The organism is Kribbella sp. VKM Ac-2571 (assembly GCF_004362255.1).
GTDB classification, from domain to species: Bacteria; Actinomycetota; Actinomycetes; order Propionibacteriales; family Kribbellaceae; genus Kribbella; species Kribbella pratensis.
The window spans coordinates 173,015-278,485 of sequence record NZ_SNWS01000013.1 but is presented as its reverse complement, the minus strand read 5'-3'; the positions used below and the strand labels follow the sequence as shown (position 1 = coordinate 278,485).

93 protein-coding genes (1 of these 93 running past the window's edge) are annotated in these 105,471 nt (G+C 68.4%); 40 read left to right on the top strand and 53 right to left on the bottom strand.

All coding sequences use genetic code 11. From position 1 onward, the window contains the following. Positions 1-184 precede the first annotated feature (184 nt). Positions 185-862 carry a TetR/AcrR family transcriptional regulator C-terminal domain-containing protein gene (locus EV651_RS27595; protein WP_133788154.1) on the bottom strand — a complete coding sequence of 226 codons (678 nt, stop codon included), beginning with the start codon at positions 860-862 and terminating at the stop codon, positions 185-187. 84 nt (positions 863-946) lie between these two features. Here EV651_RS27595 and EV651_RS27590 point away from each other — a divergent pair, with 84 nt between their 5' ends. Next, positions 947-1,993, top strand: a complete 1,047-nt coding sequence (locus tag EV651_RS27590; protein WP_238157227.1) for an NAD(P)-dependent alcohol dehydrogenase — start codon at positions 947-949, stop codon at positions 1,991-1,993. A 6-nt stretch (positions 1,994-1,999) separates the two neighbouring features. Here the strand turns inward: EV651_RS27590 and EV651_RS27585 are convergent, their stop codons facing one another. Continuing rightward, the gene (locus tag EV651_RS27585) at positions 2,000-3,025 is read right to left on the bottom strand and encodes an acyl-CoA desaturase (protein WP_133788153.1); all 1,026 of its coding nucleotides are present in this window, start codon (positions 3,023-3,025) and stop codon (positions 2,000-2,002) included. A 269-nt stretch (positions 3,026-3,294) separates the two neighbouring features. Here EV651_RS27585 and EV651_RS27580 point away from each other — a divergent pair, with 269 nt between their 5' ends. Beyond that, positions 3,295-4,593, top strand: a complete 1,299-nt coding sequence (locus EV651_RS27580) for a sensor histidine kinase (RefSeq protein WP_133788152.1) — start codon at positions 3,295-3,297, stop codon at positions 4,591-4,593. Beyond that, the gene (locus tag EV651_RS27575) at positions 4,545-5,192 is read left to right on the top strand and encodes a response regulator transcription factor (RefSeq protein WP_133788151.1); all 648 of its coding nucleotides are present in this window, start codon (positions 4,545-4,547) and stop codon (positions 5,190-5,192) included. The genes EV651_RS27580 and EV651_RS27575 overlap by 49 nt, the downstream gene beginning before the upstream one ends. Here the strand turns inward: EV651_RS27575 and EV651_RS27570 are convergent. Genes EV651_RS27570 through EV651_RS27555 form a run of 4 tightly spaced genes read right to left on the bottom strand, consistent with a single transcriptional unit; the run spans position 5,170 to position 8,435 of the window. Continuing rightward, positions 5,170-5,925 carry an amino acid ABC transporter ATP-binding protein gene (locus EV651_RS27570; protein WP_133788150.1) on the bottom strand — a complete coding sequence of 252 codons (756 nt, stop codon included), beginning with the start codon at positions 5,923-5,925 and terminating at the stop codon, positions 5,170-5,172. The two genes, EV651_RS27575 and EV651_RS27570, sit on opposite strands and share 23 nt — an antisense overlap. Next, on the bottom strand, positions 5,922-6,773 hold the full coding sequence (locus EV651_RS27565) for an amino acid ABC transporter permease (protein WP_133788149.1): 852 nt from the start codon (positions 6,771-6,773) through the stop codon (positions 5,922-5,924). Before EV651_RS27565 ends, EV651_RS27570 begins: the two co-directional genes overlap by 4 nt. After that, positions 6,770-7,627 carry an ABC transporter substrate-binding protein gene (locus EV651_RS27560; RefSeq protein ID WP_133788148.1) on the bottom strand — a complete coding sequence of 286 codons (858 nt, stop codon included), beginning with the start codon at positions 7,625-7,627 and terminating at the stop codon, positions 6,770-6,772. The genes EV651_RS27565 and EV651_RS27560 overlap by 4 nt, the downstream gene beginning before the upstream one ends. A gap of 10 nt (positions 7,628-7,637) precedes the next feature. After that, on the bottom strand, positions 7,638-8,435 hold the full coding sequence (locus tag EV651_RS27555; protein ID WP_238157226.1) for a helix-turn-helix domain-containing protein: 798 nt from the start codon (positions 8,433-8,435) through the stop codon (positions 7,638-7,640). 50 nt (positions 8,436-8,485) lie between these two features. Here EV651_RS27555 and EV651_RS27550 point away from each other — a divergent pair, with 50 nt between their 5' ends. Further along, the gene (locus EV651_RS27550; protein WP_133788147.1) at positions 8,486-9,268 is read left to right on the top strand and encodes a phytanoyl-CoA dioxygenase family protein; all 783 of its coding nucleotides are present in this window, start codon (positions 8,486-8,488) and stop codon (positions 9,266-9,268) included. 55 nt (positions 9,269-9,323) lie between these two features. Here the strand turns inward: EV651_RS27550 and EV651_RS27545 are convergent, their stop codons facing one another. From EV651_RS27545 to EV651_RS27520, 6 genes are all read right to left on the bottom strand, one after another. Next, positions 9,324-10,373 (bottom strand): zeta toxin family protein, encoded by a 1,050-nt coding sequence (locus tag EV651_RS27545; protein WP_133788146.1) that lies wholly within the window; start codon positions 10,371-10,373, stop codon positions 9,324-9,326. Then, positions 10,370-10,675, bottom strand: a complete 306-nt coding sequence (locus EV651_RS27540; protein ID WP_133788145.1) for a hypothetical protein — start codon at positions 10,673-10,675, stop codon at positions 10,370-10,372. Before EV651_RS27540 ends, EV651_RS27545 begins: the two co-directional genes overlap by 4 nt. 17 nt (positions 10,676-10,692) lie before the next feature. Beyond that, the gene (locus tag EV651_RS27535) at positions 10,693-12,471 is read right to left on the bottom strand and encodes a 3-hydroxyacyl-CoA dehydrogenase family protein (protein ID WP_133788144.1); all 1,779 of its coding nucleotides are present in this window, start codon (positions 12,469-12,471) and stop codon (positions 10,693-10,695) included. Positions 12,472-12,535: 64 nt separating this feature from the next. Then, the gene (locus EV651_RS27530; protein ID WP_166658809.1) at positions 12,536-12,784 is read right to left on the bottom strand and encodes an NUDIX domain-containing protein; all 249 of its coding nucleotides are present in this window, start codon (positions 12,782-12,784) and stop codon (positions 12,536-12,538) included. Next, positions 12,781-13,662: a class I SAM-dependent methyltransferase gene (locus tag EV651_RS27525; protein WP_133788142.1), complete on the bottom strand. Its 882-nt coding sequence runs from the start codon at positions 13,660-13,662 to the stop codon at positions 12,781-12,783. The genes EV651_RS27530 and EV651_RS27525 overlap by 4 nt, the downstream gene beginning before the upstream one ends. After that, positions 13,659-13,982, bottom strand: coding sequence for a hypothetical protein (locus EV651_RS27520; protein ID WP_202870535.1), 324 nt, complete (start codon positions 13,980-13,982; stop codon positions 13,659-13,661). Before EV651_RS27520 ends, EV651_RS27525 begins: the two co-directional genes overlap by 4 nt. A gap of 49 nt (positions 13,983-14,031) precedes the next feature. Here EV651_RS27520 and nucS point away from each other — a divergent pair, with 49 nt between their 5' ends. The 3 genes from nucS (at position 14,032) to glmS (ending at position 16,928) form a co-directional block, all read left to right on the top strand. Next, on the top strand, positions 14,032-14,691 hold the full coding sequence (gene nucS, locus EV651_RS27515) for an endonuclease NucS (protein ID WP_130387417.1): 660 nt from the start codon (positions 14,032-14,034) through the stop codon (positions 14,689-14,691). Between the two features lie 93 nt (positions 14,692-14,784). Next, entirely contained in the window at positions 14,785-15,066 is a 282-nt protein-coding gene (locus EV651_RS27510) for a hypothetical protein (RefSeq protein ID WP_131292007.1), read from the top strand. A gap of 41 nt (positions 15,067-15,107) precedes the next feature. Continuing rightward, on the top strand, positions 15,108-16,928 hold the full coding sequence (gene glmS / locus EV651_RS27505; RefSeq protein ID WP_133788141.1) for a glutamine--fructose-6-phosphate transaminase (isomerizing): 1,821 nt from the start codon (positions 15,108-15,110) through the stop codon (positions 16,926-16,928). Positions 16,929-17,021: 93 nt separating this feature from the next. Here glmS and glsA read toward each other — a convergent pair whose 3' ends face one another. Further along, entirely contained in the window at positions 17,022-18,494 is a 1,473-nt protein-coding gene (gene glsA / locus EV651_RS27500; protein ID WP_133788140.1) for a glutaminase A, read from the bottom strand. A 172-nt stretch (positions 18,495-18,666) separates the two neighbouring features. On the opposite strand from glsA, the gene EV651_RS27495 reads away from it, so the two are divergent. Further along, on the top strand, positions 18,667-19,782 hold the full coding sequence (locus EV651_RS27495; protein ID WP_133788139.1) for a mandelate racemase/muconate lactonizing enzyme family protein: 1,116 nt from the start codon (positions 18,667-18,669) through the stop codon (positions 19,780-19,782). Then, positions 19,779-20,471, top strand: coding sequence for a FadR/GntR family transcriptional regulator (locus EV651_RS27490; protein WP_133788138.1), 693 nt, complete (start codon positions 19,779-19,781; stop codon positions 20,469-20,471). Before EV651_RS27495 ends, EV651_RS27490 begins: the two co-directional genes overlap by 4 nt. On the opposite strand, the gene EV651_RS27485 is transcribed toward EV651_RS27490, so the two are convergent. The 4 genes from EV651_RS27485 to EV651_RS27470 are packed head-to-tail and all read right to left on the bottom strand — an operon-like array spanning position 20,452 to position 24,669. After that, positions 20,452-21,702 carry a glucarate dehydratase family protein gene (locus EV651_RS27485; RefSeq protein WP_133788137.1) on the bottom strand — a complete coding sequence of 417 codons (1,251 nt, stop codon included), beginning with the start codon at positions 21,700-21,702 and terminating at the stop codon, positions 20,452-20,454. The genes EV651_RS27490 and EV651_RS27485 overlap by 20 nt on opposite strands. Then, a complete protein-coding gene (locus EV651_RS27480) occupies positions 21,699-23,189 on the bottom strand; it encodes a tripartite tricarboxylate transporter permease (RefSeq protein ID WP_133788136.1) in 1,491 nt (496 codons plus the stop codon). The genes EV651_RS27485 and EV651_RS27480 overlap by 4 nt, the downstream gene beginning before the upstream one ends. Beyond that, on the bottom strand, positions 23,189-23,674 hold the full coding sequence (locus tag EV651_RS27475; RefSeq protein WP_133788135.1) for a tripartite tricarboxylate transporter TctB family protein: 486 nt from the start codon (positions 23,672-23,674) through the stop codon (positions 23,189-23,191). The genes EV651_RS27480 and EV651_RS27475 overlap by 1 nt, the downstream gene beginning before the upstream one ends. Further along, positions 23,671-24,669, bottom strand: coding sequence for a tripartite tricarboxylate transporter substrate binding protein (locus EV651_RS27470; protein WP_133788134.1), 999 nt, complete (start codon positions 24,667-24,669; stop codon positions 23,671-23,673). Before EV651_RS27470 ends, EV651_RS27475 begins: the two co-directional genes overlap by 4 nt. Before the next feature lie 112 nt (positions 24,670-24,781). On the opposite strand from EV651_RS27470, the gene EV651_RS27465 reads away from it, so the two are divergent. From EV651_RS27465 to mmuM, 6 genes are all read left to right on the top strand, one after another. Next, positions 24,782-25,669, top strand: a complete 888-nt coding sequence (locus tag EV651_RS27465) for a LysR family transcriptional regulator (protein WP_133788133.1) — start codon at positions 24,782-24,784, stop codon at positions 25,667-25,669. Positions 25,670-25,720: 51 nt separating this feature from the next. Beyond that, a complete protein-coding gene (kdgD, locus tag EV651_RS27460) occupies positions 25,721-26,647 on the top strand; it encodes a 5-dehydro-4-deoxyglucarate dehydratase (RefSeq protein ID WP_133788132.1) in 927 nt (308 codons plus the stop codon). Further along, the gene (locus tag EV651_RS27455) at positions 26,644-27,966 is read left to right on the top strand and encodes an enolase C-terminal domain-like protein (protein WP_133788131.1); all 1,323 of its coding nucleotides are present in this window, start codon (positions 26,644-26,646) and stop codon (positions 27,964-27,966) included. Before kdgD ends, EV651_RS27455 begins: the two co-directional genes overlap by 4 nt. Next, on the top strand, positions 27,967-28,791 hold the full coding sequence (locus tag EV651_RS27450; protein WP_133788130.1) for a M55 family metallopeptidase: 825 nt from the start codon (positions 27,967-27,969) through the stop codon (positions 28,789-28,791). A gap of 61 nt (positions 28,792-28,852) precedes the next feature. After that, positions 28,853-29,779, top strand: a complete 927-nt coding sequence (locus EV651_RS27445) for an FAD-dependent oxidoreductase (protein WP_133788177.1) — start codon at positions 28,853-28,855, stop codon at positions 29,777-29,779. Continuing rightward, entirely contained in the window at positions 29,772-30,635 is an 864-nt protein-coding gene (gene mmuM, locus EV651_RS27440; protein ID WP_238157225.1) for a homocysteine S-methyltransferase, read from the top strand. Before EV651_RS27445 ends, mmuM begins: the two co-directional genes overlap by 8 nt. Positions 30,636-31,003: 368 nt before the next feature. On the opposite strand, the gene EV651_RS27435 is transcribed toward mmuM, so the two are convergent. The 9 genes from EV651_RS27435 to EV651_RS27395 are packed head-to-tail and all read right to left on the bottom strand — an operon-like array spanning position 31,004 to position 40,108. Then, entirely contained in the window at positions 31,004-32,371 is a 1,368-nt protein-coding gene (locus EV651_RS27435; RefSeq protein WP_133788128.1) for a PLP-dependent aminotransferase family protein, read from the bottom strand. Positions 32,372-32,409: 38 nt separating this feature from the next. Beyond that, the gene (locus EV651_RS27430; protein ID WP_238157224.1) at positions 32,410-33,324 is read right to left on the bottom strand and encodes a hypothetical protein; all 915 of its coding nucleotides are present in this window, start codon (positions 33,322-33,324) and stop codon (positions 32,410-32,412) included. A 54-nt stretch (positions 33,325-33,378) separates the two neighbouring features. Beyond that, positions 33,379-34,131, bottom strand: a complete 753-nt coding sequence (locus EV651_RS27425; RefSeq protein WP_133788127.1) for a hypothetical protein — start codon at positions 34,129-34,131, stop codon at positions 33,379-33,381. After that, the gene (locus EV651_RS27420; RefSeq protein WP_133788126.1) at positions 34,124-34,504 is read right to left on the bottom strand and encodes an STAS domain-containing protein; all 381 of its coding nucleotides are present in this window, start codon (positions 34,502-34,504) and stop codon (positions 34,124-34,126) included. The genes EV651_RS27425 and EV651_RS27420 overlap by 8 nt, the downstream gene beginning before the upstream one ends. Continuing rightward, positions 34,497-34,874: an STAS domain-containing protein gene (locus EV651_RS27415; protein ID WP_133788125.1), complete on the bottom strand. Its 378-nt coding sequence runs from the start codon at positions 34,872-34,874 to the stop codon at positions 34,497-34,499. Before EV651_RS27415 ends, EV651_RS27420 begins: the two co-directional genes overlap by 8 nt. Next, positions 34,861-36,489 (bottom strand): SpoIIE family protein phosphatase, encoded by a 1,629-nt coding sequence (locus tag EV651_RS27410; RefSeq protein WP_238157231.1) that lies wholly within the window; start codon positions 36,487-36,489, stop codon positions 34,861-34,863. Before EV651_RS27410 ends, EV651_RS27415 begins: the two co-directional genes overlap by 14 nt. A gap of 12 nt (positions 36,490-36,501) precedes the next feature. Beyond that, the gene (locus EV651_RS27405; protein WP_133788123.1) at positions 36,502-37,701 is read right to left on the bottom strand and encodes a hypothetical protein; all 1,200 of its coding nucleotides are present in this window, start codon (positions 37,699-37,701) and stop codon (positions 36,502-36,504) included. Continuing rightward, a complete protein-coding gene (locus EV651_RS27400; RefSeq protein WP_133788122.1) occupies positions 37,698-38,897 on the bottom strand; it encodes a hypothetical protein in 1,200 nt (399 codons plus the stop codon). The genes EV651_RS27405 and EV651_RS27400 overlap by 4 nt, the downstream gene beginning before the upstream one ends. Next, positions 38,894-40,108: a hypothetical protein gene (locus tag EV651_RS27395; RefSeq protein ID WP_166658808.1), complete on the bottom strand. Its 1,215-nt coding sequence runs from the start codon at positions 40,106-40,108 to the stop codon at positions 38,894-38,896. The genes EV651_RS27400 and EV651_RS27395 overlap by 4 nt, the downstream gene beginning before the upstream one ends. Before the next feature lie 130 nt (positions 40,109-40,238). Here EV651_RS27395 and EV651_RS27390 point away from each other — a divergent pair, with 130 nt between their 5' ends. The 5 genes from EV651_RS27390 to EV651_RS27370 all read left to right on the top strand — a co-directional run bounded on the left by EV651_RS27390 (position 40,239) and on the right by EV651_RS27370 (position 44,913). Beyond that, a complete protein-coding gene (locus EV651_RS27390) occupies positions 40,239-42,992 on the top strand; it encodes an AAA family ATPase (RefSeq protein WP_166658807.1) in 2,754 nt (917 codons plus the stop codon). Between the two features lie 129 nt (positions 42,993-43,121). After that, complete coding sequence (locus EV651_RS27385) at positions 43,122-43,331, top strand: hypothetical protein (RefSeq protein WP_133788119.1); 210 nt, start codon at positions 43,122-43,124, stop codon at positions 43,329-43,331. Between the two features lie 132 nt (positions 43,332-43,463). Then, on the top strand, positions 43,464-43,652 hold the full coding sequence (locus EV651_RS27380) for a hypothetical protein (RefSeq protein WP_133788118.1): 189 nt from the start codon (positions 43,464-43,466) through the stop codon (positions 43,650-43,652). A 69-nt stretch (positions 43,653-43,721) separates the two neighbouring features. Beyond that, positions 43,722-44,192 (top strand): carboxymuconolactone decarboxylase family protein, encoded by a 471-nt coding sequence (locus EV651_RS27375; RefSeq protein WP_133788117.1) that lies wholly within the window; start codon positions 43,722-43,724, stop codon positions 44,190-44,192. A gap of 10 nt (positions 44,193-44,202) precedes the next feature. Further along, complete coding sequence (locus EV651_RS27370; RefSeq protein ID WP_133788116.1) at positions 44,203-44,913, top strand: isocitrate lyase/phosphoenolpyruvate mutase family protein; 711 nt, start codon at positions 44,203-44,205, stop codon at positions 44,911-44,913. On the opposite strand, the gene EV651_RS27365 is transcribed toward EV651_RS27370, so the two are convergent. Further along, positions 44,890-46,773 carry a hypothetical protein gene (locus EV651_RS27365; protein ID WP_238157223.1) on the bottom strand — a complete coding sequence of 628 codons (1,884 nt, stop codon included), beginning with the start codon at positions 46,771-46,773 and terminating at the stop codon, positions 44,890-44,892. The two genes, EV651_RS27370 and EV651_RS27365, sit on opposite strands and share 24 nt — an antisense overlap. 72 nt (positions 46,774-46,845) lie before the next feature. Between EV651_RS27365 and EV651_RS27360 the strand changes: the two genes are divergently transcribed. From EV651_RS27360 to EV651_RS27340, 5 genes are all read left to right on the top strand, one after another. Then, the gene (locus EV651_RS27360) at positions 46,846-47,346 is read left to right on the top strand and encodes a pyridoxamine 5'-phosphate oxidase family protein (protein ID WP_238157222.1); all 501 of its coding nucleotides are present in this window, start codon (positions 46,846-46,848) and stop codon (positions 47,344-47,346) included. A 72-nt stretch (positions 47,347-47,418) separates the two neighbouring features. Further along, positions 47,419-48,057: a GntR family transcriptional regulator gene (locus EV651_RS27355; protein WP_133788114.1), complete on the top strand. Its 639-nt coding sequence runs from the start codon at positions 47,419-47,421 to the stop codon at positions 48,055-48,057. Positions 48,058-48,090: 33 nt separating this feature from the next. After that, a complete protein-coding gene (locus EV651_RS27350) occupies positions 48,091-49,317 on the top strand; it encodes an amidohydrolase (protein WP_133788113.1) in 1,227 nt (408 codons plus the stop codon). Positions 49,318-49,325: 8 nt separating this feature from the next. Next, positions 49,326-50,255, top strand: coding sequence for an MFS transporter (locus tag EV651_RS27345; RefSeq protein ID WP_202870534.1), 930 nt, complete (start codon positions 49,326-49,328; stop codon positions 50,253-50,255). Between the two features lie 145 nt (positions 50,256-50,400). Beyond that, positions 50,401-53,211 (top strand): glycosyltransferase, encoded by a 2,811-nt coding sequence (locus tag EV651_RS27340; protein ID WP_133788111.1) that lies wholly within the window; start codon positions 50,401-50,403, stop codon positions 53,209-53,211. Between the two features lie 24 nt (positions 53,212-53,235). Here EV651_RS27340 and EV651_RS27335 read toward each other — a convergent pair whose 3' ends face one another. The 3 genes from EV651_RS27335 to EV651_RS27325 form a co-directional block, all read right to left on the bottom strand. Beyond that, entirely contained in the window at positions 53,236-54,033 is a 798-nt protein-coding gene (locus EV651_RS27335) for an aldo/keto reductase (RefSeq protein ID WP_238157221.1), read from the bottom strand. A gap of 31 nt (positions 54,034-54,064) precedes the next feature. Beyond that, positions 54,065-56,044, bottom strand: a complete 1,980-nt coding sequence (locus EV651_RS27330; RefSeq protein ID WP_133788109.1) for a protein meaA — start codon at positions 56,042-56,044, stop codon at positions 54,065-54,067. A 75-nt stretch (positions 56,045-56,119) separates the two neighbouring features. After that, the gene (locus EV651_RS27325) at positions 56,120-56,443 is read right to left on the bottom strand and encodes an STAS domain-containing protein (RefSeq protein WP_133788108.1); all 324 of its coding nucleotides are present in this window, start codon (positions 56,441-56,443) and stop codon (positions 56,120-56,122) included. Positions 56,444-56,584: 141 nt separating this feature from the next. Between EV651_RS27325 and EV651_RS27320 the strand changes: the two genes are divergently transcribed. The 3 genes from EV651_RS27320 to sppA are packed head-to-tail and all read left to right on the top strand — an operon-like array spanning position 56,585 to position 58,605. Next, positions 56,585-56,917 (top strand): hypothetical protein, encoded by a 333-nt coding sequence (locus EV651_RS27320; RefSeq protein ID WP_133788174.1) that lies wholly within the window; start codon positions 56,585-56,587, stop codon positions 56,915-56,917. Between the two features lie 36 nt (positions 56,918-56,953). Next, a complete protein-coding gene (locus tag EV651_RS42605) occupies positions 56,954-57,763 on the top strand; it encodes a S49 family peptidase (RefSeq protein ID WP_238157220.1) in 810 nt (269 codons plus the stop codon). After that, complete coding sequence (gene sppA / locus EV651_RS42600; RefSeq protein ID WP_238157219.1) at positions 57,745-58,605, top strand: signal peptide peptidase SppA; 861 nt, start codon at positions 57,745-57,747, stop codon at positions 58,603-58,605. Before EV651_RS42605 ends, sppA begins: the two co-directional genes overlap by 19 nt. On the opposite strand, the gene EV651_RS27310 is transcribed toward sppA, so the two are convergent. Beyond that, positions 58,602-59,183, bottom strand: a complete 582-nt coding sequence (locus EV651_RS27310; protein ID WP_133788107.1) for a cob(I)yrinic acid a,c-diamide adenosyltransferase — start codon at positions 59,181-59,183, stop codon at positions 58,602-58,604. The genes sppA and EV651_RS27310 overlap by 4 nt on opposite strands. 49 nt (positions 59,184-59,232) lie before the next feature. Here EV651_RS27310 and murA point away from each other — a divergent pair, with 49 nt between their 5' ends. Both murA and fabV read left to right on the top strand, forming a co-directional pair. Then, positions 59,233-60,519 carry a UDP-N-acetylglucosamine 1-carboxyvinyltransferase gene (murA, locus tag EV651_RS27305; protein WP_133788106.1) on the top strand — a complete coding sequence of 429 codons (1,287 nt, stop codon included), beginning with the start codon at positions 59,233-59,235 and terminating at the stop codon, positions 60,517-60,519. Between the two features lie 108 nt (positions 60,520-60,627). Then, positions 60,628-61,800, top strand: a complete 1,173-nt coding sequence (fabV, locus tag EV651_RS27300; protein ID WP_133788105.1) for an enoyl-[acyl-carrier-protein] reductase FabV — start codon at positions 60,628-60,630, stop codon at positions 61,798-61,800. Here the strand turns inward: fabV and EV651_RS27295 are convergent. After that, on the bottom strand, positions 61,787-64,288 hold the full coding sequence (locus EV651_RS27295; RefSeq protein WP_133788104.1) for an RNA helicase: 2,502 nt from the start codon (positions 64,286-64,288) through the stop codon (positions 61,787-61,789). The two genes, fabV and EV651_RS27295, sit on opposite strands and share 14 nt — an antisense overlap. A gap of 136 nt (positions 64,289-64,424) precedes the next feature. On the opposite strand from EV651_RS27295, the gene EV651_RS27290 reads away from it, so the two are divergent. Continuing rightward, positions 64,425-65,666 (top strand): SGNH/GDSL hydrolase family protein, encoded by a 1,242-nt coding sequence (locus EV651_RS27290; RefSeq protein ID WP_202870533.1) that lies wholly within the window; start codon positions 64,425-64,427, stop codon positions 65,664-65,666. Between the two features lie 59 nt (positions 65,667-65,725). Here EV651_RS27290 and EV651_RS27285 read toward each other — a convergent pair whose 3' ends face one another. From EV651_RS27285 to EV651_RS27220, 14 genes are all read right to left on the bottom strand, one after another. Further along, the gene (locus EV651_RS27285; RefSeq protein WP_133788103.1) at positions 65,726-67,354 is read right to left on the bottom strand and encodes an extracellular solute-binding protein; all 1,629 of its coding nucleotides are present in this window, start codon (positions 67,352-67,354) and stop codon (positions 65,726-65,728) included. Continuing rightward, positions 67,351-68,247, bottom strand: coding sequence for a carbohydrate ABC transporter permease (locus EV651_RS27280; RefSeq protein ID WP_133788102.1), 897 nt, complete (start codon positions 68,245-68,247; stop codon positions 67,351-67,353). The genes EV651_RS27285 and EV651_RS27280 overlap by 4 nt, the downstream gene beginning before the upstream one ends. Next, positions 68,244-69,107 (bottom strand): sugar ABC transporter permease, encoded by an 864-nt coding sequence (locus tag EV651_RS27275; RefSeq protein ID WP_133788101.1) that lies wholly within the window; start codon positions 69,105-69,107, stop codon positions 68,244-68,246. The genes EV651_RS27280 and EV651_RS27275 overlap by 4 nt, the downstream gene beginning before the upstream one ends. A 280-nt stretch (positions 69,108-69,387) precedes the next feature. After that, the gene (locus tag EV651_RS27270) at positions 69,388-70,326 is read right to left on the bottom strand and encodes an MBL fold metallo-hydrolase (protein ID WP_166658806.1); all 939 of its coding nucleotides are present in this window, start codon (positions 70,324-70,326) and stop codon (positions 69,388-69,390) included. A 4-nt stretch (positions 70,327-70,330) separates the two neighbouring features. Next, complete coding sequence (locus EV651_RS27265; protein WP_133788099.1) at positions 70,331-71,107, bottom strand: enoyl-CoA hydratase/isomerase family protein; 777 nt, start codon at positions 71,105-71,107, stop codon at positions 70,331-70,333. Further along, complete coding sequence (locus tag EV651_RS27260) at positions 71,104-72,291, bottom strand: CaiB/BaiF CoA-transferase family protein (protein WP_133788098.1); 1,188 nt, start codon at positions 72,289-72,291, stop codon at positions 71,104-71,106. The genes EV651_RS27265 and EV651_RS27260 overlap by 4 nt, the downstream gene beginning before the upstream one ends. Next, positions 72,288-73,034, bottom strand: a complete 747-nt coding sequence (locus EV651_RS27255; RefSeq protein WP_133788097.1) for an SDR family NAD(P)-dependent oxidoreductase — start codon at positions 73,032-73,034, stop codon at positions 72,288-72,290. The genes EV651_RS27260 and EV651_RS27255 overlap by 4 nt, the downstream gene beginning before the upstream one ends. Before the next feature lie 13 nt (positions 73,035-73,047). Next, on the bottom strand, positions 73,048-74,889 hold the full coding sequence (locus EV651_RS27250) for a right-handed parallel beta-helix repeat-containing protein (protein ID WP_133788096.1): 1,842 nt from the start codon (positions 74,887-74,889) through the stop codon (positions 73,048-73,050). Then, the gene (locus EV651_RS27245; RefSeq protein WP_133788095.1) at positions 74,886-76,745 is read right to left on the bottom strand and encodes a right-handed parallel beta-helix repeat-containing protein; all 1,860 of its coding nucleotides are present in this window, start codon (positions 76,743-76,745) and stop codon (positions 74,886-74,888) included. Before EV651_RS27245 ends, EV651_RS27250 begins: the two co-directional genes overlap by 4 nt. Before the next feature lie 26 nt (positions 76,746-76,771). Next, positions 76,772-77,566 (bottom strand): ribonuclease activity regulator RraA, encoded by a 795-nt coding sequence (locus tag EV651_RS27240; RefSeq protein WP_133788094.1) that lies wholly within the window; start codon positions 77,564-77,566, stop codon positions 76,772-76,774. A 16-nt stretch (positions 77,567-77,582) separates the two neighbouring features. Further along, a complete protein-coding gene (locus EV651_RS27235) occupies positions 77,583-79,502 on the bottom strand; it encodes a hypothetical protein (RefSeq protein ID WP_133788093.1) in 1,920 nt (639 codons plus the stop codon). Beyond that, positions 79,499-80,377 carry a carbohydrate ABC transporter permease gene (locus EV651_RS27230; protein WP_133788092.1) on the bottom strand — a complete coding sequence of 293 codons (879 nt, stop codon included), beginning with the start codon at positions 80,375-80,377 and terminating at the stop codon, positions 79,499-79,501. The genes EV651_RS27235 and EV651_RS27230 overlap by 4 nt, the downstream gene beginning before the upstream one ends. Further along, positions 80,374-81,255 (bottom strand): carbohydrate ABC transporter permease, encoded by an 882-nt coding sequence (locus EV651_RS27225; RefSeq protein WP_202870532.1) that lies wholly within the window; start codon positions 81,253-81,255, stop codon positions 80,374-80,376. The genes EV651_RS27230 and EV651_RS27225 overlap by 4 nt, the downstream gene beginning before the upstream one ends. Further along, entirely contained in the window at positions 81,252-82,544 is a 1,293-nt protein-coding gene (locus EV651_RS27220; RefSeq protein ID WP_166658805.1) for an ABC transporter substrate-binding protein, read from the bottom strand. Before EV651_RS27220 ends, EV651_RS27225 begins: the two co-directional genes overlap by 4 nt. A gap of 177 nt (positions 82,545-82,721) precedes the next feature. Here EV651_RS27220 and EV651_RS27215 point away from each other — a divergent pair, with 177 nt between their 5' ends. From EV651_RS27215 to EV651_RS27195, 5 genes are read left to right on the top strand one after another with little or no spacing between them, the layout of a single operon-like run. Beyond that, positions 82,722-83,849, top strand: coding sequence for an FCD domain-containing protein (locus EV651_RS27215; protein WP_166658804.1), 1,128 nt, complete (start codon positions 82,722-82,724; stop codon positions 83,847-83,849). Further along, the gene (locus EV651_RS27210; RefSeq protein WP_133788089.1) at positions 83,846-84,622 is read left to right on the top strand and encodes an amidohydrolase; all 777 of its coding nucleotides are present in this window, start codon (positions 83,846-83,848) and stop codon (positions 84,620-84,622) included. The genes EV651_RS27215 and EV651_RS27210 overlap by 4 nt, the downstream gene beginning before the upstream one ends. After that, positions 84,619-87,048, top strand: a complete 2,430-nt coding sequence (locus EV651_RS27205) for a glycoside hydrolase N-terminal domain-containing protein (protein WP_133788088.1) — start codon at positions 84,619-84,621, stop codon at positions 87,046-87,048. Before EV651_RS27210 ends, EV651_RS27205 begins: the two co-directional genes overlap by 4 nt. After that, complete coding sequence (locus EV651_RS27200; protein WP_133788087.1) at positions 87,045-89,795, top strand: glycoside hydrolase; 2,751 nt, start codon at positions 87,045-87,047, stop codon at positions 89,793-89,795. The genes EV651_RS27205 and EV651_RS27200 overlap by 4 nt, the downstream gene beginning before the upstream one ends. 2 nt (positions 89,796-89,797) lie before the next feature. Then, positions 89,798-90,259 carry an HIT family protein gene (locus EV651_RS27195; protein ID WP_133788086.1) on the top strand — a complete coding sequence of 154 codons (462 nt, stop codon included), beginning with the start codon at positions 89,798-89,800 and terminating at the stop codon, positions 90,257-90,259. 15 nt (positions 90,260-90,274) lie between these two features. On the opposite strand, the gene EV651_RS27190 is transcribed toward EV651_RS27195, so the two are convergent. Next, positions 90,275-90,979, bottom strand: coding sequence for an SDR family oxidoreductase (locus EV651_RS27190; RefSeq protein ID WP_202870531.1), 705 nt, complete (start codon positions 90,977-90,979; stop codon positions 90,275-90,277). A gap of 79 nt (positions 90,980-91,058) precedes the next feature. On the opposite strand from EV651_RS27190, the gene EV651_RS27185 reads away from it, so the two are divergent. After that, entirely contained in the window at positions 91,059-91,436 is a 378-nt protein-coding gene (locus EV651_RS27185) for a helix-turn-helix domain-containing protein (protein WP_133788084.1), read from the top strand. 468 nt (positions 91,437-91,904) lie between these two features. After that, positions 91,905-92,054, top strand: a complete 150-nt coding sequence (locus EV651_RS41565) for a hypothetical protein (RefSeq protein ID WP_166658803.1) — start codon at positions 91,905-91,907, stop codon at positions 92,052-92,054. Positions 92,055-92,105: 51 nt separating this feature from the next. Here EV651_RS41565 and EV651_RS41560 read toward each other — a convergent pair whose 3' ends face one another. Next, positions 92,106-92,252, bottom strand: a complete 147-nt coding sequence (locus EV651_RS41560) for a hypothetical protein (RefSeq protein WP_166658802.1) — start codon at positions 92,250-92,252, stop codon at positions 92,106-92,108. Between the two features lie 596 nt (positions 92,253-92,848). Here EV651_RS41560 and EV651_RS27180 point away from each other — a divergent pair. Then, complete coding sequence (locus tag EV651_RS27180) at positions 92,849-94,534, top strand: IS1182 family transposase (RefSeq protein WP_370353426.1); 1,686 nt, start codon at positions 92,849-92,851, stop codon at positions 94,532-94,534. Here the strand turns inward: EV651_RS27180 and EV651_RS27175 are convergent. The 5 genes from EV651_RS27175 to EV651_RS27155 are packed head-to-tail and all read right to left on the bottom strand — an operon-like array spanning position 94,506 to position 103,931. Continuing rightward, positions 94,506-96,185, bottom strand: a complete 1,680-nt coding sequence (locus EV651_RS27175; protein WP_133788082.1) for an HNH endonuclease signature motif containing protein — start codon at positions 96,183-96,185, stop codon at positions 94,506-94,508. The genes EV651_RS27180 and EV651_RS27175 overlap by 29 nt on opposite strands. Continuing rightward, positions 96,182-99,430, bottom strand: a complete 3,249-nt coding sequence (locus EV651_RS27170; protein WP_202870530.1) for a glycoside hydrolase family 2 TIM barrel-domain containing protein — start codon at positions 99,428-99,430, stop codon at positions 96,182-96,184. The genes EV651_RS27175 and EV651_RS27170 overlap by 4 nt, the downstream gene beginning before the upstream one ends. Next, complete coding sequence (locus EV651_RS27165; RefSeq protein ID WP_133788080.1) at positions 99,427-101,457, bottom strand: beta-galactosidase; 2,031 nt, start codon at positions 101,455-101,457, stop codon at positions 99,427-99,429. The genes EV651_RS27170 and EV651_RS27165 overlap by 4 nt, the downstream gene beginning before the upstream one ends. A gap of 55 nt (positions 101,458-101,512) precedes the next feature. Next, positions 101,513-102,520, bottom strand: coding sequence for a LacI family DNA-binding transcriptional regulator (locus tag EV651_RS27160; protein ID WP_133788079.1), 1,008 nt, complete (start codon positions 102,518-102,520; stop codon positions 101,513-101,515). 25 nt (positions 102,521-102,545) lie between these two features. Then, positions 102,546-103,931, bottom strand: coding sequence for a glycoside hydrolase family 28 protein (locus EV651_RS27155; protein ID WP_133788078.1), 1,386 nt, complete (start codon positions 103,929-103,931; stop codon positions 102,546-102,548). 156 nt (positions 103,932-104,087) lie between these two features. Here EV651_RS27155 and EV651_RS27150 point away from each other — a divergent pair, with 156 nt between their 5' ends. Then, positions 104,088-105,471, top strand: the 5' portion of a protein-coding gene (locus tag EV651_RS27150) for a glycoside hydrolase family 28 protein (RefSeq protein WP_133788077.1). The gene runs 17 nt beyond the window's last position; the window shows 1,384 of its 1,401 coding nt (coding positions 1-1,384); it begins with the start codon at positions 104,088-104,090; its stop codon lies beyond the right edge, outside the window.

Below are 105,471 nucleotides of genomic sequence, written 5' to 3'. Positions count from 1 at the left end.
CGACCGACCTAGACCGTCACCCCGGCTCCCGCCGAGTCCCAACAGCAAGCACCATATCGGTGCCCACAGCAAGGATGGTGCCCTAGTGACCGGCTACGCCCTCGACCGGCACGCGCCGACCGACACGCCTTTGACACACCCCGAGTTGCGTGCACCAGGAACTGTGACGGTGGCGCGGGGTCGGTTAGGGGGTTGTGGTTGCTCGGGTTGTGAGGGCGTCGAGGATCAGGTCTAGGCCCCAGGTGAACTCGTCGCCGAAGTCGTAGCCGGGGCGTAGGTAGTAGTCGGTGGCCATCTCAACGAGGTGGGGGTACTCGCCGGTCGAGAATCGTTCCATGATCGGCTCGGCGACGTCGGCGACGGTGTCCGAGCCCTCGAAGGGCAGACCGGCTTCCTGGAGCGCGAAGCCGTATGTGTAGCTGTCGAGCATCGCGTAGGCGTGAGCCGTCAACGCCTGGGAGAAACCGGCGGCCCGGAGGGTGGCGATGACCGCGTCGTGGTGTCGCAGAGTCGCCGGCCCGGGACTCGTGCGCGACTCCATCAGCCCGATCGCCCAGGGATGGGCCCGCAGCACCCGGCGCGCCGAGTCCGCTCGCCGGCGGATCTCCGTACGCCAGTCGCCGCCGGGCTCGGGTAGCTCGATCTCGCTGAACACGAGGTCGACGATGCCGTCGAGGATCTCGTCCTTGTTGGCGACGTAGTAGTAGACCGACATCGGCTTCGCACCCAGGCTCTGCGACAGCGAGCGGATCGTCAGGGAGTCGATTCCACCGGCGTCAGCCACCGCGACGGCAGCCCACAGGACGCGTTCCCGGCTGAGCCGGGGCCGTTCGCCAGGGCTGTCGTCCGTCTGTTCAGTCATCTCACTCCAGCCGAGCCATAGTGCTTTCGTACTTTGTACTGTAGCTTCTCGTACTAAGTACGACGACCCGACACGAGGACAGTCATGACGAGCACAGCGGCAGGAAGCCAGGCATCGGATGCCACCACCCCCGGCGGGAGGCCGGCAGCTGCCGCTTCGATGCGCGCGATCGTGCAGGACTCGTACGGCGACGCCGGCGTACTGCGCCACGAACGCATCGCCCGTCCGCAGATCACCGCCAACGAGGTCCTGGTCCGGGTGCACGCCGCGGGGCTGGATCGCGGCACCTGGCACCTGATGACCGGCAAGCCGTACCTGATGCGGATCGTGGGCCTCGGCTTCCGCCACCCGAAGGACAGGGTGCCGGGGCGTGACCTCGCCGGAACGGTCGAGGCCGTCGGTCCCGCGGTGACCGGGTTCGCCGTCGGCGACGAGGTGTACGGCGTTGGCCGCGGCGCGTTCGCGGAGTACGCCGTGGCTGTCGAGGACAAGCTGGCCCACAAGCCGAAGGACCTGTCGTTCGAGCAGGCAGCTGTGGTGCCGATCTCAGCAGGGACCGCACTGCAGGCGTTGACCGACCACGGCCGGATCGAGGCAGGGCAGCGGGTGCTGATCATCGGCGCGTCCGGGGGTGTCGGCAGCTACGCCGTACAACTGGCCAAGGCCTTCGGCGCGGAGGTCACCGGCGTGGCGAGCACAGCGAAGCTGGACCTCGTGCGCTCCCGGGGCGCCGACCGGGTCCTCGACTACACCCGCGACGACTACGCCGACGGCACCCACCACTACGACCTGGTCCTCGACATCGCCGGGAACCCCAAGTTGTCCCGGCTGCTCCGCGCGCTCACACCCAAGGGCACCGCGGTGCTCGTCGGCGGTGAGGACGGCGGCGATCTGACCGGCGGCATGAACCGGTCCCTCCGGGCGCTGATGCTGTCGCCGTTCGTCGGCCAGCGGCTGGCCTGGTTCGTCGCCCAGGTGCGGGCCGGCGACCTCGAGCGGCTCAACGAGCTCCTCGAGGCCGGTCAGCTGAAGCCGAGCATCGACCGGACGTACCCGCTCGACCGCGTCCCGGAAGCCATGCGCCATCTCGCGTCCGGGCAGGTCCGCGGCAAGGCCGTCATCACCATCTGAGGACTGCTACGCGGTCGCGCGGAGTTCCTCGCCGACGTCGTGCATGTGGCGCAGCCCTAAACGGTACGACTCGATGAGGCTCGTTGAAACGTAGGGCATGTCGATGCTCTCGCAGTACTTGCGCACGATCGGCTGGGCGAAGCGGAGGTTGGCGCGCGGCATGCTCGGGAAGAGGTGGTGCTCGATCTGGTAGTTGAGTCCGCCCATCATCCAGTCGGTGACCAGACCGCCGTTCACGTTGCGTGAGGTGAGCACCTGCTTCTCCAGGTGGCCCCAGTTGCTGTCGTCGTCGGGCATCTCCATGCCCTTGTGGTTCGGCGCGAACACGCTGCCGAGGTGCAGCCCGAAGATCATGTGGTGGACGAGCGCGAAGACGACCGCCTGGCCCGGCGACAGGATCAGGAACAGCGCGGTGAAATACAGCACCAGGTGCGCGGCCATCAGGCCGAGCTCGACCTTCTCCGTACGGCGGCGGGCGAGCAGGAAGCGGATGCTCGACACCTTGAGGTTGAAGCCCTCCAGGGTGAGCAGCGGGAAGAAGATCCGCGCCTGGTTACGGCTCAGCCAGCCTTCGAGACCCTTGCGGCCTTCAGCCTGCTCGAGGGTCCAGACCAGAACGCCCTCGCCGACGTCCGGGTCCTTGTCGGTGTGGTTCGGGTTGGCGTGGTGCCGGTTGTGCTTGTCGTTCCACCAGCCATAGCTCATGCCGAGCAGGAGGTTCCCGTGCAGCATCCCGATCCAGTCGTGCAACTTGCGCGAGCTGGCGATCTGCTGGTGCCCCGCGTCGTGCCCGAAGAACGCCGCGCGGGTGGTCAGGATCCCCATCGGGAGCGCCAGCAGCAGTGCCCACCACGAGCTGCCGATCACAGCGACGGCCGCCCACGTCAGACCGAGCAGAACCGCGTTGATCCCGATCGCCATCGCGTACGCCGCCGTACGGCGCTCCAGCAGGCCGGCAGCCTTGATCTCCCGTAACAGTGGGGAGAAATCGGAACGGCGGGTAGCAGCAGGTGACGCGACAGGCTGTGCCATCAGGTCCTCGTCTCAGTAGCGGGGGAAGGCCTAGGCGTACAGCCGCGGCCAGCGTAGTGCATCAAGCCTCGTCGCCCTAACCTCCGAAAGCATGAGAGTTACTACCCGAATCGGCTGTGGAGTCAGACCCCAAGAGGCAGTGGGGATAACACCACTGCGAGAGATCTCACGCTCGGTCATGATGGAGGCATGGACGAACGCAGTGAGTTCATCAGAAGGCACAGCGCATCTCGTGTCTCATCCGCGCCCGGAGCGAAGCGAGGACGTGGATGAGCACCGTTGCCACGACTGACGCGCCTCCGATGCGCTACCCGAAGCTTGCGCAGCCGTGGATCGCGCTGTTCCTCGCGATCCTGGCCGAGCTGGGCATCGCTCTGTTCGTGCTCAGCGTGGTCTCCGTCCCGCTGATCGCCGTGTGGGTCGGGATCCCGTTGCTGCTCGTCGTCGTACCGGCCGCGCGGTGGTTCGCGAACTGCCACCGCACGCTGCTGGCCGGCTTCCTCGGTGAGCGGATCCCGCGCCCGTACAAGAAGCCTCCGATGCCCGGCATGCTGATGCGGCTGCGGACGATCCTGACCGATCCGCAGACCTGGCGGGACATCGTCTGGCTGCTGGTGAACGCGGTGATCGGATTCACACTGTGCCTGCTGAGTGCCGTTCTCTTCCTGGCCACACTGTTCTATCTGGTCTACCCGCTGCTCGTCGGCGTCACGCCGGAGGGTGTGTTCACCGAGCCGTTCGGCGGGTTGTTCACGGTGAACTTCTGGACCAGCTTCCTGCTGATGCCGGTCGCGCTGCTGGCATTCATAATCTGGAACGCCGCCGGCGAGCGGCTGCTGAAGGCGAACGCGTTCGTGGCCCGCTCACTGCTCGGCCCGACCGAGAGCGCCAAGCTGGCGATGCGGGTCCGCGAGCTGGCCGAGTCGCGGGCGGAGACCGTCGACACCCAGGCGGCCGAGCTGCGCCGGATCGAGCGCGACCTGCACGACGGCGCCCAGGCCCGGCTGGCCGCGCTGAGCATGAACCTCGGCATGGCCGAGGAGATGGTGGCGCGTGACCCGGCCCAGGCGGCTGCCCTGCTGACCGAGGCCCGCGAGTCGGCGAGTACGGCGTTGTCCGAGCTGCGCGATCTGGTCCGCGGGATCCACCCGCCGGTGCTCGCCGACCGCGGTCTGGACGGCGCGGTCAAGGCGCTCGCGATGTCCTGCCCGTTCAAGGTCGACGTCACCTTCGACGTACCCGGCCGTCCGCCGGCGCCGGTCGAGTCCGCGGCGTACTTCGCGATCGCCGAATGCCTCGCGAACGCGGTGAAGTACTCGGCGGCGACCACCGCCTGGATCCAGATCACCCACGAGGACGAGAAGCTGCACATGATCGTCGGCGACGACGGTGTCGGAGGTGCCGTGATCCGGCCCGGCGGCGGTCTGTACGGTATCGAGCGGCGGCTGGCCGCCTTCGACGGTACGTTGACCGTGGTGAGCCCGAGCGCCGGGCCGACCACCGTGATCATGGAGCTGCCTTGCGAGTCCTCATCGCTGAAGACCACGCCCTCCTCCGGGACGGCCTGATCCGCCTGCTGGAGGCGCACGACTTCGAGGTCGTCGAGGCGGTCGACAACGGTCCTCGTCTGGTGCCCGCGCTCGTGGAACACCGGCCGGACGTCGCAGTGGTCGACGTACGGCTGCCACCGACCTTCACCGACGAGGGCCTGCGGGCCGCGATCGAGGCCCGCAGCCAGGTCCCGGGGCTGCCGATCCTGGTGCTCTCGCAGTACGTCGAGCAGCTGTACGCGCGGGAGCTGCTGACCGGCGGCGGAGGCGGTGTCGGGTACCTGCTCAAGGACCGGGTGTCGAACGTCGCCGACTTCCTCGATGCCGTACGCCGGGTCGCGGCCGGCGGGACTGCGATGGATCCGGACGTGATCGGTCAGCTGCTGGCCCGGAACACCCGCGACGAACCGATCGGCCGGCTCACGCCGCGCGAGTCCGAGGTCCTCGGCCTGATGGCCGAAGGCCGCTCGAACGCCGCGATCGCCGCCGCCCTGTTCGTCACCGAGAAGGCCGTCAGCAAGCACACGAACAACATCTTCTCGAAGCTCGACCTGCCCCCGTCCGAGGACGACAACCGCCGCGTGATAGCGGTCCTCACTTACCTGTCGTCCCGCTGACCCGTCGCAGGAACTCCTGCGTGCGGGCCTCGCGGGGAGCGTCCAGGACCTGGGCGGGTGGGCCGATCTCGAGCGGCCGGCCGTGGTGCAGGAAGCAGACCTGGTCGGCGACGTCGCGGGCGAAGGCCATTTCGTGGGTGCAGACGAGCATCGTCATCCCCTCGGACTTCAGCTCGCGGAGCAGGTCGAGGACCTCGCCGACGAGTTCGGGGTCGAGCGCCGACGTGACTTCGTCGAGCAGCATCAGCTGCGGCGAGTTCACCATCGCGCGGGCGATCGCGGCCCGCTGCTGTTGACCGCCGGACAGCTCGTCCGGCTTGGCCGACGCCTTGTCCGCCAGGCCGACGCGCTCCAGCATCTCCATCGCCCGGGCGCGCGCCGCATCCCGTGGCACCCGGTGCACCCGGATCGGCGCCAGCGTGATGTTGTCGAGCACGGTCAGGTGCGGGAACAGGTTGTACGCCTGGAACACGATCCCGATCCCGGACCGCACCTTGTCCGCGTCGACGCGCGGATCCGTGATGTCCGCGCCGGCCAGCTCGATCACGCCGTCGTCGACCGTCTCCAGGAGGTTCACGCAGCGCAGCAGCGTCGACTTCCCGGACCCCGAGGCCCCGATCAGTACGACGCACTCCCCCGCCGCGACCTCCAGATCCATCCCGTCCAGTACGACGTTGTCGCCGTACGCCTTCCGCACACCGCGGAGACTGAGCAGATTCTTGGGCAAACTCATACCGGTCCGCCTCCCCCGCCGTACCAGCCCTGCCGGCGCGCGACGTAATCGGTCAGGCGCGTCAGCGGGATCGTCAGCGCGACGAACAGCAGCCCTGCGACGACGTACGGCGTGAAGTTGAAGTCCTCCGCCGTCTCCAGTTGCGCGGCCCGGATCGCGTCGATGACACCGAGTACCGCGATCAGCCCGGAATCCTTCTGCAGGCTCACGAAGTCGTTCAGCAGCGGCGGCAGCACTCGCCGTACCGCCTGGGGAAGGACGACGAAGCGCAACGTCTGTCGATAACTCAGTCCGAGTGATCGCGCCGCCGCCCGCTGCGACGGATGCACCGACTCGATACCGGCCCGGAACACCTCCGCGACGTACGACGAGTAGGTCAGGACGAGGGCCGCTCCGCCCCAGATCACCGCCTGGTTCGGCAACCCGCGCAACTGCAGGGCCGGTACGCCGAAGCCGAGCAGGAAGATCACCAGCAGCAAGGGCAGGCCGCGGAACACGTCCGTGTAGGCGGCCGCGAACGCCCGCAGCGGGAAGAAGATCGGTCCCCGCGACGTCCGCATGATCGCCAGCGTCAGCCCGAACACCACGATCAGCACCGCGCAGACCAGCATCACGCGGACGTTCAGCCAGAGGCCCTCGGCAACGACCGGCAACGCCTCCCAGCCGCGATGGACGTCGAAGAACGTCGCCCGGACCCGCGGCCAGCCCGGCGTGGAACCGATGCCCACGACAACCAGCGCGAGCAGGATCACCGAGCTGACCAGCGCGATCACGGTCGATCGCCGCGCCTGCCTGCGCCGGTACGCGATCCGCTCGCGCTGCAGCTCCGATGGTTGCCAGGTACTCACGAGATTTCGGGCGCGCCGGACTCGGTCAGGTACTGCTTCTGCAGGTTCGCCAGGGTGCCGTCGGACTTGAGCGCGTCGACCGCTTGCGTGACGCAACCGGTCAGCTTCGAGTTCTTCTCGAGCACGAACCCGAACTGCTCCGCCTGCCCGCCGGCCGGCAACTGCCCGACGATCTTGCCGTTGTCGAGCTGCGCCGCGGTCATGTAGAACGCGGTCGGCAGGTCCACGACGATGCCGTCGATCTGCTTGTTCTTGAGCGCCTGCACGGCCAGGTCGTTGGTGTCGAACACGGCCGGCTTCTGCTTGGGCTTCACCTGGTCGCGCAGCGCGGTGTAACTCGTCGTACCTACCTGAGCCCCGAGCTTCGCATCGGCGAGCTCGGCGACGGACTTGGCGTTGGCGATCTTGCTGCCTTCGGTGGTGATCACGGTCTGGCGTACGTCGTAGTACCCGGAGGAAAAGTCGACGGCCTTGCGGCGGTCCTCGGAGATCGACACCTGGTTGACGTCCAGGTCGAACGCCTTCGGGCCGGGCGCGAACGCGGTGTTGAACTGCACGGTCTGCCACTTCACCGCGGCCTGTTCGAACCCGAGCTTCTTCGCCACCGCATAGGTGACCGCGGACTCGTACCCCTTGCCGTTGCTCGGGTCGTTGCCGTTGAACCACGGTTCGTACGCCGGCTTGTCGGTGCCGACCGTCAGCGTGCCGGCCGTCTTCACCGCCAGCTTGTCCTTCGCACACGCATCCGCGCCCGACGGCGTCGAGGACCCGGACGAACTCTCCTCCGGCGCACACGCCCCCAGCCCCACGACCGCCAGCACGGCCAGCCCCACCACAACTGCACGCGTTCTCATGCGCAGAACTCTAAGACCTCTTGCGGTACGCCGTGGGGCTGGATCCAGTGTGCAGACGGAAGCGGGTGGAGAAGTAGAGCGGGTCGGCGTATCCGACCTGGGCGGCGACCGAGGCTACCGGCCGGCCGGTGAGTTCGAGGAGGCGGGCGGCGGCGTCGAGGCGACGGCGTTCGACGAACTGCTGCGGCGTGACACCGACTTGCTCGCGGAACAGGTGCGCGAAGCGTGACACCGACAGATTCACGGCACGAGCCAGCCGCGGTACGTCGAGACTCGCGGTGAGGTCCTGGTCGATCAGCTCGATCGCGCGCAACAGGCGATCGTCGATCTGCACGGCCTTCGGGTTCTGGGTGTCGCACCACAGCAGCGCCGCTTCCAGCGAGTTCGCGCTGAGCTGCTCGGCCTGGGGCAGGACGCTGTGTTGATGCCGTACGGCGTCGCGCAGGTGGTCGGCGATGCGCTCGAAGGTCGGTCCGGCGGGATGGAGCTGAACGATGCCGGGAGCAACTTCCGGCCAATCGAGCAGCGGCAGCCAGTCCGGCTTCGGGTGCATGTGCGCGTACCGGAAATGCCAGCGGTCACCGACCGTGGCATAGTCGTGCACGGTGCGCGGACGGACCAGCGTGACGCTGCCCGGCGCGGCCGCGACCTGACCGAATCGTCCCTGGCCGTCGAGGGTCAGGACCAGCAGCCAATCGGTCGTTCCGCGCCGCCGATACGTCGCGTACTCAGGGCCTTCGTCGAACTCACCGGTCACCAGCCGACGAACCACCGGATGCGGTGCCTCAGCAGGATATCGAAGGTTCACAGCTCGATAGCGTATCGCTGCCCGCGCCTCGGCCGCCGCATCCTGGACACATGACAGTCGTGGACATCTACCAGCGGGACGGCATCGTCCAGGTCCCCCAGTTGCTCGAACCCGCCGAGGTCGAGCGGATCAAGACAGTCTTCATGGAGCAGGTCGCCGTCGATCACTCGCTCGCCATCGACGACGGCGTACCGGACGACGATCCGCTGGCGAAGTACCCGCGGTTCGTGCACCCGCACCGGGCGAGCGACACCGAGGTCGGCAAGGTCTCCATGGAGCTGATGCTCGACGACCGGATCCTCGATGTCGTCCAGGCGCTGATCGGCCCCGCGCTCGGCGCTCAGTCGATGTTCTACTTCAAGCCGCCGGGCGCCCGCGGGCAGGCGCTGCACCAGGACAACACGTTCCTGCGCGCCGACCCGGAGACCTGTCTCGCGGCCTGGATCGCGGTCGACGACGTGGACGCGGACAACGGCGGGCTGGCAGTCGTCCCGGGCTCGCACAAGACCGAACTGGTCTGCCCCGAGCCGGCCGACCTGACCGAATCCTTCACCAGCGTCGAGGTCCCGGTGCCGGACGGCCTCAGCAAGGTGCAGACGAAGATGAAGGCCGGCGACGTCCTCTTCTTCCACGGCAGCGTCGTCCACGGCTCCCGCCCGAACTCCACCGACGACCGCTTCCGGCGGTCGCTGATCTTCCACTACATCCCGGAGGACAGTGTGGAGATCGCAGCCTTCTACAACCCCCTGGTCCGCCCCGACCGCCGCGAAACAGTCCTCCCCGAAGCCATCGGCGGCGGCCCCTGCGGCGACTACGCCCAGGCCGAGCCGTAAACCCGCCCCCTTCGACAGCCGCCGCCGAGGACGAGCAGGTGGTCCGGCGCCAGGCTCAGCGGTCGCGGGTGTGACCTCGGCCCGTCGGGGTGCTGCCCGAACCGCCGCGTGCGCCGGATGCAGTGTCCGGCGCCGTGATCCCGCTCGCCGGGGCGATCCCGGACCCTGCGACGCGCTGGGTGGCGGCGAGGCGGGCGTCGATCCGCTGATCCGGTGCGGGTTCGCGGCCGTGGTCCTCGGGCGAGGCCCGCGCCGCCTCCCGCATCATCGCTTCGCTGACCGCGTCCCGCACCGGTTCGGCCACCTCGGGCTCGTGCCGGAGCAGTCCCATCGCCGTCTGCCGGAACTGCTCCTGCTCGGCCGGCGTCGGCGGGCGGTCGCGCTCGTCGATGATCGCCTGCCGCGCCCCGGGCTCCCGCTCCATGGTCCCGTCCGGCAAGCGGTGGTTCTCGAACACTACGTTCCCGTCCCGGTCGACGACGTAGATGTCGTCGACGTACGCCTGCGACTCGAGCGCATGCGCCGCATCCGGCGCGCCCCGGTACGCCTGATCATGCAGCCGCGGATCCACCCACCGGCCGACGCCGTTGGCATCCACAGCTTCCTGGTACCGCTCCGCCACGCCGAGCAGACTGTTCGCGTCGTTGGTCGCGACATAGACCACTGCGACGCGGTATCCCTGGTTGGCGAAGCCATCCACCCACGGCTTCGCTCCCGCCTCCCACGACAGCGGTGCACTCGCGACGACGTCGTACTGCGTCTCACCTTTGGTCAAGTGATCGATGCAGCGCCGATGCAGATCCGGCGGCAGGCTCTCGTGGACGTCCCGATGCGCGTCGATCCGCCCCTTGCTCAGGATCGCGCGGTACCGCGGATGTGCTTCGGCGTTCTCGTCGAAGTCGTACGACGCGGTCGTCTGCTCACCGAGCGAGCGCTGGACGAGCCGTTGTGCGGTCGACTTGCCCGCGGCCGGCTGCCCGCCGATCAGCACGGCCAACGGCCGGACGCCGGGAGCCCGCGTGGGTCGCTCCCCTGGCGTGATCTCGGCCAACCGCTGGTCGACGACCGCTGCGGACTCGGCCGACGTCAGCGCGAGGTCGTTCATTCGCCGAGTTCTGCTCGCAGTTGGGACAAGACGCCCGGATAGGTCCGCAGTACGTCGGCCCGCTCCGCGTCCGTCATACCCACGTGCCGGCGGAACTCGTCGGTGTAGAACGTCCGCTTCGCCTCGAGCTCGGACTTCCGGGCCTCATCGGTCTCGAGGGCGATCAGCGAGTTGTAGCACGTCAGCACACCGCGGATCAGGTTGTAGACGCGCTCGCGTTCCTTCCTTTCCGCGTGGCTCAGTGGAGGGATGAACTGGCCACCTAGCGCCTCTGTGATGTGCTTTTTCGGCTCCTCCGGCATGGAGCCAGCGTAGCGGCTCAGTTCGAGTAGTCGCGGAAGCCGCGACCCGTCTTGCGGCCGAGGTAGCCGGCCGTCACCAGGTGCTCCAGCAGCGGAGCAGGGGCGAAGCCGGGCTCGCGGAACTCCAGGTACAAGGTGCGCTGGATGGCGAGCGAGACGTCCAGCCCGACCACGTCGAGCAGGGCGAACGGGCCCATCGGCAGGCGGCAGCCGAGCTTCATCGCGGCGTCGATGTCGTCGACACCGGCGTAGTGCGCCTCGAGCATCCGGACCGCATCGTTGAGATACGGGAACAGCAGCGCGTTCACGATGAAGCCGGCCCGGTCGCCGCAGCGCACCGGGTGCTTGCCTGCGGCAACGGCCACGGCGGCCACCGTGTCGGCGACGTCGGCGGACGTGCTGACTGTGCTCACCACTTCGACGAGCTGCATGACCGGCGCCGGGTTGAAGAAGTGCAGCCCGACCACGTCACTCGGCCGCTTGGTCGCCATCGCCAGGTCGATCACCGGCAGACTCGACGTCGTGGTCGCCAGGATCGCGCCCGGCTTGCAGATCTCGTCGAACGTCTCGAACAGCGCCTGCTTGACGCTGAGCTCCTCGACGACGGCCTCGATCACCAGGTCGGCCTGCGCGAGGTCGTCGAGCTTCGCCGTACCGGTCACCCGGCGCAGCGCAGCGTCCCGCTCCTCCGTGGACAGCTTGCCGCGCTGGACACCCTTCTCCAGCGAGCGCTCCAGCACGCCGCGGACCCGGTCGACCTTCTCCGTACCGCGGGCGACGTACAGCACGTCGTACCCGGCCTTGGCGAGGACCTCGACGATGCCGACCGCCATCGTGCCGGAGCCGACGACGCCGACCTGCCTGACCGCGCGGATCGGCACACCGTCCGCCGACACGACCGGGGTGTTCTCGTCGTCGACCACGACCGGCGAGTCCGGCGACTCGTAGGTGTAGAAGCCGCGCCCGGTCTTCCGGCCGAGGAGGCCCGCGGTCACCATCTGCTTGAGGATCGGGGCCGGCGCGTGCAGCCGGTTGCGGCCCTGCTTGTACATCGTGTCGAGAATCTCGTACGCCGTGTCCAGGCCGATCAGGTCGAGCAACGCCAGCGGACCCATCGGGTACCCGCAACCGAGCCGCATCGCCGCGTCGACGTCCTCACGGGTCGCGTACTTCGACTCGACCATCGACACCGCGTGATTCAGGTACCCGAACAGCAGCGCGTTGGCGATGAACCCGGCCCGGTCCGCCGCGACCACCGGGACCTTGTCGAGCCGGCGGGCCAGCGCCTGCACGTCCTCGACCACGTCCGGCTCGGTGACCACGGTCTTGATCACCTCGACGAACTCCTGCACCGGCGCCGGGTTGAAGAAGTGCATGCCGACCACGCGCCGCGGGCGCTGGGTGGCGACGGAGATCTCGGTGACCGACAACGACGAGGTGTTGGTCGCCAGGATCGCGTCCTCGCGGACGACCTTGTCCAGCGCGGCGAAGATCTCGCGCTTCAACTCGAGCCGCTCGACGACGGCCTCGATCACCAGGTCGCAGTCCGCGAGCGCCTCCAGCGAGGTGGCGAACGTGACCCGGTCGAACAACGCCTGCTGGTCCTCGACCGACAGTTTGCCGCGCTTCACGGCCCGGTCGGTCGAGTGCTGGATGTGCCCGCGGCCGCGCTCGACTGCTTCCTCGTCACGCTCGACACCGACGACCGTCAGGCCGTTGCGCGCGAACACCTCGGCGATCCCGGCGCCCATCGTGCCGAGACCCACCACACCCACCGTCGTCAATTCCCGAGCCATGCTGTGCACTATGCCAGTCCGAGTGCTGGTCCGCCCATGAGCTGGGTCACCGGCGAGGTCAACCTCACACACCCTCGTCGATGACGACCGGAGTCGCCATCCAGCCGTCGAGCAGCCACCACGGGTCCGGTGCAGCGCGGATCTTCACCAGCAGGCCGAGTTCCTCGTGAGCCTCCCGGCGCGCGGCCTCCGCCGGGCTCTCGCCGTCCTCGACCTGACCGCCGGGCAGCACGTGGTACGTCCGCCCGTCGCGTATCCGCTCGATCGCGGCGATCCCGTGTTCGCCGAGCAGTACGACGCCGCCCCGGATCACGAGCGCGTCGCCAGGATCTGGAACCAGGTGCCGATCTTCGAGTCACCGCGTTCCAGCCGCGCAACCGTCCACCCGGTCGCGGTCAGCAGCTCACGGAGCGGATCTTCCTGCCACAGAACGAAATGCCGTGGCAGGTCCAGGTGCCGGTTCGACCACTCCTCGCCTTTGCCCTCCCGGGTCGCGAACGCGAGGATCGGCGCGGAACGGGCCGCCTTCCGCAGTACGTCGGCCAGTTGGGCGCGATCGAAGTGCAGGAACACCGCGCTCGCGTACACCGCGTCGTACGGGCCGCCGAAGTCGTCGGTGATCGCGTTCAACAGGTCGGCGGCGTACCCGTCGGATCGCATCATGTCGACGAACGCCCGCGTCGCGTCGGTACGGCGTACGACGTACCCGCGGCTCTCCAACTCGATCGCGTCCTTTCCGGTACCGCTGCCGAGCTCGAGCACCTGTCCGCCCGGTGCGAGGCGTTCGGCGAGCAGATCGATCAGCAGCCGGTTGGGGTCCTTGGGGATCGAGTCGCGGAACTTGCCGGCGGCCTGCTCGTACGCCGCGAGCGTGAGCTCGTTGTCCGAGGCGACCCGGGTCCAGCCGTCGCCGGTGTGCTCGACGACGGCGGGCAGTTTGAGGCCGAGGTCCAGCCCGAGGACGACGACGGTCTCGCCGCGATGCAGGTCCGCGATCGACTGCAGCTCGGCGGCCGGCTGCTGGGTCAGCTCGGGTACGACGGTCAACCGCACCGCGAGCGCCTCGGCCAACCGAGCGCCCGCGGCCGCCTCGAACGGCCCGGCGTACACCTGCACGACCCGCTCACCCACCACCGCGTCCTGGACGTCACCGGGCAGCAGCAGGATCCGGGCGGGACACATGAGATTCATCGATCGACGTACTCCAGGGCCTCGGCGGCGTAGTCCGGCCAGACGCCGGACTGGTCGAGCGGGATCCTTACCCACTCCTTCATCGGCCGACCCATCCCCGGATCGAACTGCTCCGCACCCGGGACCGCCAGCGCCTTCTCCCGCGGCTCGGGCGGGAGCTTGAAGGTCATCGCGTCGCCGTACATCCCGGCGAGCACCTTCTTGCCGATCTTCAGGCACGGCATCCCGAACATGCTGCCGCGGACCACTCCGGCCCCTTCGAGCCCGGCCGCAACCGCGTCGTACGCCGCGACCGCCTCGTCGCTCACCTTCGGCATCATGCTCACCACCTTCCCACTCCGTAGCCCCGGTGCACTACCGTGCTTTCTCGTGCGCTTGGTGATTGCTACGTGTTCTGTTGACTACTCGGGGCGGCTGACGGCTCATCTGCCGATGGCGCCTCGGCTGCTGATGGTGAAGGCGGACGGGTCGGTGCTGATCCACGCCGACGGCGGGTCGTACAAACCGCTGAACTGGATGTCGCCGCCGTGCAAGCTGACGGAGGACGAAGGGGTCTGGAGCGTCACCAACAAGGCTGGTGAGGAGCTGCGGATCACCATCGAGGAGGTGCACAGCGACACGGCGTACGAGCTCGGGACGGATCCGGGCCTGATCAAGGACGGCGTCGAGGCGCACCTGCAGGAGCTGCTCGCCGAGCACGTCCACACGTTCGGCGAGGGCTGGACGCTGGTACGCCGGGAGTACCCGACCGCGATCGGCCCGGTCGACCTGCTGCTCCGCGACGCCGACGGCAAGCACGTCGCGGTCGAGATCAAGCGCCGCGGCGAGATCGACGGCGTCGAACAGCTCACTCGGTACGTCGAACTCCTCAACCGCGACCCCCTGCTGGCCCCGGTCCGCGGGATCTTCGCCGCCCAGCTGATCAAGCCGCAGGCGCAGTTCCTCGCCACCGACCGCGGCCTCGACTGCCTCACCGTCGACTACGACGCCCTCCGCGGCATGGAGTCCGACGTCCTCCGCCTGTTCTAGCCCCTGATCCAACTACTGACAAAGCAGGTATTTTGCCCGATTTCGGGCAGATGCTTGGCGCTGACCCCGGAAACACTGCATGGTGGGCGAGTGATCAGTGAGGCGGCGGCCGTGGAGCCGGTCGACGAGCTGGCCGATCAGGTCAGCCGCACGACCGGACTGTCGGCGGATGTCGCGCGGCGCGTGGTCGCCGACGTCCTGGCCTATTTCACCGAGACGACCGAGGAGTACGTCCGGCGCCGGCACCGTGAGTTGCAGACCTACGGCGCCCGCAACGACGAGATCTTCGCCCGCCTCGGCACCGAGCTCCGGCACTGGCCGGTCCGCTCACCCGAACTCTCCGCCCGCCAGCTTCGACGGATCGTCTACGGCTGACCCGGGTCTGTTGAACGACAACCTCCGAAAGGCATGAACACATGTGCGGAATCGTCGGGTACGTCGGCACCAAGCCGGCCGCGCCCATCCTGGTGGACGGACTGGCCCGGCTCGAGTACCGGGGCTACGACTCGGCGGGCGTCGCCGTACTCGGGTCCAGCGAGCTGAAGGTGCACAAGGACGCCGGCCGGGTCCGTGAGCTGGAGGCGTCGTTGCCGAAGCGCTTCGGCGGCAAGCTCGGCATCGGCCACACCCGGTGGGCCACCCACGGCGGCCCGAGCAAGGACAACGCGCACCCGCACGCCAGCGGCAACGAGCGGATCGCGGTCGTGCACAACGGCATCTTCGACAACGCCGGCGCGATCCGCGCGCAGCTCGAGGACGCCGGCGTCAAGCTGCGCTCGGAGACCGACACCGAGGTGCTCGCGCACCTGATCGAGCAGGCCGACGGCGCCACCCTCGAGGAGAAGGTGATGGCCGCCCTGCGCCGGATCGAGGGCACCTACGGCATCGCGGTGATCGACCTGGACTTCCCGGACCGGATCGTGGTCGCCCGCAACGGCAGCCCGCTGATCCTCGGCATCGGCGACGGCGAGATGCACATCGCCTCCGACGCGGCCGCGCTGATCCGCTACACCCGCCAGGTCGTCTACCTGGACGACGGCGAGCTGGCCACGGTCCGCGCCGACGGCTACCGCACCTTCACCCAGGACGCCTCCCCGACCACCAAGACCGCGAAGACGGTCGAGTGGGAGGCCGAGGAGTTCGAGCGCGGCCTGCACGAGCACTTCATGATGAAGGAGATCCACGAGCAGCCGGACGCGGTCGGCCGGGTCATCCGGGGGCGTCTGGACGAGCGCTTCCACACCGTGCACCTCGGCGGCCTGAACATGGACGCCCGCGAGGCGCGGGAGATCAAGCGGGTCAAGATCCTCGGCTGCGGTTCGGCGTACTACGCGGGTCAGATGGGCGCGCAGTTCATCGAAGAGGTCGCACGGATCCCCGCCGACGCGGAGCCGGCGTCCGAGTTCCGGTACCGCAACCCGGTGGTCGAGCGGGACACCCTGTACGTCGCGGTGTCGCAGTCCGGTGAAACCCTCGACACCCTGGTCGCGGTGCAGGAGCTGAAGCGCAAGGGCGGCCGGGTGATCGGCCTGGTGAACGCGGTCGGTTCGAGCATCGCCCGTGAGGTCGACGGCGGCGTGTACCTGCACGCCGGCCCGGAGGTCTCGGTGGCGTCGACGAAGGCGCTGACCAACATGGCGGTCGGGTTCGCGATGCTCGGCATCCACCTCGGACGGATCCGGGACGTGTCCCCCGCCGACGGCCGCCGGCTGATCGAGGGCCTGAAGAAGCTGCCGGCGGACATCGCCGCGATCGTCGCCCAGGAGGAGGAGCTGGCCAAGATCGCCGGCCGCCTCGCCAAGCACGAGAGCCTGTTCTTCGTCGGCCGGACCCGCGGGTACCCGGTGGCGCGTGAGGGTGCGCAGAAGCTGAAGGAGATCTCGTACCGGCACGCCGAGGCGTACCAGACCTCCGAGCTGAAGCACGGCCCGCTCGCGCTGATCTCCCCGGACGTGCCGAGCGTCGCGATCGTCCCCGACGACGAGCTGCTCGACCGCAACATCGGCGCCTTGCACGAGATCGGCGCCCGCTCCGGTCCGCTGTACGTCGTCACGCACCCGGGCGTCGAGGTACCGGACGGGGTCGCGGCGAAGATCGTCGTACCGAAGAACGAGCCCGAGCTGGACCCGATCCTGCTGACGATCCCGCTGCAGATCATCGCGTACTACGCCGCGGTCGCCCTCGGCCACGACGTGGACAAGCCGCGCAACCTGGCGAAGTCGGTCACCGTCGAGTAGCCGACCGCCAGGCCATCACAATCGCGACACCACGGCCCCCGTCACGCTCAGCGTGGCGGGGGCCGTTCATTTGTGATGGCCTGGGGGTCCGGGTCAGAGCTGCTGACCGGGCTGTCCCGCCCGGCGCCCGGCAGTCCCGGCCCGCTCCGTGTCGGCGGCCTTCACCGCCACGCCCGTCCCGTCGGTGGCCGCGACCTTCGCAGGACCGCCCGATCCGGCTCGGGCCACGCCGCCGAGTGCTCGGTCGGCGGCGCTCGCCAGCTCAGCGCGCTTGTCGGCTTCGTTCATCTGGCCGCCGAGCTGGTGTGCGGCGACCCGGCCGGCACTCATGCCGCGGTACGGGTGCAGGCCGAACTCGTTGACCAGCCGCTTGCACACCTCGACCCCACGCACCGAGTTGCCGACGGCATCGAGCCGCGGTGAGAACACCACAACGGCCATGCGCTTCGACGGCACCACCATCATGACGTTGCCGGACACCCCGCTCTTGGCCGGCAGCCCGACCTGGTTCGAGAACTGTCCGGAGTCGTTGTACATCCCGCTGTGGCCCATCACCGACAGCACCCGCGCGGCAGTCTCCTCCGAGAACACCTGCTGGCCGCTCAACGGTGCGACTCCACTGTTCGCGAGCGTCGCACCGGCCTTGGCCAGGCGCTCGGCGTTCATGGTGAGCGAACAGACCATCGTGTAGAACTCGGTGGCGTCTTCCGGGGCACGCCGATCGGTCGGACCGGCGCCGTAGAGCTTCCCCACCTTCGCCAGCGCGTTGGCGAACGCGACGTTGCCGAACCCGGTGTCGCGCTCGGCCAGGAACGTCGCACCGTGCAGCTGCGGCCGCTCGCCCGTCATCGCCCTCCACGTGTCCTGGACGGTGGCCAGCCGGCCGGACTGGTCCTTGCCGGAGTCGACGAGCGCGAGCGTCCCGATCGCTCCGGCGTTGATCATCGGATTGTGCGGCCTGCCGTCCCGACTGAGCGACAGCAAGGGATCGTTGAAGGGACCACCGCTCTGCTCCTGGCCGATCCAGCGGTGCACCTCCTCCGGGCCGAGCTGCTCGAGCGCGATCGCGTAGCTGAACGGCTTCGACGTCGACTGCACGCTGAACTCGTCCGCGGTGTCGCCGATCGAGAACACCTGGCCGTCGGCGGTGCAGATCGCGATCCCGAACTTCTCCGGATCCGCGTCCCGCAAGGTGGGGATGTAGTCCGCGACCTCGCCGGACCGCTCGTCCAGCAGGTCGGCGTGGATCCGCTCCACCGCGTGCGCGAACTCCGCGAACTCGTCTGCGGGGACCGCGAGGTCACCGGTCAGCGTTCGCTGGATCACCCCGTGCTGCGCGACCTCGGCGAACGTGTCGAAGTCGAGCTGGACCGGTTGGGCGTACGGCGTGATCGCCGGCCGGCCAGCGGCGTCACGGACGCCGTCCAGCGCGGCGCGTACTCGCGGATCGTCGGGCATGATCCCCGCCCGGCCGAGCGTGTTGAGCAACTCCCAGGACCAGATCCGGCCGTCGCCGTCCTCGTCGATCTCCACGTACGACCGGAGCAGCTTCTCCGCAACGTCCATTGACTGCTTCCTTCCCCAGCTGGCGGCAGGCGGGCGCGCACGACCACACTGTCGGCACCGTCGGCGCGCAGCAGCCTGTACCGGTCGTGTTTCGACAGCGGTCACCTGGTGTTACGGCAACGTCAAACGAGGCCGTTGTAGGACAAGTTGACTACTTGTATGATCACTGCCCATGGACCGCATCCGCCAGGTGAAGCTCTCGTCCGTCGTCCTCCCGCTCGACCAGCCGATCAGTGACGCCAAGGTGCTGACCGGGCGGCAGCGGCCGATGACCGAGGTGGTGTTCCTGTTCGCGGAGATCGCGACCGAGCAGGACCAGCACGGCATCGGGTTCAGCTACTCGAAGCGGGCCGGCGGACCGGCGCAGTACGCGCACGCGAAGGAGATCGCGGCCAACCTGATCGGCGAGGACCCGTCCGACATCGCGAAGGTGTACGACAAGCTGCTGTGGGCCGGTGCCTCGGTCGGCCGGTCCGGCGTCGCGACGCAGGCGATCGCCGCGATCGACATCGCCCTGTGGGACCTGAAGGCGAAGCGCGCCGGTCTGCCGCTCGCCAAGCTGCTCGGCGCGCACCGCGACTCTGTGCGCGCGTACAACACCTCAGGCGGGTTCCTGCACGCCCCGATCGAGGAGGTGAAGGAGCGGGCGTCGAAGTCGCTCGCCGACGGGATCGGCGGGATCAAGATCAAGGTCGGCCAGCCCGACAGCCGGATCGATCTCGACCGCGTCCGCGCTGTCCGGGAACACCTCGGCGACGACGTACCGCTGATGGTGGACGCGAACCAGCAGTGGGACCGCCCGACCGCGCTGCGGATCGGCCGGGTGCTCGAGCAGTTCGGTCTGGTCTGGATCGAGGAGCCGCTGGACGCGTACGACGCGGAAGGCCACGCCGAGCTGGCCAAAGCGCTCGACACCCCGATCGCGACCGGAGAGATGCTGTCCAGCGTCGGCGAGCACGTGCGGCTGATCGAGGCGCGCGCGGCCGACATCATCCAGCCCGACGCGCCCCGGATCGGCGGCATCACACCGTTCCTCAAGCTCGCGACACTTGCCGACCACAACGGTCTGCAGCTCGCGCCGCACTTCGCGATGGAGATCCATCTGCACCTCGCGGCGGCGTACCCGCGCGAACCCTGGGTCGAGCACTTCGAGTGGCTGAATCCCTTGTTCAACGAGCGTCTGGAGACGGTCGACGGACGCATGCTCGTCCCCGACCGGCCGGGCCTCGGCTTCACGACGACCGAACAGTGCGCGCGCTGGACCGTCGACAGCTGCGAGTTCCGGTGAGCGGTCTCGCGGATCAGATCGTTGAGGATCTGAAGCGGCGGATTCTCAGCGGCGGGATCGCGCCGGGCGAGAAGCTCCCGGGTGAGAACGGTCTGGTCGAGGAGTTCGGGGTCAGCCGGACCGTTGTACGCGAGGCGGTCTCGCGGTTGCAGGCCGCCGGGCTGGTGGAGACGTTCCAGGGACGTGGCTCGTTCGTGCTGGAGGTCCCGGAGCGTACGCCGGGATTGCGCGAGGTGCGGTCGCACCGCGACGTCCTCGACCTGATGGATTTCCGGATCGGCGTCGAGAGTGAGGCGGCCGGGCTGGCGGCGGTACGACGTACCGACCATCAGCTGAAGGGGATCGAGCGGGCGCTGGACGATTTCCGGCGGGTCGGCGACGATCCGGGGCGGTCGGTGGAGGCGGACTTCGCGTTCCACCTCAAAGTGGCCGTTGCCTCGGGCAACCGGTTCTACGGGGACCTGATCGGGGAGCTCGGGCCGATGATGATCATGCTGCCGCGGACCCGGCTCGACCCGGCGTACGAGATGTCGGACCCGGAGCATCTCACCCGCGTGGTGCACGAGCACGAGAACATCAGCGCGGCGATCGCGCGGTCCGAGCCGGAGGCGGCACGGGCGGCGATGCGGGTGCATCTGTCGAGCACGCGACACCGACTGGCCGGTGCAACTACCAGCGCGCCGTGTTAGGGCTGAACCCCGGATCGACCGTGCGCATGTACGTCGTGTCGTCGCGTTTGCGGATCCCGCACGCCAGGTACTGCTCGTGCAAAGCGCCCAGCGCGTCGACATCCAGCTCGACACCGAGCCCCGGGCCACGAGGCACCCGCACACTCCCGGACTCGAACGCCAACACACCCGGCTTGATCACGTCCTCGGTCTTCCACGGGTAATGCGTGTCGCAGGCATACGTCAGATTCGGCGTCGCCGCGGCAAGATGCGTCATCGCGGCGAGACTGATCCCGAGGTGCGAGTTGGAGTGCATCGACAACCCCATCCCGAACGTGTCGCAGATCCCCGCCAGCAACTGCGACCGCCGCAGCCCGCCCCAGTAGTGATGGTCCGACAACACCACCTGCACGGCGTCCGCGAGCACCGCCGGCTTCAGGTGCGCGAAGGCGATCACGCACATATTGGTCGCCAAGGGAATCTCAGTCTGCTGCGCGACGGTCGCCATACCGTCGATCCCGGGCGTTGGATCCTCCAGATACTCCAGTACGCCGCTGAGCTCCCGAGCGACCTGCACCGACGTGTCCACGGTCCACGCACAGTTCGGATCGATCCGCAGCTGGTGCTCCGGGAACGCCTCGGCGAGCGCCCGCACCGCCTCGGCCTCCTGCGCCGGCGGGAACACACCGCCCTTCAGCTTGATCGCCGTGAACCCGTACTCGCCGATCATCTTCTCGGCCTGCCGCACGATCCCGTCCGGATCGACCGCCTCGCCCCACGCGTCCGCTTCACCACCTGGATGCGCGGCCCACTTGTAGAACAGATACGCACTGAACGGCACCTCGTCCCGGACCGCCCCGCCGAGGAGGTCCACCACCGGGAGCCCCAACTGCTTGCCCTGGAGGTCGAGCAGCGCGACCTCGTACGGCGACAACACCACGTCGACCGGGTCCTGCAGGTTGAGCATCCCGCCCACCTGAGCCCCACCACCACTGGTCAGTACATCGCTCACCCGCTGACGCAGCCCGTTGACGTCGAAGATGTCCAGCCCGGGCAGTACGTCGGCGACGGCGCGCATCCGTACTAGATGGTCGTCGGCGGCGTACGTCTCCCCCAGCCCGACCAGCCCGTCGTCCGTCCACACCTGGACGATCGTCCGCAGCGCGAACGGTTCGTGGACGCCGACCACGTTGAGGAGCGGCGGGTCCGCGAACGCGACCGGAGTGAGTTCGACGCGGGCGATCTTGCTCATACGAGTTCCTTCTCTTTGCGTCGACGTACCAGCAGCCGGACACCGGGCAGTGCGAGGACGACGATCAGCGCCGCGAGGACCGTGCCGGAGATCGGCCGGGTGAAGAAGCCCATCGGGTTGCCGCCGAAGATCAGCAGCGACTGCCGGACCGCGGTCTCCATCACGCTACCCAGGACGAACGCGAGCACCAGCGGTCCCGGCTCGAACCCGAACTTCTTCATCAGGTAGCCGAGGACGCCGAACACGATCACCAGGAACATATCGAACACCTGGTTCGCCACCGTGTAGACGCCGAGCAGCGTGATCAGCACCGTGATCGGCGCGAGGACGGCGGGACGCACCTTGAGGATCTTCACGAACACCCCGACCAGCGGAATGCTCATGATCAGCAGCAGGATGTTGCCGAGGTACATCGAGTTGATCACGCCCCAGAACAGGTCCGGGTGCTCGGTCACCAGTTGCGGACCGGGCGCGATGCCCTGGATCAGCAGTGCACCGAACATCAGCGCCATCGTCGCGTTTGCGGGGATCCCCAACGTCAGCAGCGGGATGAACGACGAGGTGGCGGCCGCGTTGTTCGCCGTCTCCGGCGCCGCGACCCCCTCGACCGCACCGCGACCGAACCGCTCGGGCTCCTTCGCCCGCCGCTTCTCCACCGCGTACGCGACCAACGACGACAGCGTCGCGCCACCACCGGGCAGTACGCCGAGCACGAAGCCGATCACCGAGCCGCGGGCGATCGCCCCACGCGACTGCCGCAGGTCGGCCCGGGACGGCCAGGCGTTCGCCACCGCGACCGGCGCCTGCACCTTGTGATGGCGTTCCTCGAGGTTGTAGAGGATCTCGCCGAGCCCGAACAGGCCCATCGCGATCGGCACGAAGTCGATGCCGTCGGCAAGGTTCAGGCTGTCGAACGTGAACCGGCTCGCTCCGGTGAACGTGTCCCGCCCGACCGTTGCCAGCAGCAACCCGAGCCCCGCGGCGATCACCGCCTTCAACCGGCTGCCGTTCCCCACGGTCGCCACCAGCAGTACGCCGAACAACGACAGGGCGGCGTACTCCGGCGGACCGAAGTCGAGCGCCACGCTCGCGACCACCGGAGCGAGCAGGGTCAGTCCGATGATCGACACCGTGCCGCCGATGAACGACCCGATCGCCGCGATGCCGAGCGCCGTACCAGCTCGTCCTTGTTTGGCCAGCGCGTAGCCGTCGAAGACCGTGACCACGGAGGACGCCTCGCCGGGCAGCCGCAGCAGGACCGACGTGATGGTGCCGCCGTACTGCGCGCCGTAGAAGATGCCGGCCAGCATGATGATCGCCGACACCGGCTCCACGCCGTACGTGATCGGCAGCAGGATCGCGATCGTCGCGGCCGGGCCGAGCCCGGGGAGGACGCCGATCAGCATGCCGATCACGACGCCGATCAGGCAGTAGAGGAGATTGGCGGGCTCCAGGACGACGCCGAAGCCATCGATCAGGCCGCCCATCAGATCAACCTGGGCAGCGGAATCTGCAGCAGCAGCACGAAGAGGACGTAGAACGCGGCGACCGTGCCCACGCTGATCGCGACCGCCGAGACCCAGGTCTCCTTGCCGAGGAACCGCAGCCACACGAACGTCAGCAGCAACGACGGGATCTCGAACCCGATCAACGGCAGCACGGACGCGAAGACCACCAGCGTCAGTACGGCGACCGCGGTCTGCACACTCGACCGCGAGAACTTCTCGGTGTCCGTCCCGTGCCGGCCGACCAGCGCAAGGATGATCGACAGCACGGTCACGACCACGCAGACCACGAACGGCCACAGGCCCGGCCCGGGCTGGGTCAACCGACCCAGCCCGAGGGCGAGCGACCCGATCACTCCAGCGATACCGACGACAGCGGCGACGACCGCGGCCCCGAGCTGGGACCACGGCCCCGCGTGCGGCGGGCGATCCTCGGCGAGCTCCTCGAGCAGAGCGGCCTCACTCACTTCTTGGCCGCCAGCGAGATCCCGAACTGGTCGAGCTGGGCCTTGTACTTCGTCGCGTACCCGTCGAGGATCTTCCGCACCTCGTCCGGCGGCACCTCGATCGGCGTCAGGCAGTGCGCGTCGTTGAACTTCTTGTACGCGTCGGTCGCGTAGGTCTTCTTCGCGGCGTCGGCCAGCTTGGTCTTGACGTCGTCCGGCGTACCCTTCGGCGCCGTGAGGAAGCGGTACTGCGACACCACGACGTCGTACCCCTGCTCCTTGGCGGTCGGCACGTCGGGCAGGAACTTGATCCGCTCGGCCGAGAAGACCGCGAGCGGGACGACCTTCTTCGCCTTGATCTGCTCGATGCTGTCGCCGACCTGGATCGTTGCCACGTCGACCTGACTGCCGAGCAGCGCGGTCAGCGCCGGAGCACCACCGTCGAACGGTACGTCGGTTGCGGGGATGCCGGCCTGTTTGAACGTCAACGCGGACGCAAGTTGCGCGCCGGTGCCGACACCGGTGGTCCCGTACTTGACGTTCTTGCCGGCCTTCTTCAGGTCGGCGATCGTCTTGTACCCGGAGCCGACCGGCGCGATCAGCACGTAGTCGTCCTGCGAGATGCCGCCGAGCAGGTCGAAGTCGTCGAGCTTCACCACCTCGTTGGCCGACACCGCGAGCGGCGTGATGGTGAACAGCGACGCGTTCTGGACCGCGATCTTGTAGCCGTCCGGCTTCGCGGCCTGCAGTTCCTTGGCGTTCAGCGCGCCGTTCGCACCGGGCTTGTTGACCACCGGCACCGAGACGCCGAGCTCCTTGCCGATCCCCTCCGCGATCGCTCGCGTGATCAGGTCGGTGCTGCCGCCCGGAGAAGCACCGACGCTCATCTGGATGTTGCCGGTCGGATAGTCACCCTTGCCGCCGCTGGAGGTCGTCTTGACCCCACCGCAGCCTGCCAGGACAAGGGAAGCACTGACCGCCGTCACCAGGACGCGGCGGTTGAGCTTGAACAGCATCGGATTCCTCCTCCACGGAGAGTGGGCCCGGCCCTCGATTGCGTGAGCGTAGGGAGGCTGGATCATGCGTGTCCAAGGCCGATGTGGCATCGAGTGATACCTTTCCTGCATCATGTTTTCGCTCGACCAGCTGAGTGCGTTCGTCGCCGTCGCCGAGGAGCTGCACTTCGGACGGGCGGCCGAACGGCTGAACATGACCCAGCCACCGCTCAGCCGCCAGGTCCAGAAGCTCGAACGGGCCGTCGGTGCGCGGCTGCTCGAACGCGACAACCGCAAGGTCGAGCTGACCGAGGCCGGGGAGGCGTTCCTCACCGAGGCACGCCGGCTGCTCGCGCTGGTCGAGACCGCGGGCGATCTCGCGCGCCGGGTGGACCAGGGCGCCGCGGGGACGCTGCGGCTCGGGTTCACGGCCACGTCGGCGATCCGGACGCTCGGGCCGCTGCTGCGCCGGCTGTCCGAGGAACTGCCGGACGTCGACGTGATCCTGCACGAGCGGGTCACGCCCGCGCAGATCGACGGGCTGCTGCGCGGCGAGCTGGATCTCGGGCTCGGGCGGCCGCCGTTCGACTCCGACGTACTGGACTCCCGGATCGTGTTCCGCGAACCGTTGTGCGCTGTTGTTCCCGGCAACCACCGGCTCGCCGCGCTCGGCCGGCCGTTGACGTCCGCGGACTTCAGCGGGGAGCAGGTGATCAGCTACTCGCCGACCCAGGCCCGGTACTTCCACGAGTTGACCGTCCGGTTCCTCGCCGAGTCGCACCCGCGGATCGAGCAGCGGGTGCAGCAGATCCTCACGGTGATATTGCTGGTCGCCGCGGGTCGCGGGGTCGCGCTCGTACCGGCGTCGGCGCGGCACCTCGGCGTCGAGGGCGTGACGTACTGCGACCTGGCCGGACCGGGCGGACCTGTCGAGGCGGTCGAATTGCACGCGATCTGGCGGCGGGATGCGACCAGCCCCGTCCTGCAGCGCGTCCTCACGATGCTCCCAGAGCATCATTAGATCCAAAATCGATCTTGGACAGGTATCCACCGACGTTCCTACGCTGACCGCGTGACCAATGACTCTCCCCGGTACTCCCCCACCGAACTCGCCGCGCAGCTCAAGACCGGCCTGCTCTCGTTTCCCGTGACGCACTTCCACGCGGACCTCAGCTTCAACGAGGCCGGGTACCGCGAGCACCTGTCCTGGCTGAGCCAGTACGACGTCGCAGGCTTGTTCGCCGCGGGCGGGACCGGCGAGGGCTTCTCGCTGACACCGGCCGAGATCGACACCGTCGTACGGACGGCTGTCTCGGAGGTGGACGGGCGGGTCCCGGTAATCGCGCCGGCGACCGGTGGGACCGCCTCCGCGGTGGCGGGCGCCCAGGCGGCGGAGGCGGCGGGTGCGGACGGGGTGCTGCTGTTCCCGCCGTACCTGACCGAGGCGGGTCAGCGTGGTTTGATCGAGCATGTGTCGACGGTGTGCCGCAGTACGGGCCTCGGGGTGACGGTCTACAGCCGGGCGAACGCCATCCTCGATGACGTGACGGTTGCGGAGCTCGCGGACCGGAATCCGAATTTCGTGTGCCTCAAGGACGGGGTCGGGAACGTCGAGCAGATGACGCGGACGTACGCGCGGGTCGGCGAGCGGCTCACGTACGTCGGCGGGCTGCCGACGGCGGAGACGTTCGCGCTCCCGTTGCTGCAGCTCGGGTACAGCACGTACTCGTCGGCGATCTTCAACTTCGTGCCGGAGTTCGCCCTCGGCTTCTACGCCGACGTGATCGCCCAGGACCGCGACTCGGTCTACCGGAAGCTTCGGGAGTTCGTGATTCCCTACCTGGACATCCGCGATCGAACCAAGGGGTACGCCGTTTCGATCGTGAAGGCCGGCGTCAACGTGATCGGACGCGGCGCGGGACCGGTCCGGCCGCCGCTGCAGGATCTCCGCGAGGAGGAGCTCGCTCAGCTCGCTGAGTTGCTCGGGAAGGTGAAATGACGCCGACAGTCACCTCGGTGGAGGTCGTGCCGGTTGCCGGGTACGACAGCATGCTGCTGAATCTGAGCGGGGCGCACGGGCCGTTCTTCACTCGCAACGTCGTGATCGTCACCGACAGCTCGGGCAACACCGGACTCGGCGAGGTCCCCGGCGGCGAGCGGATCGCCAGCACGATCCGGGATGCTGCGCCGCTCCTCGTCAACCAGTCCCTCGGTCGATACCGTCACCTGCTTCAGATCGTCTCCACCACTTTCGCAGGTCGTGACAGTGGTGGGCGTGGGCTGCAGACGTACGACCTCCGGACGACGGTGCATGCCGTGACGGGGCTCGAGTCAGCGCTGCTCGATCTCCTTGGGCAGCATCTCGGCGTGCCAGTTGCTGAGCTGCTCGGTGACGGGCAGCAGCGGGCCACGGTTCCGGTGCTGGGATACCTGTTCTATGTGGGGGATGTTGCGCGGACAGACCTGCCCTACCGGACAGAGAAGGGCGGTGCGGATGGATGGTTTCGGCTCAGGCGGAAGCCGGCTCTGACGGCTGATGCGGTGGTCGAGCTGGCTGTGGCGGCGCAGGAGCGGTACGGGTTTGCCGACTTCAAGCTCAAGGGTGGCGTGTTCGATCCGCATGTCGAGGTGGACGCGGTCCGGGCGCTGCACGAGCGGTTCCCGGCGGCGCGCATCACGGTCGACCCGAACGGCGCGTGGCTGGTCCGCGAGGCGGTCGCGGTCTGCTCGGGGCTGGACGGCGTACTGGCGTATGTCGAGGATCCGTGCGGCGCGGAGTCCGGGTTCTCCGGGCGCGAGACGATGGCCGAGTTCAAGCGGCAGACCGGCCTGCGGACGGCGACCAACATGATCGCGACCGACTGGCGCGAGCTCGCGCACGCGATCCGCACGGACGCCGTCGACATCCCGTTGGCGGACCCGCACTTCTGGACGATGGCCGGATCGGTGCGGGTCGCGCAGCTGTGTCACGACTTCGGGCTGACCTGGGGTTCGCACTCCAACAATCACTTCGACATCTCGCTGGCGATGTTCACGCACGTCGGCGCGGCCGCGCCGGGTGAGATCACCGCGCTCGACACGCACTGGATCTGGCAGGACGGGCAGGCCCTGACCAAGGACCCGCTGCAGATCGCCGGCGGCGAGATCGCCGTACCGACACGACCGGGGCTCGGAGTCGAACTCGACCGCGACGCGCTGGCGGCCGCGCACGAGCTGTACCTGAAGCACGGCCTCGGGGCGCGCAACGACGCAATCGCGATGCAGTACCTGGTCGAGGACTGGGAGTTCGACCCGAAACGGCCTTGTATGGTGCGGTAGATGAAGATCTTCTTGTCGACAGACATGGAGGGTACGGCGGGGGTCGTCGACTGGAGCCAGTGTCGCGGACCCGGGCCGGAGTACGAGTACTACCGGGGTCAACTGCAGGCCGAGGTGAATGCCGCGATCGACGGCGCGCTGGCCGCGGGCGGGACCGAGTTCCTGGTGAACGACTCGCACTCGACGATGCAGAACCTGCGCCCGGACGAACTGCACGGCCGCGCGAGCTACCTGTCCGGGAAGCACAAGCCGCTGTACATGATGCAGGGCCTCGACGACTCGTTCGACGCCGCGTTCTTCGTCTCGTACCACGGGTCGGCGGGGTCGACGTCGTCGGTGCTGCATCACACCTACAACCCGCGGGCGATCGCCGAGGTCCGGCTGAACGGCGCGATCACCGGTGAGGCCGGGATCAACGCGCTCGTCGCGCTGGCGTACGGCGTTCCCGTCGTACTGATCTCTGGCGACCGGGTGACGATCGACGAGGCACAGGCGTTCTGTCCGGACATCGAATCGGTCGTGGTGAAGGACTCGGTGTCGCACAACGCTGCCCTGTCGGTGCATCCGGAGCAGGCCCGGGAGCTGATTCACGACGGTGCCCGCCGTGCGCTCGCCCGGCTGAGCGACATCCGGTTGCCGAGCATTCCGCTGCCCGCCGAGCTGACCGTTCGCTTCCACAACGGCGCCTTCGCCGAGCTGGCCTGCGAGCTGCGCGGCGTCGAGCGACGCGAGGAGAAGGTCGTTGCCTTGCACAATGATGACCCGCTGCAGCTCTACCGGACCTTCATCGCGACCGTCCTGCTGAGTCGCGGCGTCAGCGAGTAACCATGGCGAGACCGGACCTACGCGCCTGGCGTGATCACGGTGCGTAGGTAAGACTGTGGGAATGCGCGTGATCGTGGTGGGTGCGGGCGTGATCGGGCTGAGCTGTGCCATCAGGCTCGCCGAGGGCGGGTACGACGTGGCGGTGTTCGCCCGCGATCTGCCGTTGGAGACGACCTCGTCCGTGGCGGCCGCGATCTGGTACCCGTACCTGTCGGCGCCCGAGGACCGGGTGGCCGGCTGGTCGCGGGCGACGTATGAGGAGTTCGCGAAGCTGGCGGAGGTCGAGCCGTCGGTGCAGCTGCGGCACGGGCGCGAATTCCTGGTGGAGCGGAAGCCGGATCCGCGGTGGGCGGACGTACTCCCGGATCTCACGCGGGTCGCGTCGCCGCCAGCCGGGTTCGTGGACGGGTGGGCCTTCACGTCGCCGGTGATCGACATGCCGGCGTATCTGCCTGCGTTGGTGAAACGGCTCGAGGCCGCAGGCGGAACGCTGACGCGTGCGGCGCTGTCCGCGCTGCCGACCGGGGCCGATCTCGTGGTGAACTGCACCGGGCTGGGCGCGCGGCTGACCGCCAGCGATCCGACGGTCACGCCGGTTCGTGGACAGGTGCTGACGGTTGAACCGTGCGGGCTGACCGATTGGCTGGTCGCGGACCGTTCGCCGGACGAGCTGACGTACGTGATCCCGCGGCGGAACGACGTGGTCGTCGGCGGCACCAGCCAGCCGGGCGACTGGAACCTGGCCGTCGACCCCAAGACCACCGCGGAGATCATGGAGCGGGCGGCTGAGCTGGTTCCCCAACTACGCAAGGCGAAAATCATCCGTCAACGCGTCGGGCTGCGGCCGGCGCGTCCCGCGATCCGGTGCGAGCTCGTGCGTACCCGCTCCGGCGAGCCGATCATCCACTGCTACGGCCATGGCGGCTCCGGTGTCACGCTCTCCTGGGGCTGCGCGGACGAGGTCTTCGAACTGGTCCAAAGTGTCTGACCATCCGGTCATCCTGGACGGCGGCCTGTCGAACGCCCTGGAGGACCGCGGCCACGACCTGTCCGACGCACTCTGGTCCGCCCGCTTGCTGCGTGACGCTCCGTCGGAGATCGCCGCCGTACACCGCGCGTACTACGAGGCCGGCGCGATGGTCGCCACCACGGCGAGCTACCAGGCCAGCGTGGTCGGGTTCGAACGCGCCGGCGTCGAACGCGTCGAGGCCGAGCGCCTCATCACAAGCAGCATCCGCATCGCGCTCGAGGTCCGCGACGAGTACGACGACCGACTGGTAGCGGCGTCTGTCGGACCGTACGGCGCGATGCTCGCCGACGGCTCGGAGTACCGCGGCCGGTACGGCGTCAGCTCGCAGATCCTCCGCGACTTCCACGGCCCGCGCCTCGAACTCCTCGCCAACGCCGGCCCCGACCTGCTCGCTGTCGAAACGATCCCCGACACCGACGAGGCAGAGGTCCTGGTCGAGCTACTGCGCGAACTCGACTTCCCCGCGTGGTTCTCGTACTCGATCGAGAGCGACCACACCCGCGCCGGCCAACCACTCACGGAAGCCTTCGCGATCCCCGCCATCGATCAGGTAGTTGCCATCGGCATCAACTGCTGCCGGCCCTCCGACGTCCGCGCCGCGGTACAGACCGCGGTCGCCGTCACCGGGAAGCCGGCAGTCGCCTATCCCAACCGCGGCGAGTCCTGGGACGCGATCGCGCGCGAATGGGTCGGCGACTGCGCGGGACCCGCGAGCCTCGCACCCGGGTGGGTCGAGGCGGGAGCGGCGTACGTCGGAGGCTGCTGCCGAGTCGGGCCGGACGACATTCGAGCGCTTGCGGCGGGCGTTGCGTAGCTGTGCGCCACCTGTCCTTCCTGCTTAAGTTTATCGGGTTTGTCGATGCGCGACTGCAGTTATCCACAGCCGCGCCAGGTCGCTGGCTTCCCGGCCGTCGGGATTGGGTCCACACGGACCGGTAGCCGGCGCCTGTCGCGCCTTTCCGGAACATAAAGGTCACCTAGTGGCGAAAAGTTTCCGGAGATCGCGGGCTGCCCGACGCGGACGGCAATCGAGGGGGTGTTCTCGTGGGCTTGCAGACCGACCGCCGGAACCGGCACATCCCGGGGCGTTGGATAGGAAGTGGTGGGTGGGAACAGGCTATTTCCTGTGCAGCGCCCCCAGTTCTTGTGCAAACCCCGGTTGGCGGCGCGAGGGGGCGCGGGTTACACGCCTAGGACCTGGCAGAGGAGGTCCAGGGCTCCGGGGTAGGCGTGGTCGGGTGGGGTGCCGTAGCCGACGATCACTGCTTGGCGGGTGGCTGGGGTGGGGTTGAAGTGGTACGTCGTGAGGGTCGCGAGGCCGAGGCCTTGGCGGGCGGCTCGGGCGACCATGTCTTCGGCGTCGCCGGGAACGTCCAACAGCACATGAAGGCCCGCCGAGATACCGGCCACCTCGACGGTGGGCGCGCGGACCGCGAGCAGCTCGACGAGGCGGTCGCGGCGACGGCGGTAGTGCAGACGGGAACGCCGTACATGACGGTCGTAGTGGCCGGAGGCAATGAATTCCGCCAGGACGAGCTGTTCGAGGGTCGCGGTCTGGAAGTCTGCCGTCCGCTTCGCCGCGACCACCGGCTCGATCAACCGCTGCGGCAGCACCATCCACGCGAGCCGCAGCCCCGGCGCAAGACTCTTGCTCGCCGTACCCGTGTAGACGACCCGCTCCGGATCAAGCGCCTGCAACGCCCCGACCGCCTGCCGGTCGTACCGGAACTCGCCGTCGTAGTCGTCCTCGAGCAGCACTGCCCCCGACTCCCGCGCCCACTCGACGGCAGCGGTACGGCGTTCCGGTGCGAGCGGCACGCCCGTCGGCATCTGATGCGCCGGCGTGAGCAGCACGCCCTGCCCGGTCAACCTGGCCGTTTGCGCACCCAACTCGTCGACCGGTACGGCGGCCACCTCCAGCCCGCGCGCCCGGATCACGTCCCGATGCAACCCGTACCCGAACTCCTCGACCGCGATCGTCGTACCGCCGAGCGCCTTGATCGCCTCGCTCAGCAGACTCAGCGCCTGCACGTACCCCGAGCAGATCAAGATCCGCTCCGGATCGGCCCGCACCCCGCGGGCCCTGGCCAGATAGTCGGCCAGCACCCGCCGCAACTCGATCCGGCCGCGCGGATCCCCTAGGCCGAACGCCTCGTTCGGCGCCGCGGTCAGCGCCTTCCGCGCCGCGGCCAGCCACTCGGTGCGCGGGAACGTGGCCACATCCGGCGATCCCGGCGTCAGGTCGTACCGAAAGCTCCGGGCCTCGGGCAACGAGACGACCGGCGACGGCGGTACGGCGGCCCTGCTCGCAACCACTGTTCCCGACCCTTGCCGCGCCGTGAGCCATCCCTCGGCGACGAGCTGCCCGTAGGCATCGGCCACCGTGTTCCGCGCGATGCCGAGGTCGCGAGCCAGGGACCGCGACGACGGCAACCGGGTGCCCGCCGCCAGCCGGCCGCTCCGGATCGACTCGTGCAACGCCCGCACCAGGTCTCCCCGCCCCCGGGCCGCCGTCAACTCGAGATGCAGGTCCGCGCCTCCGTCCTCCATAGAACTGGACCTTAGCCGCGAACCTGCCCGGTGATGAGTTACTCGCCGAAAAGCTCGTCGAAGTCCAGCGTGGCCCAGCGGAAATAGACCGGGGCGTCGAAGCTGCCCGGAATCTTGCCGAGGCCCTGGATGACAGTGGACGTGCCCGACGCGCGGCCGACGGCGTACAGGTACGCCGAATGGGTGTCCTTGTCGATCCCGACCAGCAGCGTGCCCTGGCGACCGCACTTCTCCGCGACCAACGACTCGAAACCTTGCCAGGTCGAGCTGCGCACCTTCTTCACCACCGGCTTCATCGGCGCGGTCGTCGGGATGTGGATGGTGTAGAGCGCACCGCCCCTGGTGGTCGCCAGGAACGTGTCGTACGTCGCCGTCTTGCTGATCAGCACCATCGTCTTCACCGCGGCGAACCCCGGCGCAGACACGCGCTGACCCCAGACGCCGTTGCGGTCGCGGGTCCACCGGAACAGGACCCCGTCGTTGCGCAGGGCGTACTCGTTCGTCCGCGAGAAGGTCCCGCGGTACGGGTCGTAGCGAGATTCCGCGAGGACTGTGAAGGCATCCCAGCCGCCACCGATCCGACGTACGCTGACCGATTCGGGAACCAGACTGTCGTACGCCGTGCTGTACAGCGCCGAGCCGATCACCACGTAGCCGTGAACCCGCAGGCCGCCCGGAGTCGGCTCTTGGACCATGGACGTGCTGAGCCGCGTCTGCCCGTCGGGATACAGGTCACCGATGATGACCCTGACACCCTCGTTCGTCGGCGGCGACGTCGCGACGACATCCTGCCACTGGTGGTCACCCGTCGCCGACACCGAACCCAGGCCCAACCTGCACTGTGCCGACGCCGCACTCGGCGCCGCGGCCGTTCCGATCGCTGTTCCCGGGAGCAGAGCCGCCGCAAGGACGGCCGCACCCAGCACCCCTGACGTTCTCGAGCCGATCTTCATCGAACTCCCCCTTGATTACCAAGCTTGATGCGACCAGCGCGCCGAAAGTTGCGATCAGGCGGCCTGTTTGCGGTGGGTGACAGCGCGAACCGGAGCCTCCAACAGGTAGATCCCGGAGCGGATCGCCGACGAGTGCCACACGTTGCGCCATCTCGACCATTGGCGCCGCTTGTCCACGCAGACCACCTTGGTGTCGACAACGGCCTCCGGACAGCCGAAGTGCGCAGCAACGTTCCCGAGCGTCTCGCCCCAGAACCGGTCCTCCTGACCATGGCCGCCCATCGTCAGCGCCAGCTCGAAGACAGGATCCGAAGCACGCATCAGAACTTGTGTCTGTACGACGGTCTCGTCGCCCTGCCGCGCCGCACTGAACGTGATCCAGCCCGCGAACATGTGCCCCTGCGGCGTCATCAGCGTGAACGACTCCTCGTCGGCGTACAGCACCATCACACCGGTCGACAGCTTGCTGCCGCCGGGCATCCGCAGGTTGAGGAGCGCGACGTCACCGGGCTCGATGCCGGTCAGCGGTCCGTAGAAGTGATTCCCCGACGGCCAGAAATCACCGAACTGCCGACGCCAGGTGGCGATCAGTTCGGCCGGTGCGATCCGCTCCGCCGGCAGCCGCACGACGTACGTCTTCTGCCACATCTTCCCGAACCCCTGGATCGGGCTCGCGAGCTGCCGGCCTTCCACGTTGAGGTTCACGGCGCCGTCCGGTACCTGTGCGACCTTCAGCCGCGAGACCATCTTGGCCCAGTTGGCCGCGTCGCGGTTCGCCGCGGCGGGCTGCTCGTCGTTGCTACTCATGGTGTTCACCCCTCCAGCCCACGCCGGCCGCGCCGGCCGCGGCCAGCGCGTCCTGCTCGGTGTCGTGAATGCCGATCGCCTCGTCGAGGCGGGTCAGCTCGAAGATCTGGCGGTAGTGCTCGGACAGCCCGTACGCCAGGAGCCGTTGCGAACGCCGCTTGGCGCGCACCAGCAAGGTGACCAGCAGGCCGATGCCGCCGCTGTTCATGTACGAGAGTCCGGCGAAGTTCAGGATCACCGCCGTGACGTCCCCGGCGCTCTCGTACGCCTTCATCAGGACGTCCTCCGAACCCGCTGTGACATCCCCCCGGATGTCGAGAACGCCGGCGGCTCCGTGCCGCCTTACGTCGAATGTCGCTGTTGCCTCAGCCATTTCCGTCCCCTCCCGCGCCCTGTACAGCCCCGTGTAGCGCTGTGTCCTCGTCGTCCTCGATCGCCATGAAGTCGGCCAGCCGGGTGATCTCGAAGATCTCCCGGTAGTGGTCGCTGAGCCCGTACGCCCGGATCGGGATCCGGTGGGCCCGTGCGCTCGCGAGCAGCCCGACCACGAGCGCGATACCTGTCGAGTTGATGTAGCCGCTGTTCTCGAAGCTGAGCACCACGGCGTCGGGTCGCTCGCTGGTCGCGGCGGCCCAGGCTTCGTCGAGGGCCGGCTCGGCCGCGGCGTTCAGGTCACCGACCAGTTCGATGACCGCCACACCGTCCCGCAGCCGGACGTGGGCGAGCGCTTCACGTGTCGCCATCGTCGTTTCCTTCCTCCCGCACCGGTTCCAGGTGCATGACGAGCTCGACGATGTGGCGTTCTCCGACGGTGGTCTCCCGCGCTTCGTCGACCATGTTCTTGATCAGGAACAGCCCCCAGCCACGTGGCCGCTGCAGCCCCGCGAGCTTGGCCTCAAGGTCCGGTACCTCGGTCTCAGCGGGGGCGGGCCGGGCTCCACCGCGGTCCGCGACCTCGACGCGGACCTGACTCGGTTCGCCGTACACGCGAACGGTCACCGGGCAGTCGGCGCGGTAGGAGTTGCCGTGCTCCATCGCGTTCATCGTGGCCTCGGCGACCGCTGTCTCGAGGCGGCGGAGCCGCGCCGCGGGAAGGCCGAGCGGAGCGATCACGCCGGACACCCGTTCGAGCGCCAGCCGCTCGTTGCCCTCGACGCTCGGCACCTCGAACTCGGCGAGCATCTCCGGAGTGACCCTTCCGTTGGAGCGGTGGTCCGGCTCCCGTTGCAGGACGACCATCGTGATGTCGTCCTCCTGCTCGGCACCGGGTCCGGTGTGCGCGTGCAGATCGGCCAGCACGAGGTCGATCAGCTCGCCGCCACCCGGGTAGCGCGCCACCAACTCCTTGAGGCGCGGGAACCCGAACATCTGTCCCTGCGGATCGTGCGCTTCCACGATGCCGTCGGAGTGCAGCAGCAGCGAGTCGCCGGGGGCGAGCAGCGTTTCGTGCTCCTCGTAGGTCATCCCGCTCATCAGCCCCAGCGGCATACCGCGGGCGCGCAACTCGACCGAGCCCTCGGCGGTCTTGACGTACGGCAGATCGTGACCGGCGTTCGCGAACCGGAAACGGCCGGTCGCCGGATCGAGAACGCCGTACAGGCAGGTGACGAACATCTTCGCCGGCATGTCCGGGCAGAGGTGCTCGTTGACCCGCTCGAGCACCTGACCGGGCTCGATCAGTCGCTGCGCGGAAGCGCGCAGCACGCTCCGGGTGGCCGCCATCACCAGCGCGGCCGGTACGCCCTTGTCGGTGACGTCACCGATCACGAAGCCGACCTGGTCATCGGCCAGCGGAATCACGTCGTAGAAGTCACCGCCCACTTCCCGGGCCGGCTGGTAGCAGGCCGCGACCTGCCAGCCGGACAGTTCGGGCAACTGCTTGGGCAGGAAGTTCTGCTGGATCAGCCGGGCGACCTCGAGCTCCTGCTCGAAGCGCTGGCGGGTCCGGGCCTCGGCCTGTTGCTGGCGGACCAGTTGGCCGACCCGCAGGGCGGGCGCGGCCTGCGCGGCGAGATTGTCGAGCAGCCGGCGATCGTCGCTGGAGTACTCCTGCTCGGAGCGCCGCGGCCCGAGGTTCAGTACGCCGATCAGCTCGCCCTGACTGACCAGCGGTACGGCGAGCTTCACGCCTGCCGCCTTGAGCTCCGCCAAGGCCGGTGAGTCGAGTTCCAGGGTCTCCACGTCGACCGCGCCGCTCGCGCTCTGCAAGTAGGCCAGCAGCGGATCATTGGGTGCGATCTCGACCGGCGTCGCCTCGTCGCCCGCGGCAGAATGCGGGCGCTGCGCGGGCGCCGCCTGACCGGCCTCCGCGGCGGTTCGCCTGCGGAAGCGGCGGAGAGTGCTGCTCAACACGACCATCACAAGCCCTTTCTACGGAGCCGGCGTCCGGGAATCGTTACGGTCACGCAGCCACAACGTCACGTGAGCGGGTTGCATGGTGTCGTTCACCACGTTGCGTAGGTCGACGCCCAGCGCGTCCAGGTCCAGTTGCTCCCGGAGCCGTACGCCGAATTCCTCGAGCGTGCGTACGGCGTCGTACCGGCGCCGGAAGAACCGCCTGTCGACCAGGGCCTGGATCCGCGACCGCACCGGGCGGAACAATCCCGCCACCGCGAGGGTCGACACCGCGACAGCCGGTCCCGAGCCGTGTGTCACCGGACGCAGCACGAGCTGCAACACCAGCACACTGCCCAGATAGCCCGCGGCCAACGTGACGGTGAGGACGCCGTACACGATGGTGCGGTTGATCACCACGTCGATGTCGTACAAGCGATGGCGCAGGATGCCGATGCCCGTCGCAACGGGCAGACCGAGAACGCTGAGCATGATCGCGACGTTCGCCACCGCGGGTGTCAGGAGGTCGTAGCCGGCGGTGCCGATCGTGATCGCGGCGGCCGCGAGGGCCCCGGCCCAGACCAGCCACTTGATCTGCTGGCGTTGCTCGTAACCCGCTCTGCGGAACCGCAGGATCAGCGCGAGCGGCGAGGCGACGAGGACGCACAGCACCACCAGCGCGGACAGGCCCTCGCCTGTCGTCCGGACGACGTTGTCGATCGCGTACGGGTTCGCCAGGCCGGGATAGTCCTCGAGCGCGCCTGGTTGTGTAGCCGACGTCAGGAACGCGGCAGCGATTCCGAGCGCGGCGGACCAGGCCACGGGTCGCCAGCGACGGGACGGGAGCCGGCCGTCAGGGAAGAGCAGCGGCAGATACGCCACGGGCACGAGGACCACCGGGATCCATGACACGGTCGCGTACGAGGCCGCCCCTTCGGCGAGGGACCCGGCGGGACCCGATCCGACGTGGCGGTAGTCGGCGTACCCACTGGCCAGTCCACCCAGGCCGTTCGCCACAGCGGAGGCACAGAAGATCCAGCCGATCGGGTTGCGCGGGTGACGGGTCGCGATCATCACTCCGACCGCGCAGAAGACCAGCACCATCACGATGCCCAGGCTCCCCCAGCCGGCGTCTAGCGTTCCGGCGGCCGCGGCCAGACCGGTGGCGGTCGCGGTCAGAGCCACTGCCGCACCGGCCAGCACCCAGGCCATGACAGGTACGGCACGGCCACTCATCGGGGACTCCGCAGCCACAACGCCACGTGGACCGGTTGCATGGTGTCGTGTACGACCGCCTGGAGGTCGGTGCCGAGGGCATCGATATCCAGTTCGTCGCGCAGCCGGGCGCCGAACGCCGCCAGCGTCCGGGCCGCGTCGTACCTGCGCCGGAAGAAGCGCCGATCCACGAGCAGCTGGATCCGGCGCCGGGCCGGGCGGAACAACGCGGCCACCGCGAGCGTCGACATCGCCACGGCGAGATCCGATCCCTGGGTCAACGGGTTCAGCACCAGTTGCAGGAGCAGCACGCTGCCGAGGTACGCCGTACCGAGGGTCAGCGTGAGGGTGGCGTACACGAGAGTCCGGTTGATGACGATGTCGATGTCGTACAGCCTGTGCCGCAGGATCGCGATGCCGATCGCCGACGGCAGGCCGATGAGAAGGAGGGCGACCAGCGACCACCAGGCGACCACCTGCACCACGTTCAGCCAGGGTGGGACGTCATCGCCCGCGACCAGGCCCGCGAGCGCGAGTACGACGAACGGGACGAGCGCCACTATGCAGATGTAGGCGAACCAGGTGACCTGCTGACGCTCTCGGCCGTGCGCTCGGCGCAGGCGCAGGAACACGGACAGGGCGCCGAGCACCAGCGTGCCGGCCGCCAGCAGCTCGGCGGTCGCGGACAGCCACGCGAGCGCGTCGCCGACGGGTCCTCCGATGCCGAGCGGATTGCGGATCGGGCGGTCCGACGGAATCTCGAGAACGCCCGGCGTGAACGCGGCTCCGATGATGTCGGCCCCGACAGCACCCACTCCGAGCCCGACGACCAACCGCCACCGGCGCGACAGCAGCCGTCCGGCTGGGAACACCAAAGGGAGGAACAGGGCCGGCACGTAGAGCCACACGAACAGCAACCAGCTGTTGAGCCACCCCGCCCATTGCGCGCCGGGCGATGACGACCGGTTCGCGTAGACGGTCGTGAACGTATCGAGGCCGAGGGCAACAGCAGCGGCGAGGAGCAGCCAGCCGACCGCGTTCGCGGGTTGCCGCGACGCGACCAGCGCACCGACGAGTGCGAAACCGATCCCCAACGCGACCAGCGCATCCGATGCATGGCCGTTGCGAATCGCAACCAGCACCGGAGTCGCCGCGGCCAACACCACAAAGATCCCGAACAGGCCCCACGCGAGCAGACGAGCGCCACGGCCACTCATCGGCCGGACCCCCGCAACCACAGCGACACGTGGGTCGGTTGCACGGTGTCGTTGACCACGGCCTGCAAGTCGTTCCCCAGCGCGTCGATATCCAACTGGTCGCGCAGCCGCGTCCCGAAGGCTTCCAGGGTGCGAGCGGCGTCGTACCGGCTCCGAAAGAACCGCCGGTCCACGCCGGCCTGGATCCGCGACCGCAGCGGGCGGAACAGCCCCGCGACCACGAGAGTCGAGACCGCAACCTCCGCGCCGGATCCTCGCGTCACAGGGCTCACGACCAACTGCAGCAGCAAGACGCTGCCGACGTACGCCGCGGCCAATATCAGGGACAGAGCGCCGTACACGAGTGTCCGGTTGATCACCACGTCGATGTCGTACAGGCGGTACCGCAGGATCGCGACCCCGACGGCCAGCGGGACGGCCATCAGGAAGCCGGCGAACGCCAGCTCGTTGACCGGGATGCCGCCGACGTGGAGGTTTGTGCCCGACAACGCCATCGTGAGCGGGGTGGACGCCAGCAGCAGGGTTGCGAGGTAGAACATCCAGGAGATCTGCAGCCGCTCCGCCCCTCGCGATCGCCGGAACCGAACCACCACTGCCAACAGCCCGAGAATCAGCGCCGGGATGAGGGCAGGCGCGGCGACTCGCCTGACCGCCGACATGACAAGACTCGTTGCAGGGAACGGATTCGGCACCGTCGGGAAGTAGTGCAGTCCGCCGGGGGCGAACAGCGTCCCCGCGACATAGGCGAGTACGTCGACCGCCACTGCCCACTTCAGCCACCGCCATCGCCGCGACGGCGCGTGTCCGGTCGGGAACAGTGCGAACATCAAGGCCGAGGTCGCCGCGACAGACGGCCAGATCACGGCATCGGCCACCACGCCCGCCCAGGCCCCGCCCGGCAGTGTGCCCGGCGCGCGCAGCAGGGAGTAGGCGCCGTACTCGAGGAGGGCCTGCGCTACAGCGCTCCCCAGCCCGGTGGCCAGTAGCAACCAACCGATCGCGTTGTCCGGATGCCTGGCGACGATGGCCGCGCCGACGGTCGGGAAACCCAGGATCCCGACATCGATGACGGCATCCAGAGAGCCGTAGGAACCGGCCGGTCTGGCATCTGCGTTGATGACGAAGAGTACGAGCGCGACGGCGATGAGCACGACGCACAGACCCCACAACGACCAAGCCAACCGGGCAGGTGTGCCCACTCGCACCGTCACGTGTCCCCCTCCCCCTTCAGGCATGGAACTCCTGATGCGTCTGTGGACGACAGGTTCGCGCTCCACCGTGCAAGAATCGTTACGGTTTCGGTGCGCGGTTCCTGCGCAGCCGCTGCGGGGGTGGGATGCGGTGATCGAGGTCAGTCTGTTGGGGCCGCCGCGGGTCGAGCGGGCGGGCACGCTCGTCGGGTTCGACACCCGCAAGGCGGTGGCTCTGCTCGCCCATCTGGCGATGGCGGACCGGCCGCGGCCGCGTGACGCACTGGTCGACCTGCTGTGGCCGGACAGCGACGTCGAACGGGCCCGCGGCGCGCTGCGGCGGACCCTGTCCACGCTGCGGGCCGCGATCGGTCCTGAGCTCCTGGAGACCACCCGCGACCATGTACGCCTGGTGAAATCGGCTGGGTTGACCGTCGATGTCGACCGGTTCCGGGCCTTGCTGGCCGACGACGACCTCGCTGCGGCCGTCAGCGTGTTCCGGGGCGATTTCCTCGAGGGCTTCGGTCTGCGGGACGCACCCGACTTCGAGGACTGGTCCCGGAACCAGGCCGACGAGCTGCGCCGCGAGCTGACGACCGCGCTCGCCCGGCTGGCAGCCGACGAGGAACAGGCCGGCCATCTGCCGGCCGCCCTCGATCACGCTCGCCGCTGGGTGTCGCTCGACCCGTTGCACGAGCCGGCTCACCGCGTGGTCATCCGGCTGTACGCCCTGACCGGCGATCGCGCCGCCGCAATCCTCCAGTACCGCCAGTGCCTTCGCACCCTCTCGCGCGAGCTCGGTGTCTCGCCGCTCCCCGAGACCACCGAGCTCTACGAGGCAATCAACGCCGGCGCCTTCGTCGGCCCAACGCCCACAGCGACCTCTGCATCGACGCCGAAGCAGCCTGAGACAGCACGGACGCCGTTCGTCGGACGGGATCAGGATCTGCGCGCGCTGCGTGCGGTCTACGACGCGATCGATCACGACGGCCGGCTGGTCGTCGTCGAGGGCGAGGCCGGCATCGGCAAGACCCGCTTGGTCGAGGAACTGCTCCTCGATCTGCGCAAGAACGGTGCGGCCGTCCTGGCCGGGCGTGCGTACGAGGACGAGGCGACGCTGGCCTACGCGCCGCTGCTCGACGCACTACGGGCGCGCCTGCACGAGGACAGCCGATGGATCGCCGACGTACCGGCTCAGGCACTCGCCGAAGCGTCGCGGCTGTTGCCGGAGCTCACCGAGACCCGATCGAGGGTCGACGCGGACAGTCCGGGTGCCGAAACCAGGTTCCTGGCCGGTGCGTGGGACACCCTCGCGGGTGCTGTCTCGGGGACGGTTCCGGGCGTGATCCACATCGACAACGCGCAATGGCTCGACGAGGCGTCCCTAGTGCTGCTGAGGTACGGCGTACGGCGTCTCGCCGGCCGCCGGCTGCTCATCGTGCTCACCTGGCGAACCCCGGCGGACCGTCCGCCCGGAAGCGTCGTCGCGGCGGCCGCACGGGGCGTTGCCTCCGTACGACGGCTCGATCGGCTGGGGGTCGACGCGATCGAAGAACTGCTGACCGCCGCACATCCTGAGCTGGACCGTGAGTTGTCACGCCGGTTGTACGCCGAAACCGAAGGCGTGCCGTTGCTCGTAGTCGAATATCTCGACGCTCTGAAGACCGGTACGGACGAGAACTGGCCGGTCCCGTCCGGCGTCAACGACCTGCTGCGCGCGAGGATCGAAACCGTCGGCGAAACCGGTCGGCAGGTACTGACCGCCGCCGCGGTGCTCGGACGATCGTTCGACGTAGACACCGTCCGTGCGGTCAGCGGGCGCTCCGACGAGGAGACCGTCGCCGCGCTGGAGGAGCTGGTACGTCGTGGGCTGATCCACGAGGGTCCGCTCGACTACGACTTCGTCCACGACCAGCTCCGCAGACTGGTCTCCGCCGACACCGGTCTCGCGCGGCGCCGGCTGCTCCATGCCCGAGCGGCGCGCGCCGTCCGCGGTCCTGCCGCGGCCATTGCCCGGCACCTCGAACTCGCCGGCCAGGACCAAGAGGCCGCCCGCGTCTACGCCGGCGCCGCCGAGCAGGCCAGGCAGGTCCATGCCAACGCCGAGGCTCTCGAACACTTCCACGCCGCGCTGGCGCTCGGACACGAGCAGCCGTCGGCGCTGCACACTTCGATCGGCGACCTCGAGACACTCGCCGGGAACTACCCGGCCGCGATGCGTAGCTATGAACTGGCAGCCGCGGAGGCAGCTCCGGCCGACCTGCCGGGAATCGAGCACCGGCTCGGACGGCTGTGTCACCGCAGCGGCGAGTGGGCTCTCGCCGAGGCACATTTCCGTGCGGCGTTGGACGTCCTGCCACCCGACCAGCCCGCCGCGCTCGCCGGTGTCACGGCCGACCTCAGCCTGACCCGCCAGGAAGCAGGCGATGCGGCAGGAGCGACAGACCTCGCCCAGCAGGCCCTCGCGTACGCCATGGAGTCGGGTGACCAGCGTGCTCTCGGCCAGGCCCACAACATGCTCGGCATGCTTGCGACCACTTCCGGCCGGTTCGACGAGGCTTTCCGGCATCTGGAGGCCGGCCGCGACCTCGCCGAACAGATCGGTGATCTGCCCGGTCGCGTCGCTGCCCTGAACAACCTCGCCCTGGCTCACCGCGCCCGCGGCGACCTCGAACCCGCACTCGAATTCGCCACTACCGGGCTCGCCCTGTGTACCGAGCAGGGCGACCGGCACCGGGAGGCCGCGCTGCACAACAACCTCGCCGACCTGCACCACGCCTTGGGCCACCCCGACGAGTCGATGCGCCACCTGAAGTCGGCCGTCACGATCTTCGCCGAGGTAGGCTCCCCACACGACACGGATCAGGACCCGCACCCGGAACTCTGGAAACTCGTCCGCTGGTGACTGATGCCGGATTTCCTGCTCCGGGTACGTTGGCTCCATAACGCCCAACGAGGGCGGTGGCTTCGGGCTGCTGCTCCGCGAGATCAAGACATCCGGCGGACTGCCGACCGGAACGGTGGGACAGACCTCATGACCGACCCCGTCGACCACGACACGTACCGGCTGGACCACCTGCAGCTGCCCGCTCACGTCCATGTCCGGATCGGCGGCGAGTGGCGCTCAGGATGGCTCATCGGCTGCGACCATCAGCTGTCCGGGTGGCACGGCCTCGTCCAGTACCAGGACGACGGTCTTCCCGAGACCACCGCATGGTTCCCCGCGGAAGAAATCAGAGGGTGACGGCAAGCCAGGGTGCTCAGGTCTTGGCTAGCGCTTTCCGGACCAGACAGGAGTAGTGTCGAGGTAGTTCCGGAATCGTTGACATCCACTTGAGGTGCCGGCCGCACCGGCCCTCTCCCCCAGGGGGATGTCATGTCTGTATTTCGTCGTACCACGACCCCACCCGAGCCTGCGGCAACAAAGCCCGCGCCGACGCCGAACGACGACCTGGCACCGCTGGGGTCGGCCGTGGACGAGCTTCTCAAACCGATCCAGAAGCGAGCGCCGGGAAACCCGATGAGCCGCTCCTGGCGCCGTCTGGTGCGGCGCCCCAAGGCCTGACGATTGGCCCCCTGATCTCTGCGAGGATTGGACCATGCCGCTGGGCCGGTTCGCGCCTAGGTTGAAGACATGAGCACAACGACAACCACGACGCGGCGGGTCAAGCTCGCCAATCTGGTGCCGGACTTCTACCAGGCGATGATCGAGCTGGACCGGGTGTCCGACCACGGCCTCGACCCGAAGCTGGCGCATCTGGTGCGGATCCGGGCCTCGCAGATCAACGGGTGCGCGTACTGCACCGACATGCACTCTCTCGACCTGCTGCAGTTCGGCGAGGACCAGCAGCAGCGGATCACCCTGCTCCCGGTGTGGCGCGAAGCGTCGAAGTTCTACACCGAGCAGGAGAAGGCCGCGCTGCAGCTGACCGAGGCGATCACGCTGATCAGCATTGACCACGTCCCGGACGACGTCTACGACGTCGCCGCACAGGCCTTCGACGAGAAGGACCTGGCGCAGCTGATCGCGCTGATCATCACCATCAACATGTGGACGCGCGTCGGGGTCACCGGTCGGATGGAGCCCGGCCACTACAAGCCGTGAGGTCGCAGCGATGACAGCCGAACTGTTCAGAGCACTTCATCACGGCGGCACTCCCCTGGTTCTCCCGAACGCGTGGGACCCGGTGAGCGCACGTCTGGTTGCCGAGGCCGGCTTCTCCGCGGTGGCCACCAGCAGCGGCGCGGTCGCCCGTGTGCTCGGGTACGACGACGGGCAGCTGACCCCGCCGGAGAAGATGTTCGCCGCCGTGGCGCGGATCGCCCGCGCGGTCGACGTACCGGTGACGGCCGATATGGAGGCCGGGTACGGTCTGCCGCCCAAGGAGTTCGCGGAGCGGTTGCTGGAGACCGGCGCGGTCGGCTGCAACCTCGAGGACTCGGTCGACGGCGCCTTGGTCGACATCGCCCGGCAGGCGGACTATCTGGCCGAAGTACGGGCCGCCGCGGGGGCCGAGCTGGTGATCAACGCACGCGTCGACACCTTCATTCGCCCGGTGGACGACCCGGTCGACGAGGCAGTACGGCGGGGACGCGAGTACCGCCGCGCCGGGGCGGACTGTGTGTATCCGATCCTCGCGCCGCTCGACCAGCTGGCCCAGGTGGCCGAGGCCGTCGGCGGACCGATCAACGGGCATGCGAAGACGGGTGGACCGACGCCGGCCGAGCTCGCGGCGTCCGCTGCGACCCGGATCTCGTACGGGACGAGCGTGCACGAGTACGTGATGGCCCGACTCCGGGAGCTACTGCCGACCCTCACGTCGTAACGCGTAGACGAGGGCCCAGTCCTGGTCGTTGGCGAGCGGGTCGGCGACGTGCGCGGGCTGCCCGTTGACGCAGCTCGGGTACACGAAAGCGCAGGTCGCCGATCCGTCCGCGGCGAAGCTGACCAGGTTCGCGCGGAGGATCGCGTCCTCCGCGCGATCCAGCCACGCGGCCTGCTCGGGTGTCACGAGTTCCCGCGGCCAAGCGGCGTACACGACCGCGCTCAACGCGGACCAGTAGTGCGGGAAGACATCTCCCCACAGGCGCAGCCGGCCGAACCAGTAGCCGTCCCAGTGCCGGATCGCCACGTGCCGCAGTCGTACGTCGGGCTGGTCGGCGGCGAACGCGGTCAGCCACGGGAGGCGGCGGGTCAGCTCGGCGCCGTCGATCTGGTCCGGTGCGGTTCGGTAGGCCGAAACGAGCAGTTCGAGGAGCGGGGCGACCATCGACTGCTCGTAGTTGACCTCGTGCGGCGGCAGCTCGGCGCCGTACCCGATGAAGGTCTTCGCGTGCCGGACGAGGTGCTCGTGCAGACCGAGTTCGCTGAGCAACGGCCCGAGGTCGAAGGCGAGGAAGTGGTCGCCGCCGAGTTCGTAGTACCGGTCGAGGATGCGGGTCGCGGCGGCGCGATCGCCCTGGCCGAGCAGGAAGCGGGCGAACCACGGGAAGTTGTAGAGGCGTACGGCGTTCTGGTGGACGCTGTCGTCATGGATCGTGCCTTGCTCGTCGAGCAGATGCTCGCGGACGAACTGCTCGTAGCCGGCCAGCGCCTCGTCCAGCTCGGCGCGGTCACCCCAGCCGCGGTCGCGGACCTCCTGCAGGAGCAGGGCCATGCCGACGCGTTCGCGGGCATCGGACCAGTCGCGCCAGGCGCTGGACAGGACGGTGAGCCCGCTCTCGTTGTCGTACGGGACAAACGCGTACTTGCGGCTGTCGGCAAGCTCCGGGCGTCGCTGACGGTCGAGGACGAAGCGGACGCGGCGTTCGGCGATCGTTCGCAGCGGCTCGTGGAAGAGGACCGCGATCCGGGACCTGCCGTCGGGCGCTTCGACGTACTTGAGACCGGGCTCGGCGCTGGTGATCTCGCGTCCGTCGTGGAGCTCGATCGTCTCGTTGACCTCGGCGGCGAGGCGGTCTGCGTCGATGAGCGGGGCGCGGTCCGCGTGGAACGCGGGCAGGTCGTCGTACCAGGCCAGCTGCCAGGTCCAGCGGTACGACGCTCCCGGCGCGAGCGTGACCGCCGGTTGGCCGCCCATCGCGTCGGGTACCCGTGCGTGGTCGGTGACGTGGAGGTAGAGGTGGCCGCGCATGTTGCTGCCCGTACCGGGCTCGCGGGACTCGACCGAGTACGCCCAGAGCTCGCCCTCCTTGACCTGCAACCCGAGCCCCGGCCCGCTGCCGTCCATCGGCACCGCCCAGACCCACGCGTCCGCGCCGCCCGTCCAGACGTGCGCGTGCACCGCGCCGGTGAGACTCTCGCGGCTCGACGTGTAGACATCGCGGTACGGCGTACTGATCGCGAGGGACCCGATCTCGATGGCGTCCTCGCTCGTGTTGCGGAGCTCGTACGTCTCGGTCCACTGCTCCCCGAAGCGGCGCCCGACGCGGAGCTCCAGGTCGCCGAACCGGTACATCAGGTCGATGCCGCTGCTGCGCCACCGGGTGAAGGCCGGGGCATCGAACCGGTACGCACCGCGGTCGGTGATCACGAAGCCCTTGCCCCAGGCATGCAGGCTGTCGTGCACCGCGCCATCGGCGCTCTCGTCGAGCAGCACGCGCCGCCCGTCCGGGTGCAGCACCTGCGCGACCGCCCCGTCGTCGGCGAGCCGGACCGTTCCGCGACCGAAGTCAAAACTTTCCACGATTCGCCAACCTATCGATGTCGAGAACCCCGCGGCAGCTCCGTCCCCCTGATGAGAACCAGCCTCCTCAGATTGGAAACCGAGATGAACCAGCAGCAGATCGCGGAGATCCTCGCCAAGCCGTACGCGCAGCAGCTCCTGAACGGCTCCGAGCCGGCCCGGTTCGCGTACGACGGCCTGGACGGCGACCCGCGGTGTATCCCGATCGGGTTCTGGGTCGAGGGCGAGCAGATCGTGATCGCCACCGTGCCGAAGTCCGCGAAGGTCGCCGCACTCCGTAAGAACCCGAAGGTCGCGCTCACCATCGACACCGGCGCGTTCCCGCCCAAGGTGCTGCTGCTGCGCGGCACCGCCGAGCTCACCACCGTCCCGGGCGTCCCCGAGGGCTACCTCGTCGCCGGCCACAAGGTCATGACCGACGAGCAGTACCCGGGCTGGGTCGAAGGCGTGAAGGCGCTGTACGACGAGATGGTGCTCATCACGATCACGCTCACGTGGGCCAAGCTGCTCGACTTCGAGACCACGATCCCGAAGGCCGTCGAGGACCTGATCAAGGAGAAGTCCGCGAGCTGATTCGCCCGGCAACCATCGGTACGCCATGCTGTGAATGGCCGTGAATGGCATACCAAAAGCTGGAGAGGGTCGATGAGCGAGAGTCGGGAGTCCGAGACCGAACGGGTCACGCGGCAGCTGCGGGGCGAGATCCTGGACGGCGTACGGCGGCCTGGCGAGCGGCTCGTCGAGCGAGAACTGGCCGCCGCGCTGGACGTCAGCCGGGTGCCGGTACGGGAGGCGTTGAAGGCGCTCGTCAGCGAGGGCCTGGTGACGTTGCGGCCGCGCTCGTGGGCGGTCGTGCGGACGTTCACCGACTCCGACATCGCCGATCTGACCGAGGTCCGGGAGGCGTTCGAGCCGCTGACGTTCCGGCTCGCGGCGGAACGGCGTACCAGGGAAGGTCTCGACCGGCTGCGGGCGGTTCTGGACGAGCAACTGGCCGCGGCACGGGCGAAGGACGCCGTCGTCGCGCGGCGGAAGGCGGCCGACTTCCACGAGCTCGTGACCGAGTTGGCGTCCAACGAACTGCTGGTCGAGATCGAGCGCCCGTTGCGCAGCCGGATGCGGTGGCTGCTGACCCAGCACGACGACCTGATCGCGGTCGCCGGCCAGCATCTGGAGCTGTTCACCGCGATCGCCAACCGGGACGTGGACGCCGCCGAACGCCTCGCCGCCGAGCATCTCGCCCAGTCGCAGGTCCTGTTCCGGAGCAGCCGTGGCATGGAGTGAAGGCACCGTGCGGTTTGGTATACCATTCTCGGCATGACCTCCTTGCTGCTTGCTGACGTGCGCCCGTGGGGCGGCGACGCGGTCGACGTGACGATCGTCGACGGCCTGATCGCGGACCTCTCCCCCGCCGGGAGCAGCACCGAGGGCAGCACCGAGACCAGCACTGAGACCAGCACGGAAACCGCGCAGCAGCGGATCGACGGGCGCGGACTGCTGGCGCTGCCGGGCTTCGTCAATGCGCACGCGCACGTCGACAAGAGCTGGTGGGGCCAGCCGTGGGTCTCGTACGGCGGTGAGCCGACCACCCAAGGCCGGATCGCGCACGAGCGCGCCGAGCGGGACAAGTACGGCATCCCGAGCGTCGACGGTGCGAAGGCTGTGCTGCGTGAGTTCCTCCGGCACGGCACGACGGCGACGCGCACGCACGTCGACGTCGATCTCGGCGTCGAACTGCGTGGCATCGCGAACGTCCTCGAGGCCGCGGCCGCACTGGACGGCGCAGTCGACGTGGAGATCGTCGCGTTCCCGCAGGACGGCGTACTCCGGCGGCCCGGCGTCCTCGATCTGCTCGACAAGGCCGCGGCCGAAGGGGCGACGAGCATCGGCGGGCTCGACCCGGCGACGATCGACCGCGACCCGGTCGGCCAACTGGACGCGCTGTTCGAGATCGCGGTCCGGCGCGGGGTCGGGGTCGACGTGCACCTGCACGACCACGGTGACCTCGGCGCGTTCCAGTACGAGCTGATCGCCGAGCGGACCGTGCAGGCCGGTTTACAGGGCAAGGTGAACGTGTCGCACGGGTTCGCCCTCGGTGAGCTGACCCCGGCGCGGCGGAGCGAAATGGTAGACCAGCTCGGCGCGGCCGGGATCTCCTGGACCACAGTCGCCCCGGCCACCTCGGCACCGCTGCCGTTCCGCGAGATGCGCGCGGCGGGCGTCCCGATCGGGCTCGGTACCGACGGTATCCGTGACCTCTGGTCGCCGTACGGCGATGGTGATCTGCTGCAGATCGCCCGCGGGTTCGCGCGGCTGCACGGGCTCCGTACCGACGAGGACCTGACGTACGCGGTCGAGCTCGCGACCACGTACGCCGCCTCCTTCGTACACCGCGAGAACCACGGCCTCACCGTGGGCGCCCGTGCGGACATCGTGCTGCTCGACGCCGAGAACGCGCCGGACGTGCTGGTCCGCGCCCCGCGTCGCGAGTACGTCATCGCGGGCGGGCAGGTCGTCGTCCGCGACGGCGAACTCATGGTGTGAGTACCGGTGTGAGTACCGGGACTGCTGTTGGGCGGACCCTGGGCGCGCTGCGGGACAACCGGGCGTTCCGGCTGTTCTGGTTCTCGAACCTGTTCTTCTTCGGTGGCGTGTGGACACAGACGCTCGTACTCGGGTGGCTCGCCTGGGAGACCACGCACTCGGACTTCGCAGTCGCCGTCTACACATCGGTGCGGTTGGCACCGCTCCTGCTCGGTCCGTTCGCAGGTGCGTTCGCGGACCGGCACAACCGGGTGCGACTCCTGATCGTCGCGGCCTCGTGGGCGCTGGTGGCGGTCAGTGCCGTTGCCACGCTGGCCTCGCTCGGCAAGGCGGTCACCAGCGGCCTCCGCGACCTCGCTCGGAACCGGCTGGCCTCGACCGTCCTCCTGATCACGCTGGCCGCGAACACCTTGCTGTGGCCGGTCGCGCAGTCCTTCATGCCGGTGTTCGCGCAGGAGTCACTCGGGCTCGACGCGGCCGGACTGGGCTGGCTCCTCACCTGTGCCGGCGTCGGCGGGCTGACCGGCTCGCTGGTGATCGCCTGGCTCGGCGACTTCCGGTTCAAGGGCGGCATGTTCGTGGTGGGTACGGCGATCTGGGGCACGCTGTGGTCGCTGTTCGCGCTGTCCCACGACACGATGGTGTCGTTCGTGCTGATGACCGCGATCGGGGTGATGAGCGCGGCGTTCGGCGTACTGCAGACGACGCTGCTCCTGATGACCACCGACGAATCCCTGCACGGCCGCGCCCTCGGCGTGCAGGAACTGGCGATCGGCATCATGCCCCTGGCATCCCTGGCTCTGGGCGTCTTCGCCGAGCACTACGGCGTCGGCATCACCACGTTCGTGAGCGCCGTACTCCTGGTCGCTGCCGTCGCCGCCCTCGGTCTCTGGACGCCGAAACTGCTGCGCTACAGCGGCCTTCTCGAGAACAAGTGACGATTTCTAGCAACCATTTGCGAGTCTCGCTGCATCTATAGGTTGAGTCCGGGGGGACTCAGCACACAAAAGCCAAGGGGCAAGTCTGGCCCGATACCGGTCTAGTCCTTATATGTCAAGACCGTGACCTGGGGGTAGAACAACTGTGGATCGGAACTCGGATCCGCGCGACGGAATGCCGGCACGACTCGACGCATCCGTCCGGCTGCTCGTTGGTCCGGCCAACTTCGCGGGACAGGGCACTCGGTGGGCGCGCGCGCTCGAGGATCGGGTGCCCGCCATGAAGGCGACCTCGTTCGCCTTCTTCAAGGGGGTGCTCGACTACGAGGTCGACTACGGCGTGCCGGCCCGCACGTACCGGCGCAATCCTCGGTGGCGGCTGAACTTCTACAACCATGTCGTGGGCAACTACACGCATGTACTGCTCGAGGCGGCCCGGCCGATCTTCGGTCCCTTGCACGGACCGGACGGGTCCTTCGAGATCCCGCATCTGCTCACGAAGGGTTTGCAGGTGGGGCTCATCGCCCACGGCTCCGACGTCCGGATCCCCAGCCGGCACGCCGAGACCGAGCCGTGGTCGCCGTTCCCCGACCTCGACGACGAGAACGTCGAGCTGCTCGAACGCAATTCCACGCGGGCCATCGAGCTGTTCACGTCGTACCCGGGCCGCGTGTACGTCTCCACCCCCGATCTCCTCGACTACGTGCCCAACGCGGCCTGGTGCCCGGTGGTCGTCGACGTCGAGGCCTGGCGAAGTGACGCCCCGGTGCTCGAGCGCAAGGTGCCGGTGGTGGCGCACGCGCCGAGCAAGTCGGCCATGAAGGGTTCCGAGCTCATCGACCCGATCATGGAGAGCCTGGCGCAGCGCGGCCTGATCACCTATCGCCGCGTCGAGGGTGTCGACCCGGCGGACATGCCGGCCGTCTACCGCGACGCCGACATCGTCCTCGACCAGTTCCGCATCGGCAGCTACGGCGTCGCCGCGTGCGAGGCCATGGCGGCGGGCCGGATCGTGGTGGGACACATCGCTCAGCACGTCCGGGATCGGGTGATCGCGGAGACCGGGCTCGACCTGCCCATCGTCGACGCGACCCCCGACACCGTCGAGCAGGTCGTGCTCGACCTGATCGCGCACCCGGAGCGGGGCCGCGAGGTCGCCGCCCGCGGACCGGCCTTCGTCGAGACGGTGCACGACGGGAGCTGGTCGGCCGACGCGCTGGCCGCGTTCGTCGAGCAGTCGAGCCGATCAAGTCCGGTGCCGGTCGACTGGAAGCCGTCCTGGATCCGGCCCAAGGTCGTGATGATGGCCGGCAACGACATCGTCGTCGACGCCCGCGTGCTCAAGTACGCGCAGACGGTGGCCAACTGGGACCTCGACGTCACCTGCATCGGCCTTCCCGGGCGCCGGTTCAGGGGCGTGCGCTACTTCGGCAAGGTGCAGGTGTTGTGCCCGGTCATCCCGTCGAAGGTGCTGTTGACGGGGTGGCGCAAGCGGCTGGCCAACCTCAAGACCAATTTGAGGCCGTGGTTCAGGACCGAGGCCGAGTACATGCTGGCCTACGGCCGCTGGCAGTATGCGAGTCGCGAGCTGCGCGGCGACCGCGGCCGCGACCGCCGTGACCACGAGCGTGCCGGCGGCGAGTCGGGCTCGGCGGTGCGCGCCCAGCGTTCCGTCCGCGACAGGCTGCAGCGGGCGGTGCGCTGGCGGACGTTGCGACTGCACCGCGCGATTCTCCAGGCCCGCGCCTACTCGTTCCGGCGTGCCAAGACGAAGGCCGACATCACCGACCTGGGCATCGGCAAGCGCCGCGAGCGGCTGCTCAAGCTCTACCGCTACTTGCCGGCGGGGCGCTGGCGGCGGGTGATGCCCGAGCTGGTCGATCAGGAGCTGACACTGGGCCCGCTGCTGGACCGCCTCCTGATCGAGGTCATCCACGTGCACGACGTGTTCATGCTCGGCATCGCGGCGCGTGCGGCGCACCGGGCGGCACTGGACGGGCGGACGATCAAGATCATCTACGACGCCCACGAGTACATCCCGGGTGTGCCGGTGGTGGCTCCGCGGCGAGTCGCGGCGTACAGCGATCTCGAGCGCGAGTTCATCCGCGACGCCGACCGCGTGATCACGGTGTCCGAGCCGCTGGCCCATTGGCTCAAGCGCGACCACAAGCTGGCCGAGCTACCCGACGTCGTCCTCAACGCGCCGGTCGAGCCGCCCGAGGACGCCGAGGACGCCGACTTCAAGGGTCTGCGCGAGCAGCTGCGGTTGCCCGAGGACGTGCCGCTGCTGGTGTACGGCGGCGGCGTCAACCGCGCCCGCGGCGTCGGCACGGCGGTCGAGGCGCTGACCCAGCTGCCCGGCGTACACCTCGCGATCGTCGCGCGGGCCAACTCCGTCACCGCGGAGTTGGAGGCCCGTGCCGTCGAGCTGGGCGTGGCCGACCGCGTGCACCTGGCGCCGTTCGTCGCTGCCGAGGTCGTTCCGCTCTACCTGCGCTCGGCCACCATCGGCCTCAGCCCGCTGCTGCACGCGCCGAACCACGACATCGCGGTGACGAACAAGTTCTGCGAGTACATCGGCGCGGGGTTGCCCATCATCACCAGCGACACCCCCGCGCAGGCCGACCTGGTGAAGGAGCTCGACCTCGGCGCGGTCTACCCCGCGGGCGACGTGGACGGCCTCGTGCTGGCAGTCCGGACAGTGCTCGCAGACCGCGACCGCATCGCCCGGCGCATCGCTGACGACCCCGAACTGCAGCACCGGTTCTCCTGGGCCGCGCAGGCCGAGGTCCTCCGCTCGGTGTACGCCGACGTGATGGGGACCCTGCCCGACGCCGCCTGGGCTCCCGGTGCCACGGTCGTCCGCAAGCTCCTCCCCGGCCCGCCCGAACTGCCGGAGACGAAGTGGCAGGCCTTCAGGGAGAAGATGGCGAAGAATACGAGCTTGCTGGTCTGAGTCGCTCCTTGATGAACTCCGCGGTCAGGACCACCACTTGCCGCTCTGGGACAGGGCGTCCGCGGTCAGGTTCGTGGTGTCGAGGGCGTCGAGGTCGGCGACCGCCGCGTCGTCCAGCTCGAAGTCGAAGACGTTGAAGTTCTCGACGATGCGGTCCTGGTGGATGGACTTCGGGATCACCGAGAGGCCCTTCTGGATCGCCCAGCGGATCAGGACCTGCGCCGGCGTGTGGCCGGTGGCCTCGGCGATCCGGGCGATGACCGGGTCGCCGAGGTGGCGGCCGGTGCCGAGCGGGCTGTACGCCTGCGCGACGACGTTCGCCTCCTCGCAGGCCTCGACGAGGCCCTTGCGGTACTCGAACGGGCTGAACTGGATCTGGTTCGCGGCCGGCTGGATGCGGGCGATCTTGCTCAGCTCCTGCAGCTCGGCGGAGCTGAAGTTGGAGATGCCGATGCCCTTGGTGAGGCCCGCGTCCACGGCCGCTTCCATCGCCGGCCAGGCCCAGGTCGGCCCGCCCTGCGGCCAGTGGATCAGGTAGAGGTCGAGGTAGTCGGTCCCGAGCCGCTCGAGGCTCTTCTCCGCCTCGACCTTCGCGTCCTTGCCGCCCGGGTAGAACTTGGTCGTCAGGAAGATCTCTTCGCGCGGGATCCCGCTCTCCCGGATCGCCTTCCCGACGCTGGCCTCGTTCCGATAGGCCTGCGCGGTGTCGATCAGCCGGTAACCGGCCTCGAGCGCCCAGGTGACGGCGCGCTCGCACTCCGCTCCGTCATCCACCTGCCAGACCCCCAGCCCGAGCACCGGGATCTCAGTTCCGTTGGACATCTGCCGAGTATTAGCGGTCATGCGCCCAAACTTACAACTTGTTGGCTTGGCGGATGACGTCGACGACGTCGGACATCATGCCGGTGAGGTCGTAGTCCTTGGGGGTGTAGACAGCGGCCACGCCGGCGGACCGCAGGGAGTTGGCGTCGGCTTCGGGGACGATGCCGCCGACGACGACGGGGACGTCCTCGAGGCCTGCCTCGCGGAGGCCTTCGACCACCTGCGGGACCAGTTCCATGTGCGAGCCGGACAGGATCGAGAGGCCGACGCAGTGGACGTCCTCGGCGACCGCCGCGGCGACGATCTGCTCGGGAGTGAGGCGGATGCCTTGATAGATGACCTCGAAGCCGACGTCGCGGGCGCGGACCGCGACCTGCTCGGCGCCGTTCGAGTGGCCGTCCAGGCCGGGTTTGCCGACCAGGAAGCGGAGGCGGCCGCCGAGCTCGGACGACGTGGCGGCGACCTTCTCGCGGACCGCGGCGATCTCGGCGCCGCCACCGGACACCCCGACGGATCCGGCGACACCGGTCGGTGCGCGGTACTCGCCGTACATCTCTCGCAGTACGCCGGCCCATTCGCCGGTCGTCACGCCGGCACGAGCGCACTCGAGCGTCACGGGCATCAGGTTGTCGGTCGTCTTGGCCGCCGCGCGCAGCTTCGACAGGGCGGCGTCGACGGCGGTCGCGTCGCGCTCGGCACGCCACGTCTTCAGCGACGTGAGCGCAGCCGATTCGGCCGCCGGATCGACAGTCTGGATCGCGGTGTCGAGGTCGGCGGTCAGCGGCGACGGCTCGGTGTTCTCGAACTTGTTCACCCCGACGACGATCTGTTCGCCGGACTCGATCCGCTGCCGCCGCTCGGCATGCGATCCGACGAGCGCCTGCTTCAGGTACCCGCTCTCGACGGCGGCGACCGCGCCGCCCATCGCCTGCACACGGTCGATCTCCTCCTGCGCACCGGCGACCAGCTCGTCGACCTTCGCCTCGATCACGTGCGACCCGTCGAAGATGTCGTCGTACTCGAGGAGGTCGGACTCGTACGCCAGTACCTGCTGCATCCGCAACGACCACTGCTGGTCCCACGGTCGCGGCAATCCGAGCGCCTCGTTCCACGCCGGCAGCTGGACCGCCCGCGCCCGCGCGTTCTTCGACAGCGTCACCCCGAGCATCTCGAGGACGATCCGCTGCACGTTGTTCTCCGGCTGCGCCTCCGTCAACCCGAGCGAGTTCACCTGTACGCCGTACCGCAGCCGCCTGGCCTTCGCGTCCGTCACGCCGTACCGCTGCAGCGTCAGCTCGTCCCAGAGCCGGACGAAGGCACGCATCTTGCATGTCTCCTCGATGAACCGCACGCCGGCGTTCACGAAGAACGAGATCCGCTGCACCACGTCCCCGAACCGCTCCGGCGGCACCTGCCCGCCGTCGCGCACCCGGTCGAGTACGGCGATCGCCGTCGACAGCGCGAACGCCAGCTCCTGCACGGGCGTCGCGCCGGCCTCCTGCAGGTGGTAGCTGCAGATGTTGATCGGATTCCACTTCGGCATCGTGGCGACCGTGTACGCGATCAGGTCGGTCGTCAGCCGCAGCGACGCGTCCGGCGGGAACGCGTACGTCCCGCGTGACAGGTACTCCTTGACGATGTCGTTCTGCGTGGTCCCGGTCAGCTCGTCCGGCAGCGCGCCCTGCTCCTGCGCGGCCACCTGGTAGAGCGCGAGCAGCCACATCGCGGTCGCGTTGATCGTCATCGACGTGTTCATCTGCGCGAGCGGGATCTGGTCGAACAACGCCCGTACGTCGCCCAGATGCGCGACCGGTACGCCGACCTTCCCGACCTCACCCTTCGCGAGCGGGTGGTCCGCGTCGTACCCGGTCTGGGTCGGCAGGTCGAACGCAACGGACAGCCCGGTCTGGCCCTTCGCGAGGTTCCGGCGGAACAGCGCATTGGACTCCGCCGCGGACGAGTGGCCCGCGTACGTCCGCATCACCCAGGGTCGATCCTTGTCGGTCGCCATGTACCCGAGAGTAGGACTCTGTGCCCTTGTGAGTCCGCACCTCGTGACTGGTGTCACCAGGGGCGTGGATCACACTCACGCACTGATCGGCAACGGTGTCCGTTCGACATTGAGGACGCGGTGCAGGCGGGTGACCGCGAGGATGCGGACGACCGACGGCATCGGGTGCCAGAGCACGAGTTGACGGCCGAGCAACTGGGTGCGGCGGTGGGTCGCGACCAGCAGGCCGAGGCCGGTCGCGTCGACCGCATCGACCGCTTCCAGGTCGACGATCACGTCGCCGTCGAACGAGTCGATCACGTAATTGAGAGTTTGGCGGACGTCGCCCACCGAGCGCACGTCGAGGATTCCGGTCAGGTGTACCACGTTGTCAGGATTGCTGTGGGTCGGTGCGAGCATGTCCGTGCCCTCCCGCTCTTCCGGCGGCCCCCGAGTGACTGGCCGGCCCAGAAAATTTGTATGGCAGCGTCTGTGTTGGTAAAGACTCCCTGGAGACACGGAAGGTTGCCAAGAGCTCGCGATCTTTTGTTTCGCGAGACAATGGTGTCCGTGTTCGCCGAGGATTACTTCCTGTTCCCGGTGGTGGCCCTCGCCCTGGCCGGTGTGATGGTCCTGCTGTGCCGCTGGGCCTTCTCGAAGGCGAAGGGTGGGTCGCTCGTACGCCGGGTGGACCACCGCCCGGCCGACCGGGACGCCTTCGGCCTGCTCATCGACATCCGCACCGTGCCGAACTACAACGAGGCCCGCGTCCTGGTCAGCCGCCTGCGGGACTTCGGCATCAAGGCCACCGCGGCCCGCACCACCGACGGCTGGACGGTCTACGTCTGGCCGAAGGACGAAGCCGCCGCCCGCGGCCTGCTGGAAACTCCTTGAGCCAACTGGCCTTTGGTGTGGGTCTAGGGTCGGAGTATGGGGATTCTGCTCGAGCTGGACCTGACCCGCGGCGTACTCGAGACGCCGCCCGCTTCACCGGTGGCGGCGTTCCGTGCGCGCCACCTGCCGACACTGCGCGAGCTGGTGGGCGCACTGCGGAAGGGGGCGCGCGACGACGGTGTGGTCGGCGTAGTGGCCCACATCGGTGGCAGGCGGCTCTCACTCGCACAGGTGCAGGAGCTGCGTGAGGCGGTGGCGGACTTCCGTACGTCGGGCAAGGCGGCCGTAGCCTGGACCGAGTCGTTCGGCGGGACCGGACAGGGCACGGTGCCGTACTACCTGGCGACCGCGTTCGACGAGATCTGGCTCCAGCCGTCCGGCGACCTGGCGATCACCGGTGTGTCCGTGCAGGCGGTCTTCGTCCGCGGGGCGCTCGACAAGGCCGGTGTGATCCCCCAGTTCGGCAAGCGCCGTGAGTACAAGACCGCTGCCGACACGTTCACCGAGCGGGAGATGACCGCGCCTGCTCGTGAGATGGCGTCGCGGCTGGCGGAGTCGGCGTACGAACAGATCGTCGAGGGCATCGCCGTACGACGGCGTCTGGACACTGCACGGGTCCGAGAGCTCGTCGACGGTGCGCCGCTGCCCGCACAGGTCGGTCTGGACGCCGGACTGGTCGATCGACTCGGCTACCGGTCGGACGTGTACGACGAGCTCGAGAAGGAGCTGCAGTACGACGACAGACTCCTGGCCGAGCGGTACATCCGGCGTGGCCCGCGGACACTCGACGAGGTGCGCAAGAGCTCCCGTGGCCGCAGAAGCCGCTGGTGGCGGTTGTCCGCGTGACAGGCGGCATCACGGTCGGCCGCAACTCAAACAGCCCGCTGGGTGGTCCTGGCTCTGGCTCCGACACCGTCGGCGCCGCACTGCGCGCTGTAGCGGACAACGAACGCGTGAAGGCGGTAGTGCTGCGCGTCGACAGCCCAGGTGGTTCGTACGTCGCCTCGGACGCGATCCGCAACGAAGTCCTCCGGCTGCGCTCCACCGGACGTCCCGTGATCGCGTCGATGGGCGGTGTGGCCGCATCCGGTGGGTACTTCGTGGCGATGCCGGCTGACGTGATCGTGGCGCAGCCCGGCACGATCACCGGGTCGATCGGGGTTCTCACCGGCAAGGGCGTCGTACGCGATGCGCTCGGGCGGATCGGCATCTCACGCGAGGCCGTGTCGGAGGGCGCGAACGCACAGATGTACTCGGCGCAGGAGGAGTTCACCGACGAGCAGTGGGCGCGGTTGGAGGAGACGCTCGACCGCATCTACAAGGACTTCGTCGCCAAGGCCGCACAGGATCGCGGCCTGCCCGAGGACCAACTGGAGTCGCTGGCCCGCGGACGGGTCTGGACCGGTGCCGACGCGCACAGTCACAAGCTGATCGATGAGCTGGGCGGCTTCCAGCACGCACTGACGCTCGCGTGCAACCGGGCCGGTCTGGACCGCGACGAGATCGCCGTGACCGCCGTACCGCATCGCAACCTGCTCAGTCAGCTGAAGGCGCCCACGACGACCGATGACCTGGCTGTCAGTGCGGCGCCGCTGACGCTCGACGGCCTGACCACCGGTCTCTACAGTGCGCTGGGGTTGCCGCCGGCCGGCGTACTGCGAATGCCGTTCAGCTGGGAGATCAGCTAGCCTCGCTCCCCACCCGGCACCCAGAGGACGTCGCCGCCGGAGGACAGGTTCGCGACACGGCCGAGGATGAAGAGCAGATCGGACAACCGGTTCAGATAGGTGAGCGCAAGCAGGTTGACGGACGGCCCGTGCGCCTCGACGGCGGCCCAGCCGGCCCTCTCGGCGCGGCGGACGACCGTGCGGGCGACGTTCAGGTACGCGGCGCCCTCGGTGCCGCCGGGCAGGATGAACGACCGGAGCTTGGTCAAACGACTGTTGTAGTCGTCGCACCAGCCCTCGAGACGGTCGACGTAGTCCTGGGTGATGCGCAGCGGCGGGTATTCCGGGTCGGGCGTGACCGGGTTGCACAGGTCCGCGCCGACGTCGAACAGGTCGTTCTGGACGTGGGTCAGCAGGACCACGAGCGCAGTGTTCAGGTGCCCGGCCGCGATGGCCACGCCGATCGCGGAGTTCGCCTCGTCGACCTCGCCGTACGCCGCCAGCCGCGGATCCGTCTTCGAGGTGACGGAGTTGTCGCCGAGGCGGGTCTCGCCGGCGTCTCCGGTGCGGGTGTAGATCCGCGTCAAGTTCACAGCCATGCGAGGACTCTACGCAAAGCCTCGCCGGCTCAAACGCTACAGTCGACCGGTGGAACGGTTTCGGATCGCGGGTGAGGCACGGCTCGACGGCGCTGTCGAGGTGGCCGGAGCGAAGAACAGTGTGCTCAAGCTGATGGCGGCAGCGCTGCTGGCAGAGGGTACGACGACGCTGCGGCAGGTGCCGGGCATTCTCGACGTCACGTTCATGGCGCAACTCCTGGACACCCTCGGGTGCGAGGTGACCGTCGACGCGGAGCAGCGGCTCGCGACCATCGCCGTACCGGGCACGATCGGGCACCAGTGCGACTACGACCTGGTCCGCAAGCTGCGCGCGTCGATCTCGGTGCTCGGTCCCCTACTGGCGCGCTGCGGCCAGGCGGAGGTCGCGCTGCCGGGCGGCGACAACATCGGTTCCCGCGGCCTGAACATGCACGTCGCGGGCCTGGAATCGATGGGCGCGAAAGTGCACATCGAGCACGGTTTCGTGATCGCCGAGGCCCCGCAGGGCCTGCACGGCGCCGAGGTCTGGCTGGACTTCCCGAGCGTGGGCGCCACCGAGACGATCATGATGGCGGCCGTGCTCGCGCGCGGTACGACGATCATCGAGAACGCCGCCCGCGAGCCGGAGATCCAGGACATCGCGGCGATGCTGGTCGAGATGGGCGCGCAGATCGACGGCGCCGGCTCGCCGCGGATCGAGATCACCGGGGTGAGCGGGCTGCTCAAGCCGGTCGACCACGTCGTGGTCCCGGACCGGATCGTGTCCGGCAGCTGGGCGTTCGCGGCAGCCATCACCAAGGGTGACATCACGATCACCAACGGGCACGCGGAGCATCTCGAGTTGCCGCTCGACAAGCTGCACAAGGCCGGCGCGGAGATCACGGTGCTGAACCCCGGTTTCCGGGTCCGGATGCATGACCGCCCGAAGCCGGTGGACGTGGTCACGCTCCCCTACCCCGGGTTCGCCACCGACCTGCAGGCGTTCGTGATCGCGCTGAACGCGATCAGCGACGGCGCGGCGATGGTCACCGAGAACCTGTTCGAGGGCCGGTTCACGTTCGCGCAGGAGCTGACCCGGCTCGGTGCGCAGATCCAGACCGACGGGCATCACGCCGTGGTTCGCGGCGTACCGCGGCTGTCCGGCGCTCCGGTGGTCGCCTCCGACATCCGCGCGGGCGCGGCGTTAGTGCTGGCCGGTCTCGCCGCCGAGGGCGAGACACTCGTGTCGGCCGCCCACCATGTACACCGCGGCTACACCGACTTCGCCGGCAACCTCCGCCGCCTCGGCGCCGACGTCGTCGTCGAACCGGACGATGCAGAGATGTACTGGAGCTGACCTGCCGGGAGCGGGGGGTGGACCCGCGTGCCGGCGGCGTTGGACAGGTTATTGCCTGTACGCACCCACCAGTACCTGTGCAACGGGCACGCCATTAGGGTCTCCGGTATGAGTGAGCGTGTGGTGCGGCCGGTTGGGCGTGGGTTTTTGTTTCTTGACTCGCATCCCGCCGGGTGTGCGCGGGTGGTGCGGGAGATGGCTGCGGAGGTCGAGCGCCGTACGACGCAGCGCCGTACTGCGCTGGTGATCGGGTCGAGTTCGGGCTATGGGCTCGCGACCACGATCGCCGGGCTCGCGCGGTACGGGATCGACGGCATCGGCATCTGCTTCGAGAAGGCTCCGACGGCACGACGTACGGCGACCGCCGGCTGGTACCGCACCGCGGAGACCGCCGCGCTCGCCGCCGAGCTCGGCCGCTCGTGGAGCTTCGTGAACGCGGACGCGTTCGCGGACACCACTAAGGACGAAGTACTCGACCTGGTCGCCGAGCAGCTCGGCGGGATCGACCACCTCGTCTACAGCGTCGCCGCGCCCCGCCGCACGGACCCGCGCACCGGCGAGACGTACCAGTCGGTGCTGAAGGCGATCGGCGCCGAGCACACCACGAAGAGCCTCGCGTTCGACGACGGTGCGCCGGTGCTGCAGGAGGTCGGGATCGAGGTCGCGACCGACGACGAGATCGCGCAGACCGTCAAGGTGATGGGCGGCGAGGACTGGACCCTGTGGATCGCCGCGCTCCAGGACCGCGACCTGCTCAAGCCCGGCTTCAACACCGTCGCCCTCACCTACATCGGCTCCGAGCTGACCGGTCCGCTCTACCGCCAGGGCTCGATCGGCGCGGCCAAGGCGGACCTGGAGCAGACCGCACTGAAGCTGGCCGCGGACGGCGTGACCGCGATGACCTCGGTCAACGGCGCCGCCGTCACGCAGGCGTCGTCCGCGATCCCCGGCATCGGCCTGTACGTCAGCCTCCTGCACAAGGTGACCGGCTTGCAGACACCGGTGGAGCAGTCGATCGCCCTGTGGGACCAGCTCACCGGCGAGACCCCGTTCGACCTTGACGACGAGGGCCGCATCCGCCTCGACCGCTGGGAACTCAACGACGACGTCCAGTCCGCCGTCCGCGCACAGTGGGAGTCGGCAACCCAGGCCAACATCGCCGAGGTCGCCGACACCACCTGGTTCCTCACCGAAGTACGCCGCCTCTACGGCTTCGACGTACCGGGCGTGAACTACGACGCCGAAACCGAGGTCGACGTCGACTGGCCTACAGGGGCTTGAACGAGACCATTTCGAGGATCAGTTCGCCGGCTTCGTCGGAGGCGTTCAGGTCTACGCTCGCGGTGATGCGCCAGTCGTGGTTGCCTTCGGGGTCGTCGATGATTTGTTGGACTTCCCAGTAGCCGGGGTGTTCCTCGACCATGAAGAGGGCGGGGCCGCGGGCGGCGGGGCCGGTGCCTACGACGTCGTGTTCGGCGTAGTACGCCGTACCGGCCTCGGCCCAGCGGCCCGCGTCCCAGCCGGCTGCGTTGTCGAGCTGCCCGAGTTCGGCCCAGCGGTGCAGGGCGAGTAGCTCGACGCGGCGGAACATGGCGTTGCGGACGAGGACGCGGAAGGCCCTGGAGTTCAAGGTGATCCGGCGCGGACCCGCTGGGACCACCTCGGCCTGCGGGACGTCGGTCGGGTTCGTCAGCTCTTCCCACTCGTCGAGCAGACTGGAGTCGGTCTGGCGGACCACTTCACCGAGCCACTCGATCAGGTCGGTGAGGTCCTCGTTCACCTTGTCCGGCGGCACGGTCTGCCGCAGCGCCTTGTACGCGTCGCTCAGGTAGCGAAGGACGATGCCCTCCGAGCGCGCGAGACCGTAGTACTGGATGAATTCCCCGAAGGTCATCGCCCGCTCGAACATATCCCGTACGACGGACTTCGGCGACAGCCCGGCCTCGGCAACCCAGGGGTGCGTCTGCCGGTACATCTCCAAGGTTGCCTCGAGCAACTCTTCGAGCGGTTTCGGCCAGCTGATCTCGTCGAGCAGCTCCATCCGCTCCTCGTACTCGATGCCGTCGGCCTTCATCCCTTGCACGGCCTCGCCCTTGGCGTGGTGCAGCTGCGCCAGCAGGATCGCGCGCGGATCCTCCAGCGTCGCCTCGACCACCGACACCACGTCCAGCGCGTACAGCGGGTCCTCGGGATCGAGCAGGTCCAGCGCGGCGAGTGCGAAGGTGGACAGCGGCTGGTTCAGGCTGAAGTCCTTCTGCAGGTCCACGGTCAGCCGCAGCGATCGGCCGTTCTCGTCCGGCTCGTCCAGGCGCTCGACCACGCCGGCCGTGAGCAGCGTCCGGTAGATCTGGATCGCGCGGCGGATCAGCCGGATCTGCGCCCGGGAGTCCTCGTGGTTGTCCTGCAGCAGGTGCCGCATGCTCGCGAACGCGTCACCGTCGCGGGCGATCACGTTCAGCAGCATCGCGTGGCTGACCCGCATCCGGGACTGCAGCGGCTCGGGGTCGGCCGCCACGAGCCGGTCGAAGGTGTCCTCACCCCAGGTGACAAACCCCTCCGGCGGCTTTTTGCGCTGCACCCGGCGCTGCTTCTTCGGGTCGTCGCCCGCCTTCGCGAGCAACCGGACGTTCTCCACGACATGGTCCGGCGCCTGGACGACGACGGTTCCGGACGTGTCGTACCCGGCACGACCGGCACGGCCGGCGATCTGGTGGAACTCGCGCGCCTTCAGGATCCGCTGCCGGCGTCCGTCGTACTTGCTGAGAGCGGTCAGCAGGACGGTGCGGATCGGCACGTTGATCCCGACGCCGAGAGTGTCGGTGCCGCAGATGACCTTCAGCAATCCCGCCTGCGCCAACTGCTCGACCAGCCGCCGGTACTTCGGCAGCATGCCGGCGTGGTGGACCCCGATCCCGTGCATGATCAGCCGCTGCAGAGTCCTGCCGAAGCCCGCGCTGAAGCGGAAGTGCCCGATCAGCTCCTTGATCTTGTCCTTCTCTTCCTTCGTGCAGACGTTGATGCTGGTCAGCGCCTGAGCGCGTTCCAGGGCAGCGGCCTGCGTGAAGTGCACGACGTACACAGGCGCCTGATGCGTCACCAGGAGCTCGGCGAGCGTCTCGTGCAGCGGCGTGGTGACGTACTTGTAGACGAGCGGGACCGGCCGTTCGCCGGACGCGACGATCGCGGTCGGACGGCCGGTACGGCGGGACAGGTCGATCTTGAACCGCTCGACGTCACCGAGGGTCGCGGACATCAGCACGAACTGCGCCTTCGGGAGCTCGAGCAGCGGCACCTGCCACGCCCAGCCGCGATCCGGCTCGGAGTAGAAGTGGAACTCGTCCATCACCACCTGGCCGACGTCCGCGTCCGCCCCTTCGCGCAGGGCGATGTTCGCCAGGACCTCCGCCGTACAGCAGATGATCGGCGCGCCCGCGTTGACGGAGGCGTCGCCGGTCAGCATGCCGACCTTCTCCGCGCCGAACACGTCGCACAACGCGAAGAACTTCTCCGACACCAGCGCCTTGATCGGCGCCGTGTAGAACGTCCGCTGCCCGTTCGCCAGCGCCGCGAAGTGCGCGCCGGTCGCCACCAGACTCTTCCCGGAGCCGGTCGGCGTCGACAGGATCACGTTCGACCCCGTCATCACCTCGATCAACGCCTCTTCCTGAGCCGGGTACAACGAGATCCCCTGCTCCCCCACCCACCGCGCGAACGCGTCGTACAGGTCGTCAGGCTCGGTCGTCTCCGGCAACATCTCGGTCAGCGTCATCACTGCCCATTGTCCCCGACCGGCCAATCCACCGGCTGCCGGGATATCTACCGTTCGGCTCGCCAGGCAGACCGTTCGGCGACGGAAGCTGTGCAAACGATTGCAAGCATGTCTATTCGGGGGTGACTTGATGGGCATGACATTTACTGCGTGGCGCCGGGTGGGCGCGAGTTTGCTGGTGACGGCGGTGGGTGCGGCGGGTCTGGTGGCGGCCGCACCGGACCAGGTGGCGACGACCGGTGAAGGAGGGGGTGGAGGTAGAGATGGGCTGGTGACGACCTGGGGCGCCGCGGACGACATTGCCGGTGGGTCGTTGAGCGATGTGACGGTGCGGAATGTGCTGCGGACGTCGGTGGGCGGCAAGGATCTGCGCATCCGGATCTCCAACGGATTTGGGGATCAGCCGTTGGTGTCGGACTCGGTGTACGTCGGGCGGCAGGCCGGCGGCGCGACCGTCGTACCGGGGTCGAGCAGGCGGTTGACGTTCAGCGGCAGGACGACGGTGACGATCCCGCCGGGCGCGATGGCGATCAGCGACCCACTGCCGGGTGTGGTCCCGGCGCTGACGAGTCTGACGGTCAGCCTGCACGTGGTCGGGACGACGGGCGTGATCACCGCGCACAACCGCGCGATGCAGCACAGCTACAAGTCAACATCCGGTGATCACGCGGCTGACGAGTCGAGTACGGCGTACCAGACCGAGTCCTCGGCGTGGTTCTTCCTGAACGCCGCGATCGTCGAGGCGACGCGGGACGTGGCGACGGTCGCGACGCTCGGCGACTCGATCACCTCGTCGGTCGGTACGACGATCGACACGAACCGGCGCTGGCCGGACATCCTCGCTGGCCGCTACGCACGACTGCCCGAGCCGGCGCGGCTGGCGATCTCGAACGAGGGCATCTCGGGGAACCGGGTCCTCGGCGGGGTCGCCAAGGCAGGTAGCGCGGGGGCGAGCGCGCTGGCCCGGCTGGACAAGGACGTGCTGACGAAGCCCGGCGTACGGACGGTGCTGGTGCTGGAAGGGATCAACGACATCTACGCCGGCGCGACGACCGAGCAGTTGCTCGCCGGGTACCGGCAGCTGATCGCCCGGGTGCACGCGTCCGGACGCTGCATCGTCGGCGGGACGTTGACGCCGATGGGGAGCTCGTTCGTGTACACGCCGGAGAAAGAAGCAATCCGGCAGGCGGTGAACACGTTCATCCGCACGAGCGGTGAATTCGACGGGGTGGCGGACTTCGACGCGGCCACGCGCGACCCGGCGGATCCGTCCCGGCTCGCAGCGGCGTACGACGGCGGCGACGGGCTGCACCCCAACGACGCCGGCAACCAGGCGATGGGCGACGCACCGAACCTCGACAGCTTGCGCTGCGACTGACGGCCAACCGCCGTACGCATCGCCTTGCGGGCGGTGCGTACGGCGGTTGTTGCCTCCGGCTACTTCCGGCCCTGCGCGGCCATTGCTTCTTCGTACTCGTGGCGGATCGCGTCGCCGCTCGACTTGCGCCAGTTGGCTACCGCCTTGTCCCAGTCCGACAGACTGGAGCGGCCGAGCTGGATCTCCTTGGTGAGCGAGTCGAAGTCCTTGTCGGCGACCTTGCCCCTCGTCGAGTCGGTCGACGAGTAGAGCCCGTACGTCGGCTGCAGGATCGCGGTCGGCAGGATCGTCTTGAGGTGGTTGTACGCGACATCGACCGCCTCGGGGTGACCCGGGAAGTAGACCGGATAGCCACCGTCGGCGAGGTACTGGATCGGGAACTCACCCAGGCAGACCTCGCTGCTGCCGTCCTTGGTCAGGACCGGATCGGTGCCCTTCAGGGTGTAGTGCCGCCCGGGCAGGCCGAACTTGCGGAACAGGTACTCCTCGGTGCCGAACGGCGCGGCCATCCAGTTCAGCACCCGCAGGAGCATCTTGGTCCGCTCCGGCGAACTGGGTCTGATCGCCGAGATCGAGTTGTTCGGCGCACCCAGCAGGAACCGGCCGACCTTCCCGGCGCTGTCCCGGACGACCGGCAGCGCGATGGCGAAGTTCGGCGTCACGGCGCGCCGGTAGAAGCTCTGGATCGACGAGTAGGTGTCCTGCGTCATCACCGCGGACCCCTGGCTGAACCAGACCTTCTGGTTGTTCTTCGCCACCCCGTCGGGGTGGATCAGCCCGTCGGCCTGCATCTTCGCGGTGATCGCGAGCATCTCCTTGTACTCCGGGAGCTCGCGGCCGTGCACCAGGCGGCCGTCGCGAACCTCCCAGCCGTTGGGCAACCTCAGCATCGCGCTCAGCGCCGACGAGGGTGGGACCGCGAACGCCCAGCGATTCTTCTTCTGGTCCGTGACCGCCTTCGCCACCGCGTTCAGCTCGTCCACGCCGGGTGAGCCGAGCTCGACGCCGAACTGGTCGAGGAGGTCCTGCCGGGCCAGCAGCAGGGTGGACGACATGACGCCGCGCTGGATCGGGACCGCCCGGATACCGCCGGAGAACACGCAACCGCGCCACGAGTCGGGTGACAGGTTGGCCAGGAACGGGTACTCCAGGATCGCGTCGCCGGACAGGTACTCGGTCAGGTCCTGGGCCCGCGCCTCCAGGAACTGTGGCAGATAGGAGAATTTGCCGTCGACGTTGAACAGATCTCCGAGCGTGTCTCCGGCCACCGAGGTCGCGAACTTGTTGGTGAAATCGGAGCCGGTGGCCGAGGTGATCGTCAGCGACAGCGGCGAACCGATTCTCCGGTTCAGCTCCTGCCAGTACAGGTTGCGGTCGGCGGTCGGCGGAATCGGATTCGACGTCGGCACCGACCCGGACAGGTCGCTGCCATCGGCCGGTACGCCGTCGGTGACCTTCGCCGGATGTTCCGGGAAGCGGTAGAAGCAGTCCGGCATCAAGGGGTGGCTGCGCGGCAGGTCCGGCTTCGGGCCGTCGAAGCGTTTGTACGTCGGGAGCGCGACCGGCTTGTTCAACGCCGCGATATCCGTCGACCTGGTGACGGTGGAGCAGCCGCTCAGGCCGACGGCCGCGGCCGCCAGCGATCCACCGAGGAGCGTTCGCCTGCTGATCCTGCTGATTTCCGTCATCCCTTCACCGCCCCGGTCAGCATGCCCTTGGCGAAGTGCCGTTGCAGGAACGGGTACACGATCAGGATCGGCACCAGCGACACCACCAGGATCGCCATCTGGATCGACTCCTGCGGCGGCAGCTGGTCGGCCGACGCGCCGCCGAGGTCACCGCTGCTCAGCTCGGTGTTGTTGATCACGTAGGTCCGCAGGACGAGCTGCAGCGGCCATTTCGCGGTGTCGTTGATGTAGAGCATCGCGTTGAAGAACGCGTTCCAGTACCCGACCGCGTAGAACAACCCGACGACCGCCAGCACCGCCTTCGACAGCGGCAGGACGATCGACCAGAAGATCCGGAAGTCGCCGGCGCCGTCGATCCGGGCGGAGTCGAGCACCGAGTCCGGGATGCCCATGAAGAACGAGCGCAGCACGATCACGTTGAACCCGCTGATCGCCGTCGGCAGGATCAGCGCCAGCAACGAGTCGAGCAGCCCGAACTCCTTCACCACCAGGTAGTTCGGGATCAGGCCCGGGCTGAACAACAGGCTGAACAGCACGATCATCAGGATCGGCCGCTGCCCGAACGACCCCGGCCGGCTGAGCGAGTACGCGAGCATCGTGGATCCGGCCAGGCTGATCAGCGTGCCGAAGGTGGCGATCACGACGCTGATCAGCAGCGCCCGCTGCACCACGCCGCCGTTGAAGATCGCCTTGTAGGCGTCCAGGTTCAGCCCGTCCGGCCAGAGCACGAACCCGCCGGAGTTCGTGACATGTTCCTGACTGGCGATGCTGGTCGCGATCACGCCGATGAACGGAATGATGACGACCGCGCAGCAGACCAGCAGTACGACACCCTTCACCGCCCGCGACGGCATCCCGGGACCGTCGTCGATCCCTTTCTGAATGACGCTCATCGTTTGTACACCCCTGCCTCACCGAAGATGTGGGCGATCTTGTTGGCGCCGAGCACCAGGACGACGGCAACAAGACCCTTCACCAAGCCGACCGCGGCCGACACACCCCATTGGCCGGCCAGTACGCCGTTGTTGTAGACGTAGGTGTCGAGCACTTCGCTCGCCGGTCGCCCGACCAGGTTCTGCTGCAGGATGATCTGCTCGAACCCGACGGTCAGCGAGTCGCCGAGCCGCAGGATCAGCAGCAGGATGATCAGCCCGCGGATCCCGGGCACCGTGACGTGCCACAGCTGCCGCCAGCGGGAGGCGCCGTCGACGCGCGCGGCCTCGTACAGCCCGGGATCGATCTGCGTCAGCGCGGCGAGGAACAGGATCGTCCCCCACCCGGTGTCCTTCCAGATCACCTGACTGGTGAGCAGCGCGATGAAACCGTCCGGGTTGCCGAGGAAGTCGATCGTGCCCATCCCGTGCTCGCGGAGGAAGTTGTTGATCAGTCCGCTGCCGCCGAGGATCTGCTGGAAGATCGCGATCACGATCACCCAGGACAGGAAGTGCGGCAGGTACAGCAAAGACTGCACGACCCGCTTGATCCGCTCGGACAGCAGGCTGTTCAGCAGCAGCGCCAACGCGATCGGGGCCGGGAACACGAAGATCACCTGGACCAGCGTGATCAGCAGCGTGTTCTTGAGTGCGTTCAGGAACTCCGCGTCGCCGTTGAAGATCACCGCGAAGTTGTCCCACCCGACCCACGCGCTGCGGCCGAGCGGCACGAACGGCAGGTACTCCTGGAACGCGATCAGGTTCCCGAGCAGCGGCAGGTAGTGGAACACCAGGAGCAGCGCCAGCCCGGGGAGGGCCATCAGCAGCAGGATCTTGTCCCGCCGGGCCCGCGCCCACCACGACGGCGGCTTCCCCGCCGAGCGCTCCGAGGATCTACTGTCCGTAACGGCGCCCGGCGGTCCGGACCCCTTGGGTTCTCCGGCCGTGGTCTGTCGGCTGGGGATTCGTTCTGTTTGAGCCACGCGACACTCCCAGGTCGTAGCCCCCCACGATTGGAGAGCGCTTTCCGATCTCCTTGTCCGACTGTGTCGTGTCTTGGGGAGTCACGCAGCTTTGTTCGGAGTGTCTTGCGGAATCCGGTCAGCCGAGGTGGTGCCAGCGGGTCTCGGCGCCGCCGCGACGGGCCAGGTGCTCGAGGTGCGCCCGGGCCATCCGGACGGTCTGCAGGTTGATCCCGCCGTACGCTCCCAACTCGCTGCCGATGGCGTCGGCCAGGTCACGGACAGTCAGCGAACCCTTGCTACGTAGCAGGCCGAGGGTGAGCTCGTCGACGGCGGCGACCCATTCGAGGCTCTCCTCGATCAGCTTCCGGCCGGCGGTCGCGTCCATCGCGTCGCCGTGGGACGGGACGAGCGCGTCGAAGTCCAGCTCGAGGAGCCGGCTCAGCCCGTTCGTGTACCGGACGACGTCGGTGTAGAGCGGCGCCAGCCAGAACGCGCTGTCGAGGTACGGGCGCCCGCGGCCCTGCACGTCGTCGAAGGTGAACAGGGTCCGCGAGGTCTCGTCGAGTACGGCGATGTGCCCGGGACTGTGGCCGCTGGTCGTGATCACCCGCAAGGGGCGCTCACCGGGAAGCCGGTCCCCGTCGCGCAACAGGACGTCGATCCGGACTCGCTCGTCCAGCATCTCCAGCAGCTCGGTCCGCTCGGTCTCCGACAGGTCCAGCGCGTCCGGATCCGAGCCCCACAGTTCGGTCAGCAGCCGCTCGTTGTCCTCCAGCCACCCGGCCTCCAACGCGGGCGCCGCGAACCGTGCCCCGCTGTGCTTGCGCAGTACGGCGTTGCCGCCCATGTGATCGGGATGCGCGTGGCTGTTGACGACCAGGGTGAGATCGGACAGCCCGAGCCCCAGGCCGGCGAGCTCGGGAGCTGTCGACGACTCGGGCGTGGACGCGATCCCCGCGTCGAGCAACACCAGCTCGGAGCCGGCGTCGATCACGTGCAACCAGAGCGGCAGTCCACACACGTGCGGATAGTCGGTCGCCAGCCGATGGATACCCGGCGCGATCTGTTCAGCCACAACCTCACCGTCCTTCGAAGGTTCCGGTACGACGTTCCGCGAAGGCCGCCCGTCCTTCGGCGGCGTCCTGCGTGCCGAGGGCAACGGCCTGCAGCTCGCGCTCGTACTGAATGGCGGCCTCCAGTCCCATGGACCAGGCCGCGCGCAGGTTCGCCTTCGCAGCGGCGGCCGCGACCGGTGGGCGTGCGGCGATCCGGTGCGCCAACTCGGTGGCGGTCGGCAACAGGTCCTCGGGATCCACGATCTCGCTGATCAGCCCGATGCGGAGCGCCTCGACAGCGTCGATGGGATCGCCGGTGAGCAGCATCATCGCCGCATCGCTCGCCGGCACCGACGCCGCGAGGAGCGCCGTCACTCCCCCGCCGCCGATCCACCCGAGCTTGATCTCCGCCGCCGCGAAGCTCGCGGTTCCCGCGGCCAGCCGGATGTCGCACGACAGCGCCAGCTCCAGTCCCCCGCCGTACGCGTACCCGTTGACCGCCGCGATCACCGGCGTCCGCAACGAGCGCAGCGCGTCGCAGTAGTCCCGCCGGTTCCGGAAGTGCCACGGGCCGTCGTACCGGTCGAGCTCGCCGATGTCGCTGCCGACCGAGAAGGCGCGCTCGCCCGCTCCGGTCACCACGACCGCGCGGATCGACGGGTCGTCGTCGATGCGTGGGATGAGCTCGAGCAGCTCGGCGCTCATCGACCGGGTGGCCGCGTTCAGCTTCGCGGGACGGTCCAGGGTGAGTATGCCGACGTACCCGTCCTGCTCGAAGCGGATCTTCCCGTCCGCCCTCATGGGGCTACCACCGCACCCTGTTCGAGCAACGCCTGTCGTTTCGCCGGTGACACGCCGAGCTCGGCCAGCAGCTCATCGGTGTGCTCGCCGACCAGCGGAGCAGGACGATGTACGTCGGGAGGCGTGCGACTGAAGCGGTACGGGAAGCCAGGTGTCGTCACAGTGCCTTCGGTCGGGTGCTCGTACGTCACGAACGACTCGTTGTGCAGCACCTGTGGATCCGTACGTACGTCGTCGTACGAGAGCACCGGACCGCACCACACACCGCGCTCACGCAGCTTGAGCATCCAGTGCTCTGTCGTCTCTCGTCGTAGCGCAGTAGAGACCGCAGCGGCGATCTCGTCCCGCCGCGCGAACCCGTCTCGCTCCGCGTCCAGCCCGGCCAGCTGTGGCGCGTCCAGTACCTCCGCCAGCACAGGCAGGTTCGCAAACGCCAGAGAGATGTACCCGTCCGCAGTGGTGAAGATTCCGTACGGCGCGCGGATATAGCTGTGCGCATGTACCTCCTCCGACCGCGTCTGCGGTACGCCGCCAACGGTGTGCACCGACAGCTCCTGCATTTGTAGCGCGATCACCGCGTCCAGCATGTTCACCTGGACCAGCTGTCCCTCACCGGTCCGCTCCCGATGCAGCAGAGCGGCTAGTACACCTTCGAACGCGCTGTACGCCGTGACCGCGTCGGCCAGGAAGTACGGCGCAGCGACGGGCGGCTCGTCCGGTCGGCCGGCGCTGAACAGGGCACCGCTCATCGCCTGCACCAGCAGGTCCTGTCCGGGCCACTCGGCGTACGGGCCGCTCTCGCCGTACCCAGAAATCGACACGTAGACCAGCGAGGGCTTCAGTGCGCGGAGGGTGTCGTAGTCGAGGCCGAGACGTGCAGCCACACCAGGCCGGTAGTTCTGCAGGAACACGTCCGCTGTGCGCACCAGCTCGTACAGGAGCTCACGGCCGGCGTCGGACTTGAGGTCTACGGCCAGACTGCGCTTGTTGCGGTTCAGCGACAGGAAGGACGCGTTGACCTGGTTGCCGGTCGCGCCACCGGCGGCCGTGTGCCGTTGCCATTCACCGGTGACCGGCTCGACCTTGACCACGTCCGCGCCGAGGTCGCCGAGGCGCATCGCCGCCAGCGGGCCCGCCATCGCCACCGACACGTCGAGTACTCGGTAACCGCCCAGGATGTTCATTGCGCCGTCCAGCCCGCGTCGACCGGCAGGATCGCGCCGGTGATGAACGACGCGTCGTCGCTCGCCAGGAACGCGATCGCCGCGGCCACTTCCGACGGCTGCCCGATCCGACCGAGCGCGTGGTGCCGGTCGACCATCGCCTGCATCGCACCCGGATCGTCCGCACCGCTGACCTTGCCGTTGCGGATCAGCGGCGTGTCGATCAGCCCGGGCGCCACGCAGTTCGCGCGGACGCCGGCCGGGCCGTGGTCGAGTGCCATCGCACGGGTCAGGTTCTCCACGCCGGCCTTCGCCGCACAGTACGCCGACCTGTTCCGCTCCCCGACCGTCCCGATCGCGGACGAGATCGTGACGATCGCACCGCCGCCCTGCGCGACGAAGCGCGGCAGGACGGCCCGGCACGAGTTGTAGACACCGGTCAGGTCGACGTCGAGGATCGTCCGCCATTCGTCCGGCGTGGTGTTCGGCACGGTGTCGCAGACGTCCACACCAGCAGCACTCACCAACACATCAACCCGCTCCAACCCGGAGACAACCTCCACCGTCTGCTCGAGATCGGTCACGTCGAGCTGAAACGCCGTACCGCCCAGCTCATCGGCAAGCTCAGCAGCTGCTGAGCCGTTGCGGTCGCAGATCGCGACCGTGCCGCCCTCGTCGGCGATCCGGCGGGCGGTGGCCGCGCCGATCCCGGAAGCACCCCCGGTGATCAGCGCGACCTTGCCTGCAAACCTTTCCTTGTCCATGACCTCAGGGACCTCAGGGCTTCTCGTAGGGGAACGAAGGGAGTACGCCGATCTGGTCGTACTGCATCTTGGAGTCGTCGAACCCGGCCTCCCAGCTCACGTTCGCGAACGTGTCGCACGGCCCGGCCGACGGCCCGTGGTACGGGTCGCTCTCGGTGTTCGTCACCAAGATGTGAGAGAACGCGAACCCGCAGCCGCCGAAGTCCATGTGCACGCCGTACGGCTTCGCGTCCGGCATCGACGGATCGGCGTTGGCATCGTCGATGATCATTTGCGACACGGAGGCGTCCGGCGTGTACGGCGGCTCGTTGCGGACGCCGTACGCGTAGAACGGACCGGTGTCGCCGCTGTCCTGCGCCAAGTGCGACAGCCGGACGAACTTGACGGTGTTGCCGCCGGTGTAGTTGTCCGCGTTCGGGATCTCCGGCCGCGACTCGATGCTGATGCCGTACCGGGCGCCGTGCTCGACGACCGTGTGACTGATCTCGTTGCCGCCGCTGTTCATGATCTCGACGCCGGCCGAGTCGCCGGGCACCAGCTCTCCGATGTGGTGGATGTAATTGTTGGTGAACGTGTTGCCGTGGGCAACATCGCCCTCGCCGGGCCAGCCGCCCTCGACCTTGATGCCGTCGTTGCCGAGGTGCTCGAGCAGACTGTCCGACACGGTGGTCTTCTCGTTCGCGAACAGCAACTCGATCGCGGTGAACCCGGTCTGCTGGATGTGCAGCCCGGTCAGCTTCACCCCGCGCGTGTTCGTGAGCGTGATCGCACCCCACCGGTTCCGCGGCAGCTCGATCTGCGTGTCGTACTTCGGGTACTTGTGCTTGACGCCCGAGTCACCCGTCCCGTTCCAGCCGTACCGGTACCAGTCCATGAAGTCGGTGTGCTGGATGGTCAGTCCGTCGAGGGTCAGGTTCTCCACCCGCCGGTTCGGGGACGCGCCCTCGATCGAGAACACCTGCGTCTGCGTCGGCCGGTACACCGTGACGCCGTCCATGGTGCCGCCGGCCGGCTTGTAGTACAGGGTTTTCGCCGGGTAGTCCAGGTAGTACTCGCCGGCCTGGTCGAGCAGGCTCAGCGAGTTCTGCACGTAGTACCGCGAGCCGCCCCCGGAGTTGATGAAGCCGTACCGCGCCGGGTACACCAGCGTGGTCCGCTTCTTCGTGAAGTTGATGTCGAGCATCGGGATCGTGTCGGTGAACCACGACCACGAGCCGCCCGACCACACCGTCACCTGCGCGGGCCACGACGTACCGAGCCGAAGATCCCAGGACGGGTCGATGTCACCGGCGTTGAACCCGAGCTGGTCGCGCACCGCTTCCTTGGTCGGGTCGAACAGGACCGACCGCAGGTACGGCGCCCATTTGTCGTCGGACTCGCGGTTCGGGTAGCGGGCCGTGGTGGCACGCTTCCCGTCGGCGTACAGGCTGTAGAACGGCTGGCTGATGTCGACCGGCGCCTTGAAGATGCCGTCCTTGTACGGCGTCCAGCCGGTCACCTCCCGCCCCGCTTCGAAGACGGCCTTGCCCGGCCCGTCCGCGCTCCGGTACGTGACCCCGGAGTCGCGGTCGTCGAACGTGATCGTCTTGTCGACCTGGTACGTCCCGGCCTTCAGGTTCACCACCGTGGTGCAGCCGGCGTGCGCCCTGATCCGCAAGGCATCCCGCGCGTGCTCCACGGTCTTCCACGGCTTCCGCTGCGTCCCCGCAGCCGAGTCGTCGCCGTCGGGCGACACCCAGAACCCGTCACACGCGGCGGCGTCCTTCTCCGGCCCGGCGCCCAGCGCCGTGCCGGCTCCTACGACTGCGAGCGCCAGACCGATGACCACTCCGCCCAGCAGCTTCACCCGGTTCACCGGCCTGTCACGTCGTACGGGAAGCCGGGCAGTACGCCGATCTTGTCGTACTCCATCTTCGACGTGTCGAAGCCCGCCTCCCAGTCGGCGTTGGTCACCTGGTTGCACTGGTAGGCCTGGTACTTCTGGTCGGTCACCTTCCCGACCTGCACGTTGCTGATCGCGAACCCGCAGCCACCGGCGTCCATGTGCACACCGCGGGTACCGCCGGCGTCGGGCATCGACGGGTCCGGAATCACGTCGCCGATCACCATCTGGTCGATGCTGTTCTGGATCGGGTGCGGCTCCTGGTTGTCCACGCCGTACGTGTAGAAGGCGCCCATGTCGCCGCTGTCCAGACCCATCTCCTCCAGCTTGATGTACTTGAAGGTGTTACCGGACGAGTACTGGTCCGGGTCCTTCACCTCCGGCCGCGACTCCAGGCTGATGCCGTAGCGGGCGCTGTGCTTCACCTCGACGTTCGTCACCGTGTTGTTCCCGGTGGTCATCAGTTCGATGCCGGCCGCGTCACCCGGGACCAGTTCACCGACATGGTCGATGAACAGGTTCGAGAACGTGTGGTGGTTGGTCAGGTCCCCTTCGCCGGGCCAGCCGCCCTCGACCTTGATCCCGTCGTTGCCGATGTTCTCCAGCAGGCTGTCGGTGACCCTGGTGTGATCGTTGGCGTACAGCAGGAAGATGCCGGTGTAGCCCGTGTCGGAGATGTGCATCCGGCTCAGGTCGATGTTGCTGGTGTTGGTCAGGGTGATCGCACCGAACTGGTCCCGCGGTAGCTCGATCTGCCGGTCGTACTCGGGGTACTTGTGCTCGTAGCCGGAGTCACCGGGAGCGTTCCAGCCGACCCGGTACCAGCTGACGAAGTCGGAGTACTGCACGCCCAGACCGTCGAACGTCACGTCGTGCAGCCGGTCCTGCGGTGACTTACCGGCCAGGTTGAGCACGGTCTTCACCGTGGGCCGCAGTACCTTGACGCCGTCCATCGTGCCGGCGCGCGGCTTGTAGTAGACCTCACCGGCCTTGAAGTCGACGTAGTACTCCCCTGGCTGGTCCAGGAAGCTCAGCGAGTTCTGGAAGTAGTACCGCGAGCCGCCGCGGCTGTTCACCATGGCGAACCGGGTGAAGTACTTCAGGGTGGTCTGGGTCTTCTTGAAGTTGGTGTCCAGCAGCGGGATGGTGTCCGTGAACCACGACCACGAGCCACCGGACCAGATCGTCACCGACGCCTGGCTCAGGTCCCACTTCGGATCCCAGTCACCGGCCTTGCCCCACAGCCAGTTGTGGACGTCCATCTTGTCCTCTTCGTAGAGGATCGACGTCATGTACGGCGCCCACGTGTCCTCGGCGGCGCGGTTCGGGTAGCGGGCGTTCGTGGCGCGCTTGCCGTCCTCGAAGAGCGTGTAGAAGGGCTTGGACGCGTCGAACTTGGTCTTGTAGATGCCGTTCTGGGTCGGGGTCCAGCCGGTGAGCTCCTCGGCACCCTGGAGCTGCGCCTTACCGGGGCCGTCGACACTGCGATACACGACCCGGTGGCCGTTCTTGCCGGAGTCCTGCTCGTTCAGGTCGATCGTGGACGCGACCGGGTAGTTGCCGGCCTTCAGGTTGACGGTGATGTCGCAGTTCATCCGGTCGTTGAGATCCTTGTTCCGGATCTCGTCGCGGGCCCGGGTGACGGTCTTCCAGGGCTCCTTCTCGGTGCCCTTCGCGGAGTCGTTGCCGTCGGGGGCGACCCAGAAGTTGTTGCAGTCGACCGCACCGGCGGGTTGGGCGTTGAACTGGAGGGCCGCGACGGTCACCAGGGCAGCCGCGACCACCCCGGCGCCGACGCTGAGCGTCGTACGCCTGGTTCTTCTGGACATGTTGGGCGGGTCCTCTCTCGGGAGGGTCAGTCGCCGGCGTTGCCGTTCTGGCTGCGCCAGCGCTCGTACTCGAGACGGGTCTTCTCGGTCAGGGGGTAGTAGTCACGCAACGGGGCGCCTTCGTCGATCCGGCGCCGGCTGAACTTCTCCCACTCGTCGTGCTCGGCGGCCGCCTGGACGACGGACTCCGCACGCCGGCGGGGTACGACGACGGCACCGTCGTCGTCGGCGAGCACCAGGTCCCCCGGCAGCGTGAGGACGCCGCCGACCGCCACCGGGACGTTGTACGCCCACGGGAACAGCTCGGACTGGGACGCGTAGTGCGGGGTGGCTCCGGTGGACCAGATCGGGACGTCGAGCTCCGACACCCGCGGTACGTCGCGGATCCGGCCGTCGACGACGATGCCGGCGCCGCCGCGGAGCTTGAAGTAGCGGACCAGCATGTCGCCGAAGCAGCCGGTGGTGTGGCTGCCGTACGCCTGGACCACCAGGACGTCGCCCGGCTGGATCTCGTCGAGCACGGCCCACAGGGCCGTACTGCGCTCGATGTACTCCTGGCTCTGGCCGTCGGCGATGTCCTCACGCTGTGGCATGAACTGCAGGGTCAGCGCGCGGCCGACCACCTTCTTGCCGGGGAACATGCTGGTCGGACCGTCGACGAAGGTCCGGCGGATGCCCTGGTTGTGCAACCGGGCGCAGGCGGTGGCCGACCCGATCTCGGACAGCCGCGACACCAGGTCCGGATCCGGCGCCGGCGGGGTGTCGCCGCGCACCGGCAGGTCCCAGACCGGCGTCACCGGAGCTTGTTCCGTGCTGCTCATATGTCTCCTCGGTAATTCATTGGGCAAGCGCCAGATGTGCGGCGCGATAGGTGTTTCTGGTCAGCCGCAGATCCAGCCGGATGGTTCGGCCCGGCGGCATCGTCACTTCGAGTCTGTTGCTGTCGACAACGACCGTCCGGCGGCCGGGCGTCGGCGGGGTCGAGGTGTACGCCGGTGACGGCCCCGGGTACTCGCCGGTGGCCGTGGACACCGTGGCCTCGTCGATCCGGTCGGTGCCGAAGCTCCCGGCCTGAACGATCACCCTGCGGGTCTGGGTCGCGGACAGGTTCACCAGTTGCAGACCTGTCCGGTCCGGCTCCACTGTGTCGACCAGTGCGGCGACGTCAGGTGGCAGGCCGGGACGTCCGCGGTCCGCGTCCAGGTAAAGCACGCGCAGTGGCAGCAGGCCGCCGTTGTAGAGCAGCTGCGGCGTACCTGTGGTCAGCTGCAGCAGCGCTTCGGTGGCGACCGGGTTGTGCCGTTGCCAGTGGTGGATGTTCATGTCGGCCGGGTCGACGGTGTCGACGGCCATCAGGTCCATTCGGCGCTGCACCTGGGACAGTGCGACACCCAGCATCGCCTCGGGGTAGCCGGGGTTGTCTCCGGCTAGGTAAGCGAGCCAGGGCGCCTCGTGACCGGCGTCCTCCTTGTTGCGGAAGTCGCGGACCGTACGCCAGTCATAACCGCTGCGCTCGCGCAGCTTGCTCAACCGCTCGCGGTCACCCGACTCGAAAGATGCCTGCCACAACCACATCGGCAGTCCCAGCTGCGGGGGCTGGTAGTCGAACCACCCGTCGTCGCTGTGCCGGTTCGGGATCAGCAAGGTCGGGTTGGCGCAGTCGTCCCCCAGCTCGGCCTCCCACCGGTCCCGGATACTCATGTCGGTCTCGTCGACCGCACCGGTGATGCCCCGTTCGTACAGGTGGTCCAGTAGCTGCCGGGCGAAATCCAGCCGCTTCGAGTCACCCGTGAGTACGACGCCGTTCAACGCCGCGACGCAGGCGGCCGAGCCGACGCTGTAGACGCCGTGCGGCCAGTTCCAGCCGTACTTGCCGCCGTACCAGCGACCGTCGTGGAGCTCGCCGACGATGCCGTTCGGGCCGACGTTGTCGGGCAGCAGGCCGCCGTTCGCCTTGGCCCGCTCCTCCCACGCGTCCAGGTACTCCAGCGTCCAGGCGGCGAACCGGTCGCTGTGGTCGTACAGCCAGGCGTTCGCGGTCAGCGTCGTCGCGGCCAGGTTGACTGCGGTGTCACCAGCACCGAGTCGGCGGATCATCTCCGCACCCATCAGGTCCGCGTTCGCCGGGTCCTTCAGATCGTCCCAACTGCTGATCCCGGGTACGCCGGACAGCGGCAGCCCGAAGATCCGCATCCGCTCCTGGTTCGCGCCGAACGTCCGCCACTCGTCGTTGATGCCCCACCGCGGACCGCCGGCGCCGTTGTGCGGCGCGCGGATCGTCCGGGTCGCCGGGTCGTAGTTGGCGGCCGGCGAACCGGGGAGATACAGCTCGGCGAACCGGTACGCGCGCTCGCGGAACACCTCGTCCGTCGGGTCGGCCGCACACAGCGAGTAGAAGAAGATCATCGACTCGCCGAGGTGGAACCAGTCGTACCCGCGCTCGAACTCGTCGACCAGGAAGCCCAGGTCGGTGAGCTGCCGGGTGACGCCTTCCCAGTGCCACTTCGACACGTCGATCAGGTCGTCCGCGCCGCCGAGCTGGTAGAGCACCGGCCAGTTCACGAACGCCTCGTAGAAGTCGTCCGCACCGTCGCGGCTCTGCACCGGACCGGCGTACCGCAGGCTGCCGTCGGGGAGGCAGTAGCGTTCGCGGAACAGCCACCAGCCCTCGTCCATCACGTCGAACAGGCGCCGCTGCATGATCGCCCAGGCCGGCGGCGAGCCGATCGGTATCTCTGCGACAACAGGTTCGCTCATCCCTTGGTCGCTCCCGCGGTCAGGCCGCTGATCACATGCCGCTGGAGCAGCACGAAGACCACCAGCAACGGAGCCACTGCGAGCAGCAGCGTCGGGAACACCACCGTGTAGTCGGTGGAGTACTGGCTCACCGCGGCGTACACGCCGGTCGTCACGGTGTAGAGACCGCTGCCCGGGCCGAGGATGATCTGCGGGTTCACGAAGTCGTTCCACACCGAGAACGTGTTCAGGATGACCATCGTCACCACGGCCGGCTTCATCAGCGGGAACACGATCGACCAGAACACCCGGTGCTTGCCGGCCCCGTCGACCGCGGCGGCCTCGTCCAGGCTCGCCGGGATCGTCATGATGTAACCGGCGTACAGGAAGATCGAGAACGGCAGCGTGAGCGTGGTCTCGAACAGCACGAACCCGGGGATCGTCCCCATCAGCCCGAGGAACTTCAGCGTGTAGACGACCGGGATCACCAGCACCTGGCTGGGGATGAACGTCCCGGCCACGAACAGCAGCAGGAGCATCCGGTACCGGCGTTCGCTGCGCCGCGCGATCACGTACGACACGGGACCGGCCAGCGCGACGGACAGCACGTTCACCGACACCACGAACAGGATCGTGACGGCGTACCCCTTGAGAATGTTGAAGTCGGGGTTCGTCGCGGCCTTCCGCAGGTACTCCGTGGTCAGCTGGTCGGGCGACAGCGAGAACGGGTGCGCCAGGATGTCCTGCTGCGACTTGAACGCGCTGATGATCAGCAGGTACATCGGCACCAGCATCAGCACGCTGGTCACGACCAGGAACGCGATCCGTCCCCAGCCCTTTGCTCTGAAGGGTTTGAACTGCACGCCGGCCACCCGCGGCATCCGCAGGGCGCTCATGCCTGCACCCCTCGGTCAGCACGTGCTCGCAGCCGTGCGACGGTCAGAGCGAGACCCGCGGTGATGACCATCAGGACAACGCTCTGCGCCGAGCCGAACCCGAGCGCGTTGTTGTGGAACGAGTCCCACAGGATCAGGTACGCCGCGGTCTGCGTGGACCCAGCCGGTCCACCTCCTGTCAGCGACACCACGAGGTCGTACGTCTTCAGCAACGTCACCAGCGACAGCACGAGGTTCACCGTCACCACAGGTGCCAGGGCGGGCAGTGTGACGTTGAAGAACGTCTGCCGTTTCGACGCACCGTCGATGCGCGCCGCCTCGAGCAGGTCCTTCGACACCGTCTGCAGCCCGGCCAGGTAGAGCACTACGTTCACACCGAACCCGGCCCAGACCAGGACGGCGATCAGAGTGGCGAGAGCCCATTTCGGGTCGGAGAGGAACGGCAGTACCTCGGCGCCCTTCGACGTGAGCCAGCCGTTGACGACACCCGACGTACCGAGCACTGCGCTCCACAGGAAGCCGACGACCAGCGCGCTCAGGACGTGCGGGTAGAACAGCACGATGCGGAAGAACGCGTTCAGCCGGGACGCACCGTTCACCAGCAAGGCGAACCCGAGTCCGAGCACGCTGAGCAGGACTGTGCCGACAGCCGCGATCAACAGCGTCACCCAGCCCGCCCGGATCGCCTCGGCGCTGTGGGTCAGGCTGACGTAGTTCTTCAGGCCGACGAACGCCGGGTTCGCGCTGTAGCCGTCCCAGTCGGTCAGGCTGAGGTAGAGCGACAGACCGACCGGGACGACCAGCATGACGACGAACAGCACCAGCGCCGGGCCGACCATACTGAGGGTCGTCAGATTTGTCGTCAGGCGGGCTCTCACGACTTCGAGCCCATCCAGCTGTCGATCCGGGTAGCGACGTCCTTCGCGCTCTTCCCCGTGTAGAGGCTCTGGACCGCCTTGTTCCATTCGCCGTTGAAGCCCTGCGGCAGCGTGTTGGCGCCGTACCCCTCACCCTGGGCGACCTGCTTCGGCGCCTGGTCGAGGATGTCCTGCACCTGCTTGCCGAGCGGCGACAGCTTGTCGGTGTAGCCCTTGCGGAAGTTGCCGTCCTGCGCGAGCTGGCTCTGGACGGCGGTCTTGTCCGTGACCAGCCACTGCACCAGCTTCACCGACAGGTCACGCTGCTTGGTCGACTTGAGGATCATGTACGGCGCGGCCATCGTGACACCCTGCGGACCCGGCGACGGCTGCCCCTTGTCGGTCGGGGCGGCGAACACGCCGAGGTCGAACTTCGGCTTCGCGTCGTCGGCCGTGCGGACGAACCAGCTGCCCATGATGTACATGCCGGCCTTGCCGGACAGGAAGTTGGTCTGCGCGCCGACGTCCTTCAGACCGAGCGCGTTCTTGTCGACGTACCCGTTCTTGATCCAGGACTCGTAGCGCTCCAGCAGCGGCAGCATCGTCTCGCCGACCTTGGCCTGCTTGGAGCTGATCTGCTGGTACCAGTCCGGGTACTTGGTGGCGATCGACGGGTCGCTGAGCTGCAGCAGCTGCAGACCGGTCACGTAGTCGCCGGCGGTCTGCAACGGCAGGTAACCGGCCGCCTTGAGCTTGCCCATGGCCGCGGTCAGCTCGTCAAGGTCCTTCGGCGGGGCGCTGATACCGGCCTTCGCGAAGGCGTCCTTGTTGTAGAACACCAGGGACTGCGCCTGCTGGCCGACACCGACCGTGTACACCTTGCCGTCCAGCGAGGCCTGCTCCACCAGCGGGGTGTCCTTGGTCCACGCCTGGTCGGTCAGGTCGAGCATCTGCGGCGCCAGCACCTTGTCGGCCATCAGCGTCTCGACGACATCCGGCGCGTTGCCGGCCGCCAGCAGCTGCGGCAGCGTGTCCTTGACGCCCGAACCGGTCGGCGCCTCGATCTTCACGTCGACGCCCGGGTTGGCGTCCTCGAAGGGCTTGACCAGGCCCTCCCAGTAACTCTTGGTCAGGTTGGGGGTGATGTTGACCAGCATCCGGACTTCGCCGGTGCTGTCACCAGCAGCACCCTTGTCGTCGCTGAAGCCGCCACCGCAGCCCGCCGCGCCCACCAGGATCACAACGGATGTCAGCAGGCCGAGCGTGCGCCCTGGTTTGCGTCCTGGATTGCGCCGTACTGAACGAGCCATTTCCGGGTCCTCCTCGGATCGTCCCGGCATCGAGGGCGGCCGGGCGTCGTTATCGAGTGACGATGCAGAGCGCGGCGCGTAAGTGTCAACGTTTAAACGGCAAAGTGGACGTTATGAGTCAGAAGTCCGTGCCATATGGGGTTGGCAGAACGCTGTGAACCGGGTCACCATGCAGCCATGCCCGATGCCGGAAGACCGAAGTCCCCGCTGACCCTGTCGGTGCCCGAGCGGACCGCGCTCAGCCAGCTCGCGGCCGCCCCGCGGACCAGTGCCGCGATGCGGCTGCGGGCCCGGATCGTGCTGGCCAGCGCCGAGGGACGCTCGAACAAGGCGGTCGCGGACCTGCTCGAGGTCACTCCGGGCACGGTCGGCAAATGGCGCCGGAGGTTCCTCCGGATGGGCATGGCCGGCCTCGACGACGGGATGCGCAGCGGACGGCCGCGGATGGTCGACCGGGTGCAACTGGGTGCCACGTCGATAACAGGTGCGCCAACATCGATGGCCGATTCCGGACATCGCCCGTCAACCCGCGAACTGGCGGCGGCGTACGGCGTCTCGCAGTCGACGGTCTCGCGGCGGCGCCGGGAGGAGGTCCAGCACTACCGCTCCGGTGCTGGAATCAGCGTGGCGACCAGCCGTCCCGCCCCACCGCCGCCCGGTGACACGGAGTTGCTGTCCGACCGGGTGTACGAGGCGATCCGCGGCTGGATACTGTCCGGCGAGCTGGCGCCCGGGATGCGCGTGGTCGAGTCCGAGATCGCCCGGGTGCTCGGCACCAGCCAGACCCCGGCCCGGGAAGCGGTACGCCGGTTGGCGCACGAGGGACTCGTCACGTATCGCCCGCGGCTGGGCAACTTCGTCACCGAGATCTCGCAGGTCGAGGCCCGGGAGGCGCGGGAGGTCCGCGTACTGCTCGAGTCCGCGGCAGCGCGCCGGGCGACCGGGCACGCGCCGCCGGAGGAGCTCGACCTGCTCCGGATCGAGGTGCAGCGGATGATCGAGGCGGCCGGCCATCACGACATCGGCGCGTTCCGCGAGGCTGACCTGCGGTTCCACCGGCAGGTGCTGGCGACCAGCGGCAACTCGATGCTGCTGCGCGTGTGGCGGACCCTGGAGCCGGCGCTGTGGAGCCTGCAGGTGGTGTCGAACGCGATGTACGCCGGCGACTGGGGCCTGATGGCACGCCGCCACCTGGACCTGATCGAGGTACTCGCCGGCACCGACCCCGAGGACTCCGCACGGCTCTTCGCCGCGCACGCCCGCGGCGAGAGCTCTATCACCAGACCAGCCGGCCGGCCCTCATGATCGACGCCCACGTCCACGTCTGGGACCTGACCCGCCGCCGCCTCCCCTGGCTGGCCCCCGACCACCCCCTCCGCCGCAACTTCACCCTCGCTGACCTACCCGACCCACCCAACCCCTCCCACCTTGTGCTTGTTCAGGCGGATGCTGATCCCGCGGAGGTGGGTGAGCTGCTGGCGCTGGCTGGGGAGGACCCGCGTGTGGTTGGTGTGGTCGGCTGGTTCGACCTGCTCGATTTCCCGGACCGGCTCCCGGACGACCCGCTGCTTGTCGGCGTGCGCAGTCCACCGGTCGACCAGACCGACCCTGACCTGCTGACAGCTCCCGCGCACGTGCGCGGCGTGCGGGCCGCCGCCGACGCCGGCCTCGCCATCGACCTCCTGCTCCGCCCCTCCGCCCTGCTCGGTGCCGCCCGGCTGGCTTCCGCCGTACCGGACGCCCGTCTCGTGCTCGACCACCTCGGCAACCCGACAGCTGCCACCGCCGAGTGGCGGTCCGGAATGCAGGCACTCGCCGAGTGCCCGAACGTGACCGTCAAGCTCTCCGGCATCGCCCACCTCGCGACCGACGACCTCCGCACGCTGGTCGACGTCGCCCTCGAACTCTTCGGCAGTGAACGGTTGCTGTTCGGCTCGGACTGGCCCGTGTGCACGCTGGCCGCCACCCGCGCCGAGGTGATCCGCCGTACCACCGCACTGCTGCCACCCGCCACGCACAACGACGTGTTCCGTGGCACCGCCCAGCGCATCTACCGCTCCAGGGAGACCGCCCCATGACCCAGTACACCCGCCGCCAGGTTCTCAGGACCGCCGGCGCCGCAGCCGGCACCGCAGTTGTAGCCGGCTCGCTCACCAATCCCCTGACCGCAACTGCCGCAGCACCTCCCGGCAGCGACACCAACCCGCTCAAGCTCTGGTACACCCAGCCCGCCACCGAGTGGCTGCAGGCACTTGCCATCGGCAACGGGCGCCTCGGCGCCATGGTGTACGGCGGCACCGCGACCGAGCAGCTGCAGCTGAACGAGGACTCGATCTGGGCCGGCGGTCCACACCAGTACGACGACCCGATCGGCAAGGACGTCCTCCCGGAGATCCGGCGGCTGATCGCCGAGGAGAAGTACCTCGACGCGCAGAACCTCGCCGACGCGCACTTCATGGGTCTCCCGCACGAGCAGATGCAGTACCAGCCGGTCGGCTACCTTTCGCTGGCGTTTCCGGGCATCGACGCGACCGCAGTCACGGCGTACCGGCGAGAGCTCGACCTGACCACCGCGATCACGTCGGTCAGCTACGAGCACGCAGGCGTGCGCTACACGCGGGAGGTGTTCGTCAGCCATCCCGCGCAGGTGCTGGTGATGCGGCTGACGGCCAGCCAGCGCGGTGCGCTCACGTTCGACGCGACGTACAGCACGGAGCAGGCCGCGACACCTTCGGCGTACGACAAGCAGACGCTGGCACTCAACGGGATCAGCGGCGACGCCGAGGGCCTGACCGGTTCGGTGAAGTTCTGCGCGCTGCTACGGGCGTTTGCCGAAGGCGGGTCCACGACGGTTGCTGACGGCAAGCTCTCGGTCGCAGGTGCGGACGAGGTCACGCTGCTGTTCTCGGTCGGCACCAGCTACCGCAACTACCTCGACGTCGGCGCGGACCAGGTCGCTCGCGCCGTAGCACCACTGGCCGCCGTCGGACGCCCGGCGTACGGCGCACTGCGGCACCAGCACGTGGAGGACTACCAGCGGCTCTTCGGGCGCCTCGATATCGACCTCGGTACTTCGGACTCGATCGCGCTGCCGACCGACCAGCGAATCATGACATTCCGCAACGGAGGCGATCCGCAACTGGCCGCGCTGTACTACCAGTTCGGTCGGTACCTGCTGATCTCCAGCTCCCGCACCCCGGGCCAGCCCGCGAACCTGCAGGGCATCTGGAGCTACAAGATGCTGCCCGAGTGGCAGTCCAAGTTCACGCTGAACATCAACTGCGAGATGAACTACTGGCCGGCCGGTCCGGCGAACCTGGCGGAGTGCTGGGACCCGCTGTTCCAGATGATCGGCGAGCTGTCCGAGTCCGGCGCCCGTACTGCGGCCACCATGTACGACGCGCCTGGCTGGGTAGCGCACCACAACACGGACGGATGGCGCGGGACCGCGCCGGTCGACTTCGCGTACTACGGGGTCTGGCCGACCGGCGGTGCGTGGCTGTCGCTGCTGTTCTGGGAGCGGTACGAGTACACCGGCGACCTGGACATGCTGCGGAAGTACTACCCGGTCCTGCGCGGCTCCGTGGAGTTCTTCCTCGACCAGCTGCAGACCGACGCGAAGACGGGGTGGCTGGTGACCAGCCCGTCACACTCCCCCGAGGTCAAGCACCACGACTACGACAACGTCGGCGTGAGCATGTGCGCGGGGCCGACGATGGACACCGAGATCCTGCACGACCTGTTCAAGGTGTTCGGACAGGCGTCCACGTTGCTGGGTGTCGACAGCGCTATGGCTGCTGCCGCTGCGGACGCGCGGTCGAAGTTGGCGCCGCTCCAGATCGGGTACCTCGGCCAGATCCAGGAGTGGCTGATCGACTGGGAGGAGGCCGCCCTGGAGACGAGTCGACATGTCTCACACCTGTGGGCCGTGTTCCCGAGCGACCAGGTGACACCACGCAGTACGCCGGAACTCGCCGACGCGGCCCGCAAGTCGCTGGAGCTGCGCGGTCCGGCCGTTACCGCCGGGTGGTCGCTGGCGTGGAAGCTCAACCTCCGCGCCCGGCTGCTCGAGCCGGACAACGCGTACAAGCACCTGACCCAGCTGCTGGGTCCTGGCCGTACCGCGCCGAACATGTTCGACCTGCACCCGCCGTTCCAGATCGACGGGAACTTCGGCGGCATCTCCGGGATCACCGAGATGATCATGCAGAGCCACTCCGGCGAGATCGCGCTGCTCCCCTGCCTGCCGACTGCGTTCCCGAGCGGGAGCGTCCGCGGCATGCGCGCCCGCGGCGGCTTCGACCTCGAGTTCTCTTGGTCCGGCGGGAAGTTGACCAAGGCAACGGTTCGGTCGCTGCTCGGCAACCGGCTGCGGCTGCGGACCGGCGCTTCGGTGGACGTCAAGTCGTCCATCGGCCCGGTGGCGTTCGCCCGCCCGGAGGACGGCGTCGTGGAGTTCCGCACTCGCCCGGGCGTCGACTACTTCATCGAGGTGCGCGCGTGACGGCTCTTCGATTGACGGTGCCGTTGCTGGCCGCGCTGCTCACTGTGGGCGCGACCTCTGTGCCGGCTGCCAGTAGTACGCCTTCTGAGCAGGGGACGACCGCCTGGCGTGACGGTGCACTGCAGGGCGACACGGCCGGACTGGTGTCACGGTCCGACCTCGTCCAGGAGGGCCCTGCGTGGCGCTCGTACCAGGCGATGCCGCTCGGGAACGGTGTGCTGGGTGCGTCGGTCTGGGCCGAGAAGGGCTACAGCGCACAGCTCAACCGCGTGGACACGTTCCCGGACCTCAAGTCCGCCGGGCGTCTCGTCGTACCCGGTCTGGACTCTCTGATGCGTGCCGACGACTACAGCGGACGGCTGGCGCTGTACGACGGTCAGGTCGTACAGAGCGGTGGCGGTCTCACTGCACGCTCCTACGTGCGTGCTGACGCGGACCAGTTCGTTCTGGAGGTGACTGGTGCGGACCCATCGCAGGTGCAGACCGCTGACCTGAAGCTGTGGGCCGGCCGTTCCCCGGCCGTCAGTGCAGCTGGTGGGATTGCGGCGCTCGCGGAGACGTTCCACGACGAGGCGTCCGGCAGCATCACCGGTGCGGTTGCCGCACTGACAGCACAGGCCCAGGGCGTCACCGCGTCGGTGGTGGACCCGCTGACGGTGCGGCTGACGTTTCGGCCGCGTGCGGACGGCAGTTTCCGGCTCGTGGTCGGCGTACCGTCGTACCGCGGCGGAGAACTGCGGGCAGCCGCGCGACGTGCCGTTGTCGAGTCGCCCAGTCATCACCTCGAGTGGTGGCACGCGTTCTGGGCCAAGGCGGCGCCGATGCGGATCACGTCAGCGGACGGGTCCGGTGAGTACGTCGAGAACCTGCGGACGTTGCAGCTGTACACGATGGCCGCGTCGATGCGCGGCGACGTACCGAGCACGCATGGTGCGGTGGTGCGGATGTTCTCGTCCTCGGGAGACCAGGCGGACTGGGCGCAGGACTCGTACTGGCACTTCAACCTACGGATGCTGGTGTCCGCGAACCTCGGCGCGGGCATCGGCGAGCTCAACTCGCCGTACTTCAAGTTCTACCTGGACCGTGCCGAGCTGATGCGCGAGTGGACACGCACCCACTGGAAAGGCGGCGAGGGCCTCTGCCTGCCGGAGTTCATGCGGTACGACGGCACTGGCGACGGCTGCGACAACATGCAGGAGCCCAGCTGGACACGGCGGATCCTGACCAGCGGGCCGGAGCTGGTGAACAACATCTGGCAGCAGTACCGGTACACCGGTGACACGGCCCTGCTGAATCGGAGCTATCCGCTGATGCGGGACGTGGCACGGTTCTACCTATCCGCGATGACCACGGGCGCGGACGGCTATCTGCACCTGGAGCACGTGAATGCTCTTGAGGTGCAGTGGGACACCAGCGATCCGGTGCCGGACCTGGCTGCGATGCGGGTCATCTTCCCGCTCGTCGCCGACCTGGCGACGTCGCATGGGGATACAGCGTTGGCTCACCAGTTGCGGGATGCTGTGGGCAAGCTGCCGCCGTTCCGGACCGTGCAGCGTGGCGGCGAGGAGGTGCTGGCGTGGTCCGGGACCGACGAGGAGTCGCACAACACGCAGAACCCGGAGATGGAGGCGCTGTGGCCGTGGGGCGTGTTCGACGAGACCTCCGAGCTGATGCAGGCGACGTACCGGCAACGCGTGTACCCGCAGGACAAGGACTGGGGCATGGACTCCACCTGGGCCGCCCGGCTCGGGCTCTCGGACGAGGTGAAACGCCTGCTGCTGAAGGGGATCGCCGACTTCCAGATCTACCCGAACGGCTTCACCGTGCACCGCACCGGCCAGGAAGCGGTCCGGAACCGCAGCTTCTACAACGAGTGGGGCGGTGTACTCACCACCGGGCTGCAGGAGGCACTGGTCCAGTCGTACGACGGGGTTGTGCACGTTGCGCCCGCGTGGCCGCGTGATTGGGACGTCGCTGGGTCAGTGCAGATCGAGGGCGGGCACCGGATCAGCACCGAGGTACACGACGGCGTACCGACGGTGGTCGGCATCCAGGCCGGCAGCCGCGACACGTTGAAGCTGCGCAACCCGTGGCCGGGTCAGCAGGTCCGCGTGGTCGACTCTCATGGACGTGTTGTGGTCAGTGGGACTTCTGCCGACCTCGTGACCCTGCAGACGGCTCCCGGTACGTCGTACACGCTCGAGCGCGTCGCCGTACCGCTGTCGTCCTTCACGTTCGCCCCGCTGACCGGTCAGCCTGCGTCTGCGGTCAAGACGGTCGGCAACCGGGTCCTGGGCATCACGCGGAGCGAGCCGCCGCTGCTGAGCGACCTGGTGTCCGTGCAGTCGCCGGAGAAGCTGACCAACCTCGTCAAGGCTCAGGTCGGTGCGCCGATCTATGTGGATCGCAGCTACACGGTCACTGAGCTGCCTGGGGCATTGAACGGTCAGGCGTTGGTACAGGGCTCCAACGACGACTCCAAGGCCACGACACCACCTGACTACCTGACGCTGTCTTTGACTCGGCCGGCGACCGTGTACGTCGCCTTCGATCCGCGTGGCGAGAACGTGTGGTGGCCGTCGTGGCTGTCCTCGTTCACTCGCACTGGTGAGACAGTCGGTACGACGGACCAGCGCCTGGTCCTCTTCAAACGCGACGTACCCGCCGGGCAGGTCGTTTTGGGCCCGAACTCCGGTGTGGCGGGCAAGGGGAACTCCACCTACGTCACGTTTGTGGTACCACGCTGAGCATGTTCAACCACGCACCCGACGGCTACGACTGCCCCTTCTGCCGACTGGCCGCCGGCGGCGAAGACCCCCTCACGGCGCAGCACGACATAGTGCTGCGCCGTGAGCACGCACTGGCCTTCGTAGCCTCCCGGTGGTGGCCCAACAACAAGGGCCACGTCCTCGTGGTCCCGACCGCCCACCACGAGAACCTGTACGACCTACCCCCGGAATCCGGGCACGCCGTCCACGACGTAGTCCGCGACATCGCCATCGCCATGCGTAGCACCTACGGCTGTGAAGGAATCTCCACCCGCCAACACAACGAACCCGCCGGCTACCAGGACGCCTGGCACTACCACGTCCACGTCTTCCCCCGTTACCCCAACGACAACCTCTACAACACCCGCCACCTGGAAACCCCCGCCACCCCCGCCCAACGAGCCCCCTACATCCACCGCCTCCGCGGCGTGCTCGGCGACTGACGGGCGCGGGTGCCGTCAGGAGGTCTTGTGGCGCGCGCCGCCCTCGAGGTGGATTGTCTCGCCGGAGATGAACCCCGCACGGAGGAGCCACATCACCGCGTCGACGACGTCGTCGGACTCGCCGTACCGTCCGACCAGCGTTCCAGCGGCACTCTTGCTCAACAAGCCGGCCTTACTGTCACCCAACCGGTCCCAAGCACCTGAATCGACGACCCCGGGCGAGATGGCATTGACCCGCACCGGGGCAAGGTCCGCCGCGAGGTGACGAGCGACGTACTCGACCGCACCATTGGTCACTCCCTTGACCAGCGAACCCGGTCCCGGCCGCCACCCGACCACCCCGGAGAACAACACGATCGACCCGTTCGGCCGCAGTACCGGCGCGAAATGCTTGGCCACCAGCATCGGCCCGATCACCTTCGCCGTGAACGCAGCCACCAACTTGTCGTGATCCAACTCGACCGCCCGAACATCGTGCGGCGCCGAACCTGTCGACACGACGTGGTCGATCCCCTCCGCAAACCGCCCGGCCGCCGCCGCGATCGTCGCCTCGTCCTGCAGATCGATCCGCACCGCGGCCGCACCGATCTCAGCCGCCCGCGCCTCGGCCGCAGCCAGATCACGCGCACCGATCACCACCTCGTACCCCTCCTTCACCGCCCGCCGCGCCACGGCCGCCCCCAGCGCCCGCGCACCACCGATGACCAAGATCCGCTCCACTGTCGTCACTCCCTCTCGTAGGATCGGACCCAACGGTATGGATTTGATACCGGTATCTTCAACGGAACTAGGAGCACCCATGGGCAAGGCCTACAACGTGATGGCAGCGACCTGCCCGAGCCGCACCGTCCTCCACCGCATCGGCGCCCGCTGGACCGTATTCGTCGTCAACGCCCTCGCCGACGGCCCACGCCGCTTTACCGACCTGAAAGCCCACATCCAGGGCATCACCCCGAAGGTCCTGACCGAGACGCTGCGCTCCCTCGAAGCCGACGGCCTGATCAGCCGGCACGAGCACGCCGAGAACCCACCCCGCGTCGAATACGCCCTCACACCACTAGGCCACTCACTCCTCATCCCACTCCGCGCCGTACGACTCTGGGCCGAACAACACGTCCCCGACATCGATGCCGCCCGAGCCCGCCACGAACACCAGCCGTACGCCGACCCGGTCTGAACGGAACGAGCCACGCCGGGCGCCCGGTCCAACCCGGTCCAACCCGGTCCAACCCGGCCCAACCCGGCCCAACCCGGTCCAGGGTTGGTCCACCGCGCGGCTACCGATCCCCCCACTCGAAGCCGACGTCCGCGGCTGAATCAGCGTGTGGATCGCAGCTCGCATACCCTTCCCCCGCCGTACAGACCTCACCCGACACCACGACCACGCTTTCAGTACGCCGCGGGCCCCGGCCCTCTGCACCAAGACCGCCGACCAGATCTTGAACCGCCCCGCCGCATACCGCGCACGAGTTGATGACCCGCGAGGCATCCGGCCCGGAACGCGTGACGTGACCGCCACCGAGTGCGCGGAGCTGTCAACGCCGAGAGCGTCCGACAGCGAGCAGCGCGACGCCGATTCCGATGATCATGTGCGCGCCGCTACTGCGGCAGGCCAAGGATCGCCGAGACCCGGTGGGCTCACATCGTGGCGATTCAGCAAGGCCGCGCCGAGCTCGGTGTTCGCGAAGTGAGTACGTCGAACCACCAGGCGATCGAGATCGACGCGAAGAGCAGCGGTGGGCTCACATCGTGGCGATTCAGCAAGGCCGCGCCGAGCTCGGTGTTCGCGAAGTGAGTACGTCGAACCACCAGGCGATCGAGATCGACGCGAAGAGCAGCGGTGGGCTCACATCGTGGCGAAGGAGGGCGGGCCGGCGCCGGACTCGTTGGTAGCGCGGTCGCCCCACACCGCGAACCGCGCCGCCTCCGCGCGTGTCAGCTCATCGGCCTGCCAGCGGCTGGGCCCCACACCCGACGCGACGGCCGCAGGCACCGCGGTCCCACCCCACGGATCCTCCGCTGGGGTTGAGATTTGGGGCGTTGGGTTGCCTGTCGGCGCGAGTCTGCCGTCCGGTGGATCCGAGGGCGTGGGGTACTCACCCGGCGGCTCCGGTGCCCGGGTCGCGTCGTCCGATGAACCTGACGGCATGGGGCGTCCGCCCGACGGCTCGGGTGCCCGGGTCGCGTCGTCCGATGAACCTGACGGCATGGGGCGTCCGCCCGGCGGCTCCGGTGCCCGGGTCGCGTCGTCCAATGAACCTGACAGCATGGGGCGTCCGCCCGGCGGCTCCGGTGCCCGGGTCGCGTCGTCCGATGAACTTGACGGCGTGGGGTGTTCGCCGGGTGGCTTGTGGGCTTGGGGGGTGTCGGTTGGTGGTTTGTGTGGATGGTGGGGTGGTGGGTCGGCCCAGGTGGGTCTGGTTACGTGGACTTGGCCGTTGGTGATGGTGATGGTCCAGTGGCCGTGGTGCAGGTCGGTGTGGTGGCGGCGGCAGACGAGAGGCTGTCGCATGAATCGCGTGTCTTCTGGAGTGGGGGTGGGTCCGGGCGAAATACTTTGGTGTGGCTGTGAATGTGCGTTGTGGCGATGTGGATCAGTTGATGTTGATGCCGCCGTCGGTGCGGGAATGGCTGCCTGAGGATCACTTGGCGTTCTTCGTGGTCGATACGGTGGCCGAGCTCGATCTTGCGGAGTTCTTCGCTGCTTATCGGACTGATGGGCGCGGTGGTTCGGTCTACGATCCGGCGATGATGCTGGCGGTGTTGCTGTATGCCTACTGCACCGGTGAGCGGTCCTCGCGCCGGGTCGAACGGCGTCTGGTCGAGGACGTCGCCTACCGGGTGGTCGCAGCGAACCAGCAGCCTGATCACGCCACGATCGCGCGGTTTCGGGCGCGTCATGAAGACGCGATTGCGGGGCTGTTCGGGCAGGTGCTTGGCCTGTGTGTGCGGGCCGGGCTGGTCGATGCCGGCGTGATCGCGATCGACGGCACGAAGATCGCCGCGAATGCGTCGTTCTTCGTCAACCGCGAAGGCAAAGCGCTGGCCAAGGAACTGGCCGCGATGGCCGAGCACAACCAGACCGCCGGTCAGGACGGGTCTGCCGGATCTGCCGGATCTGCCGGGTCTGGTGATCTGGTTGATGCGGCGCATGAGATCGCCAAGGCGATCTTGGACGAGGCCGCAGCCGTCGACGCGGTCGAGGACGCCGAGCATGGCGATGCCCGCGGCGACGAGCTTCCGGCCGAGTGGGCGGGAGGCCGGGATCGTCGAGCCCGGATCCGTGCCGCGCTGGATGAGCTGGAGTCCCAGAAGTCGCGCGACTACGAGTCCCGGATGGCTGAGCGCGCGAAGAAGGAAACCGAGCTGGGACGGAAGCTGACCGGCCCCAAACCCAAGGAAGACGCCGCCCGGCGTTCGAAGCCGCGGCGGGCCAACACCACCGACCCGCACTCGCGGATCATTGCGCAGGCATCGAAGGGTGTGATGCAGGGCTACAACGCCCAAACAGCTGCGACGACTGCTCAGATCGTGATCGCGGCCGAGGTCACCGCCACCAGCAACGATCAACCGCACTTCGTGCCGATGGCCACCGCGGTGACCGAGAACCTCACCGACGCCGGCCACGCCGAGGGGGTCGGCACGTTTGTGGCCGATGCCGGGTACTGGACCGCCGCGAACGGCACCACTCCTGTTGGCGCCGAGGTGCTCATCGCGACGAAGAAAACCTCGTGGCGCAAGGCCGACAAACCCGACGACGACAAGCTCGCGGTCCTGGCCAAGGTCAACCGCGGCGAGTTATCACAACGCAAGGCCGGCGAGATCCTCGGCGTCTCCCACACCTGGGTGCGGGACATGACCAAGCGGTACTTCGGCACCGAGGGACAACGCATCACCCGAAGCGCCGAGCCCGAACCCGCCGAATGGATCCCAGTGATCGAACGCGTGGACCGCGGCGAGATCTCGAAACGTGCCGCCCGCGACCAGCTCGATGTCTCCGACACCCGGATCAACGCCATGCTCGCCCACGTCCGTGGCGAAGCCACCGACCCGACGATCGCGCGCAAAGCAATGGACGCCAAACTCGCCGAACCCGGCAGCGCCGAACTCTACAAGAAACGGGCCTCGAGCATCGAACCCGTCTTCGGCAACATCAAACACAACCTCAGATTCCGGCGCTTCGCCCGCCGCAGCCTCCCGGCCGTGCACAGCGAATGGCGCCTCATCTGCACCGTCCACAACCTCCTCAAGCTGCAGCAAGCCACCCCCGCCTGACCGGCAGGCAGCCCGGACCGCCGAAACACGACACCAACCTCGACCCTGGCCACGAGGATTCGTGCGACAGCCTCACGAGGGCGAGGTTGTCGAGCTTGGTGTCGCCGCCGTCGATCCAGGAGATCAAATGATGTGCGTCGCACATGACCGGTGGCGCGTTGCAGATCACGCAGCCGCGGTCGCGGGTGTTGAGGGCGCGGCGCATCGCCTTGGTGACAAGGCGTTCGCGGCGGCCGACGTCGAGGGGTTCGGAGTTGGCGCCGAGCACGATCGGGATGATGTTGGCGTCGCAGGCGAGGCGGCGGATGGTGGCGGCGGACAGTCCGTTGCTGTAGACGGTGTGCCCGATCGCGTCCGCGGTGGCTGCCTTCAGGTCCTCGAAGTCGATGGTCACGGTCAGGTTCGCCTTCGCCCCGAACCCAGGCACCACATCACCACCCACACCAGCCACCGCACCACCGGCCGAACCACCGCGGCAGCCGGTCGCCACAGCGCCGTCCAAGCCGCCATCGGGGCAGCTCACCACGTCAACCGCCGTCTCCGACGCAGAACCAGCCGCCGCAGGACGTGTCTGGACAGAACCAGACTCCGCGGAACCAGCCGACCGGGAACCAGCCTGCGTGAAACCAGCCTCCGTGGGATCGGTCGCAGTGGGATCGGTCGCAGTGGGATCGGTCGCAGTGGGATCGGTCGCAGTGGGATCGGTCGCAGTGGGATCGGTCGCAGTGGGATCGGTCGCAGTGGAAGCAGCCGTCGGGGATTTGGCAGGTGCGGTGGTGGGGCGGGGCATCGTGGGGGACGGGGTGCCTGCGTCGAGGGCGGTGGCTGCGAGCGTCAACGTGGTGGTGAGGGCATCCGCCTGGCGCTTTTCGCGGGAACGGGGATCGCGCTCGCCGTCGATGGTTTTGTGGGGGCGGGCGCCGGCGGTGATCATCGTGCGGAGGAGTTCGGCGTTTTCGTTGGCCAGATAGCCGGTGAACTTCACGCCCCGGTCGGCGGTCTTCAAGGTCAAGGTCTCGCGCTTGGCGGCCTTGTCCTCTTGGGGTTCGGGGCCGTCGGTGTCGAGGATGTCGCGGGACTGTTCGGCGGCCTTGCGCAGGTCGGTCGGGGACAGGTGTCGGGCGAGGCGGACGAGTTCTTGTTCGGCGAACTCGACATCGGCCACCGGCACCGTCGTTGGCACCTTTTCCAGGGCGGTGACGATTGCTTCGGCCTGCGCTGGCCGCAACAGCACCTCAGGCACCGACCTCCGATTCGCCACGTCGGCTGCATCCTCCCCATCTGTCGCCGCCGGCGCGTCGGGGTTGGGGAGGGCGGCGGTGACGGCTGGGTACTTGGGGAGTGCGCGGGCCAGGCGGACGTCGCGGTAGGCGCGGGAGCGGTCGAGGCGGTGGCGGAACTCCAGGTACTGGACCATGTCACGCGCGCCGACCCGTTCGGCGTATCCGGACTTGTCCATCGCCGCGATCAACCGCAGGCGGCGGGTCTCGATGCGGGCCAGGTCGGCGTCGGCCTGGTCGAGGGCGTGCGCCAGCTCCGCGTCACTCATCAGCTCGGCCGGCTTGTCCATGCAGTAAAGCCTAGACACCCCCACCGACAGTTTTTGAAGCCAGAGCCCCTTATTTTCAAGGAGATTCGGTGCAGCTCTCAACTGTATGGCTGGAATCTGAGGGTGAACGTGTACGGCGCTACTTCGAGGGTGTGCTGTGGGGTGGCGGGTGGGCCGCAGGAGGCGGAGCCTAGGCCGTTCTGGGCCAGGTCGAGGTTCAGGTAGATGTGGTCATGGGGCGTGAGGTCCGAGCGGTGGCGGGCGCGTTCCAGGTCCTCGGTGGTCCACCGGCGGGCGGTGAGCTGGAAATACGGCGTACCGGTCACTCGGAAGCCGTTGCCGTTGGCATCGGTCAGCGAAGCCCAGCGTACGTCGATGCGGGAGCCGTTCTCCTGCGGTACGACGTATGGCGTCTGCAGCTCGTCCACGGTGCGTGCGTACCGTCCCACTCGGGCTGCCTCGCGGCTGTCGGCGTACGCCTCGTCCGGGCCGCCGCCGTACCACTGCACGTTCTCCAGGTCCTTGGGGAGCGTCAGCCGTACGCCGACGCGCGGCCAGCTGCTGCAGCGTGGGGTGACTGCTGTGCCGGCCCATTCGCCTTCCGGCTGTACGTCGACTGTCAGTTGGAGGCTGTGTTCGTTGGCGGTCCAGTGGTACGTCGTACGTACGCTGACGCCGAGGCCCTCGGGGGCTACTCTCGTGCGCACGATTAGCTCGTTGTCCTGCACTTCTACGGCGTCCACTCGGTGCAGCAGTCGGTCGAGGCCGGCGGCTCGCCATTCTTGGGTGACGCCGTTCCGGCCGCCTTGACCGTTGTCGTTGTCGGTTGGAGCGCGCCAGAGGTCCAGCTCTGGACCGTCGATCGCCTGTCCGAAGAGGCGGGTCAGCTTGCCGGTATGACGGTCGAACTCTCCTCCACCGAGTGTTAGTACTTCTCCGTTGTCCACCACGGGAGCTGCCGCTGGAGCAGGTGGCTCGGTGGGTTGGGACAGGACGAACTGCGCCCAGGCGATCTCATGTCCCGCAGTAGCCCACGCTTCGTCCTTCGCCAGCACCGCACGCACGGTCAGCACCCGCTCTCCATCAGAAGACGAGGAGGCGAGCCCAGTCTCAGGTAGAGCGCGGGTGAGGGCTGGGGCCGTTGGCCCGGGTGCGGCGGGGCGGGCGGGAGTCGTGGCGTGCGTGGGGGCGGGCGTCGCGGTGGACGCGGCGGTGGTCATGGCGGTGGACGCGGCGGTGGCGGTGGCGGTGGACGCAGCGGCGGGCGTGGTGGTGGTGGCGGCTGGCGCGGCGGTGGCGGCTGGCGCGGCGGCGGCGGTGGACGCAGCGGCGGTGGACGCAGCGGTGGGCGCGGGTGTGGTGTGGGTGGCGGTGGAGCTGTGGGTGGGGGTGGCGGTGGTGGTGTGGGCGGTGGATGGGAGGGGGATGGTGGTGGATTTGCCTGGGGGGATGGGTGGGAGGGGCAGGTAACCGGTGGCTAGTTCTTGGCCGTCTTCGGTGAGAGTCCAGTGGAACTGCAGGTCGGTGGTGTCTGTGTGGGTTCGGTGGTTGTGGATGGTTAGGGGGTCGGGGCCGGTGATGCGTACTGGTTCCAGGACCTTCTTGTATTCGGTGAGGCCCGGGGACGGGGTTCGGTCGGGAAAAAGCAGGCCGTCGATGCAGAAGTTGGTGCCGTGGAGCCGCTCGCCGAAGTCGCCGCCGTACACGTGGTCGGTTGCGCCGGGCAACAACAAGCCGTGGTCGATCCACTCCCACACGAAGCCGCCCTGCAGGCGCGGGTAGCGCTCCAGGACCTGCTGGTAGTCGGCCAACCCACCGGGACCGTTGCCCATCGCATGGGCGTACTCGGCGAGGATGAACGGCAGCGCACGCCGCCTGGCCTCCAGCGAAGGGTGTTCCGCGGTCTCCTCCGGTACGTCCTCCGTCCGCGTCCCGATCGCCTCGAGGTCCTCCAGCGGCGGGTACATCAGGCTGTAGAAGTCCGAGAACTCGTACGTCCGGTCCCGCTCGTAGAACACCGCCCGCTGCGGATCCCGCTGCCGCGTCCACGCGGCGAGCTCGCCGAAGTTCCGGCCGCGATGGCTCTCGTTGGCCAGCGACCAGATCACCACGCTCGGATGGTTCTTGTCGCGCTCGACCATCCGGCGCATCCGGTCGAGCATCAGCGGCGCCCAGGCCGGGTCGTCGGCCGGGTTGCCGCGCCAGTCGGTGTAGATGAAGCCGTGCGTCTCGATGTCGCACTCGTCGATGACCCAGAGCCCGAGTTCGTCGCACAGGTCGAGGAACGCGGGATGCGGCGGATAGTGCGCGGTCCGTACGGCGTTGATGTTGTGCTGCTTCATCAGCACCAGGTCCTGCCTCATCGCCTCGACTGTCATCGCCCGGCCGCGGCGTTCGTCGTGTTCGTGCCGGTTCACGCCGCGGAAGAACAACGGCTTCCCGTTCGCGGTGAACAGCCCGTCGACCATCGCCACGGTCCGGAACCCGATCCGCAGCTCGACCGTCTCCCCCGGCACCTCGACCGTCGCGTCGTACAACCGCGGCAGCTCCGCCGACCACGGCTCCACCCCGCTGATCGTCACCGGCACACCAGGCTCGACGACCACCCCGAGCTCCGGCACCCGCACAACCGCACCCAGCACCGAGTCCGACACCGAGTCCAAAACCGAGTCCGACACCGAGGATGAGCCCAAGGATGAGCCCAACGACGTGACGTCGACCCGCAGCGTCCCGGCACCGGTCTGATGGTCGTACGACGCATACACGAAAACATCGTCGATCAACGGGCGCGCGAGCAGGGTCACGTCCCGGAAGATGCCCGGCAACCACCACATGTCCTGGTCCTCGAGGTACGAACCCGACGACCACTGGTGGACCCGCACAGCCAGCGTGTTCCGCCCCGGCCGCAGCAGCTGCCCGACCGTGAATTCACTCGGCAGCCGGCTGCCCTTCGCGGTCCCGGCCTCGACGCCGTTCACCCACACCTTGAAACACGAGTCGACGCCCTCGAACCGCAGTACCGCACCGTCGATCGGCCAGTCGTCCGGCAGCTCGAACGTCCGGACGTGGTCGCCCGTCGGGTTCGCGTCCGGGGCGTACGGCGGATCGATCGGGAAGGGAAACGCGGTGTTGGTATACCGCGGTCGGTCGTGTCCCTGGAGTACCCAGTGCCCGGGAACCGTCAGCTCGCCCCAGTCCGGCTCGACCTTTGGCATACCATCCGGCGCGCTGTCCCAGAGCTTGAAGTTCCACCGCCCGTTCAGGCTGATCCGCGGCCGGGACGAGCGCAGCCACGCCCGCGGTTCCCGCGCGCCGGTGCTCGGCGTCAGATCCTCGAAGTACCTCACTGCGCCTCCTTGAGCACCTGAACATCCCACGGCCCCAACTCAACCCGCGCCAACGCAACCTGCCCCGACTCCACGGGTACGGGCGGCACAACAGCCGTTGGCGGCTCGACTACCACTGCCGTTCTCGACCAGTTGTGCACGAACCACAGGCGCTCCCCCGCCGCGTTCACCGCCGACAGGGCGGTCACCGACGGAGCCCACAGCCGCGACTCCCCGTACAGCGCCGCAGCCAAAGCACGATCCGGCACTGTCCCGACGTACGTCACCTGGCCAGCACCGAACTGCTTGCTGGTGACGATCGGCCGGCGTCCGGTCGGATGCTCGTACGTCGCCAGTACGTCGGCATCGTCGACGAGCAACGTCTCCGCCCACCGCGTCGCGTACCCGTCCAATCCGCTGACCGGCATCGCGGACTCCAGGTTCTCGAACTCCTGGTATGCCATTCCGGCCGCCTGCCGCAACCGCGGCGGCGCAACCTCAGGGCGCGGCCGAGCCTCCAGATCCGCATAACCGGTGCGCGGTCCGACGATCAGATGCCCACCGTTCCGCGCATAGGAGACCAACCGATCCAGCAACCCATCCGACGCGACATAAAGCCCGGCCGCGACGACCACCGGAGCCGACAACGCAGCCTCGAGCCGCTCGACCGGCACCACCTCAGGCCGCAACCCGGCGTCCAGAATCCCCGAGTAGAAGGCCTCCACGATCGTCCGGTACGACGCCTTGTCCGGTATACCACCGCGCGTCGCCAACGGCGGCTGGCACTGCATCGCCCAGTCGCTCTCGTTCGACCACAGCACCGCGACGTCCACGTCAGGCGTCAGGTCCACCACCGACGACCCGGCCGCCGCCAACTCGGCACCGATCGCAGCGATCTCGCGGTATACCCGTCCCGGCTCCAACCCGTGCCCGAGAATCCCGCCCCAGAACGTCTCCGCTCCGTGATGGATCGAGTGCCAGTGCCAGTACTCGACCATCCGCGCACCACGCGACACCATCGCCCACGCGAGCTGCCGGAGCTGCCCGTCGTACGGCGGCCGGTTCTGGTGCGCACCGCCGATCGACGTCGCGTTCGTCTCGGTCACCAGGAACGGCTCCCCGCGCGACCCGTAGACCCGGTCCGCGGCCAGGAACAGTTCGGCGACACTCCGCCCGATCCACCCCGGCTCCAGCCGCGACGCTGAAGCAGGCCGAGCCAACCCGTCCTGGACGTCGACATAAACGTTGCCCGCCGCAACGTCCAGCTGCGACGTCAACGGTACGTCGGCGACCGCCGGCCGGTCGTACGCCAGGCACGTCGTCACGAACTGCCCCGGCCGCCGCAACCCCCGCAGCAGCGAGGCCTGCCATCCGATGAACTCAGAAGTCCGCGCCGCCTGGAACCGTCGCCAGGCCAGGTCGTACGACGGCGTGCTGTTCCCGTCCGGCCGCCACAGCTCGGACCAGTCGCTCAACCGATGCGACCAGTACGTCAATCCCCACGCCTCGTTCAGCGCCTCGACGTCGCCGTACGTCCGACGCAGCCGTGCCACGAAGTCCTCGAACGCGGACGAGTTGTGAGCCAGCAGCACACCGGGCTCGTTGTCGACCTGATACCCGATGACCGCCGGATGATCGCGATACCGCTCCACGATCCGCCGCACCACCCGCTCCGCGTGGAACAGGAACGCCGGCTGCCCGTAGTCAATCTCCTGCCGGACTCCCCACGGCACCGGTACGCCGGTCTGCCGCTCCGCCGCGATCTCCGGGTGCGCGCGTTGCAGCCACGGCGGCACGGCGTACGTCGGCGTTCCGAGGATCACGCCGATCCCGCGGTCACGAGCACCGTCGAGCACCGGGCGGATCCATTCGAGGTCGAAGACGCCGTCCCGCGGTTCCCAGGTCGACCAGACCGACTCACCGACACGGATGGCGGTGATGCCGGCCGCAACCATCAGGTCCAGGTCGGTCGGGACCCGATCACCGACCGAGCGCGGCAGGTACTCCGGGTAGTAGGCCGTCCCCAGCACGACATGTGGCGGCAGCATGCGCCAACGCTAACCGACGCGACGTCACTCGTGCAATCGTTTGCACACAGGGAATTCAGTTTGCGCGGATCCTCGCCCGTCGCCGTGCTGGGCCGGTGCTGGCTCGTACTACGAGCTCCGGGGTGAGCAGGTCCGGCGCGGGCCAGTCGGCGCCGCCGAGTCGCTTGGTCAGCTGCTCCCAGGCGAGTTCGCCCAGCTTGGCCCGCTCGTTGCGCAACGAGGTCAGCGGCGGCCGGGAGTACGCTGCGATCGGAATGTCGTCGTACGACGCGACCGACAGCTCGGACGGGACCTCGACGCCGTTGTCGTACATCCAGCTCAACAGGCCGATCCCGACCAGGTCGTTGAACGTGATCACCGCTGTCGCCCGGCTGTGCAGCACCGTCGGGCCGGCGTCGTACCCGTGGTTGCCGGACCAGCCCCCGTCGACCTCGTCCAGAGTCACATCGAGCGCACGCGCCGTACGACGCAACGTCCGTCGGCGCTCCCCGTCGGACCAGGAGGTGGCCGGCCCGCCGACGTACAGCACCCGGCGATGACCGAGACCGGTGAGATGCTCGAGCAGCAGTCGCGAGGCGGCGCGGTAGTCGATCGCGACCACGCCGGCGTTCTTCACGGTGCGGTTGATGCAGACCACGGGCACCGGCTGCGCCAGCGCCTTCTCCAGGCCGGCGCGGGTCAGTCGCGAGCTGCAGAGCACCAGCGCGCCGGAGTAGTCGACGAGCTCGTCGACGAGTCGCAGCTCCTCGGCCGGGTCCTCACTGCTCTCACCGATCAGCAGCCGGTACCCACCGGCCCGCGCGGCGGCGTTGAGGCCCTTCAGGACCTCGGAGAAGAACGGGTTCGTCAGGTCCGGCACCGTCACGCCGACGGTCAGCGGGCGGCCGAGCTTGAACTCCTGCGCCCGCTTGTCGGCGCGGTACCCCAGCTGGCCGGCGACCTCGCGCACATGCGCGACCACCTCGGGCGAGATCAGGTCCGAACCGTTCAGCGCCCGCGACACCGTCGAGACCGAGGTACCGGCCTCGCGTGCCACGTCGATCAACCGAACCCGTTCCGCCACTGTCTTCCTCTCAGCCCTGGTGTCCTCAAGTCTGGCCGATCCGCACGTTCCGGATCGTCACGTCGTCGGCGTACTGTACGACAGCTTCCGCCGCGACCTCATCGAACCGGCTGTCGGTGATCGCCACCGAGGTGATGTGCTTCGTCTCCGCTCCCACGATGCGGTACGCCCGCTCGGCGCGGGCCACCCGGACCCGGTCGAAGCGGATGCCGCTCACATCCGGGAACAGCGACTGGTCGCCACCTCCCTGGTAGCTGAAAGTAACCTCCAAAGGACGATACATCCAGGCCCGCGAATCCACGTCGCGGACATCGACATTGTGCACATAGCCGCCGCGGGTCGAGGTCGACTTCACGCAGAGCAGCCATTGCAGGTACGCCTCGTCCGCGGCCGGATCGGCCGGCGCGGACAAACGGCGTACGAACACGTCCTCGACACCACCGCTCAGCTCGCTACCGACGGCGACCGCGGCGCCACCGCTGAGGAACGTGCAGTCCTCCACGATGATCCCGCGTGACGGCAGCCCGAGCCGGCGACCGTCGGCGTCCCGGCCGGACTTGATCGCGATGCAGTCGTCGTGGGTCGCGAACGTGCAGTCGCGGATCAGTACGTCGGTGCAGGACTCCGGATTGCAGCCGTCGCCGTTCGGGCCCAGGTTGCTGACGGTGACGCCCCGGACGGTGACGTTGCGGCACTCGAGCGGATGGATCGTCCACATCGGCGAGTCCTTCACGGTCACGCCTTCGATCAGCACGTTCGTACACCGGAACGGCTGGATGAAGCTCGGACGGAGGTAGTGCCCCGCACCGAAGACACGCTGCTCGACCGGGACCTGCTCGTTGTTCATCCGCTCCAGCTCGCCCCAGTCGGCGCGTTGGTTCGGCAGGCCGGTGTGCCAGCCGTACTGGCCGCTGCCGATCAGGTACCACCAGTGCTCGTTGTCGCCGGCACCATCGAGCGTGCCCTTACCGGTGATGCCGATGTCGGTCTGCCCCTCGGCGCGGATCAGCGACGAGTAGTTGTACACCTCGACGCTCTGCCACCGCGTCCGCACGACGGGCAGGTACGCCGCCGGGTCGGTGCTGAACCGCAGCGTCGCGCCTTCCTCCAGGTGCAGGTCGACGTGACTCAACAGGTTGATCGCACCGGTCTGCCACACCCCCGGCGGTACGACGACATGCCCGCCACCGGCGTGATGGCAGGCGGAGACGGCCGCGGCGATCCCAGCGGTCGCGTCGTCGGGCGTCGCGCCGTACGCCGTGATCGGGAACCACACGTCCCTAAACCGCGGCGGCCGGATCCGCGCTCTGACGAGAGCCTCCTGATCGGCGGCGGCCGCGGGCAGTCCGATGCCTGCAGCAACCACCCCTCCGAGCGAGACACCGAGCAGCTGACGACGCGTGGGGCGCATAGGACAACCTTCCTCAGGGACGGATGAGGTAAAGCTTTGCCCGCAAGTATCCAAGAGATTTCTGGTCGGTCAACACCTGATCCACAGCCAAGCGTTGACAGTCCGACGCGCGACGGGCACGATCGGTTGCAATCGTTTGCACGCTAGGAGCCGTGGATGACCGCCCCCGTTAGCCGCCGTACCGTCCTGCTCGCCGGTGGAGCCGCGCTCGCCGGTGGATCCCTGCTCGGCGGCGGTACCGCCCCGGCCGCCGCCGAAACCGCACCGGACGCGCAAGTTGCCGCGATCCTGCGAAGGATCTGCCCGCCGCACTTCCCGGACCGCTGGTACGACGTGACCGACTTCGGCGCGATCGGCGACGACGCGACCGACTGTACGGCGGCACTCCGCGCGGCGATCGAGACCTGTCACCGGCAGGGCGGCGGACACGTCGTCGTACCGGCCGGTGACTACCGGACCGGCGCCGTACACCTGCTCAGCCGCGTCGACCTGCACCTGACGGCCGGTGCGCGACTGGCGTTCAGTCAGGACCCGGCGGCGTACCTCCCGGTCGTCGCGACGCGCTACGAGGGCACGGAGTGCTACAACTACTCCGCGTTCGTCTACGCGTACGGTCAGCGCGATATCGCGGTTACCGGGCAGGGTGTGCTCGACGGTCGCGCCGACGCGACTCACTGGTGGGACTGGACCGGCGGGCCGCCGCCGAACGAGGGACCGGACAAGACACTGCTGATCCAGATGGCCGCGGCAGGCGTTCCGGTCGAGGAGCGGGTGTTCGGCGCGGGTCACAATCTCCGGCCGAACCTGCTGCAGTTCAACCGCTGCGAGAACGTGCTGCTCGACGGCATCACGGTCAAGGACTCGCCGATGTGGAACATCCACCCGGTGCTCTGCCGCAACGTCACGATCCGCGGCGTCACCGTCGACAGCCCGGACGGCCCGAACAACGACGGCATCGACCCGGAGTCCTGCACCGACGTACTGATCGAGAACTGCACGATCTCCACCGGTGACGACTGCATCGCGTTCAAGTCCGGCAAGGACGCCGACGGCCGGCGGGTGAACGTGCCGGCCCGGTACGCCGTCGTCCGGAACTGCGAGATGGCCGACGGGAACGGCGGCGTGACGGCCGGCAGCGAGACCAGCGGCGGCGTGCTGGACATCTTTGTCCGCGACTGCCGGATGAGCAGCCCGCATCTCGAGCGCGCGATCCGGATCAAGAGCAATCCGGCCCGCGGCGGGACCATCAGCAACATCGACGTACGTCGGGTGACGGTCGGACAGACCGCCGACTCGGCGATCGAGATCGTGCTCAACTACGCAGGAGTGACGACCGGGGCGTACCCGCCGGACGTGCACGGCATCACGATCAGCCAGCTCACCGTGGCGTCCGCGCCGCGCGCCCTCAACCTGCTCGGCCTCACCGACGACCCGCTGCGCGACATCCACCTGCACCAGTGCCGATTCGACGCGATCGCCGAGGACAACGTGATCGAGAACGTCGAAGGTCTGCGCCTGGACCAGGTCTGGATCAACGGCG

Excerpts from the sequence above, each read along its gene's own strand:
- EV651_RS27425 (WP_133788127.1), bottom strand. The coding sequence starts at position 34,131 with ATGAGTAGCAACGACGAGCAGCCCGCCGCGGCGAACCGCGACGCGGCC.
- EV651_RS27455 (WP_133788131.1), top strand. The coding sequence starts at position 26,644 with ATGACGCCGACAGTCACCTCGGTGGAGGTCGTGCCGGTTGCCGGGTAC.
- EV651_RS27245 (WP_133788095.1), bottom strand. The coding sequence starts at position 76,745 with ATGTCCAGAAGAACCAGGCGTACGACGCTCAGCGTCGGCGCCGGGGTG.
- EV651_RS27480 (WP_133788136.1), bottom strand. The coding sequence starts at position 23,189 with ATGGGCGGCCTGATCGATGGCTTCGGCGTCGTCCTGGAGCCCGCCAAT.
- EV651_RS27205 (WP_133788088.1), top strand. The coding sequence starts at position 84,619 with ATGACCCAGTACACCCGCCGCCAGGTTCTCAGGACCGCCGGCGCCGCA.
- glmS (WP_133788141.1), top strand. The coding sequence starts at position 15,108 with ATGTGCGGAATCGTCGGGTACGTCGGCACCAAGCCGGCCGCGCCCATC.
- EV651_RS27420 (WP_133788126.1), bottom strand. The coding sequence starts at position 34,504 with ATGGCTGAGGCAACAGCGACATTCGACGTAAGGCGGCACGGAGCCGCC.
- EV651_RS27585 (WP_133788153.1), bottom strand. The coding sequence starts at position 3,025 with ATGGCACAGCCTGTCGCGTCACCTGCTGCTACCCGCCGTTCCGATTTC.
- EV651_RS27310 (WP_133788107.1), bottom strand. The coding sequence starts at position 59,183 with ATGGCTGTGAACTTGACGCGGATCTACACCCGCACCGGAGACGCCGGC.
- EV651_RS27380 (WP_133788118.1), top strand. The coding sequence starts at position 43,464 with ATGTCTGTATTTCGTCGTACCACGACCCCACCCGAGCCTGCGGCAACA.
- EV651_RS27445 (WP_133788177.1), top strand. The coding sequence starts at position 28,853 with ATGCGCGTGATCGTGGTGGGTGCGGGCGTGATCGGGCTGAGCTGTGCC.
- EV651_RS27220 (WP_166658805.1), bottom strand. The coding sequence starts at position 82,544 with ATGGCTCGTTCAGTACGGCGCAATCCAGGACGCAAACCAGGGCGCACG.
- EV651_RS27375 (WP_133788117.1), top strand. The coding sequence starts at position 43,722 with ATGAGCACAACGACAACCACGACGCGGCGGGTCAAGCTCGCCAATCTG.
- EV651_RS27385 (WP_133788119.1), top strand. The coding sequence starts at position 43,122 with ATGACCGACCCCGTCGACCACGACACGTACCGGCTGGACCACCTGCAG.
- glsA (WP_133788140.1), bottom strand. The coding sequence starts at position 18,494 with ATGGACGTTGCGGAGAAGCTGCTCCGGTCGTACGTGGAGATCGACGAG.
- EV651_RS27260 (WP_133788098.1), bottom strand. The coding sequence starts at position 72,291 with ATGAACATCCTGGGCGGTTACCGAGTACTCGACGTGTCGGTGGCGATG.
- EV651_RS27240 (WP_133788094.1), bottom strand. The coding sequence starts at position 77,566 with ATGAGCAGCACGGAACAAGCTCCGGTGACGCCGGTCTGGGACCTGCCG.
- EV651_RS27435 (WP_133788128.1), bottom strand. The coding sequence starts at position 32,371 with ATGGAGGACGGAGGCGCGGACCTGCATCTCGAGTTGACGGCGGCCCGG.
- EV651_RS27265 (WP_133788099.1), bottom strand. The coding sequence starts at position 71,107 with ATGAGGGCGGACGGGAAGATCCGCTTCGAGCAGGACGGGTACGTCGGC.
- EV651_RS27255 (WP_133788097.1), bottom strand. The coding sequence starts at position 73,034 with ATGGACAAGGAAAGGTTTGCAGGCAAGGTCGCGCTGATCACCGGGGGT.
- EV651_RS27285 (WP_133788103.1), bottom strand. The coding sequence starts at position 67,354 with ATGACGGAAATCAGCAGGATCAGCAGGCGAACGCTCCTCGGTGGATCG.
- EV651_RS27185 (WP_133788084.1), top strand. The coding sequence starts at position 91,059 with ATGGGCAAGGCCTACAACGTGATGGCAGCGACCTGCCCGAGCCGCACC.
- EV651_RS27320 (WP_133788174.1), top strand. The coding sequence starts at position 56,585 with ATGGTGTCCGTGTTCGCCGAGGATTACTTCCTGTTCCCGGTGGTGGCC.
- EV651_RS27235 (WP_133788093.1), bottom strand. The coding sequence starts at position 79,502 with ATGAGCGAACCTGTTGTCGCAGAGATACCGATCGGCTCGCCGCCGGCC.
- EV651_RS27560 (WP_133788148.1), bottom strand. The coding sequence starts at position 7,627 with ATGAGAACGCGTGCAGTTGTGGTGGGGCTGGCCGTGCTGGCGGTCGTG.
- EV651_RS27230 (WP_133788092.1), bottom strand. The coding sequence starts at position 80,377 with ATGAGCGCCCTGCGGATGCCGCGGGTGGCCGGCGTGCAGTTCAAACCC.
- EV651_RS27215 (WP_166658804.1), top strand. The coding sequence starts at position 82,722 with ATGCCCGATGCCGGAAGACCGAAGTCCCCGCTGACCCTGTCGGTGCCC.
- EV651_RS27210 (WP_133788089.1), top strand. The coding sequence starts at position 83,846 with ATGATCGACGCCCACGTCCACGTCTGGGACCTGACCCGCCGCCGCCTC.
- EV651_RS27195 (WP_133788086.1), top strand. The coding sequence starts at position 89,798 with ATGTTCAACCACGCACCCGACGGCTACGACTGCCCCTTCTGCCGACTG.
- EV651_RS27355 (WP_133788114.1), top strand. The coding sequence starts at position 47,419 with ATGAGCGAGAGTCGGGAGTCCGAGACCGAACGGGTCACGCGGCAGCTG.
- EV651_RS27335 (WP_238157221.1), bottom strand. The coding sequence starts at position 54,033 with ATGTCCAACGGAACTGAGATCCCGGTGCTCGGGCTGGGGGTCTGGCAG.
- EV651_RS27325 (WP_133788108.1), bottom strand. The coding sequence starts at position 56,443 with ATGCTCGCACCGACCCACAGCAATCCTGACAACGTGGTACACCTGACC.
- EV651_RS27165 (WP_133788080.1), bottom strand. The coding sequence starts at position 101,457 with ATGCTGCCGCCACATGTCGTGCTGGGGACGGCCTACTACCCGGAGTAC.
- EV651_RS27370 (WP_133788116.1), top strand. The coding sequence starts at position 44,203 with ATGACAGCCGAACTGTTCAGAGCACTTCATCACGGCGGCACTCCCCTG.
- EV651_RS27400 (WP_133788122.1), bottom strand. The coding sequence starts at position 38,897 with ATGAGTGGCCGTGGCGCTCGTCTGCTCGCGTGGGGCCTGTTCGGGATC.
- EV651_RS27550 (WP_133788147.1), top strand. The coding sequence starts at position 8,486 with ATGACAGTCGTGGACATCTACCAGCGGGACGGCATCGTCCAGGTCCCC.
- EV651_RS27470 (WP_133788134.1), bottom strand. The coding sequence starts at position 24,669 with ATGCTGTTCAAGCTCAACCGCCGCGTCCTGGTGACGGCGGTCAGTGCT.
- EV651_RS27275 (WP_133788101.1), bottom strand. The coding sequence starts at position 69,107 with ATGGCCCTCCCCGGGCTGGCGCTGCTCCTGGTGTTCCACTACCTGCCG.
- EV651_RS27465 (WP_133788133.1), top strand. The coding sequence starts at position 24,782 with ATGTTTTCGCTCGACCAGCTGAGTGCGTTCGTCGCCGTCGCCGAGGAG.
- EV651_RS27350 (WP_133788113.1), top strand. The coding sequence starts at position 48,091 with ATGACCTCCTTGCTGCTTGCTGACGTGCGCCCGTGGGGCGGCGACGCG.
- EV651_RS27290 (WP_202870533.1), top strand. The coding sequence starts at position 64,425 with ATGACATTTACTGCGTGGCGCCGGGTGGGCGCGAGTTTGCTGGTGACG.
- EV651_RS27430 (WP_238157224.1), bottom strand. The coding sequence starts at position 33,324 with ATGAAGATCGGCTCGAGAACGTCAGGGGTGCTGGGTGCGGCCGTCCTT.
- EV651_RS27495 (WP_133788139.1), top strand. The coding sequence starts at position 18,667 with ATGGACCGCATCCGCCAGGTGAAGCTCTCGTCCGTCGTCCTCCCGCTC.
- EV651_RS27295 (WP_133788104.1), bottom strand. The coding sequence starts at position 64,288 with ATGACGCTGACCGAGATGTTGCCGGAGACGACCGAGCCTGACGACCTG.
- EV651_RS27410 (WP_238157231.1), bottom strand. The coding sequence starts at position 36,489 with ATGGTCGTGTTGAGCAGCACTCTCCGCCGCTTCCGCAGGCGAACCGCC.
- EV651_RS27540 (WP_133788145.1), bottom strand. The coding sequence starts at position 10,675 with ATGCCGGAGGAGCCGAAAAAGCACATCACAGAGGCGCTAGGTGGCCAG.
- EV651_RS42605 (WP_238157220.1), top strand. The coding sequence starts at position 56,954 with ATGGGGATTCTGCTCGAGCTGGACCTGACCCGCGGCGTACTCGAGACG.
- EV651_RS27525 (WP_133788142.1), bottom strand. The coding sequence starts at position 13,662 with ATGAATCTCATGTGTCCCGCCCGGATCCTGCTGCTGCCCGGTGACGTC.
- EV651_RS27570 (WP_133788150.1), bottom strand. The coding sequence starts at position 5,925 with ATGAGTTTGCCCAAGAATCTGCTCAGTCTCCGCGGTGTGCGGAAGGCG.
- EV651_RS27580 (WP_133788152.1), top strand. The coding sequence starts at position 3,295 with ATGAGCACCGTTGCCACGACTGACGCGCCTCCGATGCGCTACCCGAAG.
- EV651_RS27330 (WP_133788109.1), bottom strand. The coding sequence starts at position 56,044 with ATGGCGACCGACAAGGATCGACCCTGGGTGATGCGGACGTACGCGGGC.
- EV651_RS27595 (WP_133788154.1), bottom strand. The coding sequence starts at position 862 with ATGACTGAACAGACGGACGACAGCCCTGGCGAACGGCCCCGGCTCAGC.
- EV651_RS27545 (WP_133788146.1), bottom strand. The coding sequence starts at position 10,373 with ATGAACGACCTCGCGCTGACGTCGGCCGAGTCCGCAGCGGTCGTCGAC.
- EV651_RS27415 (WP_133788125.1), bottom strand. The coding sequence starts at position 34,874 with ATGGCGACACGTGAAGCGCTCGCCCACGTCCGGCTGCGGGACGGTGTG.
- EV651_RS27450 (WP_133788130.1), top strand. The coding sequence starts at position 27,967 with ATGAAGATCTTCTTGTCGACAGACATGGAGGGTACGGCGGGGGTCGTC.
- EV651_RS27280 (WP_133788102.1), bottom strand. The coding sequence starts at position 68,247 with ATGAGCGTCATTCAGAAAGGGATCGACGACGGTCCCGGGATGCCGTCG.
- EV651_RS27590 (WP_238157227.1), top strand. The coding sequence starts at position 947 with ATGACGAGCACAGCGGCAGGAAGCCAGGCATCGGATGCCACCACCCCC.
- EV651_RS27520 (WP_202870535.1), bottom strand. The coding sequence starts at position 13,982 with ATGATGCCGAAGGTGAGCGACGAGGCGGTCGCGGCGTACGACGCGGTT.
- fabV (WP_133788105.1), top strand. The coding sequence starts at position 60,628 with ATGAGTGAGCGTGTGGTGCGGCCGGTTGGGCGTGGGTTTTTGTTTCTT.
- EV651_RS27535 (WP_133788144.1), bottom strand. The coding sequence starts at position 12,471 with ATGGCTCGGGAATTGACGACGGTGGGTGTGGTGGGTCTCGGCACGATG.
- EV651_RS27485 (WP_133788137.1), bottom strand. The coding sequence starts at position 21,702 with ATGAGCAAGATCGCCCGCGTCGAACTCACTCCGGTCGCGTTCGCGGAC.
- EV651_RS27155 (WP_133788078.1), bottom strand. The coding sequence starts at position 103,931 with ATGCGCCCCACGCGTCGTCAGCTGCTCGGTGTCTCGCTCGGAGGGGTG.
- EV651_RS27405 (WP_133788123.1), bottom strand. The coding sequence starts at position 37,701 with ATGAGTGGCCGTGCCGTACCTGTCATGGCCTGGGTGCTGGCCGGTGCG.